Source organism: Salinicola salarius (assembly GCF_003206135.1).
In the GTDB taxonomy this organism is placed as follows: Bacteria; Pseudomonadota; Gammaproteobacteria; order Pseudomonadales; family Halomonadaceae; genus Salinicola; species Salinicola salarius.
The window spans coordinates 155277-268778 of the sequence record NZ_PZJT01000003.1 but is presented as its reverse complement, the minus strand read 5'-3'; the positions used below and the strand labels follow the sequence as shown (position 1 = coordinate 268778).

Here is a 113502-nt window from a genome sequence, read left to right as displayed (position 1 = left end):
GCCAGGGTGGTACACAGCGTGATCGAGAACCAGCGCAGGCGGGAGAGTAAAGGCGTGGCATCCCGGCCGCCGATACGAATGCGTCCGACCGGCGAAAAATAGACGACGACGGCCATGATCAGCAGGTAGAGGCTGCCCAGGCTGAATAGCCATGAAAAGTTGGTCAGAACGGCGTCGTTGAGCGCGCTGGCAGTGGCCAGAAACGCATCCAGATCGACATAGCTGGCGATCACCGCGGCCAGCAGTATCAGAAAGGTCGGCCAGAATACCAGCGGCCGGAGTGAAGTTTGCATTCCCGTCTCCCGTTATCGTTATCGTAGGCGCCGATGCGCAGCGCTCATGGCGGTATAACCTAACGTCCTTCGTACCTGCTTGGGCAAACGGCTTCTGGGAATGAGGATATGCGTCCAGTGCATGGCTGGGCTGACATGATTGGCCGCATGGCTCGGCGCTGGCGCCATCCGTGTAGAATGGCGCGCAATGTCACGAGAGGAGGCGAGATGGAGTCTGAAGACCTCAAGAAGCTGATCACCCGCAAGATGCCGTTCGGCAAGTACGAAGGATGGTTGATCGCCGATCTCCCCGGCCCCTATCTCAACTGGTTCGCCCGCGAAGGCTTTCCCTATGGCGAGATCGGGCGCCTGCTGGCGCTGATGCAGGAGATCGATCACAACGGCTTGAGCCCGCTGCTCGAGCCGTTGCGCTGAAGAGCCCGGGGCAGGACGTGTGCCCGCACAGCCAGGTACCGTCGGCCGGTCGCTAGCTCATCCAGCGTCCGGCGACATGCGCGGCAATCAACCCGACCACGACGGCCAGAACGAGCCAGCCCCGGCGGCGCCAGCGTGTCTGGTGATTTCCCAGCGCCATTTCCAGCTGCCGCGCCAGCAGTTCATGGCGAACCACGATGCGTTGCGGCAAGACGGAAAAATCGTTGGCGGCGTCTCCCTGCCAGTGGGGCGCATGGGTCATGCCCAGGCCCGCCCGCAGCCTGCCGAGATCGCCCAGCAGGTCATGGAGGTCGTCGTAGGCTTCCCGATGTGTCGCCTCTCCCAGCGCGCTCAGCGCATCCGCTTTCAGGGTACGGTTGTTGCAGCGCTGCGCGGCGCGAATGATGGTATCGGCAGGGGCGTCCTTGCTGACGCCGAGGCGGCGATAGAGATCTCGCATATCGTGTTGGACCGTCCTCGTCAGGGAATCGTCGTTGGAGCGTCGTCAGGGAGTCGTCGTTGGAGCGTCATCGTTAAAGGGTCGTCATCAGATAGTCGTAGGCGTTCTTGATGCGCTGGAAGCGCTGCGAGGCCAGCGAGATGCGCAGCTCGCTCTGGCCATGAAAGCGATCGGGATGATGGCGCTGCGCCAGGCGACGATAGGCTCGCTTGATCTCGGTGGGCGACGCGTTCTCGTCGAGTTCCAGCACTTGTAGCGCCAGGCGGATCCGGTAGTGGGGTCGCGCCGCTCCTGCGGTCTGCTGCTGTTGTTTCTGTTCCTGTTGTTTCTGTTCCTGTTGTTTCTGTTCTTGTTGCTGCTGGCGCCATCGTTCCCGCCGGTAGGCCTCCTCCCGCTCCGCCTGTTCCCGGCGCCGGCTTTCGGCCTCGCGCTCCTGCTCCTGGCGCCTGGTCTCTTCCTCGCGCGCTTGTCGTTGACGTTCCTGCGCTTGACGCGCTTCCGCCTGATGTCGGCTCTTGGCCTGGCGACGCAGACGGATTCGTTCCTGGCGCAGCTGCCGCCGCTGCGCCCGGGCCGCGCTGGCGCGTAGCCGCCAGCCTCGCCAGCAACGAATCTTCGGCGCGAGCTCGGCGGTTTCTCCATCGTTGTTTCCGTCGGCTTCGCTTGTGTCCCTGTCGGTTCTGTTTGTCTCCTGATCCGCCGCCGCTTCGGGGTTGTCCTCCCGATGCCAATAAGCCAGGCGGCTGGGGTCGTCCGGTGCCTTCAGCGGACGCCCCGTCACCTCGCGAAACAGACGGGCGAAATCGCCCGGCGTCGCGCCGGAAAGATCGGCGAGAAAGCGCAGGATGTGATGATTTCGCAGGCTCGGTTCGCCCTCGCTGGTGGCGAGGCCGATCGCACGGCGCAGAAAGGGGTGCGACTGCTCATCGACGTGTTCGCGCAGCACGACTTCGGCCGCCAGCTGGATGGCCGTCAGATCGGTCCGGGCGATCGTCAGCAGCGTTTCCAGATCATGGGAGTGACGAAAGCCGTTGGCCAGCGCTTCGAGATAACGCTGGTCCTCGGCAAGCACGACGCGCTTGTTGACGTATACCCACGTCAGCAGCAACAGGGATGCAGTATCGGGCGGATAACGACTTTTCAGCAGCAGGAGCTCGAAAGCGGAAAAGCGCGCGGGGGCCATCGACGAATCCAGGCGGAGAAAGGGTTGTTGTCATTTGTTGGACCCGAGTATACCCAAACTCGATGACGAGTCGTCACCGTTGTGCTTTTCCTTCTTCGCGTCTGCTTCTGCGCCTTCTCTTATCGCTTCTTCTGCCTGCTGCTGCTGCTTCCCGGGCTAGCGGGCGTCAACGCGTTGTCGCCATGCCCGAGGTCCTGTTCAGGTTCTCCGGGCCGAAGGAGTCGGGCAGCAGTTCGTCCATGGTGTAGTGCTTGAGCGGAGCGCCTTCGCCGTCGAGCACGATGATTTCGGTTTCCGGCGTGGCGAATTCGCGGATTCGCTGGCGGCAGTCGCCGCAGGGCGTACAGAGATGTTCGCCGGGGCCGATGACGTAGATCGTGCGGATCTGTCGTTCCCCGCTGGAGACCAGGCCGGCGATGGCGCTGGCCTCGGCGCAGAGTCCCTTGTAGTTGGCGCTTTCGACGTTGCAGCCGGCGTAGGTCTTGCCGCTCTCGCTGATCAGCACGGCGCCGACGGGATGGTCGGAGTAGGGCACGTAGGCGTGATCGCGGACGTTCAGTGCCGTCTGGCGGATCTCGTCGGGAACCCGGATATCGTTCGTCGTCTTGCTCATCGTTTCGCTTCCTCGTCGTCGCGCAACAGACCTTCCAGTGTGATCGCCATCATCTCGGAAAAGCCGGTCTGCCGGGCCTGGGAGTCGAGCGCTTCCCCCTTGAGAATATGGTCGGAAACGGTGCAGACCGTCAGCGCGCGGGCACCGAATTCGGCGGCAACGCCGTACAGGCCGGCGGCTTCCATCTCGACGCCGAGAATGCCGTGGCGCTTCATGCTCTGGAAGAATTCGATGTCCGGGGTGTAGAACAGATCGGCGGAGAAAAGATTGCCGACCTTGACCTTCGTACCGCGTTCACGCGCCGCCTCGACGGCATGACGGGTCAGGTCGAAATCGGCGATGGCGGCGAAGTCGTGGCCGTTGAATCGCGCCCGGTTGACGCCGGAATCGGTGCACGCTCCCATGCCGATGACGATGTCGTTGACCGCGACGTCGTCGCGTACCGCGCCGCAGGAACCGACCCGCACCAGCCGCTCGACGCCGTACTCGGTGATCAGCTCCTTGGCGTAGATCGACAGCGACGGAATCCCCATGCCGCTGCCCATCACCGAGATCTTGCGCCCCCGGTAGGTGCCGGTGAAGCCGAGCATGTTGCGCACGCGATTGACGCACCGGGCGTCTTCGAGAAACGTCTCGGCGATGAACTGGGCACGCAGCGGATCGCCGGGCATCAGTACGGTATCGGCGAAGTCGCCCGGCTGGGCTTCGATATGGGGAGTGGGCATCTCACGGGTCTCCGTTGTCGGGGGTGTCTTTCAGCAGGGACCGTCCGTATTCCATCGGCGACAGGCCGAGATACTCGGCCAGCGTCTGGCCAATGTCGGCATAGGTCTCGCGGCGGCCGTAGCTGCCGGGCGCCAGCACGTCGCCGGCGATCAGAACGGGCACCTGCTCGCGGGTGTGATCGGTGCCGCTCCAGGTCGGGTCGTTGCCGTGGTCGGCGGTCAGGATCAACAGGTCGCCGGGTTCCAGCTTCGCGATGATCTCCGGCAGGCGGCGGTCGAACGCTTCCAGCGCACTGGCGTAGCCTTCCGGGTCGCGGCGGTGACCGTAGAGGGTGTCGAAGTCGACGAAGTTGGTCATTACCAGTGTCTGTTTATTCGCCACTGAACGCTCGGCGGCCTCGTCGATGGCAGATAGCGTGGCGTCGAACAGGGCATCGTGACCGTGGGCCTTGATCACTTTCGAGATGCCACAGTGGGCGTAGATGTCGCCGATCTTGCCCACGCCGAGCACCTTGCCGCCGTCGTCATGCAGCTTCTGCAACACGGTGGGCGTCGGCGGCTCGATGGCATAGTCGCGGCGGTTGCCGGTACGTTCGAAGGTCTCGGGGGTCTCGCCAACGAAGGGGCGGGCGATGACACGGCCGATGTTGTAGGGCATCAGCAGTTCGCGGGCGATCTCGCAGAGCCGATAGAGGCGGTCGAGGCCGAAATGGGTCTCGTGGGCGGCGATCTGGAAGACCGAGTCCGCCGAGGTGTAGACGATCGGCTTGCCGCTCTTGATATGCGCCTCGCCCAGCGCTTCGAGGATCGGCATGCCTGACGCCTGGCAGTTGCCGAGCACGCCGGGCAGGTCGGCGCGCTCAATCAATGCTTCCAGCAGGTCGGATGGAAAGCTGTTCTCGCGTTCGTGGAAGTAGCCCCATTCGAACAGCGCCGGGACGCCGGCGATCTCCCAGTGGCCGGAGGGCGTGTCCTTGCCGGAGGAGATCTCGCTGGCGCAGGCGTAAGCCCCTTCGACGACCTCGGGAACGTCGACGCCTGTCGCCCAGTCGCCGGTGCTCAGGTGGTGGGCGTGATAGAGCCCGAGACGAGCCAGGTTGGGTAGTTGGAGCGGGCGGCCGGCATCGGCGCGATAGCGGGCGATATGGCCGAGCGTGTCCGAGCCGGCATCGCTCGAGCTGGCATCGCCATAGTCGGCGGCGTCCGGCGCGTTGCCGATGCCGAAGGAATCGAGAACCAGCAAAATGGCGCGTTTCATGTCGTTTCTCCCGTGCATGTCGCGTTCTTGTCCGTCTCTCGTCTCGGTCATGCCGACTGGCCTTCGCGCAGGGTGGCATGGACCAGCGGCGGGATGGCGACGTCGTCCGTCTCGCTCAAGGTAAAGGCGCGACGCAGACGCTGGGTGACGGCTTCGGCATCGGCCCGTTCGGCGGCATGGATGCGCAGCAGCGGCTGGCCCGGTTCGACTCGCTGGCCGAGCGCGGCGATGTGCGACAGGCCGACCCGATGATCGATGGCATCGCCCGCGTTGCGCCGGCCACCGCCCAGTTCGACCACGCCGAGACCGAGCGAACGCGTGTCGATGGCGCTGATGCATCCCGCCCGGTCGGCGTCGAGATCGATGGTGATCGGCGCGGTGGCGAGGTGGTCTTCGGGGCGTTCCGCCAGATCGGCGGGGCCGCCGAGCCCGTGGACCATGCGCGAGAAGCGCTCCAGCGCCTCGCCGGAATCGAGCGCGCGGTCGAGGCGGGCTTCGGCGTCTTCGGTATCGCTGGCGATGCCGGATTGAAGCAGCATCTCCGCCGCCAGCGGTCGGGTGACCCGGTAGAGGCGACTATTCCTGCCTTCGCCACGCTCTTCATTGCGTCCGTCGCCACGCAGCAATCGTAGCGCCTCGAAGACTTCCAGCGAATTGCCGGCGCAGTCGGCCAGCGGCTGGTTCATGTCGGTCAGAAGCACGCTGGTCTTGGTACCCGCGCCGCAGCCGATCGCGACGATCGCCTCGGCGAGTTCGCGGGAGGCCTCCTCGGTGGGCATGAAGGCGCCACTGCCGACCTTGACGTCCATCACCAGCGTCTCGAGGCCGCAGGCCAGCTTCTTGCCCAGGATCGAGGCGACGATCAGCGGGATCGACTCCACCGTGGCAGTGACGTCGCGCACGCCATAGAGGCGCTTGTCGGCCGGCGCCAGCGATCCGGTCTGGCCGATGATCGCGACGCCGACGTCCTTCACCAGCCGGCGGAAGGTCTCGTCGCTGGGGGTGACGTCGTAGCCGGGGATCGACTCGAGCTTGTCCAGCGTGCCACCGGTGTGGCCCAGGCCGCGCCCGGAGACCATCGGCACGTGACCGCCGCAGGCAGCGACCCATGGCCCCAGCACCAGCGACACCAGATCGCCGACGCCTCCGGTGGAGTGCTTGTCGAGCACCGGACCGGCAAGATCGAGATCGTCCCAGCGCATCACCTGGCCGGAATCCCGAATCGACTCCGTCAATGCGACGGCCTCGTCCCGGTTCATGCCGTTGAGATAGACGGCCATGGCGAAGGCGCCGATCTGCGCATCGCCGATACTGCCGTCGGCGATGCCCCGCATGACCAGATCGAGCATCTGGCGATTGAGCGTCTGACCATCGCGTTTACGACGAATGATTTCCTGGGTCAGCATGATATGGGTCCGCAGTGATGGGCGGGTTTCTCGGTAACCGCGGCTGATCAATAACTACTGTCGATCAGTAACCGCTGGTAGTCGTCGGTCGGCTGTCGTCATCGGAGAGCGTGGCGAGCAGCGCATCCAGCAACCCCGAAGCGCCGAAGCGGAAGTGAGACGGCGTGAGCCAGGCCTCGCCCATGATACCGGCGGCCAGGTCCAGATAGGCCTTGGCATCCTCGGCGGAGCGAATGCCGCCGGCCGCCTTGAAACCCACGTCGCGACCGCTGTCGCGAATGGCGGTCAGCAGAATCTCGGCGGCCTCGAGCGTTGCGTTGACCGGCACCTTGCCGGTGGAGGTCTTGAGGAAGTCCGCGCCGCAGGCGAGGGCGATATCCGCGGCCTGGCGGATCAGCGCAGGATCCTTGAGTTCGCCGGTTTCCAGAATCACCTTGAGCAGGCAATCGCCGCAGGCCTCACGGCAAGCCGTCACCAGCGCCCGGCCGGCATCGGCGTCACCGCCGATCAAGGCCTTGTAGGGAAAGACCACGTCGACTTCGTCGGCGCCGGCCGCTACGGCTGCGCGGGTTTCGCGGGAGGCGCGCTCGACGTTGACGCAGCCGTCCGGGAAGTTGGTGACGGTGGCGATCCGCACGCGTTCACGCATGCCCATGTCGACCAGTTCACGGTTCGCCGTCTCGATGAAGGCGGGGTAGATGCAGACCGCGGCCGGGGCGCCGTACGGCGTATCGGTGCGGCGGCACAGCGCCCGGATGGCGGCGTCGTCATCGCCGTCGTTGAGCGAGGTGAGGTCCATCATGGCCAGCGCCTGGCTGGCGGCGTGCTTGAGGCTATTCATCTTCTTGTCTCCATGTTCGGCGTGGTCACGACGGCCTCCTGCCGTTTCCGTGTTCTGGCTCGCGCAAGGATCCGGCAGTACTTCCGCGAGTCTGCCGGATTTTCATGACGATCCTGTCCAGAGCGGTCCTGTCCAGAGCGATTCTGTCCAAAGCAGTTCTGGGTCAGGCGGTGCCGGCCAGCGAGAGGAAGATCCCCGCCAGGGTGGCGGACATCAGATTGGATAGCGTGCCGGCGAGTACGGCCTTGAGACCGTAGCGGGCGATCTCTGGGCGGCGGCTGGGCGCCAGCGTGCCAAGACCGCCGAGCAGGATCGCGATCGAGGACAGGTTGGCGAACCCGCACAGCGCGAACGACAGGATCGCGGCGGTGTGGGCGGACATTGCCTGCCCGGTCGACTCCACGATGGTGTCGCCGCTGATGTACGGGGCCAGATTGATGTAGGCCACGAATTCGTTGACCACCAGCTTCTGGCCGATGAACGAGCCGGCCAGCATCGCCTCGTTCCAGGGGATGCCGAGCACGAACGCCAGCGGCGAGAACAGCCAGCCGAGGATCATCGACAGACTCAGCGAGTCCATGCCGAACCAGCCGCCGATGCCGCCCAGGATGCCGTCGATCATTGCGATCAGGCCGATGAAGGCAAGCAGCATGGCGCCCACGTTGGCGGCCAGCATCAACCCGGATGACGCGCCGGCAGCGGCCGCGTCGAGCACGTTGGCCGGCTTGTCCTCGGCTTCCAGGATCTCCTTGGCCTGCTCGGTGCGGTCGTCGGGCTTCTCGGTTTCCGGCATCAGGATCTTGGCGAACAGCAGGCCGCCCGGGGCCGCCATGAAGGACGCGGCGATCAGATACTCCATCGGGATGCCGAGTTCGGCGTAACCGGCGAGCACGGAACCGGCAACGGAGGCGAGCCCGCCACACATGACGGCGAACAGCTCGGACTTGGTCATGCTGGCCAGGAACGGTCTCACCACCAGCGGTGCCTCGGTCTGGCCGACGAAGATGTTGGCGGTAGCGGAGAGCGATTCGGTGCGCGAGGTGCCCAGCACTTTCTGCAACGCGCCACCCAGGATCCGCACGACCCACTGCATGATGCCCAGGTAGTAGAGCACGGCCGTCAGCGACGAGAAGAAGATGATGATCGGTAGGACCTTGACGGCGAAGACGAAGCCGACGTTGGCCGGGTCGGCGAGGTTGCCGAACAGGAAGCCGATACCGTCGTTGGCGTAGTTGATGACCTGGCTGACGGCGCTGGAAACGGAGCCCAGCACGGCCTGGCCGAACGGTACATAGAGCACGAAAGCTCCGATGCCGGCCTGAATGGCGAAGGCGCCGATGACGGTACGCAGGCTGATCGCCTTGCGGTTGCTCGAAAAGATCAGCGCGATCAGCAGCAGCACGATGACGCCGACCAGACCCATGAGGAGTGTCATGTTGTTGTCCTTGGTGTTGGCCTTGATGAGTCGAAAATGCATGCCAGGACGTGCCGGAGCCAATGAAACGGAACGATGTCATGCCGACCGTTTCATGCCGTCCGCTCACGCATTGGTCAATGCCTTTTCTTGAGAGGTTTTTAACATTTTTTGGTTTTGCTCGTCACTTATTGTTTTTATTCTCACAAGCTCATAGAGTAGTTCCAGGCGAGGCAGAGGCCCATATATAGTGCTTTCGGCTCGATCTGGCGATGTTCGGGTCATGCGTTCGCTTTCTCTCTAACCGCCTCGATCACAGGCCAGACGAGAAAATAGTCACAAAAATCAGCATCAAAACGCCATAACAACAAAGTGGGGGATGGCATGGTAGAAGGACTCGCACAGCCGGCATCGGCTGAACGGTGGGCAGGCAAGGGATCTCGTCTTCTGGCGCTGTCGGTCTCGTTGGGATTGGGATCGATGACACTGGCGGCCGCGCCGGTCTGGGCTGCGGACGATCAGGGCGATGCGCCGGTCATCGAACAGGAAACGCCTGACGAAGGGCCGATGTCGGAAGGCCAGACGGCCGACGGACCCTATCTCTCCGACTGGTATCACCAGAACGTTACGGTCATCGGCAGCAAGAACATTCGCTTCGGCCCGCAGCAGGTCGACGATATCTATCTGGAATACGAATTCTTCGGTCGCAAGGGGCCGCTGGATCTCTACGGCTATATCGATTTTCCCAAGTTCTTCGGCACCGGTAACGCCGCGGACAGCGGTATCTTCGACAAGGGCTCGCCGGTCTTCATGGAGCTGGAACCGCGCCTGTCGATCGACGACATGACCGGCCAGGATCTGAGCTTCGGCCCGTTCAAGGAGTGGTTCGTCGCCTTCGACTATATCTTCGACTGGGGCCACAACACCGAGAACCGCCAGAACACGCTCTACGCCGGTCTGGGAACCGATATCGAAACCGGCTCGCCGCTGGGACTCTCGTTCAATTTCTACAAGCGCCGCCAGTGGGAGAACTATGGCGCCGCGAACGAGAATTCCTGGGACGGTTACCGCGCACAGCTGAACTACTCCTATCCGCTGGCCAGCTTCGATAACGGCGCGTCGCTGGTCTACGTCGGTTTCACCAACCACGACTTCGGTTCGGATCTGGGCGATAACGACCCGACGCGTACCAACGAGTCGACCGTGGCGACCAACGTGCTGTTGTACCAGTTCACGCACCTGCGCTTCATGGCGGTGGCGCGTTACTTCCATAACGGCGGACAGTGGAACGACGGCGAGATGGCGCCGTTTCCCAACAGCCATGGCGACAGTTTCGAACTGCGCTCCACCGGCTGGGGCTACTATTTCGGTGTCGGCTGGCAGTTCTGACGCGACAGCGATGGATGTCATCGACGAGGAGCCTTCGGGCTCCTCGTTGCGTTGCGTTTCAAGTAGAGATCGGGGATAAGATCTGACCCTCAGAAGGCAGGATCGGGAGAATGTCATGAATGGCCGCAGCGCCGTACGGCTCGAGAGACTTCGTGAAGCGATCAGGCGCAACGGCACCCTGCCGTTGGCCGAGGCGGCGGCGCTGTGCGACGTCTCCGAGATGACGGTGCGGCGGGACATTGCCGCCAGCAACGGCGCGATCGTCTCCTTCGGCGGCCATCTGGTCATGGCCGACAACCCCCAGTTTGCCGCCGCCTACAATCTCGATGCGCAGAGGGATCAGTACGCGAAGGCCAAGCAGCGCCTGTGCGAGGCGATCGCGTCGAGGATCGAGGACGGCGATACCGTGTTCGTCGACTGCGGCACCACGCTGATGCCGTTCTGCACGCTGCTGCCGAGAGAGATGAACGTCACCATCGTCACCTACGCGCTCAACGTCGCCAACGCCTTCAGCCAGCGCGATATGCCCAACATGCGGCTCGTGGTGCTCGGCGGGCTCTACTACGCCTCTTCGGACTCCTTTGGCGGGCAGGACGTCACTACCGCGATTCGCCGGCTGGGCATCAACAAGGCGCTCATTTCCGCCGCCGGCGTGCATGCAGAGAAGGGGGCGAGCTGCTTTCACTTTCACGAGGTGGCGCCCAAGCAGGCCGCCATCGAACACGCGGAACGACGCATCCTGGTCGCCGACGAGAGCAAGCTCGACGTCATGCGTGCGGCGTTCTTCGCCGACCTTGCTGACTTCGACACGCTGCTGACCAGCGGCGATCCGGGCCGGGCGTGGCGGGATCGGTTGAAGGAGAGCGACGCCGCGAAAGTCAAAGTGGTGTGAGGTTTCCTGCCTTTCGTAGACTTTGATCGTATTTCTATCCTGTCATGGGCAGGAAGTATTCGGTTCGTCCTGCGGTTAGGATGACTGGACTCCCTACTTTCCGAACAGGTGACCGGATCGATGTCTTCTTCATCTACGTCTTCTTCATCAACGCCTTCTTCATCAACGTCTTCTTCACTCGCGCCGCTCGAGGCCCCCGCTGACGCTGCCTACTATCCCGCCGCCATCGTCGGTTTCGATGCCGACGGGGCAGGCCGCTACGCGCTGCGTTCTCCCGCCACCGGCGAGGTGATCGCCGAGGTCGCCGATTGCGGCGTCGAGCAGGCGAAGCTGGCCGCCGACAACGCCCAGCGCGGCTTCGAGTCCTGGCGCAAGACCACCTCATTCGAGCGCGCGGCGCTGCTCAAGGCCTGGCACCAGGCGATGCTGGAGGCCAAGGAGACCCTCGCCGTGACCATGGCGCGGGAGATGGGCAAACCGATCCGCGAAGCGCGGGGCGAGGTCGACTACGCCGCCAGCTTCCTGGAGTGGTACGCCGAGCAGGCCAAGCGCATCGACGGCGACATCCTGCCCGCCCAGCATCCGGACAAGCGACTTGCTGTGCTGCGTCAGCCGGTCGGCCCGGTGCTCGCGATCACGCCGTGGAACTTCCCGGCGGCGATGATCACCCGCAAGGTGGCGCCGGGGCTGGCGGCCGGCTGCTCGGTGATCGTCAAGCCGGCGGAACAGACGCCGATCACGGCACTCATGCTGGCCCGGCTGTGGCAGCAGGTCGGCGGGCCGGCGGAGGTCTTCCAGGTGATTACCGCCGAGCGTCCGGCCGCGGTCAGCGACGAGCTGATGGCGGACCGGCGCATCCGCAAGGTGACCTTCACCGGCAGCACGCCGGTCGGCAAGCACCTCTACGCCAAATCCGCCGCCACCATGAAGCGGATGTCGCTGGAGCTGGGCGGCCATGCGCCGTTCCTGGTCTTCGACGATGCCGATATCGACGCCGCCGTGGCCGAAGTGATGGCGAGCAAGTTCCGCAATGGCGGCCAGACCTGCGTCTGTGCCAACCGCATCTACGTGCAGCGCGGCATTCTCGAGACCTTCTCCGCGCGCCTGACCGCCGCGGTGGACGCGCTGCGCGTCGGGCAGCCGGAAGACGAGTCGACCCAGATCGGCCCGCTGGTTAGCCAGGCCGGCCGCGACAAGGCGCAATCCCACATCGACGATGCGCTGGCCAAGGGCGCCAAGCGCCTGACCGCCGCGCGCGATGTCGACGGCTTCTTCGTGGCGCCGACGGTGCTGGCGGATGTCACCGGCGACATGCGAATCATGCAGGAAGAGACCTTCGGCCCCGTCGCGCCGTTGATCGCCTTCGACAGCGAGGAAGAGGCGATCGCGGCGGCCAACGCCACGCCGTTCGGGCTCGCCGCCTATCTGTGGACCCGCAATCTCGGGCGCGCGGCACGTGTCTCCGAAGCGCTGGACTACGGCATCGTCGGGGTCAACGATGGCGCGCCGTCCGTGCCGCAGGCGCCGTTCGGTGGCGTCAAGGATAGCGGCCTCGGCCGCGAGGGTGGCCGCTACGGCATCGATGAATATCTCGATCTCAAGTTCGTCTCGACGCGACTGGACGGCTGATGGCGATGGGGGATGGGGAAGCCAACGCAGCGCGGTTGCCGGCCGAGCTCGACCTCGCCACCGCGCTGCGCGAGACCAACCTGCGCCAGGCCCGCGTGGTGGCCGGCGAGCGCTCGCTGGGCCGTCCGCTGCGCTGGGTGCACATGGTGGATCATCCCGACATCATTGCCTGGGTTCGTGAAGGCCAACTGCTGCTGACCACCGGCTATCACTGGCCCGACGAGCCGGAAGCCGAGCGAGCGCTGATCGAGGCGCTGGTCGACAAGGGCCTGGCCGGCGTGGCGCTGGCGGTACCGCGGTTTCTCACCGCTTTCCCTAAAACCAGCCGTCGCGTGGCGGCATCGCTCGACTTCCCGCTGCTGGAGATTCCCTGGGACGTTCCGTTCAGCCAGATCACCGAGGAGGTGCACGCCTGGCTGATCGCGCGGCAGGGCCAGTTGATCGCACGGGCGGAACGCATTCACCGCGATCTCACCCGCTCGGCGTTGACGGCGCGTAGCTTGGGCGATATCGCCACGGCCTTGAGCCTGCTGCTCGAGCGGGATGTGTTCTTCACCGGGCTGGACGGCGAATGGCTGGGCGGCAGCGCCGAGCTTGAGACGATGCGCCTGCCCACGCCGACCATGCTGACCGAGGCCCAGTTTCTGGCCGAGGCCACGGCTCGCTCCTTCGGCGAGGAGGCCGGGTGCCGGATGCTGGCCTGTCCGGTACGAATTCGGGAAGCGCCGGCGGCCACGCTGTGGATCGATGAAACGGCCTCTCATGTCAGCGAGCTCGAACGCCGGGCGGCGGAGCAGGCGGCGCTGATCTCCGCGCTACATCTGTCGCACCAGCGGGCGTTGCAGGCTCAGGAGACCCGGCTGGGCTACGCCTTCGTCGACTCGCTGCTCGAAGGACGCTTCGAAGCCACGCCGGCAGCGCTGGAGCGGGCATCGTTGCAGGGGTGGGAGCCCCATGGCGCGTATCACGTCTGCGCGATCCTGCTCAACGAGCCGGTGCCGCTGACCCGCGAGGGGCTGCTGCGGCGGGAGCGCTGGGAGCGCCGGCTGGGCGATCGTCTCGAAGCGCTCGGTCTGCCACGGTTGATCTCCGTCTCCCTCAACCAGCTGTTGTTCCTGGTTCGCGCCGATATCTCGACCGAGGCGCTATGGCGCGAGTTGAGCGACGGCGAAGCCGCCCTGGCGATCAGCCGCGAGGCGAGAGGGGCGGCAGCCATCGCCCGGGGAGCGGGCGACGTGGCGCGGTTGCTGCCTTCGCTCAAGGCCGGCGAACGGCGGGATTTCGAGACGCTGCTGTTCACCCGCGTGCTGGAAGGCGACAGCGAAGCGCGGCAACTGTTTCTGGCGCGCATCTCGCAAGCGCTGGGCGAGGGGGCTCGTCGTCACAACGCCTTCGAGACGCTCTCGGCGCTGGCCGCAAGCGGCTTCCAGCTGGCGCAGACCGCGCGGGCGCTCGACATTCATATCAGTACCTTGCGCTATCGCATCGAGCGGTTGGAAACGGCATTGGGCATGAACCTGAACGACGCCGATATCCGGCTGCAACTGCAGGTGGCGATGCGGCTGCTCAATGACGATGCCGATTGATGAGCGATCATCTCGTTACGCTTTCACGAACGTACCCGACATTCAATCAGAGAGACGACCATGCAACTGACGGATTTCACTACCCTGACCTTCGATGTCTACGGCACCCTGATCGACTGGGAGAGCGGCATGGTGGCCGGGCTGCAGCCACTGCTGCAGCGTAGCGAACTGGGCCTGAGCCGCGACCAGATTCTCGAGGCGCACGCCCGGCACGAGTCCACCCAGCAGCGCTACACCCCGCATCTGCAGTACCGGCTGCTGCTGGCGGTGGTCTACAAGCGTCTGGCGGAGGAGTGGGGCGTGACGGTGACGCACGACGAATGCCTGGCCTACGGCGATTTCGTCAAGCAGTGGCCGGCCTTCGCCGACACCGCCGAGGCGCTGGCCTACCTCAAGCAGCACTACAAGCTGGTGGTGCTCTCCAACGTCGACAACGAAAGCTTCGCCTACAGCCAGCGCAAGCTCGGCGTCGAGTTCGACGCGGTCTACACCGCCGAGGACATCGGCTCCTACAAGCCGTCGCCGCGCAATTTCGACTACATGCTGGAAAAGCTCGGTGAGCGCGGCATCGACAAGTCGCAGATTCTGCACACCGCCGAGAGCATGTTCCACGACCACCAGCCCGCCAACCGTCACGACCTCGCCAACTGCTGGATCTATCGCCGCCACAACAAGCAAGGCTTCGGCGCGACGATGAACCCCGGCGACATGCCCACGGTCGACTTCCGCTTCAACAACATGGCGGAGCTGGCCGAGGCGCACCGGAAATTGGGCTGAAGCTTTCAGCGAAGCGGGCGCCACACCTGCGCTTCGCTGATGCCCAGCGCCTCGAATTCGGCTCGCCGCAGCGGCGCTTCTTGGGTCATGAAGAATTCGTCGAGCTGCGGCGGGGCGACATCGGTCTCCGAAAGCATGGCGTGAACCTGGCCGCGGTGATGCGTCTGGTGCACGAACAGATGCGCCAGCACCCGGTGCGCCGGCTCGCGCTGCTGGCGGTCGGCCCGCTCGAGCGTGACGTCGGCGATCAGCGAAGCCTCGTCGAGCGCATAACAGATCGCGATCAAGCGTCTATCCCGCGCTTCCTGGGCTGGCCACAGCGTGTCGACACAAGAGTGGGGCAGCTCGTCATCGAAGGCGCGCTGGCCGAGCGTGCCGCCTTCGAGGGCATCGATATAGTAGGCATCGACGATCAGGATATGGTTGAGCGTGGCGTGAATCGACGGGAAGAAGCTGCTCCGCCTGGCGTGAAAGGCTTCGTCGGACAAGCGGGCGCAGGCAGCCAACAGCCGATGGTTCGACCACAGGTTGCAGTAGGCTTGATGGCGAAAATATTCGATCATGTTCGGGCATCGCTCAATCGTCTTCCTCTCCAGCATCTCAGGAATCGTCATGGAAATGCTACACGGCCTGATCGTCATCACTTTCGTGCATCTGCTGGCGGCCGCCTCGCCGGGGCCGGACTTCGTGCTGGTCACCCAGCAGACGCTGAATCACGGCAAGCGCATCGGCCTCCTGTGCAGCCTGGGTATCGCGCTGGGGCTGTCGATTCACATCGTCTATTCCGCGTTCGGGCTGGCAGCGGTGATCGCCAACTCCGCCGAGGCGCTATGGGCGATCAAGCTGATCGGCGGCGCGTATCTGCTCTATCTGGGGATTTCGGGATTGCGCTCGCGCCCGGCAGCGACCGACACGGCGACGGTGACGCCGAAGGTGGCACCGCCTCGCTCGGCGCTGCGCACCGTCGGCATGGGATTTCTCTGCAACGCGCTCAATCCCAAGGCGCCGATCTACTTCGTCTCGCTGTTCACCATCGTGTTGTCGCCGTCGATGCCGCTCTACCAGATCGCCATCTACGGCGCCTGGATCATGCTGATCCAGCTGGGGTGGTTCTCGGCGGTGGCGCTGCTGCTCTCCACGCCCCCGATCCACCGCGCGTTCAAGCGCTTCAGCCACTGGATCGACCGGGTGCTGGGCCTGGCGATGGTGGCGCTGGGGATCAAGGTGTTGACGACGCGGGTATGAGCCGGGAACGCCGACAGACGACGGCGCTCGCCCGACGCTTTCCACCACGCGTGCTTTTCGGCATCCTGAAACGCATCCACTCAAACTGGCGAGGAGCGCTCGTGAAGACTTGGCTGCGTGAATTACCCAAGGTCGAACTGCATCTACATATCGAGGGTTCGCTGGAGCCGGAGCTGATGTTTGCGCTGGCGGCGCGCAACAACGTGTCGCTGCCCTACGCGACGGTGGACGAGGTGCGTGCCGCCTACGATTTCAGCGATCTGCAGTCGTTTCTGGATCTCTACTACCAGGGAATGCGGGTGCTGCGCACCGAGCAGGATTTCCATGACCTGGCGATGGCGTACTTCGAGCGCGCGCAGGCAGAGGGCGTGGTGCATGTCGAGCTGTCGTTCGATCCGCAAGCGCACCTGAGCCGTGGCGTCGAGCTGGCGACACCGTTCGAGGGGCTGCGCCGCGCCATGCGAGACGCGGAGCGCCGCTGGGGCATGACCACGGCGCTGATCATGAGCTTCCTGCGGGATCGTGACGCGAGCGATGCAATGGACGTGCTGGAGAAGGCGGCACCCTACTACGAGCTGATCGACGCCGTGGGTCTCGACAGCGCGGAGATGGGCAACCCGCCGGCCAAGTTCGCGGCGGTGTTCGAACGCGCCAGGGCGCTGGGCATTCCGCGCGTCGCGCACGCGGGCGAGGAGGGGCCGGCGGCCTACATCAGCGAGGCGCTGGACGTGCTCGATATCTGCCGGGTCGATCATGGCGTCGCCTGCCTGCAGGATGCCGCCCTCGTCGAACGGCTGCGGGCGTCGCAGATTCCGCTGACGGTCTGTCCGCTTTCCAACGTACGGCTGAAAGTGGTGGAGCAGATGACCGACCATCCGTTGCCGCATATCACCGAGCAGGGTCTCAAAGTGACGCTCAACTCCGACGACCCGGCCTACTTCGGCGGCGGCGTGCTGGACAATTACCTCGCCTGTCTCGAGGCGTTCGACTGGGATCAGGCGATGTTCAAGCAACTGGCGGGCAATGCGATCGACGTCGCGTTCATGCCGGAATCTCGCCGCAGCGAGTTGCAAAAGCGCCTGGCGGCCTGTTGATCGGCTGCCAATCCACAGCCCGCCTCATGACTGCCCGGCCGATCAGGCCGGGCAGTGTCGTTCAGCGTACCGACTAGACGGTAGCGCCTTGCGGTGCGTCAGCCAGCGCCGAAAGGAAGGGCACCAGCCGATCGAGCGCTTCCCTGGCGAGCTCCGGGTCGATGGCGAAGCAGATTCGCAGATAATCCTCACCCTCGGGGCCGAAGGCGCTGCCCGGCGCCACGCCGACCTTGGCCTCCCGCAGGATACGTTTGGCCGTGTCCAGGCTCGAGCCGTCCAGACCATGCACCTTGAAGAAGAGGTAGAAGGTGCCTTGCGGCGAGAACACGGTCACGCTGTCCAGCGCGGTCAGCCCCTCGACCAGAATGTCCCGCGAGGCCTGGCAGCGTTTGACCTGATGAGCGATGAAGTCGTCGCCCTGCTCGAGCGCCGCGATGCAGGCCCGCTGAACGAACGGCGCCACGCCGGTGGTGTTGTATTGGCAAAGACGGGCGAACAGCTGATCCATGCCCTGCGGGAACGTGACCCAGCCCGCGCGCCAGCCGGTCATGCACCAGTTCTTGGAGAAGGTGTTGGTCACCAGCAGCCGGTCTTGTGGTTCGCAGATCTGCAGGAAGGAGGCGGCCGGCCCCTTGCTGTCGTCGACCCCTTTATCGTAAACAAAATGGTTGTAGACCTCGTCGGCCACGATCCACAGCCCCTTGTCCCGGCAGAAGTCCCGCAGCCGCGTCATATCCTCGAGCGGCATGCGCCAGCCGGTCGGGTTGGAGGGCGAGTTGATGAAGATGGCGCGGGTGCGATCGGTCACCGCCGCGAACAGCTTTTCCAGGTCGAGCTCGATGCTGCCGTCCGGGTGGAAATCGAAGGCGACCGGTACGTTGACCCCGCCGACGATCTCGATCATCTGCCTGGCGTTGGGCCAGGCCGGCGTCGGCATGATCACCTCGCTGCCTTCGTCGAGGATCGCCTGCATCGCCATGGTGACGGCGTTCATGCCGCCGATGGAGACGCAGAACCGGTCGGCGGCGACGTCGACCTGCCAGTGCCGGCGGTGGTAGTCGGAGAGCGCCTGGCGAAGCTCGGGCAAGCCCTGGGAGTAGCTGTAGCGGGTATCGTCTCCTTCCAGTGCATCCATCGCCGCCTGCTTGATGTAGGCAGGCGTCGGCAGATCGCCTTCGCCAATCCAGAGCCGCACGACCGAGGCGTCGTGACGGGCGAGATCCGCTACCGCGACGATCTGGTTGTCGGGCATTTCCTGAACGCGAGAAGAGCAGTAGCGGCGCAGGCTGGAAGGGATGACGTCGGACATGATGAGCTCGCTGGTTGGGAAAGAAGGTTTCCTGATCATATAACGCTCGCTCGTTGGCGGGCCAATCGTTCCTCTGACACACTGAAGACCATGACCGGCGCTGCGGGAATCGTGGCGCGCTTTCCTCTGTAGCGAGTCCACATGACCCCGATTATCAGGAGACTCAAACGCATGTTTTCAGCGACTCCCATCGTTCGCTCCGCGGAGCATCAGGCCGAAGTCGACCGCGCCTGCCAGCGTCTCGCGCTCTACCACTTCATGAGCTGCCCGTTCTGCCAGCGCGTGCGCAGCCAAATCGAGCGGCTGGCGTTGCCCATCGAGCTGCGAGACATCCAGCGCGATCCCCAGCATCGCCAGGATCTGATGGCGGGCGGTGGCCGCACCATGGTGCCGTGCCTGCGTATCGAGACAGAGGACGGCGCCGTGGAGTGGATGTACGAGTCCGCCGATATCAACCGCTACCTGGAGCGGCGATTCGGCTGATTCTGGCGGATGCCGGCCATGCTCAAGCCATGCCCGCCAGCGCTGCCGTTCGAATCGTCTTGCTGGCTGAAAACGGCTGATGGTGTCGATTGTCGGTGACGGCGAGCGGCGGGGTTTCGTAGAATGCCCGCTTTCCCAACGAGCAAGATTCAGGAGTGATCTCATGGCACAGGCCAGCGCCCGCCACATTCTCGTCGACAGCGAACAGAAGTGTCTCGAACTCAAGCAGCAGATCGAAGCCGGCAGCGACTTCGCCGACGTGGCCCGTCAGCACTCCACCTGCCCCTCCGGGCGTCAGGGCGGCGAGCTGGGCACGTTCGGCCGCGGCCAGATGGTCAAGGAATTCGACGAAGTCGTCTTCAATGGCGCATTGAACGAAGTTCACGGGCCGGTGAAGACCCAGTTCGGCTATCATCTGCTGGAAGTGACCTCGCGCACTTGATCTTCCGCACTTGATCTCCCCTCGGGCCGCCCACCTCCGGGCGGCTCTCGTCGATCCGCCGTTCTCTCTTTTATCCGTTCCCCTCGACTCCCTGACGATCATCCCGGCAGGCAGCTGTCCCTCCGTTTTTCACGAACAATTCGTTACCAATCTTCCGTTTCGGCTTTTCCGCGGCGAACTATTCTGAAGACACGCCCGCCGTTGCCGAAGCGTTCGGTAACCGAATGACGGCGAGCGGATAAGGATATCCACGCAAAGCGAGGTAGCAGCGATGACGACGCATTCAAAGTCGGACAAGACGGAAGGCAAGGTCGACAAGGCAGCCGGCAAGGTCAAGGAGGCCGCCGGCAAGATGACCAAGGATCGCGAACTCGAAGGTAAAGGCAAGACTCAACAGGCCAAGGGGGATGCCAAGTCCGCCAAAGGCAACTTGAAGGACGCCACCAAACCACGCCACTAGTTATCACTGAATCCCGGAAACATCGAGTCTTCGACACCAGCAGCCCACTCGAGACTCTTCACGCAGCGGCCCCGCACTATGCGGGGCCGCTATCGTTTGGGCGAGAGCCGCAAGGATATGATCCGTCAGGCTTTACCGGGCCGGTTGTAGACGTCCAGATCCAGTTCCTTCTCGCTCTTGGCGACCAGTGTCGTCACCATCAGGTCGCCGGCGACGTTGACGCTGGTGCGCGCCATATCAAGGATCCTGTCCACGCCGGCAACGACGCCGATCGCCTCCAGCGGCAGGCCGATCTGCGCCAGCACGATCGACAGCATGATCAGCCCGGCGCCGGGCACGCCCGCCGTGCCGATCGAGGCCAGCGTGCCGGTCAGCACGATCATCCCGTAGTCCATCATCGAAAGGTCGGCGCCGACCAGCTGGGCGACGAACAGCGCCGCCACGCCCTGATAGATGGCGGTACCGTCCATGTTGATGGTGGCGCCCACCGGCAGCACGAAGCTCGACACGCCTTCCGATACGCCCAAGTTCTTCTGCGCGCAGCGAATCGAAACGGGTAGCGTGCCGGAAGAGGAGGCCGACGAGAACGAGACCACCAGCGCGTCGAGGATGCCCTGCAGGTAGCGCATCGGGTTGAGGCGACCGATCAGGCTCAAGAGCCCGGTGTAGACGACCAGCACGTGCACGATACAGGCGAGATAGACCACGCCGATGACCTTGGCCAGCGGCAGCAGCACGTCCAGCCCATACTGCCCGGAGACGTTGGCCATCAGGCCGAACACCCCGAACGGCGCGAACGCCATGACGATAGCGGTCAGCTTGTACATCGCTTCGGCGAAGCTTTCGAACACGCGCACGACGGGTTCGCCCTTTTCGCCGATCAGCATCAGCGAGATGCCCAGGCCGATGGCGAAGACGATGATCTGCAGGATATTGCCTTCGATCATCGCCTGCAGCGGGTTCGAAGGCACCAGGCCGACCACGATATCCACCAGCGACGGCGCCTCGCCCGCCTGCTGCGCCGCGCTCATCGACGCATCCGCACCGACGCCGGGCTGGAAGATCGTCGCCGCGACCAGACCGATGACGATGGCAAAAGCGGTCGTCACCAGATAGAGCCCGATCGTTCGCGCGCCGACCCGCCCCATCTTCTGCGGATCGCGCATGCCGGTAATGCCGACGACCAGGGTCGAGAACACCAGCGGCACGATCAGCATCTTGATGCCGTTGATGAAGATATCGCCGAGCGGCTTGAACATGCTGGCCTGCTCGCCCATTAGTGCGCCTGCCAGGATCCCTAATGCCAAGCCCGCGATGATTTTTTGCCACAGGGGAATGCGTCGCCACAGATTTGGCCGGGCGGAGGATTGCGGTGAAGATCTTTCTGACATGAGACGGCTCCGGCTGCGTTGTTAATGGCCAATAAGTGAAAGACCGCGCATTCTACCGAGTCGGTGGGCAATCTCTAGATGATTCATTCGATGGTCTAAAATCGCCTGACTAAGCCGCTAACCCCGGAGCGGGTAGCCGAATCAGCCTGGATCCAGCGCCTCGGAGATATCGTCGATGAGGTGGGTGCGCTGCAGGGCACGGTCGCCCAGTCTGTCTGCCGTGGTATGGGCGAGCAGGTGCAGCATGCTGATGAGACTCATCGCCGAATAGCCGTATGGCCCGCCGGTGCTGTAGCAGGGCAGCACGTTGTCGGAAAAGCGCCGTGCCCAGGCGGCATTGCGCACGTCGACGACGGCCATCACTGTGACGCGCGACAGCGTGAGCTGCTCCATCGCGCGTTCCAGCATCGCCGGGCGGTGTTGCGAGAGGACCAGCAGCACGACGTCACGCGGCGAGGGCATCGCCAGCTCCTCCGCCCAGGTTCCGCTTTGCGCCCCGAGAGAGAAGACATCCGTGCGGATACGGCTCAGCAGCGGACGCATGTAGTAGACCAGACCCTGATCCACGCCCAGACCCAGAAGCCAGACACGTGGCGCGGTGGCAAGCCCATCTGCTGCCTTGACCAGTTCGTCGTTGCGCGTGACCTCGAAGGTTCGCGCCAGACTGTCCGTTTCCATTTGCAGATGCGTCGCGACCGTCAGGCCACGAGCCGATGTCCTCGTCTCGCCGGACGAAGGAATGTTGCGAAACGGCTGGGTCCGATTGCGCTCTTCCCGTGCCTGCGCCCGGACCTCGCTGAAGTCCCGATAGCCGAGGCTGCGGAACAGGCGGGCGGCGGTGGCCTTGGAAACTCCCGCCATATCGGCCATCTCCTTGGCCGAGTAGGCGAGCATGTCGTCGATCCGATCCAGTATCAGCGTCGCCAGCTTGCGTTCGCTGGGAGAGAGCTGTTCGTAATGTTCCTGGATGGCGAGAACCAATCTCGTAGACATAGGCGCGTCCGTCTTTCTGGCGGGGCTTCATGACGAGGCGGAGCCTGCCGATTTTTCCGCTAGCGATCTTTTAGAAACTACGGTTTCAGTGTAGCATTATTTTGAAACCAAAGGTTCCAAACGCTTCCAAGAGGGCGCTCGAGTGCTGGCCAGGCGTGCGATCCGCGAACGAATCTGGAGTCGGCTGCGAGATGTCGCGATACCCGATTCCCGCTTCCACATGCGTTTCTCCGAATTCATTCCCGACTTCGTCGGCTCCGATGCGGCCCTGCGCCGTATTCTCGACGATGCGCGGTTTGGTGACGTGCGCCATGTCTTCGTCACGCCGGACAACAGCCTGGCCGGCCTGCGTCAGCAGCTGATCGAATCCGGCACGAGCCTGGTGGTATCGACCCACGGCATGGCACGCGGCTTTTTCTGGATCGAGCCCGGCTCGGTGCCCCGGGGCGAAGCCAGGTTTGCCGCCTGGCTCGACGGCCTCGAACACTTCGGCAAGCCGCTCTCGCTGGAATCGCTGGTCGCGCTGGGCGGGTTCGATGCCATCGTCACCGGCGCCTCGGCCGTCGCCACCAGCGGCGTGCGCTTCGGGCGCGGTCACGGCTTTCTCGATCTCGAGTGGCTGCTCTTTCGCGAACTGGGCCTGGTCGACGACACCACGCCGATCTGGACGCTGGTCCACGACGTTCAGGTGGTCGAGGAAGAGCTCTTTCCCGGCGAGCGCGATGTCGTTCTCGACGTGATCGCCACGCCAACGCGCACGCTCGAGATAAACCGCCAGACGCCACGACCTGCGCGTATCGACTGGCAGCGCCTGATGCAGACGGAGATCGACGCCATGCCACCGCTGCGCGAGCTGCAGCGAGCACTGGGGCTGGCGTAGGCAGGCGGGCCGGCATGGAGAGAAACTGGCACTGGGCAGCGTCGTACTGCCGTCACACCCCATCTTTCCTGTTCGACTTTGCGGCGAAGCGACGAACGAGTCGAGACAACGAGCAATCAGTCGAGATAACGAACAACGACACGAGGATACAGCGATGACGCTCAGCAGACGGCGTTTCCTTCAGATGACCGGTTCCGGTGCCCTGGCGGGCGCTCTGGGATGGCCGGCGTTCTCGATGGCTCAGAGCGGCCAGGGTACGTCGATCGGCATGCAGGCTTCCTGGGTCAACGATGCCGAATTTCTCGGCTATATCGTCGCGCGGCACAAGGGCTTCTATGCCGACCAGGGGCTCTCGCTCGACTATCGCTCGGGCGGCCCGGACGTCATTCCCGAAGGGGCGCTGCTTTCCAACCGCGCCGAGATAGCGCTGACGACGGTGGAGAGTACGCTCAAGGCGGTGACGCAGCAGGGCGCGCCGCTGGTCATCATCGGGACGCAGTATCAGAAGAACCCGGCGGGCATCGTCAGCCTGGCCAGCAACCCGGTCGAGAAGCCCGAGGATCTCGTCGGCAAGGTCCTCGCCGTGCCGCCGGTCAACCGTCTGGCGGTCGAAGCGATGCTCGAAGCCAACGGAATTTCGCCGAACGACGTGCGCATCGTGCCCTACGCCTACGACCCGACACCGCTGCTCAAGGGCGAGATTGACGCCTCGCTCGACTTCGTCACCAACGTGCCCTACACGATTGGCCTGCAGGGCGAGAAAGCCGTCAGCTTCCTGCTCTACGATCATGGCTTTCCGGTCTTCAACGACACCGTGGTGGTGACGCGCGATACCCTCGAGACACGCCGCGACGACCTGGTGGCCTGGCTGCGGGCCAGCCGCCAGGGTTGGCAGGAGAACTTCAAGGATCCTGCCTATTACCCGCCGCTTTTCGCGGACAGCTTCTTCCAGGGCAACGGCCGCTCTATCGAGAACGAAATCTTCTTCAATCAGGCGCAGAAATCGCTGATCGAGTCCCCGAACGGCATCTTTTCGATGGCCGAAGCCGATATCGAGCGCTGCCTGACGGCACTCGAACGTATCGGTATCCAGGCCTCGCGGGACAATTTCGATACCTCGTTGCTAGAGGAAATCGCGGCGTGACGGTAGGGGATCTGCGCATCGAGGACGTCAGCCGTCGCTTCGATGTCGATGGCCGAGCGCTGCTGGCGCTGGACAGCGTCTCTCTCGAGGCGCCGGCCGGCAGCTTTATTGCCCTGATCGGCCCGTCGGGCTGTGGGAAGTCGACGCTGCTGCGCATGCTGGCGGGGCTGGATCAGCCCAGCGAGGGCACGATCCGGATCGGCGGCCTGTCGCCGCGGACGCTGCAGCAACGCGGCGCGCTGGGTATCGCTTTTCAGGATGCGTCGCTGCTGCCCTGGCGCAGCGTGGAAGCCAACGTGCGCTTTCCGTTCGACGTGATCGGCCGGATGAGCGAGGCGGACCGAAGCCGCGTGCAGGAGATGATCGAACTCGTCGGCCTGGGAGGCTTCGAGCAGGCGCTGCCCGGCCAGCTTTCCGGCGGGATGCGCCAGCGCGTCGCCATTGCCCGAGCGCTGGTCAGCGAGCCGCAACTGCTGCTGCTCGACGAGCCTTTCGGCGCGCTGGACCAGATCCTGCGCCGCAGCATGAACCGCGAGCTGCAGAAGCTCTGGCTCAAGCGCCCGGTCACCACCGTGATGGTGACCCACAGTGTCGACGAGGCGATCTTCCTCGCCGACAAGGTGGTGGTCATGACCGGAAGACCAGGGCGGATCGGCCGGGTCATCGACGTGCCGTTCGAGCGCGAGCGGCCGTTGTCGCTGCTCAACAGCGCCGAGTGTCGCCAGCTCGAGGCCGAGATCCTGCAGCTGATGTTCGACCACGAGAACGACGATGCGTGATCGACGACAGCGCACGACCATCGCGATCGGCTGGCTGGCGCTGCTGCTGCTGTGGGAAGTGGCGGGGCGGCTGCATTGGGTGGCGGATGGCGCCTTGCCCAGCCTGAGCGGCGTGCTGCGGCAACTGGTCGAGGATTGGGGCGATTACCCGCCGCACATCTGGGCCACCGTGCGCACGTCGCTGATCGGCTTCCTCGTCGGCAACGCCGTCGCCGTGCTCTGCGGCTTTCTGATGGCCAGTTGGCGCCCCGTCGGCCGGCTGCTGAGCGGCATCAACGTTACCCTTTTCGCGATGCCGCCGATCGCGCTGACGCCGATCCTGGTGATCGCGTTCGATGGCGACGCGCCGAGGATCGTGCTGGCCGCGCTCGCGACCTACTACCCGACCATGGTCGCCACCGTGCTCGGCCTGACCCGGATCGATCCGCGCCTGCTCGACGTCGTTCGCCTCTATGGCGGCGGGCGCTGGGCGGCTCTGCGCTGGGTACGGCTGCGCCACGCGCTGCCGACCTTGCTGGCCGGACTGCGGGTCGCGGCACCCAACGCGGTGCTCGGTTCGCTGCTGGCGGAGTTCGGAAGCGGGTCCGGTGCGGGGCTCGGCCACTATCTGATCGGTTCGCTGGGGCGCGGCGATCCGGAGCGGCTGTGGGGCATCGGCCTGGTCGCGACCGCGATCAGCGCGCTGTTCTACGTCGCGATCCTGCTCGTCGCGCGCTGCTGGGTAGGCGCTCAGGCACCGACGCAGGAGAGTCTGGGCAGTCAGGGAGACGCCGCGCGTGGTGCCGGCACGCAGTGGCTGATCACGCTGGTCGCGGTGGTGCTGCCGCTGCTGGCGTGGTGGGCGGCGGTCTGGGGGCTCGAGCAGGCCGGCGTGTCCGGCTTCGTGCTGCGCACGCCGGTCGACCTGGCCGCCGAGCTGTTCTCCTCGACGCGGCCGGAAAGCCTCGCGAGCATCATCGGGGGAGCGCTTCTCGAGACGCTGCCCTGGTGTCTCGCCGGGATGGCGCTGGGGCTCGGTTTTGCGCTGCTGCTGGCCATTCTGGGTACGCTCAGTCCGGTGCTGGAGCGCGTGCTGATGCCGCTGTCGCTGCTCAGCCAGTCGATGCCGCTGGTCGCGCTCACGCCGCTGATCGTGCTGATCTTCGGTCGTGACGGCGCGACGATTCTTGCCATCACGATCTCGGTCACGTTCTTCCCGGCCTACGTCACCCTGGCCCAGGGAATGGCGCTGGTGCCGGAAGCGACGCAGGACTGCGTTCGCGCGCTGGGCGGCTCCCGGCTCAAGCAGATCCGCCTGGTGTCGCTGCCCTGGAGCCTGCCGTATCTGTGCGCCGCCGCACGGCTGGTGGCGCCGCGGGCCTTTCTGGGCGTGATGATCGCCGAGTGGCTCGCCACCGGAACGGGCATCGGCAATCTGCTCAACGTCGCTCGCGGATCGCTGGACTACGGCCTGGTCTGGGCCGTGGTGGTCGCCGCCGTCCTGGTGTCGGTGCTGCTCTATCTGATGGTGACCGTCATCGAGCAGCGCGTGCTGAAGCGCTTTGCGATGACGCCCGTACAGTAACGCCAATATCTCATTCAGAGCCTGAGGTCGATATGAATCATAAATCCGACGTACGTCGGCGGGTGTTCGCCAATCTGCGCAAGGTCGCCTTTCCCGACAGTCGCTTTCACTTCGATTTCGGCGAGTTCATCGCCGACTTCCAGAACCGGGAGGACGCGACCCGTCGCCTGGTCGCCCATCCGTTCTATCAACAGGCATCGACCATTTTCATCACGCCGGACAATTGCCTGGAAGAGCTGCGTCACCGGGCGCTGCTCGACGGCAAGACGGTGCTGATGACGACCTATTCGATCAAGCGCGGTTTCTGGCTGCTCGATCCCGCCGAGATTCCGGAGGAAATGTACCTCTATGCCGCGACGCTGGACGGCATGGAGCGCATGGGACGGCCGATCTCGCTGACGGAGATCCACGAGCGGCCCAAGACCGATTTCATGGTGACGGGCACCGGCGCGATCAACGAAGCCGGCATTCGTTTCGGCAAGGGCCACGGTTACTTCGATGCCGAGTGGGGCATGCTCTATCGCATCGGCAACATCGACGTGAATACCCCCTCGGCGGCCCTGGTCCATGACTGCCAGGTACTTGAGGAGGAGCTGCATCCGGAGGTCTTCGATACCGTTTCGGACGTGATCTTCACGCCGACCCGCACGATCGAAGTCGATGCGCCCCACAAGCCCACCGTGGGCATCGTGTGGCAACTGCTGGATCAGCAGATGTACGACACGATTCCGCCGCTGCAGGAGCTGTGCCGAATGGAAGCGCAGGGCACGATCTGAGGGCCAAGCCAAGCCAAGCCAAGCCAAGCCAAGCCGCAGACGTCGGGCACGATGCCCGACGCCGCGAGCGTCTACACCTCCCGGTAGAGTTCGCTCCCTTCGCGCTTGAAGCGTTCTGCCTGTTCCGCCATGCCGGCGTCGCGTTCATGGCGCGCTTCGGCATCGTCGCCGAAGCGTTCGCGGACTTCCTGGGTGATCTTCATCGAGCAGAACTTCGGCCCGCACATCGAGCAGAAGTGCGCCACCTTGGCCGAGTCCTTGGGCAACGTCTCGTCGTGATAGGCGCGGGCGGTGTCCGGGTCGAGACCGAGATTGAACTGATCCTCCCAGCGGAATTCGAAGCGGGCTTTCGACAGCGCGTTGTCGCGACGTTGCGCGCCGGGATGCCCCTTGGCGAGGTCGGCGGCGTGGGCGGCGATCTTGTAGGTGATGATGCCGGTCTTGACGTCGTCCTTGTTGGGCAGGCCCAGGTGCTCCTTGGGCGTGACGTAGCAGAGCATCGCGCAGCCGTACCAGCCGATCTGCGCCGCGCCGATGCCGGAGGTGATGTGATCGTAGCCCGGGGCGATATCGGTGGTCAGCGGGCCGAGCGTGTAGAAGGGCGCTTCGTCGCAGCATTCGAGCTGCTTGTCCATGTTCTCCTTGATCAGTTGCATCGGCACGTGGCCTGGGCCTTCGATCATCACCTGGACATCGTGTTTCCAGGCGATCCGGGTCAGCTCGCCCAGGGTTTCCAGTTCGGCGAACTGGGCCTCGTCGTTGGCGTCCGCAATCGAACCCGGGCGCAGGCCGTCGCCCAGCGAGAACGAGACGTCGTAGGCCTTCATGATCTCGCAGATCTCCTCGAAGTGGGTGTAGAGGAAGCTCTCCCGGTGGTGGTACAGGCACCACTTGGCCATGATCGAGCCGCCGCGCGAGACGATGCCGGTGACGCGCCGGGCCGTCATCGGCACGTGATGCAGGCGTACGCCGGCATGGATGGTGAAGTAGTCCACGCCCTGTTCGGCCTGTTCGATCAGGGTGTCGCGGAAGATCTCCCAGGTCAGGTTCTCGGCGACGCCGTCGACCTTCTCCAGCGCCTGGTAGATCGGCACCGTGCCGATGGGCACCGGCGAGTTGCGAATGATCCACTCCCGCGTCTCGTGGATGTTCTGGCCGGTGGAGAGATCCATGATCGTGTCCGCGCCCCAGCGAATCCCCCAGGTCATCTTGTCGACCTCTTCCTCGATCGAGGAGGTCACCGCCGAGTTGCCCAGGTTGCCGTTGATCTTCACCAGGAAGTTGCGGCCGATGATCATCGGCTCGCTCTCGGGGTGATTGATGTTGGCGGGAATGATCGCCCGGCCGCGGGCGACTTCGTCACGCACGAACTCCGGCGTGATCTCGTCGGGCAGCTCGGCACCGAAGGACTCTCCCCGGTGCTGGTGATCCAGCATGGGATCGGTATCGAGGGCACGGGCCTGCCGCCGGCGCTGGTTCTCGCGGATGGCGATGAATTCCATCTCCGGCGTGACGATGCCTTGTCTGGCGTAGTGAAGCTGGGTGACGTTGGCACCCCGTCCCTCTTTTGTCATGCGGGCACGACGCGGCGTGCGCTGGAGCTGAAATCGCAGCGTCGACAGACGCAGATCCTCGGCACGAATGCGGCCGTAGGTCGAACTGGGGCCGTCGAGCCATTCGGTGTCGCCGCGCTCGTCGATCCATTGGCGACGCAGTTCCGGCAGGCCACGGCGGATATCGATGTCGGCAGCCGGGTCGGTGTAGGGGCCGGAGGTGTCGTAGACGGTGAGCGGGGCGTTGGGTTCGAGTCCGCTTCGGGTTTGCGTGGGCGAGAGCGAGATTTCGCGCATCGGCACGCGAATATCCGGACGCGAGCCTTCGACATAAATCTTGGTCGAGGCCGGTAGCGGCGCGATGGCGGCACTGTCGACGCGAGCGGTTTCGGAGAGAAACTGTGGGGATTTCATGTTCGGTTGTGCTCCGTGGCATGACTTGCCAGGCGTACTTGCCAAGGCTATCGGGGTCAGGCCGGCGCACAGCGCAGGAGGGGGAAACCGGCACGGACGAGTCTTCTCCCACGCCACGGTTTCCGCTTGATCCCTACGCCGGTACTAGCCGGATCAGGTTCGTCGGGATCCGCCGTGGCGCCGTCGAATGAATCCCGGCGCAGGGCGATCTCAGCCGGTTCCACCGGCACCCCGTCAAGCTGGCGATATCGTGCATCGCCACGGGCAGTCTGTGACGAGGGGCGAGCGAGGTCAAGCCGGTTGTGTGAGGGCGGCGATCACGGCCGGGCCCGCGAGGAGGGAAGGCGTCATGGGTCGACGGGGCGCTGGACCAGATCGATGAACGATCGGGCCTGGGGCGTCAGGTGATGGCGGGCGTGAGTCAGCCAGACTTCGGACACGGCGTCGGCATCGCTCAGCGGACGATAGCGGACATTGTCGATCCGGATGTGCTGGAACGAGGCAGGAAGAACCGACACGCCCATGCCGCCCGCGACGAGGCTGATAATGGTGTTCGGCCCGCCGACCTCCTGCACCAGTCGGGGCGTCAGGCCGCGCTTGGCGAACAGGGCATTGAACTGATCGAGCAGGCCGGTGCCGGCGGCAGGCGAGAAATAGACGAAGGGGTGAGCCGCCAAGGCTTCGAGCGTCAGCGGTAGCGCGCTGCCACCGAGCGGCCCCTGCTCGTTGACCACGGCCATCAGCGGTTCGCGAATCAGGGTGAAGGCGTCGAGGCCATCCGGCAGGGTGGCGGGGCGCATGATGCCGATATCCAGGTCGCCCTCGAGCAGCGGGGCGACCTGGCGCTGGCTGTTGAGCTCGTGCATGCGCAGCTCGACATTGGGATAGCGCTGGCGGTAACGCATCAACGTACGCGGCAGCGTCGGGCTCAAGGGCACCGAGGTGGTGAAGCCGATGCGCAGCTGGCCGGCCTCGCCACGCCCGAGCCGGGAAACCAGCCGTGTGGCGCGTTCGGTTCGTGCCAGGATGTCGCGCGCCTCGTCGAGGAAGACCAGGCCGGCTTCGGTCAGCTCGACGCGGCGGTTGGTCCGTGTCAGCAGGCGTGTGCCCAGCTCGCGCTCCAGCGCCTGGATCTGCTGGCTCAGCGGCGGCTGCGAGATTCCCAGCCGCGCGGCCGCGCGGCTGAAATGCAGCTCTTCGGCCACGGCGACGAAGTAGCGCAGATAGCGCAGTTCCATTGAGTCGCGAAACCTCTCAAAAGCATCGAATAATATATTAGAAAGCTTAATGGTGGCGGCGTAACCTACCAAGATCTAAATCAACTCGGCGCAACGGGCCGACCATGGCACTCCGGCGCCAGCCATCGTCTTCGGGAGAATCGGGTTGTCCCGCCATACCTCATCCGACATCCACAATGCCACCCAGGCCGCCAATCATCGGCTGGCGCGCGAGGCGGAAGCCGCCGAAAGCGGTTTCATCGAACGCGGTCAGCGCGGCTATCGGCCGACCATGCTGGCACTGTTCCTCGGTGCCTTCTCGACCTTCGTGCTGCTCTACTGCGTCCAACCGCTGCTACCGATCCTGTCGGACGCCTTCGGCATCGACGCCGCCACCAGCAGCCTGTCGCTGTCGGTCGCCACCGGCATGCTGGCGATCGGCCTGCTGATCACCGGGCCGATCTCGGACGCGGTGGGGCGCAAGTCGGTGATGTCGGTGGCGCTATTGGCGGCGGCGGTCTGTACCCTGATTGCCGCGGCGATGCCGAGCTGGACGGGAGTATTGGTCATGCGGGGGCTGGCGGGGCTGTCGCTCTCCGGGTTGTGCGCGGTGGCGATGACCTATCTCAACGAGGAGATTCACCCCCGTTATATCGGCTTGTCGATGGGGCTCTACATCAGCGGCAGTTCCATCGGCGGCATGAGCGGGCGCCTGATCAGCGGCGTCATGGTGGACTGGATGCCATGGCGCATCGTGATCGCGACGATCGGTGTGGTGGCCCTGGTCGCGGCGCTGCTGTTCATGCGCTGGCTGCCGCCGTCGAGGCATTTCACGCCGCGGGCGCTCAACTGGCGCAACGTGGTTTCCGGCTTCACTGTGCAGTTCAAGGATCGCGGGCTGCCGCTTCTGTTCCTCGAGGCTTTCCTGCTCATGGGCGGCTTCGTCACGCTTTACAACTACATCGCCTTTCGGCTGCTGGCGGAACCCTATCATGTCAGCCAGGCGCTGGTCGGTGTTCTGTCGGTTGCCTATCTTTCCGGCACCTACAGCTCGGCCTGGGCCGGTTCCCTGGCCGACAAGCTCGGGCGTCCGCGGATCTTCTGGCTGTTCATCGCGATGATGCTGGTTGGGCTTGCGATCACGCTGTTCGAGCCCATCAGTCTGATCCTGATCGGCATGCTGGTGTTCACCTTCGGCTTCTTCGCGGCGCACTCGCTGGCCAGCGGCTGGGTCGGCCAGCGCGCCAGGCAGGCCAAGGGGCAGGCCTCTTCGCTCTACCTGTTCAGCTACTATCTCGGCTCCAGCGTCGCCGGCACTTTGGGCGGGGCGTTCTGGTACTGGGGCGGCTGGAACGGTGTTGCGCTGTTCATCGCGGTGCTGCTGCTGGCTGCGCTGGCGATTGGCGCTCTGCATCTGAGACGGCTGGAGACGGCCTGACGCCAGCGCCGCTCGAGAGGCGACGCGCCTGAAGTGGGAACGGCGAGAAGCACGACGAGAAAAACGACGAGAAAAACGACGAGGCCGCCGATTCCGAAAGTCAGTTCGGAGTCGGCGGCCTCGTCATCGTCTGGGCGTTGCCAGAGGGATCACTTGGCGAACAGCTGGCCCATGTCCTTGAACGCCTTGAACTCCAGCGCGTTGCCGCACGGATCCAGCAGGAACATGGTCGCCTGCTCGCCGGGCTGGCCCTTGAAGCGGATATAGGGCTCGATCACGAAGTCGGTGCCGAAGCCTTTCAGGCGCTCTGCCAGCGCTTCCCATTCCGGCCAGCTCAGCACGATGCCGAAGTGCGGTACCGGCACGTCATGACCGTCGACGGGGTTGGTGTGGGCCGACTCCTGCGACGGCGTCATGGGATGCTCGTGGATCACCAGCTGGTGGCCATAGAAGTCGAAATCCACCCACTGCTCGCTGGAGCGGCCTTCGCTGAGACCGAAGGTCTCGCCGTAGAACTTGCGGGCTGCGGGCAGGTCGTGGACCGGAATGGCGAGGTGGAAAGGGGACAGCGCCATGGAAAAGCTCCTGATTGTCTTGGATGGAATGGATCGGTGATGACAGTGACTGCATTCTGACGGCGAATAAATTTGATGAAAAGCGCATAATATTGCTGTCTGCCATCAAATAATCTGGATTCTTCCCGTCGCGATTCGCCATGCTGAGAGAACTTCGTACTTTTCTCGCCGTCGTCCGTCACGGCACCTTCTCCGCCGCCGGCAGCGCCGTCGGGCTGACCCAGTCCGCAGTGAGTGCCCAGATCCGCAATCTCGAAGCCGATATCGGTGAGCCGCTGTTCGAGCGCACCGGGCGTGCCGTCAGACTCAACGCGGCTGGACGCCGGCTGCTGCCGCAGGCCAACGAGATGCTGGCGCTGGCCGAGCGGATCCGGCACTCCGGGGCGGACGGCCTGACCGGCGAGTGGCATCTCGGCGCGATCGCCAGCCTGCAGAGCGGGGCCTTGCCCGAGGTACTGCAGGCGCTGACCCGCGAGGCGCCGGGCGTGATGACCCGCGTGGTCCCCGGTGTCTCGCTGGCGCTGCTCGATCAGGTCGACAAGGGCGACCTGGACATGGCGCTGATCGTCCGCCCGCCGTTCGCGCTCCCCGGCGATCTCTATTCCCGCGTCATCGCTCGCGAACCGTTCGTGCTGATCGCACCGCCCGATGTCGAAGGCGGCACGGTGGAATCGCTGCTCGAAAGCCACCCGCTGGTGCTCTACGACCGGGGCTCTTTCGGCGGCCGTCAGGTGGTGCGCTTTCTCGAAAGACAGCGGTTGCGCCCCGCGATCCGGCTGGAGCTCGACGAGATCGACGCCATCGCCCGCATGGTGGAGTGCGGCCTGGGCGTCGCGCTGATTCCGCTGACCGGGCTTTGGCGGCACCGTCAACCGCTGCCGGTGAGGATCGTGGCGCTGGGAGAACAGACGTTCTACCGCGAACTGGTGATGGTTTCGCGCCTCTCGCCGACCCAGTCGCCGCTGGTGGCGTTGATCGAGGAGGCGTTGGCGGCAACCGGCACCGGGGAGGTCGGATGATCGATGCCGGGAAATCAACGTTCCAGATAGGCCGCGCGGCAGGTCGAGATCACGAGTTCCCGGAACCAGCGATGAGCCGGGTCGGCACCCAGCCGCGGATGCCACAGCGCCGAGATCGTGAACGGATCGATCGGTGTGGGGAGCTCGAACGCCACCAGGGGCTTGTGATCTTCATGCCGTCGCACCGGCATCAGGCAGGAGTGCGGTACCAGCGTGATCCGATCGGTGTGGCGAGCGATCCGCAGGGCATCCGAGAAGCCCGGCACGATGACGCCGAATTCCCGGTCGAGGCTGAGTGCGCTCAACGCGTTTTCCATCGGTCCAGTGAATTCGCCGCTGGGAGACGCCATCACGTGCCGGCACGCGGCAATGCGTTCCGGCGTGATGGTGCCATTGAGCAACGGGTGTCCCTCGCCTGCCACGCCGACGAAGCGGTCTTGAAATAGCCCCCGTGTCAGCAGCTCCGGCGCGGTGGTCTCGATGACCCCGATCTCGAGGTCGAGCTGCCCGTCACGCAGGGGCTCTATCGCTTTGGTCGGCTTGGGCACGAAGCGCAGGCACACCCTCGGCGCGGCTTCCGCAATGGCATTCACCAGCGGCACCGAAAAGCGCTCGACGAACGACGCGTTGGTGCGCAGGGTGAACGTCCGCTCCAGCGTCGAGAGATCGAGGTCGTGTGGGCGTGGACGCAGGACCGACCGCGACTCCCGCGCCAGTTCATGAACGCGATCGCGCAGTGAGGAGGCGTGGGGGGTAGGTACCAGCCCGCGCCCCGCCCGCACCAGCAGCGGATCTCCCGTCGCCTCGCGCAGACGCTTGAGCGTGCGGCTCATCGCCGACGCGCTCAGATTCAAGCGCTTCGCGGCCGCCGTCACGCTGCCCTCTTCCAGCAGCACATCCAGTGCGATGAGGAGGTTCAAATCGATATCGTTCATCGACTCACGGTAACCGAGACCCTGCTTCTGGACTAGCGTTTGGTGCAATGATTATGTGCATTCTGTGCGTCTGGTGCATTGTCACGCCGACCTCCATCCTTGGAGATGAACCCAACATCCATGAGGTCACTTCCCATGACGACATCTGCCAATCGCCTGACCTCCCTGATCGTGGGCGCCTCGCGGGGGCTGGGTCACGCCATCGCCGCGGAGCTGCTGACGCGAGGCACGACGCCGGAGACCGAGTGGGACGTCATCGGTACGGTTCGCGCTGGCGCCGAGCAGACGCCGTTGCACACCCTGGCGGACGGCAACCCTGGCCGGGTCGAGATCGAAACCCTCGACATCACGGCACCGGATCAGATCGAAGCGTTGCAAGAGCGCTTGAAGGGACGCGCGATCGATCTGCTTTTCGTCAACGCCGGGACCACCAACCGGGATCCCGATCAGGCCACCGGCACCATCTCCACCGAGGAATTCACCCAGGTCATGATCACCAACGCGCTCAGTCCGATGCGCGTGATCGAGCGTTTGGAGGGCCTGGTGCCGGCGGTAGGACTAATCGGAGTAATGTCTTCCGGGCAGGGCAGCATCGCCAACAACGAGAACGGCATGCGTGAGCTCTACCGGGGCAGCAAGGCAGCGCTCAACATGTTCATGCGCAGCTTCGCGGCGCGTCACGCCGCTACCGGGCGGGCAGTACTGGTGATGGCGCCGGGCTGGATTCGTACCGACCTGGGTGGAGATGACGCGCCCTATACGATGGAAGAGGCGGTGCCGCCGATCGTCGATGTCCTGCTGGAGAAGAGAAGCCGGCCGGGCATCGAGTATCTCGACCGCTTCGGCGAGACCGTGCCGTGGTGAAAACGACTCCATGCAATGATTGGACGTAAATCATTCGCTTTTTTTGCGGTAGGTGTGACCTAGACTTCTTGCTGATTCTATTCAGGAGCCTCTTATGTCTGCCTTCACGCCACGCGGCGTCATCGCCCAGCACCCGGCCATCCGCGACGATATCGGCGATCTGACGACCCGCCGGCCACTGCCGGGTCCGGGGCTCGACCAGCTCGATCCGTTCCTGTTCCTCAACCATCACGGGCCGCAGGTCTACCCCGCCAACAATCGCGGGCTGCCGTTCGGGCCGCATCCGCATCGGGGCTTCGAAACCGTCACCTTCATTCTCGAGGGCTCGCTGGCGCATGCCGACAGCGCCGAGCATCAGAGCGTCATTCATGCCGGTGGCGTGCAATGGATGACGGCGGGCAGCGGCATCGTCCATGCCGAGGTCTCGCCGCCCGAGTTTCTGCGCGACGGCGGGCCGCTGGAGATCCTGCAGCTGTGGATCAATCTGCCGGCGCGGCTGAAGATGAGCGAGCCGCGTTATACCGGTTTGCAGTGCGAGTCGATTCCGACGGTTTCCCTGCCCGGCGGCGGGGAGTTGAACCTGATAGCGGGTGAATTCGAGAGCGGGAAGTCGGTCGGGCCGATCGAGAGCCAGACGAACGTGTTCATGTCGACCCTGGCGCTCCCGGCCGGCACGAGCGAGCAGTTGCCGGTCGTGCCCGGGCGGCAGGTGTTCCTTTATGTCGTCGACGGCGAGGTCACCGTGGGCGACGAGCCGGTCGAACCACGGCATCTGGTCGAGCTGGACCGTGAAGGGAATGGCGTCGAGATCGACGCGTCCAGCGATGCCCGGTTGCTGTTCGGTCATGCCGATGTGATCGGCGAGCCAGTGGTCTCCCACGGCCCGTTCGTGATGAATACCCGCGAGGAGATCGTCGAGGCGATCGACGATTACCAGGCCGGGCGCTTCGGCGGATTGGAGCAGTAACGCGGTTTTCGTCGACGAAGGGCTTTCCAGCGACGCCGGTCCTTCGACGACGATCAGCGCTTGCTGTACAGGCGCTGCTGGCGATACCCGGGGACTTTCTGCTGCTCCTGCTCGGTCTTCTTCCAGCGTTTGTATTCCCACTGGTACTGGACCGGGTCGAGGGCAATGGCGGATTCGACACAGGCATTGACGCCGGCGGCCGAGGTGGCTTCTTCGGTGTCGTAGACCCGTTCGTCGGCGGCTAGGAAATGAATCGCGAAGCCGCGACCGTCGGGCAGGCGCTTGGCGACGCCGGTGACGACACGAGCCTGGGTACGGGCGACCAGCTTGGGCAGCAGCGTGGCGGTGTAGGCCGGGCGGCCGAAGAAGTCGGCGAAGACCCCGCTGCCCCAGCTGGGCTCCTGATCGGGCAGGATGCCGACGGCTTCGGCCCGCTTGAGCGCCTTGAGCAGGGCGGCGACGCCTCGTGGATTGGTCGGCACCAGCTCCGCCCCCATGCGTTCGCGACCGTGACGGATGACGGGGTCGAGATCGGCAATCTTGGGCGGCTCGTACATGGCGGTGAACGGGAAGTGGCTGGATAGCCAGAAGTTGAGCACTTCCCAGTTGCCGAAATGCGGCGCCAGCACGATCACACCGCGATTCTCGGCCCGCGCGTCGTCCAGCAGCTCGCGGCCGTGAACCTCGACAATGGCGGCCTCGACGCGTTCCGGCCTGGCGATCCAGGCAAAGCCGAGCTCCAGCATGGTGGCCGCGGAGTGGCGCAGGCTTTCACGCACCCGTTCACGCCGCTGGGTGCTGCTGTCCTGCGGGTAGGCGACTTCGAGATTGCGCCGGCTGACGTGGCGCTCACGGCGGGAGAAGGCGTAGAGCAGCCGGCTGGCGACCCCCGCCAGTGACCATATCGTCTTCAGCCGCCAGTGGGACAGCAGGCGCCACAGTCCATGAATGGCGCGGGCTTGCAGACCTTCGATCATGCGTTTCTCTTTTTTTGGTTGGCGTCTTTGTCATCCGGGCTTCACCACCCAGCCTTCACACCCGGGCTTTACCACAGCCAGCTATCGACCTTGTCCGGCGCGCGACGTTCCTGCAATGCCTTGAATCCGATGACGCAGCGCACGATCAGCCACACGGCCTGCAGCGCCATCAGCACGAAACCGACCAGCACGAAGGCCAGTACCCAACTGATGCAGGCGTAGAGCAGCCCGATCCAGAAAGTGCGGATATGGTAGCGATAGTGCTCGTCCAGCCAGCGTGGGCCGTTGCCGCGATAGACGTAGGCGATGATCACGCCGATCACCGGAGTGATGCCGGTCACGAAGACGCCGAGGAGCAGGGCGTAGACGATCATGGCCAGCGTGGTGTCCGGTTGCCTCGCTTCGGTGTTCGACTCGGCGACGACGTTATCGGTCGGCGAAGACATGAGATTCCTCTCGACGGCATGCGGTAGTTGCCCGCATTTTGCCGTCGAGAGGCGTCGGGTGCCAGTCCGGTTGGAAATGGCGGAGGTGGCTCGAGGTCGCGGGCGCTACTCGATCAGCAGATCGTCGCCGTGCAGGCTGTCGCATCGATGCCGGACCGGCGTCTCGACCAGGGGATCGCGGCCGCCACGCAGGATCGAATTGCCCTCGAACAGGGTGCGCTGGTCGATGGGCGGTGGATTCAGCCAGTCGGAGGCCTGCATCTGGCCGCTCTTGCCGTAGACGGTGAGCGCGTTTTCGTAGGTGACCTGGCGCACCACGGATTCGGCGATGCCGGATTCGAGCGCCAGCCGTGCGGTCTTGGGCACGCCCAGGCAGTCGGAAATCCCCCAGTCGCAGGCGCTGTCGACGATGATGCGGTCGCCGCCGTACTGCCTGAGCAGTTCGACCATGCGCGCGTTGCCCATCTTGGTCGACGGGTAGATCGAAAAGCCGGCCCAGTAGCCCCGGTCCAGCGTTTCGCGAACCGTCTCCTCGTTGTTGTGGTCGATCACCACCCAGGAAGGATCCAGCCCCATCTCTTCGCACACGTCCATCGAGCGCGAGGTGCCGCGCTTCTTGTCGCGATGCGGCGTGTGCACCATCACCGGCAGCCCGAGCTCTCTGGCCAGCGTCAACTGGGCACGGAAATACTTGTCTTCCAGCGGTGTCTGCTCGTCGTAGCCGATCTCGCCGATGGCGACGACGCCTTCCTTCATGGCAAAGCGCGGCAGCCACTCCATGACGCCTTCCGCCAGCGCTTCGTTATTGGCCTCCTTGGAGTTGAGGCCGATGGTGCAGTAGTGGCGAATGCCGAACTGCCCGGCGCGGAAGCGCTCCCAGCCGACCAGCGACGAGAGATAGTCCACATACGTGCCGACGAAGGTGCGCGGCTGGCCGACCCAGAAGGCCGGTTCGACCAGCGCCACGATGCCGGCCGCGGCCATGGCCTCGTAGTCGTCGGTGGTACGGGACACCATGTGGGCGTGGGGATCGATGAACATCTCAGGCGGCCTCTTGGAGGGTAAGGTGGTTCCAGTCGAGGCGGCCGTCTGCCGCCAGCGCGGCGGTGTCCGGTGCCGTCGACAGCAGATCTCGGGCGGCGGGGGTATCGGCGGCGATCAACGCCAGGGTGGCGGCGCCGCGTTCCGTCGGGGTTCCCGCCAGCGCGCGCTGCAGGGCCGCGTAGGCCGAAACCCGCTCCGCGAACGGGCCGACGCAGCGCCACAGCTCCGGGCTGACCTGACGCCCCGCGGCCCAGCGCTCCTGGGCGTAGTCGAGCAGGATTCTCGCCAGCTCGGCATTGGCGCGCTCGTCGAGGCCGACGATGGCGCCCAGCCCGCTGCCGATGAACAGCGCCTTGAGCACCATGTGGTTCCAGCGATGTTCGTCGAAGTGATCGCGCGGATAGGGGTTGTGATGAACGATGGACTCGAACACCGCCCGCATGTTGGAGCGCAGCCCTTCGCCCACTTCGAATTCGAGTGATTCCGGCTGGGGATAGAGCGCCAGACCCCGATACAGCGTGACCAGTTCGCGGGCATCGGCGGTTCTGACCAGATCCTGGAACATGGCGGCGAACGGGCGCGGGCCCTCGAACGCGAGCAGGGCGGCGACGCGGGCCGCGCCGTCGAGGCTCCAGCCCGCAGGGTTCCAGCCGGGATAGGCCTGGTTCGCCAGCGCCAGATCCGCCGGCGACAGCATCAGGTCCTGCTTGCCCAGTCGTCTCGGCGCCAGGCCGAGGAAGAGATGGAGATCCTGCTCGTTGGCGCCCCGGCTGAACGCGGCATAGCGGTCATCCAGCCAATTGGCCTGATCGGGCGCCTGGCGGCAGATCCAGTCGCGGAGAAGTTCGAAGCATGTAACGGTCATGTAAGCGTCCCGATACGATTGTCGTTGGCGTTACTCTATCGGCTGGATAAAACAATCCCCAAGCTCAATTATCTGGCCAATTGAAGGCCCGTCATTCGAAGATGATTTCCTTTTTTGGCGTGGGTTTTCTGGTTCTTTAAAATCGGTATTTCTGATCCTTAGAGTCGGCAATACCACCGCTTTTTTCCTGATAACGCCTCAAAATGGCGTGTCGGAACTCGTGCCGATTGTCTGGCGCCTTCCCAGCTGATATGCAGCCTTTACATATCGTTTCGATCGTCTCGTGACGGTTGGTATCCATGGCTGAATCGGCAGGCAGAAATCATGAATAAGACTCTCGTCATTCTGGTGGTGGGGCTGACCCCCCAACTGGTCGGCAAGCATACGCCGGCCCTTAAACGTCTCGCCGAGCGTGGCGGATCGAGGCCGCTCAATACCGTGACACCTGCGGTGACCTGCAGCGTTCAGGCGACGCTGATGACCGGCCTGCCGCCAAGCGGGCATGGCGCCGTGGCCAACGGCTGGTATTTTCGCGATCTGTCCGAAGTGTGGTTCTGGCGCCAGTCCAATCGGCTGGTGGCGGGGGAGAAGATCTGGGAAGCCGGCAAGCGGAAGAATCCCGACTTTACCTGCGCCAAGATGTTCTGGTGGTACAACATGTATTCGACGGCGGACTGGAGCGCGACACCCCGGCCGATGTATCCCGCCGACGGTCGCAAGCTGCCCGAACATTACACCTATCCGCCGGCGCTGCACGACGAACTCGACGAGCGCTTGGGCACGTTTCCGCTGTTCACCTTCTGGGGGCCGATGGCGGACATCTCCTCGAGTCGCTGGATCAGCGATGCCACGCGCCATGTCATGGAAACCCGCGATCCGACGCTGACGCTGACCTACCTGCCGCATCTGGACTACAACCTCCAGCGGCTGGGGCCGGATCTGTCACACCCCGAACTGCAGCGCGATCTCCGCGATGTCGATGCCCTGTGCGGCGAACTGATCGACGCGGCCGAGCGGGAAGGACGACGGGTCATCGTGGTGTCCGAGTACGGAATCACGCCGGTGCGTGACGCCATCCACATCAATCGCGCCCTGCGCAGGGCGGGCCTGGTCGCGGTGCGCCGGGAGAAGGAGCGCGAACAGCTCGATGCCGGCGCGTCGCGGGCCTTTGCGGTGGCCGATCATCAGGTGGCGCACGTCTACGTCCGCGATCCCGAAGAGATTCCGAAGGTCCGGGCAGTGCTCGAAGGGCTGAAGGGGGTGGAAGCGGTCTGGGGCGATCGCGAGAAACGCGAGCACGGGCTCGATCACCCCAACTCGGGAGAGCTGGTGGCGATTGCCGAGCCGGATCGCTGGTTCAGCTACTACTACTGGCTGGACGACGCCCGGGCGCCGGATTACGCGCGCACCGTCGACATTCATCGCAAGCCGGGATACGACCCGGTGGAGCTGTTCTTCGACCCGGCGCTGAAGTCGCCCAAGCTGTCGGCCGGGTGGCGTCTGGCCAAGCGCAAGCTGGGCATGCGCCAGTTGCTGGATGTCATCTCGCTCAAGGACACGGCGCTGGTCAAGGGCGCCCACGGCCGGTTGACCGACGATCCCGCCATGGGGCCGCTGGTGATCTCGTCGGAAGCGGGCCTACTGCCCGACGGCGCGGTCGACGCGACGGACTTCAAGGCGCTGGTACTGGCGCATGTGTTCGAGGGCGACGAGATCGACATGGCGTCACGCCAGACCGCTACCGATGTCACCAGCGCCTGAGACGAGTGTACGCCACGCCGAATCCTGACGTGGAATGACGCATGACAGAAAGGCCGGGCAGACANNTGTCTGCCCGGCCTTGTTCACTTCGGAATAGTGACGCCGACCGCGCCCGACCTCAGGTCCCGGAAGTCACCCGTTGCAGCGCCAGCGTCGCAGCGAAGGCCAGCACTCCCAGCCATGCCATGGCGGTCGAGCCCATGGCCGCCATCAGCGTGGCGTCATAGAGCGAAATGGCGGCGATCAGACCCACGACGGCGCGAGGCACGTCTCCCGGCGCCCGGCGGAACAGCCACATCAGGCAGCGCGCTCCCCAGGCCAGATAGCCCAGCCACAGCGCCAGGGCAAGCAGCGAGGGTTCGGGTCCGGTCAGCATGGTGGCCAGCATGAACACGACCGGCACGGCCAGCACACCGAGCGGCCAGGCCGCGCCCAGCCGGTCGTAGGCCTCCTGGCGAGCGGCGTAGGTCAGGCCGATGACATGGCAGGCAAGGCCGATCGCCCCCCAGACCACCATGTCGTTGAGCGTATTGGTGACGACCAGCGCCGCGGTCAGGTAGGTCAGCAGACGGCACGCCCCCATCAGCAGCGGGCTCCAGCCGATGCGCTTGTGCCACCAGTCATAGCTCAGGATCGCGGCGATCAGTGCCAGCCCTGTCAGCCCGGCGGAGAGATGGCTCATGAACAGCAGCAGGCTCCCCAGCGCGAGCATCCCGGCTCCCAGCAGTGCGACGGTCAGGCGGTCGACGTCCCCTCGCGGGATTGGGCGATCGGCGCGCTCGCGGGCATCGATCTCGGCATCGCAGGCGTCATTGAGATACATGCCGCCGAGATAGAACAGCGTCAGAGCCAGCAACAACGGCAGGGCGGTGGTGGACTGCCAGAGCGCGCCGGCGCTTGCGCCGGCCAGCACGGCGCCGGCCAGCACGTTGCTCCAGACCGTGGGGAGATTGGAAACCCGCCCTAGCTCCAGCCAGACGCTGGTTTTCGAACGCAGTGTCGTCGAGTCCGCTGTTATCGCACCGGCCGGTCTCAGATCAGCTGCTGCTTGACCCAGGTCAGCTCCCGCGCCACCGCCTTCTCCACGCTCTCGGTGCGTAGAGTCTCCGGTAATACCTGCCATGTGTAGGTCTCCACTTCCAGATGCTGCGAAATCGGTTGCTGACGATGAAGGGCGAGAATGTCGGCGAGAAACGACTGCGTGGTCTCGAACGGCGGGATCGCCTCCACGAAGATCGGCACGTGGTAATGAATCCGCCACTCCTCGCCGTCGATGCGGGCCTCGTCAGCCAGCGCCTCGGGCAGGTCCGCGTATCGCACCAGTCCGCTTTCGCTGGCGACCACGACCTGATGCAGATAGGTCCGTTCGCAGAACGGCGCCAGCGCCTCTCGCTTCGCGGCGTCGAATTTCGGGATCCGCAGCGCCGCGCTCAGCTGCAGCTTGTGGATGGGAATGCCGGCCGTGCGCAGGGCTTCGATGCTGGCGGCCGGGTCCTCGAATTCCACCGCCGCGTGGCACACGTCGTAGCAGACGCCCAGATGCCGCGGCAGCGCCTGTTTCGCCTCGTCGATCGACAGCCCGCTGAGCTCGCTCAAGCGGCCGGCGGCAGCATCGGAATAGAGCCAGTCGTGGAAGAACGCCAAGGTTTCCTCGATGGTCTCCAGGAAGCAGTGGGGCTCGGGTTCCAGGGCGATGGTGATGGTCACCCGGGTCCGGCGCGCGAGCTCGACGCAGTGGGAGACGGCCTTGAGCAGATTGTCGGCCATCTGGGCCTCGGCTCCCTCGGCCAGCGGCTTGTAGGTGCCGGGGACGGTGCTCAGGCTCACGGTATCGCCGGCGACGCCGAGTTCCGCCAGCAGGTCGGCCAGCCAGCAGGTGTAGTCCAGCCGGGCCCGCTGTTTCCAGTCGGGCTGGTAGACGTTCTGCTTGACCGGAATGCCGTGGAAGGGGCCGAACGGGAAGCCGTTCATGGTCACCACGCGATAGTTCTCCCGCGCCAGGATCTCCTTGAGTTCGGCGCGGGCATCGGGGGCGCGAAGCTCCTCCAGCGCCTGGGCGGAAAGGCGCAGCCCCACGCCGAAGGTCGCGTCGGGAGAGAGGGCATCCCGCACGCGCTTGACCGGCCCGAGCAGGGCGCCGCGCACCGCTTCCCAGGTCTGGGTCGGGTGGATGTTGAGACAGTAGGTCAGTTGACCCAGATCGTCAGGCAGCTGCATGGCGGTTCGCCTCTTCGCGCAGCCAGTCGATCGCGGCTGTCATCATGGTGTCATCGATCCTGTGAACATCGTGTCCACGGCCCAGGCCGGCCAGCAGCGTGATCGTCAGTTCGCCGCCGAGATGTTCCTGGAACTCCCTGAGGCCCGCCAGGATGGCAGGCTGGCCATCGTCACCGATCTCCAGCAACTGGGCATGGAAGACCGGCAGGCCCAGGCGCTTCAACAGCCACACCACGCGCCATTCGGCGCCGGCGGGCAGCAGCCCCTTGAGCACGGAATAGCGGGCATCGAGCGCGATACCGATGGCGACGGCTTCACCGTGGCTGATGCCGTGGTGAGTCAGCGCCTCGAGCTTGTGTGCCGACCAGTGGCCGTAGTCCAGCGGGCGCGACGAACCCTGTTCGAACGGATCGCCACCGCGAGCGATTTGCTGCATGTGCAGCTCGGCGCTGCGGCGGATCATGATCTCCTCGGTGCGTGGATCGAACTCGGCCAGCGAATCGGCGTTGGCCTCGAGCCAGTCGAAGAAGGCGCCATCGCGGATCAGCGCCACCTTGATCGCCTCGGCAATGCCGGCGAGCCGGTCGCGGCGCGAAAGCGTGCACAGGAAGTCGAAGTCGTTGAGCACGGCCCACGGCGGGGCGAAGGTGCCGATGAAGTTCTTGCAACCCCGGAAATTGACGGCGTTCTTGACCCCGACGCCGCTGTCGTTCTGGGACAGCACGGTGGTCGGTAGCCGGATCAGGCGCACGCCGCGATGCCCCATGGCGGCCGCGAGACCGAGCGCATCCAGCACCGCACCGCCGCCGATGACGATGACATAGGCGTGGCGATCGACGCCGTAGTGCCGGATGTCTTCCAGCACGCCGTTGACCGTCTCGAGGTCGGCCTTGATCGCTTCCCCGCCGGGTACGGTGATCGGCGCTGCGAGCAGGGTCATGCGGCTGGCATGGGCGGCGAAGTAGGCGTTGATCCGCGTTGTCAGATCCGGCCAGGTAGCGGCGATGCCGGCGTCGACGTAGATCAGGCAACGATGAGTCTTGCGCGGTTCCTTGCGCGAGATGGCGTCGGCCAGCAGAGGGTTGTCGGGAGAAAAGATCTCTCGGGTAAACGCGATGGGATAATCGTAAGCGACGGAAAATCGCTGCCAATGGACTTCTGACGATGACGAGATTTGCGAGGTGTCGAGTTGCCGTACTGGCTTCGGTTGCATCGCGAAAGGCGGAGGGTCGATAGCGACATTGCCATCGATCGAAAACGATAAAGCGGGCCGGTTCATGAAGTTATCGCCTGCGTAAGGGGTCCGAAAACAAAAAGGCGGACCGCTTCATTAGGGGGCGGTCGCGCTTGGCCTTGGCCTGGGTTTTACGGGGTTAGCTTCGGGGTTTCGTGGGGCAGGCGACAAGAATGGTTCTTCTGCTACGAAGTATTAGCAGCGTATGGGGTTTTTGGACGTGTCGGTACTCATCAAAACGTCCGCCGTGATAGATCACAGCGTCTGCGATGGTAGATCGCAACGTCGGCGATGGTGAAAAAAAGGCGGCGCTAACTCCTTGCGCCGCCTGGGGTTTAACGGCGATCTCGCGCGTCGGTTTTTCTCGCGATCACCCTTTCAGCGGCGACGGAGTGACATCGGCGGGAATCGGGCAGCGATAGGGTTCCCGGCGTGTGGCGGCGTTCAATTCCTCGCGCGCCCGGGCCAGGATGGCGGGATTTTCCAGTAGCGCGACGGCGGTGCCGGCCATCACCTTGGCCGCCTGCAGCATGCCCTTGTGGCCCAGCGAACTGCGTCCCTGCGCGACTACCTGCCAGGTGTGCAGTGGCGTGCCCAGCGCGAAGCAGTTGACGTAGCACTGGGCCGTCGGCACCACCCAGCTCACGTCACCGACATCGGTGGAGCCGTACATCAGTGCTTCGCTGGCGCTGTACGGCGCGAGATCCTCGACCAGCGCCTTGTCGGCGAGCCCGTCGACGTACGCTTCGGCGGCCTCTCCGCCGGCGCTGACGATATTGGCGTAGGTCGTGCGCAGGTCGTCCTCGCTGACGGTCGCCTTGATTCGTTCGGCGTAGGCCTTTTCTTCCGCATCGTGACATGGCGGGCCGAACGCCTCGAACCGGGCCTGCATCACGCTTTCCAGCGTGCGGTTCGGACGATATCCGGAGCATGCCTTGTCGAACACCATCTCGACCTCGGTGCCGGTCATCAGCGCCGCGCCCTCGGCGATCTTCTGAATACGCTCGAAGATCGACTGGACATCCGCCATGCGTCGCGCGCGCATCAGGTAAAGCACCTCCGCCTCGGCCTGAACCACGTTCGGCGAAGCGCCGCCGGTGCGGGTGATCGAGTAGTGGAAGCGGGCGTCCGGCACCACATGCTCGCGCAGATAGTTGGCGCCGACGTTCATCAGTTCCACCGCATCCAGCGCGCTGCGGCCGAGGTGCGGCGAGTTGGCGGCGTGGGCGGAGGTGCCCTTGAAGCGGAAGTAGGCCTGGATATTGGCCAGGGTCGGGGTCGAGAAGATGGCGTTGAAGGCCTGCGGGTGCCAGGTGAGGGCGGCATCGACATCGTCGAAAACGCCTTCGCGCACCATGAAGGTCTTGCCGGAGCCCCCCTCCTCGCCGGGGCAGCCGTAGAAGCGGATCGTGCCGGACAGACCCTGCTGCGCTCGCCATTCTTCCAGATAGTCGCGCACGCCGACGGCGGCAGCGAGCGCGGCGACGCCGAGCAGGTTATGCCCGCAGCCATGACCGTTGCCGCCGGGGATCAGCGGTTCCGCGTCGCTCGCTTCACCGCGCTGGCTGAGTCCGGCCAAGGCGTCGTACTCGCCGAGCAGCGCGATGACCGGCTTGCCGCTGCCGTAGCTGGCGACAAAGGCCGTATCGATGCCAGCGATGCCACGTTCGACCTGAAACCCTTCGGCTTCCAGCGCTTCGCTCAGTGTCGACGCCGAGCGACCCTCCTCGAAACGCGTTTCGGCGTATTCCCATACCTGGTTGGCGTAGTCGATGAAGCGATCGCGCTTGCCTTCGATCAAGGCGTCGAGTCGCTGGGTCGTGGTGTCGGTAGCAGTTGCGTCCATGGGTTTCTCTCTCCTCAAAGCGTCTCGGTACGTCGGCGGCGTAGTGCAGCGTCGTCTGCCTGCAGTGCCAGATGCGCCAGGGTGCGAATGGCCAGCGGAAGCACGTCCTCGTCGAAATCGAAGCGCTGATGATGATGGCCAGCGGCGAGGTCGGTGCCGAACACCATGTAGGTGGCCAGGCCGCCACGCTCGCGCACGCGCTGCATCATGGTGGTGGCATCCTCGGAGCCGGAAGGGCGATTCTCGACGGGAATCACGCTGTCGATGCCGGGAAGGTCGGCAATCCGCTCCTGTATGAAATCGACCAGTTCGGGGCTCGGCTCGCAGTTGCGCGCCTCGCCCGCGAGGGAGTAGGTCATCTTCACTCCCTGCATCGCTGCCGCGCCGCGCAGCATGTCCAGCGCCCGACGCTGCATCTCGTCGTTGATCTCGCTGGTCTCGCCACGGGTCTCGAGCTTGAGCGTCGCGGTAGCCGGCACCACGTTGCGGCCGCTGCCGGCGTTGAGCACGCCGACATTGATGCGCGAGGCGCCGGCACTGTGACGCGGAATCGCATGCAGGCCGAGTGCCGCCTGGGCGGCGGCCAGCAGCGCATTGTTGCCGGCCTCCGGGTTGGCGCCGGCATGGGCGGGCACGCCGGTAAAGGTGGCGTCGAGCTTAGTGGTGGCGAGATAGCCGTTGTGACCGCAGACGACGGTCCCCTTGGCCACGCCGGTGCCGATATGGGTGGCGATGAAGATATCGGCGTCGTCGAGGACGCCGGCTTCGACCATCGACCTGGCGCCGCGCACGCCCTCTTCGGCGGGCTGGAAGATCAGCTTGATACGGCCGCTCAACTGCGATTTCAGCTCGACGAACAGACGTGCCAGGCCGAGACCGATGGTGGTGTGACCGTCGTGGCCGCAGGCGTGCATCATGCCGTCGTTGCAGGAGGCGAATCCCTCGCGGACGGGGCGGTGGTCGTCGTCGCGGGACTCGTCGAGATCGAGCGCGTCCAGGTCGACGCGGTAGGCGAATGTCGGCCCCGGGCGACCGGTATCCAGCTCGGCCACGACGCCCGTGTAACCGCCGGCGAGTGCCGGCAGCCAGCGTTCGATGGCGCCCTGGTCGCGGGCGCGGTCGAGCGCCCGGGCCAGCACTTCGGGCTCGGGAACGCCCATGCGGCTGTCGGCGTCGATCACGTCACGACCGACGCTGACCCGATAGCCGAGCCGCTCCAACTCTTCGGCGACGATCGAGGCGGTGCGGAATTCGATCCAGCCCGATTCGGCGTGGCGGTGGAAATCGCGTCGCCAGGTCTTCAACTGCGGCAACAGGGCTGCGACCGCGGTTTCCAGATCGGGCGTGGTAACGGTGCTCATGGTGAAGTTCTCCGTCTGTTCGTTGTCGTCTTGCGTCTTTTCACGTTCGGGCCTTCGTCAGGACGGCAGATAGGTCGTGATGCCCGGGCCGTAAGGCAGTCCCAGCAGATAGAACGCGGTCAGCAGCAGGATCCAGATACTCAGGAACGCCAGGGTGTAGGGCAGCATCAGTGACATCAGCGTGCCGAGGCCGGCGTCCTTGTCGTATTTCCGGATGAAGGTGAGCACCACGATCATGTACGGGTTGAGCGGCGAAATGATATTGGTCGACGAATCGGCGATGCGGTAGGCGACCTGCACGAACGCGGGGTGATAGCCGAGCTGCATGAACATCGGCACGAACACCGGTGCTTCCAGTGCCCATTTGGCAGAGCCGCTGAAGATCAGCAGGTTCATGCAGGCGGTGAAGACGATATAGCAGAGAATGACCGGGAATCCGGTGAAGTCCATGGCCGTCAGCAGGTCGGCGCCGTTGACCGCGATCCAGGTGCCGATGTGCGACCAGTTGAACCAGGCGATGAACTGCGAGGCGGCGAAGATCAGCACGATATAGCTGCCCAGGTCGCGCATCGCCTCGGCCATGTTCTCGGAGATGTCGCGGGAGCGCTTGATGCGGCCCACGGTGATCCCCCAGGTCACGCTGACGGTGATGAAGAAGAACAGGATGATGGGGATGATGCCGCTGAGGAACGGTGATGGAATCAGGCTGCCATCCGCACCGCGCAGCGGCGAGTTCGGCCAGAACAGCAGCGTGGCGATGGCGGCGACGTAGACCAGTGCGGCGATGCCGGCATTGCGCAGACCGCGACCGGCGTTTTCCGGCTCGTTGTTTTCGACCTTGTCGACATCGCCCTGATAGGTGCCGAGGCGCGGTTCGATGACGCGTTCGGTGACGACGGCGGCCACGATGGTGAGCACGAACACGGAGACGCAGTTGAAGTACCAGTTGTCCACCGGGGTCACGGTGATGTCGCCGCTGACGATGCGTGCCGCTTCGGTCGAGATCCCGGAAAGCAGGGCATCGGTGCCAACGATCAGCAGGTTGGCGGTGAAACCCGCCCCGGCGCTGGCAAAACCGAGCGCCAGACCCGCGATCGGATGGCGTCCCAGCGAGTGATAGACCATGGCGGCCAGCGGTGGCAGCAGGATCAGCGAGGCGTCGGAGGCGACGTTCATCATGATGCCGGTGAACGCGACGGTATAGGTCACCAGGCGCTTCGGCGCCGACAGGATCGTATGACGGATCAGGGTTTCCAGCAGGCCCAGTTTCTCGGCCAGGCCAATGCCGAGCATCATCGACAGCACCAGTCCGAGCGGGGCGAAGCCGGTGAAGTTGTCGAGCATCGAGTCGAGAATGAACCGGATACCCTCGCCGGAGACCAGGCTGCGGATCGCTTCCACTTCCCCGCTGCCGGGGTGTTCGACGGTGGCACCCGCAGCGGCGAACAGTGCCGAGGCGATCAGCACGACCAGGGCGAGAATCACGAAGATCATGAACGGGTCGGGGAGGCGATTGCCGAAACGCTCGATAGCGTTCAGCAACCGGATCGACAGCCGCGGGCGCGCGGCGTCGCGGGAGGCGGTCGCTTCCATAGGACACTCCTGAATCGATTGTTGTTGGATCGGTTGGGCCGATCGGATGTCATGTCGCGCTATGGCGTTGCTCGGAGCCGGCGGTCGGTTGTGTTATGGCACCTGGGCATCGAGCGGGGTCGCTGTCTGCGACCCGAAAACACAGTAGAACCGGCTCGAGATCTGCAAAAGATGTCGATTACTTTTTGGTGATAACCTGCGGTGATCGTGAACATCGGGGTCCGTTGTCATGCAGTATCCGATCAAGCTCCATCAGATTCGCGCTTTCGTCGAGGTGTCGCGTCGCGGCAGCATTCGTGCGGCGGCGCGTGAACTGGGGCTTTCCCAGCCAGGGTTGACCAAGGCGATTCGGGAACTGGAAGAGGGTCTGGGGGCCGCACTGCTGCTGCGGACCTCCCACGGGGTGACGCTGACCGAGTCCGGGCGCGCCTTCGAACAGCACGCCCATCTGATCCTCGAAGAACTGCGCCGGGCGCGCGAGAACGTCGAACAGCTGAACGGCGTGCTGCGCGGCCAGATCGTGATGGGAGCCTCGGCGACGGTAGCACGCACGCTGCTGCCTCAGGTGGTCGGCCGCTTCCGGCGGGAACTGCCCAACGTGAAGTTGCGCGTGATCGAGGGCCAGTTGTCGTCGATGGTGGCGGGGCTGCGCGACGGTGAGCTGGATTTTTCGATCAACACCGTTTCCAGCGGCGTGCTCGACAACGACCTGGAGGCGTTGCCACTGTTCTCGAAACCGTTCGTGGTGGTCATGCGCCGCGATCATCCAAAGAGCGGGGCGCGGCGACTCAGCGAACTGATCGACTGCGACTGGGTATTGCCCACCGCGCGCAGCGGCTACTACGCCGATCTGGCCGACACGCTGGAACGCCACGGATTTTCGCGTGATCAGGTCAGCGTGGTGTGCGACTCCTTTACCACTTCGCTCAATCTGATCCAGCACAGTGACATGGTCGGCGCCTTTGCCAGCGAAATGACTGCCCAGCACGGCATGGGTGAACTGGTGGAGCTGACGCTGGACGATTCGCTACCGATGGCGACCTTCCACATGATCAAACGCCGTGGCGTGCCGCTGACGCCGGTGGCCTCGCAGCTGGCGCGGCTGTTCGAGTTCGAGAGCCGGGGCGCTTGAGCCGTTCGCGAATCAGCTCGCCTTGCGGGCCGCCGTGGGGCTCTCCACCGGTTCCTCTTCGACGCCATCGAGGCGGTCGGCGCGCCGCAGGACAGGGAAGCTCCACATCCACAGACCGACGATCGCCAGCGTGCCGACGGAGCCGATGACCGCGGCCGGCGCGGTGCCGAACCACGACGCGGTGACGCCGGATTCGAACTCCCCGAGCTCGTTGGAGGCGCCGATGAACAGCATGTTGACGGCGTTGACCCGGCCGCGCATCTCGTCCGGTGTGGCCAGCTGCAAGAGCGTCAGGCGGACGTAGACGCTGATCATGTCGGCGGCGCCCGCGATCAGCAGGGCGCCGAACGAGAGCCAGAACCAGTGGGAGAGCGCGAAGACCAGGTTGGCGAGGCCGAACACGGCGACGGCGGCGAACATGATCATGCCGGCATGGCGCTTGATGGCGCGCACGCCGAGATAGAGCCCCATCAGAAAGGCGCCGATGGCGATGGCGCTGCGCAGGGCGCCGAGCCCCTCCGGGCCGACATGCAGAATTTCATGGGCGTAGACCGGCAGCAGCGCGACGATGCCGCCGAACAGTACGGCGAACAGGTCCAGCGAGATGACGCCGAGAATCACCGGCTTGTTGCGGATGTAATGGATGCCGGCGGTAAAGCGCTGCCAGGCGGTATCGTCGGTTTGAATACGTTCGAAGGCATAGCGCACCGGCACGCCGGCCAGCGCCAGCTGGGCGACGAGGAAGCAGCCCAGGTTGACGCTGTAGGTCAGCGTCGGGCCGAAGGCGTACAGCAGGCCGCCGAGCATGGGGCCGCCGATCACGCCGATCTTCATGATCGAGGAGTTGAGGGCGATCGCCTTGCCCAGTTGATCGCGCGGCACGATCTGCGGCAGCAGGCTCTGCAGCGTCGGCCCGGTGAAGGCCCGGGCAGCGCCGAACAACACCAGCACCGCGTAGAACGGCACCGCGGAGTCGGGCTGTTTCAGCGACAGCAGAATCAGCAATCCACTGCAGAGTGCCTGGGCGGCCCAGCTGAGTTGCAGGATTCGCTTGCGGTCGAAACGGTCGACGACATCGCCGGCCGGCAGCAACAGCACCACCATGGGCAGGAACTGGGCCAGGCCGACATAGCCCAGCGTCAGCGGGTCGTGGGTAATGTCGTAGACCTGCCATGCCACCACGATCGCCTGGATCTGCATGGCGAAGACCGCACAGAGGCGCGAGGCGAGAAAGGGGGCGAAACCGGGCTGGCGATAAACGGGGCTGTCGGGACTGTCGGTGGTGTCTGCGGGCATGGTGACCTGGTCGTGAGGCAGGGGAGCGGGGCGCGAATTAGCACGCTAATGGCTAGAATAGTCCAAGCATACGCCGTCCTGTGGCAAAAAGCCGCTGGTGGATGGCATGGCCCCCTTGTTTCGCGACAGTCATCTTCTCGCGACAGGCGCTCTTCAGGACAGACACGCCTTGATAGCGGTTCCGGTTTGTCAAACGAGGGCTTTGGATAACGCCGGATAATGACCGAGCGGGCGGTTGCCCCAAAGTGGCGCAATAGAGGTATTCATCGACGTTTTTTCGACTTCTTTTGGAGCGAGGGCGAGCGTATAGTTCGCTCGCTCTCGACCTCGTGTCTGGCGCGCCTTCGAGGGATCGAACCGTCATCCGGAGAGAGGCGTCACAACGCGAGCGTCTTATCCTGTTCTAGTCTATCCATTGGGAATCGCCGGCTCCGCGCCTGCTGCGCACCGGCCTTGTTCGAAGTGCATTTTCGAGGTTCGTGGCCTTATGTCTCGGCAGTTGCTTTCCATGGCGCTGGCACCGCTACTCGGTCTTTTCATCCTGGGTATCGGCAATGGCTTCCTGGCATCGTTGATTACCCTGCGTCTGGACGCCGCCGGTGAATCCGTCACCACCATCGGCTGGGTGTCCGCCGCGTACTACATCGGTCTGGCGATCGGTGCGCTGTTGAACGATCGGCTGTTGCTGAGAATCGGCCACATTCGCGCCTACGCCTGCTTCGCATCGCTGGTCGCGGTAACCGTGCTGCTGCAGGGGCTATGGCTCAACGCCGAGCTGTGGTTCACGCTGCGCCTGATCGGCGGGTGGGCGACGCTGGGTGTCTATCTGGTCATCGAAAGCTGGTTGCTGACCGCGGCCGACACGCGGGTTCGTGGCCGGCTGCTGGCGCTCTACATGATCGCGCTTTACGGCGCCGGGGTGATCGGGCAACTGCTGCTGGGCGTGGCGGACCATGCCGGCGCCAGCCAGCCATTCATGATCATCGCCATGCTGGCGTCGCTGTCGGTGCTGCCGCTGGGCATGATCCCGCGGGTGTCGCCGCTGATCGAGCATGCCGAGCCGCTGTCGCCCTGGCGGCTGATCACCGTCACGCCAACCGGCGTGATGGGCTGTTTCGGCTCAGGGCTGGCGGTCTCGGCCATCTACAGCCTGCTGCCGCTCTATCTGCAGCGCAATGGCTTCGAAGTGCAGCAGATCGGCGAGATGATGGCGATCGTGATTCTTGGCGGCATGTTGCTGCAGTATCCCATCGGGCGCTGGTCCGATCGGCATGACCGCCAGATCGTACTGATTCTGATCGGTGTCGTGCTGGCGGTGCTGTGTGGCGGGGTGATGCTGCTGCCGGATCTGCCCGGCCTGCTGGCGGCGGTGCTGTTTCTGGTGGGCGGCGGTGTGTTCGCGCTCTATCCGGTGGCGGTGAGCCATGCCGCCGACCGCGCACCGGCCGGCGCGCTGGTCCGCATGAGCCAGGGGCTGCTGCTGATCAATGCGTTGGGGGCGACCCTAAGCCCGCCGCTAATCACGCCACTGATGACGCATACCGGCAACGCGGGATTGTTCATGGCGCTGGCCGGGCTTGGTGTGGTGCTGGTGGCATTCTTCGTCTGGCGTCGGAGCCGGCGCCCGGCGCCGATCCCGGTGGCGCCGTTCACCTCCAACCCGCAGCAGTCGGTGGTGGGCGCCGAACTCAGCGTGACCGACGAACTGGTGCAGGGCGCGATCGAGCACGAACACCAGGAAGACCTGTCGCAGCTGGTGCCGGACGTGGAAACGGCGCTTCCCGATGACATGGGTGGCGATAGAGACGACGACGTGGAAGACGACCCGGCGACTGCCACGGCGAAAAGCCGAGAAAGTGTCATCAGCCGTTAGACGTCGGCGACCCGACTAGCGGGCCGGATCGATCACGCCGCCCAGCGAGGCATTGCGGCGGAACCAGCCGGCGATGCTGACGCGTGGCTGTCGAGTCGGCAGCACCTCATGAGGGATGCGGTCGGAGAGAAAGCAGGCGAAGGTGCCGGCCTCCGGGTGTACGCGGGCGACCTCGCGCTCGGGCTCGTGTTCGTCATAGAGCGCCATTTCGCCACCGCCGTCGGCCGGCCAGTCCGGATTGAGATAGAGCACGGTCGAAATGACGCGGTTGGCCCGGCCGCGAAAGCTGTCGTAGTGCTTGCGGTAGAAGGCGCCCGGCGGATAGTGGGCAAAGTGGGCCTCGAACTCGAACAATCCGGCATAGAGCGCGAGGTTGATCTGCTGCTGGAGTTCGCCCATCAGCGCCAGGTAGCGTCGCTGCGCCAGGCTTTCCCGATCCAGCCAGTGAATGGCGTCGCCGCGAATGTCGCGCCGCAGCATGCGCTCGTCCCCACGGCCGATGGCCGCTTCCTGAAGCGCCGCCTGCCGATGCAACAGCTGCAGTTCCTCCAGCAGTTCCCGGCATAGCTCCGCGGCCAGAAACCGCTCGCCGACGTACCAGCCGCGTTCCACCAGTCCGTCGATCAAGGCGGGGAGCTGGGCGCTGTCCCAGAAGGCGTGATGGGCGTCGTTGGGTGTCATGAAGCTCTCACTCGAGAATCTTGCCAGGCTGGCCGGACCGTGATGCGGTCTGGCGTCGGCGCTGTGGATGGTAGCGCAACTCCCCTTGCGTGGGTTTGCGGTCCAGCGCGATATCGCTTTCGAAACCCACGGCCAGCAACTCCACCAGCATCATGGCCGACAACCCCCAGATCATGCGGTCCTCGAAAAGATAGCTGGGTACGTACCAGGGCTGGTCGTCGACCGGAATGACATCGGTATGGCTACGATGGTCATCGATGAAGTGGCGCAAGGGAACCTCGAAGATCGAAGCGATTTCACCCGGCTCCGCCTTCAGCGGCAGGTCCGGCTCGATCAGGCCGACGAACGGCGTCACGCGCAGGCCGTGGAGCGAGATCACGTCGCTCAGACGCCCGATGATCTCGACCAGGCCCGGTTCGAGGGCGATCTCCTCGTGGGTTTCCCGCAGCGCCGTGGCGAGCAGATCTCGGTCTTCCGGCTCCCGCTTGCCGCCCGGAAAGGCGACCTGGCCGGCATGCTGGGTCAGATGCGCCGTGCGCTGGGTGAACAGAAGCGTTGGCTCGGGGCGGGTGACGATGGGCAGAAGCACTGCCGCCTGAGGGTGGGCATTATCCAATCGACGCGGGCGATGTGCTTGCAGGCGTTCACGGACTTTCTCTAACATGAGGTTTCGACTCTAGCTTTTCGATTCTGAAAGGGCCGGCGTGCCGACGATGCCCGACGGCTCCTGCGAACTCGAGACCCTCCGACACGCGAGGCGTTCTACATCCGAGACCCTATGAACTACTGTAGCCACTGCGGCCATACCGTGCGTTTCGCGATTCCCGATGGCGACGACCGCCCTCGGTTCCTGTGCGATGCCTGCCACACCATCCATTACCAGAATCCGCGCATCGTGGCCGGCACGCTGCCGGTAGCGGGGGAGCGAATCCTGCTGTGCCGTCGTGCCATCGCGCCGCGCAAAGGGTTCTGGACACTGCCGGCGGGGTTCATGGAGAACGCGGAAACCGTGGAGCAGGCGGCGCTGCGGGAAACGCGAGAAGAGGCCCGCGCCGTCGTCGACGATCCGACACTTTATACCCTGATCAGCCTGCCGCACATCAATCAGGTGTACATGATCTTCCGCGGCGATCTCAACGGCGATTTCGCCGCCGGGCCGGAGAGTCTCGAGGTCGAGCTGTTCGAGGAAACGCAGATTCCCTGGGACGAGCTGGCTTTCCCCACCATCGAGCGCACGCTGCGCCACTTCTTCGATGATCGGCGTCGGGGCACCTTCGAGCTGCACCTCAGCCAGATCGGCAAGGAGGAGAGGGAGCGTTACCTCGGCTCTGCCTGAGCATACCCTCGGGCCGCGGGGTTCCGTCTCAAGCGTAGGGCAGGGAATCCGGATCGCTCAGCGGCCAGACATCGTAGGCCGGTTCTTCATAGGGATGCGCGTCGATCAGCGCCTTGATCGCCGCGCGTATCCGCTGATCCTCGCAGACCAGTTCGACCCGATACTCCTCGACGCTTTCCAGCGCACCGACGTCACCGATATGAGGCTGGGCGCCGGGGAGCGGCCGGAACTGGCCCACGCCACGGATCTGGAAACAGCATGCCTCGTAATCGCCGATGCGCCCGGCGCCGCTGGCGAACACCGCGTCCTTGACGCTCTCCAGGTGGGATTCGGGAACGAAGAAAGCCAGTTTGTACATGAGGTCGTCGGCTCCGGATTCGGTCGTGGCGGTGGGCCGCATGCAGCGATGATGGCATAATGAGCCGCGCTCCGACAGCGGCCTGCTGCGCCCTTTGCCGAGGGCCGGGCCCTGCCGGGAATGAACTGTCCGAAATGAATCGAGCCGACCGGAAGCCTTGGCGATGTGGAAATGGGTCATTGTGGTATTGGTTGTCATGCTGGGGCTGATGCAGTACCGGCTGTGGTTCGGCGAGGGCGGCATCCGGGAATTCAACGATATCCAGGCGCGCGCCGATGCTCTGGAAGGCACCACCGACAGGCTCGAGGCGCGCAACGACCGTCTCGCCGCCGAAGTCGTCGACCTCAAGAACGGGCTCGATGCCATCGAGGAGCGGGCGCGTAGCGATATCGGCATGGTCCGCCAGGACGAACAGTTCTTCTGGGTGACCGGTGTCGACGATCCCGGCAACGGCCCCGCCGCCAGCACGGGGGGCGCACAGCCATGACCTTGTGGTTGATCGTGCCCGCCGCCGGTCGCGGCCAGCGCATGCAGGCCGACCGTCCCAAGCAGTATCTGACGCTGCAGGGCAAGAGCGTGCTGGCGCGCACGCTCGAACGTCTGCATCAGGCCTTCCCCGAAGCCGCGCTGCGGCTGTGTCTCGATCCCGACGACGAATACTTCGACCCCCGCGACGTTCCCTTCGAAGACTGGCAGCGTGTCGGCGGCGGTGACCAGCGCGCCGATACGGTGGGCCGCGCCCTCGCGACGCTGGTGGAACTGGCGGCGGACGACGACTGGGTACTGGTGCATGACGCCGCCCGGCCCTGCGTGCGGCTCGAGGATCTGCAGGCACTGCGGGAAGCGCTCGAGGACGAGGCGATCGGCGCGCTGCTGGCGACCCCGGCGGCCGACACCATGAAGCGCGCCGATGAGCGCGGACGAATCAGCCACACCGAACCGCGGGACGGCCTCTGGCACGCGCTGACACCGCAGGTTTTCCGCTTCGATCTGCTGCGCCAGGCGCTCGATGCGGCACTGGCCACCGGCATGACGGTGACCGACGAAGCCTCGGCGATCGAAGCCATGGGGCTGGCGCCGCGACTGGTCGCCGGCAGCCGCGACAATCTCAAGATCACGCATCCCGAGGATCTGGCCATGGCGGCGCGCATACTCGCCGTGCAGTCGGAAGCCGCGTCGGGATCGGCGCCGACCGTCACCGGGCAAGGAGCCGTCAGCGGGCAAGGAGCCGTCAGCGGACAAAAAGGAGTGGAAGCATGAGTTTCAGGATCGGTCACGGGTTCGACGTGCATCGCTTTGGCGAGGGCGATCATCTGATGATCGGCGGGGTTCGCCTGCCGTTCGACCGCGGCTTCGTCGCCCACTCCGATGGCGACGTGCTGCTGCACGCGATCAGCGATGCGCTGCTGGGCGCCTGCGCGCTGGGCGACATCGGTCGGCACTTTCCGGATACCGATCCGGCCTGGAAGGGCGCCGACAGCCGAGCGCTGCTGCGCCACGTCGTCGCGCTGGTGCGCGAGGCCGGCTATCGGATCGGCAATCTCGATGCCACGCTGATGGCCCAGGCGCCGCGCATGGCCGAGTCGATCCCGCTCATGCGCGAGACGATCGCCGCCGACGTGGACGTCGAGCTGGGCGCGGTCAACGTCAAGGCGACGACCACCGAGCGGCTCGGATTTACCGGGCGCGGTGAAGGCATCGCCGCGGAAGCGGTGGTACTGCTGGTCGCGGACGCTCGATGAGCGAACCCTCGATGTCTTCGGCCGACGCCTGGCCGCCGAACTGGAGCTATGTCGCGGGCGTGCCGGCTGCCACCGGCGAGTATCGCCAGCGCCCTGAAGACTTCCAGGTCGAGGAGCAGTTCGATTTCGCCCCGGAGGGCCACGGCGAGCACTGGTGGCTGTGGCTGGAGAAGCGCGGGATGACCACGCCGGATCTGGCTCGCCTGCTTGCCCGCGCGGTCGATATCCCGGTACGGGATGTGGGCTTCAGCGGGCTCAAGGATCGCGACGCGGTGACACGGCAGTGGTTCTCGCTGGCGCTGCCCGGTCGCGAGCCGCCGGCGGAGTGGGACGCAGGTTTGGCCGAACGCGGCGTCCGCTGTCTCGAGGCGGTGCGGCATCCGCGCAAGCTGAAACGGGGCGTACACCGCGCCAACCGCTTCCATCTGAGAATCCGGGGCGAGGCCATCGACGCGGCGGAGACCCGCGCGCGCTGGGACCGCCTGGTGGCCGAGGGCGTGCCCAACTATTTCGGCCCGCAGCGCTTCGGCCCGGCGGGGCGCAACCTGCAGCGCGCTCGGCAACTGCTGGCTCGGGGCTGGCGCAAGCGCCAGGATCCCCAGGGGTTACTGCTCTCCACCGCTCGCAGCTATCTTTTCAACCAGGTGCTGTCGGCGCGTGTCACCGACGGCACCTGGTGTGTCCCGCAGCCCGGCGACGTGCTGAATCTGAACGGCACCGCGAGCCGCTTCGCCAGCGCGCAGGTCGGCGAAGACCTGCTGGCCCGCGCCGAGGCCGGCGACCTGCACCCCACCGGGCCGCTGTGGGGCGTCGGCCGGCTGGAGAGCGAAGGCGAGGTGGCCGAGCGGGAAGCGGCCATCGCCACCGGCCATGCCGAGCTGAGCGACGGCCTGGTCCAGGCCGGGGCGCGGCACGACCGGCGGCCACTGCGGCTGCGGCTCGGGGAGGCCGAGTGGGAAAGGGAAGAAGAGGCGGTTCGGCTCTCCTTCACCTTGCCGCGAGGCGCCTTCGCCACTTCGGTGCTTCGTGAACTGTTTCGACACCCCACGCTGATCTGACGCCGCCGGTATCGATCATCATCCAGGAGGAAAGAAGATGCGCAGACTGTTGTTGTCCAATGACGACGGTGTTCATGCTCCGGGATTGAAAGCCCTGGCCGGCGCGCTGGAAAACCATGCCCGGCTGAGAGTCGTGGCGCCGGATCGAGACATGAGCGGCGCCAGCAACTCGCTGACACTGACGCGGCCACTGGCGTTGACCGCGCTGGACAACGGGTTTTACAGCGTCGACGGCACGCCGGCGGACTGCGTCTATCTCGGCGTCAACGGGGTCTGGGAGGAAAGGCCCGATCTGGTGATCTCCGGGATCAACCATGGCGCCAATCTGGGGGACGACGTGCTGTACTCGGGCACCGTCGCCGCGGCCATGGAAGGGCGCAACCTGGGCATGGCGGCGCTGGCCATTTCGCTCTGCGGGCAGCGCCATTTCGAGACCGCCGGACGGGTGGCCGCCAGTCTGGTCGGGGCCGCGGAAAACCTGTCGCTGCCGCCGCGCAGCCTGCTCAACGTCAACGTGCCGGATCTGCCGTGGAGCGAGATACGCGGATTCCGGGTGACCCGGCTGGGATATCGCGGCCCGGCCTCGCGGCCGATCCACATGAAGGATCCGCGCGGGCGCGACCGCTACTGGATCGCGGCGGTCTCGGAAAACGCCGACGACGCGCCCGACACCGATTTTGCGGCGATCGAAGCGGGCTTCGTCTCGATCACGCCGCTGCAAACCGATCTGACCCGTCATGAAACGCTGAACGACGTACAGGGCTGGCTGGATGGACTGTCACACGCCTGAAGAATTGAGCGGTGTCGGCATGACGTCGCAACGAACCCGCAATCGCATGGTCGAACGCCTGTCGGCCGGCGGGATTCGTCATGCGCAGGTGCTGGAGGTGATGGCGACAGAGCCGCGTCACCTGTTCCTCGATGAAGCCCTGGCGCATCGCGCCTACGAGGATACCTCGCTGCCTCTGGGCTTGGGGCAGACACTGTCCCAGCCCTGGATCGTGGCCCGGATGAGCGAGCTGGTCGCGCTGGCCGAACCGCAGCGGGTGCTGGAGATCGGCACCGGCTCCGGCTACCAGACGCTGATCCTGTCGCGCCTGGTCAAGAGCGTCTGGAGCGTGGAGCGTATCGCGGCGCTGCAGTCCCGCGCCCAGCAGCGCCTGGCGCGGCTGGGCGCCCATAACGTCCATTTGCGCCACGCCGATGGCGCCATGGGCTGGCCGCAGGCGGCGCCGTTCGATGTCGTGCTGCTGACGGCGTGCGCCAGCGAGCTTCCCCAGCCGCTGCTGTCCCAGCTGCGGGATGGCGGTGTACTGATCGCGCCGCTGGAAGACCGCGAAGGGCGCCAGTGGCTGACCCGGGTGCGTCGGCGTGGACAGGCGTTCGATCACCAGCGTCTCGAAGAGGTGCGTTTCGTACCGTTGCTTGAGGGAGTCATTCGTTGAAGCGCATTGCAAAAACCGTATTGAAAGGCATGGGCATGGGAGCGGCGGATGCCGTGCCGGGCGTCTCGGGCGGCACCATCGCCCTGGTCGTGGGGATCTACGAGGAACTGATCGAGACCATCAAGCGCTTCGGCCCCGGTGCGCTCGGCGTCTGGCGCCGACAGGGGCTCGCCGGGCTGGCCGTCTATCTCAATCTGCGCTTTCTGGTGCCGCTGGTACTGGGCATCGGCATCAGCCTGGTGACGATCGCGCATCTGGTGACCTGGTTAATGACGCATCACGAGCTGCTGCTCAATGCGTTCTTCTTCGGCCTGGTGCTGGCATCGGCTTGGGCGGTCATGCGACAGGTCGGTCATTGGCGCTGGCGCTACCTGCTTCCGGTGTTGGCTGGGCTCTCGATCGCGGCGCTCTTGCCGAGCCTGCTGCCGGACATGAGCCGGGCGGGCGATGCCACCCTGTTCGTCGCCGGCGCGATCGCCATCAGCGCGATGCTGTTGCCGGGCGTCTCGGGCAGCTTTCTGCTGCTGGTGATGGGGCTTTATGGCACCGTGATGAGCGGCATCAAGAATTTCGATGTCGGGCTGATCGCCATCTTCGGCGCCGGCTGTCTGCTGGGGCTGTTCACCTTTTCCCGTCTGCTGTCCTGGCTGCTGCGCCACTATCATGCGATCACGCTGATGGCGATCGTCGGTTTCATCCTGGGTTCGCTGCCGCAACTCTGGCCCTGGAGGCAGATTGCAAGCTACCGCCTGGGCGCCGATGGCCAGCAGGTGGCGCTGGCTTATCACTACTTGATGCCTGCGGATTACACTGCGGTAACCGGGCAACCGTCCCAGTGGCTGCTGGCGGCCGTGTTGATCATCATCGGCATCGTGGTGGTAATGTGCCTTGGAGAGCGCAGGAAGACATCGTCATGACATGACGCCTCGATTTCCTTCTGCCCGCTTTCCGTCACGAAAAAAGGAATTTTTCTATGAGCAAGCGTCGAACTGCACTGTTACTGGGGCTTCTCCCCGTTGTCGCCGTCGGGCTGAGTGCCTGCACGTCCTCGAGCGGCCGGCCGCAGGTGCAGGACCTCTCCATCAGCCGCAATAGCGAGCCGAGTTCGACCTACACGGTCAAGAACGGTGACACGATCTACGGCATCGCCTGGCAGAATCGGGTCGATTTTCGCGACCTGGCCCAGCTCAATGGCATTTCGCCGCCCTACCGCCTGGAGCCGGGACAGCAGCTGCGGCTGAAGCCGGGTGCCAGTGTCAGCGGCGGCCAGGCTGTGGCCAGCCGCGGTGTGGTCGCAACGGGGCTCGGTTCAGGTAGCGGCGCTGGCTCGTCTCAATCCGCGACGGGACAGGTCGACAACCCGTCCTGGCTGCTGCCCGCGGAAGGAAGTGGCGCCACGACCGACGCCGGCAATGCCGGTTCGGGCAATGCGCAAAGTGCTTCGCCGCAGGGCGGGCAAGCCGCCGGCAGCAATGCCTCGTCTTCTGCGCCGGGCCCCGTCACGGCGCAGAACGGCACACGGGACGTCGCTGGCAAGGGATCGTCGCAGGGCGCCTCGGTGGCCAGTACCGATACGCGCTCCGGGCAGACCGGCAACGCCGGTTCCGCTGCGAAACCCGCTGACACGGGATCGTCATCCTCTTCTGCTTCCATGAGTTCAGGCGGCACGCAGGCAGCATCCGGCAACGATGCGGGCACGGAAGTGGCCGGCGAGCCCAGCGGGGCGCCGGACCGTTCGGACCGGACCTACAAACCGGTCGAGAACGTGCCGTGGCAGTGGCCGGCCAGCGGCCAGGTGGTTGGCAGGTTCGACGATGATTCGAACATCACTCCCGGCATTGATATTGCCGGTCAAAAGGGGCAACCTGTCAAAGCAGCCGGACCAGGGATTGTGGTGTATGCCGGCGATGGCGTGCGGGGATATGGCAACCTCATCATCCTCAAGCACAACGATCGCTTCTTGAGCGCTTACGCACACAACGACTCGTTGAAGGTGAAGGAAAACGACGTCGTTGAGGCCGGAGAGACGATAGCTACCATGGGGCAGACGGATGCTGACCAGGTCGAGCTACATTTCGAAGTTCGCGTGAACGGACAACCTCAAGACCCACTGCAATACCTGCCTGCGCGCTGATCTTCGGATCGGCGCCCTAGACCGCTGTGACAGGGCTTTCTGGATCCAACGTCAGTGACCGCATTCGTACATCCGCATTCAACGTAGCCCTCCCGGAAGGCGGCGTCGAGGACGGTGTTCGAAAAGATGATTGGCGAGGCGCGGATCCAACGGCCCCTAGGGAAGTTCGAAACGGCAAGGAACATGCGATCGCCATGGAGCGGGATTGCCATGGCGAGGTACTCAGGTAGCCAAGATTGGGGGTAGTGGACATGAGCATGCTTGAACGGGAAATTCAGGATGTCGAGCTCGACGGTGTCGATACCGCAGAAGTCGATAGCGACGACACGGGTCGCAAGGATGATGAAAGCGCTTTCGAGAAAGCGTTGAGCCGTGAAGAAAACTCCTACCACCACAGTCTCGATGCGACACAGATCTACCTCAACGAAATCGGCTTTTCACCGCTACTGACGCCCGAAGAAGAAGTGCATTACGGCCGCCTTGCGCAAAAGGGCGATCCGGCGGGGCGTCAGCGCATGATCGAGTCCAACCTGCGCCTGGTGGTCAAGATCGCCCGACGTTATCTCAACCGCGGACTGTCGCTGCTCGATCTGATCGAAGAAGGCAACCTGGGCCTGATTCGTGCGGTCGAGAAGTTCGATCCGGAGCGCGGTTTCCGTTTCTCGACCTACGCCACCTGGTGGATTCGCCAGACCATCGAGCGGGCGTTGATGAACCAGACGCGCACGATTCGCCTGCCGATCCACGTTGTCAAGGAACTCAACATCTACCTGCGCGCGGCTCGCGAGCTGACCCAGAAGCTCGACCACGAGGCCACCGCGGAAGAGATCGCCGAGTTCCTCGACAAGCCGGTGAGCACCGTCAAACGCATGCTGGGACTCAACGAACGCGTCTCCTCGGTCGACTATCCGATGGGCGCCGAGAGCGACAAGCCCCTGATCGACACGCTGGCGGACGAGAACGAGGTCGGCCCGGAATCCAACCTGGTCGACGACGACGTCAAGCAGCATGTCGACGAATGGCTGGTCGAGCTGAGCGACAAGCAGCGGGAGGTCGTTCTGCGCCGCTTTGGCCTGCGCGGACACGAGGCCGCCACGCTCGAGGAGGTCGGCGAAGAGATCGGCCTGACGCGCGAGCGCGTGCGCCAGATCCAGGTCGAGGCGCTCAAGAAGCTGCGCCGGATGCTGGAAAAGCAGGGCCTGTCGATGGATTCGATCTTCGAATAGGCCGGTTCCGGGAACATGACGAATGCGCAAATGCCGGTGAAGACCGGCCATGCTATTGATCCGGTCGCATACATGCGGCATTGTATGTAAACCTCAAGCCGAGGCGTCAGCTGTGTTGCTGGCGCCTCGGTCGTTTGTTGTGTGGTCCCGGATGACGTCGACGATCGTTGGCGTCTCGAGTCCGCCAGAAAAACAGCCATGATTGGGTTTCTGGGCGATGCCGACGACATCCGTGGCTTGTGGTGCATGCTTGCATGGACTCGCACAGCCGGATTCGTATCGTCACCAGTGCTCAACGATAGGATATTTCTCGATGTCGCCTCTCATCTCGTTGCCGTCGCGCTCTCCCCTGCGACATGCCATTTCGCTGCTGGTCGTGGCAGCGTTCGCCCCCTCGGTTCACGCGGCAGATCTCTTGACCATCACTCAGGACGCGCTAGAGCATTCGGCAACGTTGAATTCATCGCGTTCGACGTTCAAGAGCACCGAAGCGGGTCAGGATGTGGAACGCGGCGATCTGCTGCCGCAGGCCAGCGCCACCGGGAGTCTGTATCGCTATGACTCGCTGGAGAGTCAGAGCTACGCTGGTTCGAGCGGTAGCCAGGCCGCCGCCGGTACCGGCTCGTCGTCCAGCGGCGAGGATTACAACGGCAGCAGCATCGGTGTCAGCGTTACCCAGGCGCTGTTCGATGCCACCAACTGGTACGAGTACCAGCAGAGCAAGAAGCAGGTCGGCCAGCAGGCGCTGCAGCTGGAAATCGACCAGCAGCAGCTGCTCTACGATGTCTCCGAGGCCTATTTCGAGATTCTGCGCGCCAAGGAAGTGCTGGAAGCACGCCAGGCCCAGGAAAAGGCGATCGGGCGGCAGCTCGAGCAGTCCAGAGAGCAGTTCAACGTCGGCCTGGTGGCGATCACCGATGTCAACGAGGCCAAGGCTGCCTTCGACTCGGCACGTGCGCAGCGTATCGCTGCCAAGAGCGACCTGCAGGTGAGTTTCGAGACGCTCGAGCGCCTGACGGGTCAGCAGTACGACAGCATCGAAGGGCTCGACGACGAGCTGCCGATCCAGCCTCCCGTACCAGCCAGTCGCGACGACTGGGTCGAGCTGGCGCTGTCCAGCAGCCCGTCCATTCAATACGCCCAGGCTGCGGTCGAGCTGGCGAAATCCGGCGTCGATATCGCCGAGGCCGGCCACCTGCCGACGCTGGACGCGTTCGCGGATTACTCCTACTCGAACAACGACCGCGACGAGCTTCGCGGCCATAACGAAGACCTGCAGATCGGCGTGCAGGCCAACCTGCCCATCTACACCGGTGGTTCGACCAGCGCCGCGGTACGCGAGAACACCTACACGCTGGAAGCGACCCAGTACGACTTCGAGGACCAGCGTCGCTACACCATGCAGCAGGTGCGTTCCCTGTTTGCCCAGGTCAGCAACGACGTGGAATCGGTCGAGGCGCAGCGTGAAGCCATCGTCTCCAGTCGCAGTGCCCTGGAAGCGACTCGAGCCGGATACGAGGTGGGGACGCGAAACATCGTCGACGTGCTGGATGCCGAGCAGTCGCTCTACGAATCCATCTCCAACTACGCCGACGCCCGTTACACCTACGTCACCGACCTGCTGCAGCTGCGCCAGCAGACCGGCGTGCTGAATCTCGACGTGATCCGTGCGACCAACCGCTGGCTGCGCGACAGCAATCCCGTGTCGCTGACGGAGGTCGACGATGCCGGCGTCTCGTCTTCCGTCGAGGATATCGGTGCGCGACCCACGCCGCCGCCGGCGTCCTGATACGGCTCTGATAGCGTCTCGCAGGAAGTCGACTCGACGCCGCTGCCCAGCAGCGGCGTCGTCGTTTCCGGAGGCAGCCTTTATCGTCTCCCGATGCCGCGAAGGCTGTCAGGCAGGATAAAATGACCACGATCGACCGGTGGCAGCCGCCGGTTTTCCTCTGCCCGTTTCGAAGGAAGTTTCATGGCCCGGCCTCTCATCGCCGATATCGATCTCGACGCGCTGCGCCACAACTACGCCATTGCCAGCGAACTGGCACCCGGAAGCCGTTCCATGGCGGTGATCAAGGCCAATGCCTATGGTCACGGTGCCGTGGCGTGCGCCCAGGCGCTCGAGAGCGCGGCGCCAGCGTTTGCGGTCGCCTCGCTGGAAGAAGCCGAGAGCCTGCGTGAAGCGGGCATCCAGCAGCCGATACTGCTGCTGGAAGGCATTTTCGAGACCGAGGAACTGGCCCGCGTCGAGGCCTTGCAACTGTGGCAGGTCGTACACAGCGACTGGCAACTGGACGCCGTCCTGAACCATCCCGCCGCACAACCGTTGACGGTCTGGCTCAAACTGGATTCCGGCATGCATCGGCTGGGTTACGATCCCGAGTCGTTCACCGACCGCTGGGCGCGATTGAAGGCGGCGTCTCACCGGGTTCGGGATATCCACCTGATCAGCCACTTCGCCAGTGCCGATCAGGCCGATACGTCACAGTTCGAGTGTCAGCAGCGAACGATCGAGTCCGTCCGCCAGCGTCTCGAAGCGCCGGTCTGTATTGCCAACTCGCCGGCCACGCTGACCAGGCCCCGGACTCACGGACAATGGAATCGCCCCGGTGTCATGCTCTACGGCAGCAATCCGCTGGAAGGCGAACTGCCACCGGGCGTCTCGCTGAAGCCGGTAATGACGCTGCGCTCGCGTCTGATCGCCGTGCAGTCATTGTCTGGCGGGGAGCCGGTCGGCTATGGCGCGCGCTGGCACACCTCTCGCCCTTCCCGAATCGGCGTGGTCGCCGCCGGCTACGGCGACGGCTACGATCGCCACGCTGCCGACGGCACGCCGATACTGGTCGATGGTCAACGCTGTTCTCTGGTGGGGCGCGTCTCGATGGACATGCTGACGGTGGATATCAGCCACCTGCCCGATGCCGGCGTCGGCAGCGAGGTGGTGCTGTGGGGGCAGGGGCTGAGCGTCGACGAGGTCGCGGGCCACTGCAATACCATCGGCTATACGTTGCTGACCGGACTGCTGCCAAGGGTGCCGCGACGCTACCGCGAGAGCGTGTAGAGGCCGTTCGCTGCAGTTCGCTACACTATTCGGCATTCATAGACCGGCACGCATAGAGAATCGGAAGGAACATGGCCAAGAAGACCTATCCCGCCAATCGCGCTCATCCCCGTTACTGGGGGGCCTGGCTCGGCATCGGCCTGATGCGAGCGGGGGCGATGCTGCCCTGGCGCCTCAAGCTGGCGCTGGGTCGAGGCATTGGATTATTGACCTGGAAGCTGGCCAAGCGCCGCCGCCATATCACCGATACCAACCTGGCGCTGTGCTTTCCCGAACTGGACGACCGGCAGCGCGCGGAGCTGGTCAGGAAGACTTTCATCGCCAACGGGATCGGCATTCTCGAAACCGCAACCGGCTGGTGCCGCGACCCGGAGCATCTGCGCCACCGCGTGACCTTCAAGGGCACCGAGCACATGGAGCAGGCCATGGCGCAGGGGAAGGGCGCATTGATCATCGGCATCCATTTCTCGACCCTGGATCTCGGCGGCGCGCTGCATTCGCTGTTCTTCCCCGCCGATGTGGTCTACCGGCCTCACGACAACCCGGTGTTCGAGGACTTCATGACCCGCGCCCGGCGTGGCATCTTCGGCGCGGCCATCGACCGTCATGACCTGCGTGGCGTCGTTCGCCGGATCAAGTCGGGCCATGCCGTGTGGTATTCCCCGGATCAGGATTTCGGCCGCGAGGTGAGCGTCTTCGCACCGTTCTTCGGCATTCCTGCTGCCTCGATCAAGCTGACGGCCAAGATCGCCAGAATGACCGGCGCTCCCGTCATGCCGCTCATGTTCCACCGCAATCCCGACGACCGGACCTACACGCTCGAGTACCTGCCGCCGCTGGAGAACTTCCCGAGTGGTGACGATGTCGCCGATGCCGCACAGGTGAATGCCTTCATCGAGCAGGCGATCCGCCGTCACCCCGAGCAGTATTTGTGGCTGCACCGGCGTTTCAAGACCCGTCCGCCGGGTGAAGCGTCCTTTTATTGAACGGGCAGGCAAGCGCGAAACTTGACGAAAACGCAATGAACGACAAGGCTTAGTTAGCCCTCACGGAACGAGAGGGTGGCTTGGCAGGCGGTCGATATTACCGGCGCCAGCAAGTCCAACGGGTCAGCACAGGAAGAGTTGCCATGCTTAGTTATGCCGTGATTTTTCTCATCGTCGCTATCATCGCCGGGGTTCTGGGTTTCGGCGGTATCGCCGGTGCCGCAGCGACGATCGCCAAGGTCTTGTTCGTGATCTTTCTGATCCTGTTCGTCGTCTCGCTGATTCGCGGACGAGGTCGTTGAAGTCTGACAGGATCGGTCGCCAATCGACTTTGCCGCTGACGACCTTGGCTGCTCACGATTTTGGCGACTAACGGCCATAGTCTCTAATAGCCACAGTCTCTAACAGACATGGTCTCTAACAAATACCCCGCCTTGATGGCGGGGTATTTGATCTTGAGGCATGAACGCGAATGAAATCAGGCGTCGATACGCTTGTACTTCATGCGCTTCGGCGTGTCGTTGCCGACCCGCTTGTGGTAGTCCGCTTCATACTCGGTGTAGTTACCCTCGAAGAAGACGACGTTGGAATCACCCTCGTACGCCAGGATATGCGTAGCGATGCGGTCCAGGAACCAGCGGTCGTGCGAGATGACCAGCGCGCAGCCGGGGAAGGCCAGCAAGGCCTCTTCCAGCGCTCGCAGCGTCTCGATGTCGAGATCGTTGGACGGTTCGTCGAGCAGCAGCACGTTGGCGGCCTGCTTCAGCGTCTGGGCCAGCTGCAGGCGTCCGCGTTCCCCGCCCGAAAGTTCGCTCAGGCGCTTCTGCTGGTCGGTTCCCTTGAAGTTGAACCGGCCGACGTAGGCGCGTGAAGAGACCTCGTAGCCATTGATGTTGAGGATGTCCTGGCCGCCGGAGACGGCTTCCCACACGGTCTGGGAATTGTCGAAATGGTCGCGCAGCTGTTCGACGTAGGCCACGTCCACCGTATCGCCCAGCACCACCTCGCCGCTGTCCGGCTGCTCGTTGCCGGCGATCAGCTTGAACAGGGTCGACTTGCCGGCCCCGTTGCCGCCGACGATCCCGACGATCGCACCGGTCGGTATCTGGAAGGAGAGGTTGTCGAACAGCATCTTCTCGTCGAAGCGCTTGCTGACATCGTGGAACTCGATGACCTTGTCACCCAGCCGCGGCCCGGGCGGAATGTAGATCTCGTTGGTCTCGTTGCGCTTCTGGTAGTCGCCGGACTGCAACTCCTCGAAGCGGTTGAGACGCGCCTTGCTCTTGGCCTGTCGGCCCTTGGCATTCTGGCGAACCCACTCCAGCTCCTGCTTGATCGCGCGCTGGCGTCCCGCTTCCTGCTTGGCTTCCTGGGCGAGACGCTGCTCCTTGGACTCGAGCCACTGGGAGTAGTTGCCCTCGAACGGAATACCGTGGCCACGGTCGAGTTCCAGGATCCAGCCGGCGACATTGTCGAGGAAGTAGCGGTCGTGGGTAATGGCGACGACGGTGCCCGGGTAGTCGTGCAGGAAGCGCTCGAGCCAGGCCACGGATTCGGCATCCAGGTGGTTGGTCGGCTCGTCAAGCAGCAGCATGTCCGGGCTGGAGAGCAGCAGGCGGCAGAGCGCCACGCGGCGACGCTCGCCCCCGGAAAGATGCCCGACGCTGGCTTCCCACGGCGGCAGGCGCAGCGCTTCGGCGGCGACTTCCAGCTTGCGCTCGATGTTGTGCGCATCGGCGGCTTCGATGATGTTCTCCAGACGCGCCTGTTGCGCGGCCAGCGCATCGAAGTCGGCATCCGGCTCGGCATAGGCCGCATAGACGGCTTCCAGTTCCGCCTGGGCCTGCTTGACCTCGCCGAGGGCTTCCTCGACCGTCTCGCGGACGTTCTTGCTGTCGTCGAGCTCGGGCTCCTGCGGCAGGTAGCCGATGTTGATGCCCGGCATCGGCCGGGCTTCGCCGTTATATTCGGTGTCGACGCCGGCCATGATGCGCAGCAGCGTCGACTTTCCCGAGCCGTTGAGACCGAGCACGCCGATCTTGGCGCCGGGGAAGAAGGAGAGCGAGATGTCTTTCAGGATCTCGCGCTTCGGGGGGACGATCTTGCCCACCCGGTTCATGGTGTAAACGTATTGCGCCATGGAAATCCGATAGTAATTCGCAGTGGATAGAAAGTAATTCGCAGTGGATAAAAACAGGCAGTCATCGCTGCAGCGCCCGTCAACGGGGCCCAGCGTCTGACAGGCAGGGTAAACGAGTCGTGCCGACAATGCGAACGGGCGCCTGGAGGCGCCCGTCGGGGGTAATGCGGAAAGCCGCTGTCGGCCTACTCTTCTTCGTCGCCGAAATCGTTGTACCAGTCATCTTCGATGGCACGTTTCAGACGACGCTCTTCCAGCAATGCCTCGACCTGACGCCTGGCACGCAGCGTATCCGCCTTGCTGCTGCGTGGACGTTCGAACTGCTCGTCGTTGATGGCTTCGGAAAAATCCTGATCCTCGACGTAATCCTCACGGCTCATGTTTTAGCCCTCCCGTGAAATCGCATCTCAGTGACGCTCCGGGCTATATATCGTCGAATGCCGCCGGGTACAAGATTTTCCTGGTTAAAAAAAACTATCGCCGCGCAAGGCGGCGATAAGTTCAGGTTTCTGCTGATGTTTCAGGCCGGATCGCGCTCGGCTTTCAGCGCCTCGAGTTCCTGCAGAGTCTCGATCAGACTGGTGACATCCTTCTGCACGCCGACGAAATAGGTGAGCCTGTCTTCCTCGTCGTAGACCGGCGTGATCGAGAGCTCGTTCCAGAACTGGCTGCCGTCCTTGCGATAGTTGCGCAGCACTTCGCGGCACGGCTTGCCTTCGCGCAGGGCGGTGCGCACCCGGTCGATGGCCGGCTGGTCGCGATCGCCATTCTGCAGAAAGCGACAGTCGCGATAGAGAATCTCGTCGACGCTGTAGCCCGTCAGGCGTTCGAAGCCCTGATTGGCGTAGATCAGAATGTTTTCGTCGCCTTCCTGTTCAGCCACCACGATGCCGTCATCCGAGGCGTTGACGATACGTTCGAGTAGCGCCGGGCTGATCATGGGCGGTTGCTTACTGGTACTGGCCATCCTTGCCTCCAGGCTGGGCATTCGACGGATTGTAGGGTCGATACGATCGAACATCATGCCACGGTGTCTCGGGATTACAACGCTTCACGCGTCGTCCACGTCCTCGACTTCCACCAGAGCGTGGGAGCTGAGCGCAGCCGCCACGGCCAGCGCCGCGAGCAGCAGCAGGAGGCCGGCGCTGCCCAGCCATTGCGCCAGGCCGCCGAGCAGCAGCCCGACGACGAGCATCAGCACCCCGGTGAAGGTATTGGAAAACGCGACGTAGAGCGCGCGGGTATTGCTGTCCGACAGATCGACGACATAGGTCTTGCGGCCCAGGCGTATTCCCGCATGGGCGATCATCAGCAGGCCGTAGACCAGGGCGTAGGGCCAGACGCTTTCCCGCGCCGCTGCCGGCAGCCATACGCAGGCAGCGCCCGCCAGGCAGCACACCGCGGCGCCGATGGCGCTGTTGCGCATCACCCGACGGCTGGAGCGATCGGCCAGACGCCCCCAGATCGGGCCGGCGACCATGCTGGCCGCGCCGGAGGTCACGATCAGGATGCCGAGACTGGCCAGATCGGTGCCGCTGTTCTGCTGGCCCAGCAGGGCGAGGTAGGGCAGGGCGAGCGCGCTGGACAGCAGCAGCGCCCGCGAGAGATTGAAATGCAAAAAGCGACGATCGCGGCGCATCAGCGAAACGCCCTGCTTGACGCTGTCCCAGGCGTTGGCACCGCCTTCGGTGGCCCCCGGCGCTTCGCGTATCGCGGCGGCGCAGAGCGCGTTCAGGCCCCAGCCCAGCGCGGCGGCGAACAGCAGGATGGCCAGCGCCCAGGTGCCGGGCTGATCCCCGATGACGACCATGGCGGCGCCGACGAGCAGGGTGAGCGCCCCCGCGACGCTGGCGCTCCATCCCATCAGCGTGCCCCGGCGCTGCTTGGCGATGGTCTTGCCCAGCACGTCCTTGGTGGAAACCGACGACAGCCCCCGGCCCAGCGACAGCCCCGTCAGCGCGACCAGTACCAGCGCACCGCCCCAGCTGCCGTGACCGAAAAGCGCCAGCAGCGCCAGCAGCAGGGCGCCGATCGCCTGGACGATGCCGCCGGTGACCCAGACCCATTTGCGGATCGGGCGCAGCCGGATATAGCCGGCGATCAGCAGTTGCGGCAGCAGGGCGCCCGCCTCGCGGATGGGCACCAGCAGACCGACCATCCACACCGGTGCGCCGATCGCGCCCATCAGCCACGGCAGGATCAGGCGAGCGTTGGAGAGTTCGTCGGCGAGCTTGTTGCCGAGCGCGGCGACGAGATGGCGGAAGAAGTTGCCGGGTTGTTCCTGACACGCCTCGTCGGAGATGTCGCGACACATGCGGCTGTCTTCATCACCGGTGACGCGTTCGAAGAGACGAGTGAGGCTGGCTTCGTTGGCTGACATGCAAAACGTTCCCTGTTTTCTGATGCGACGGGCTACGGACTACGGACCACTGGCTAGCGCCTAGCGCCTAGCGCCTAGCGCCTAGCGCCTAGCGCCGGCTTCGGGGCGCTATAAACAGCAGCTACGAGCGGCGAATGCGTTGGGGTCACCGCTTGAGCGAGGCGTTCCAACGAGCGCATCATGTCTTTTTATCGTTGTCGGCACGGTTGTCAAAGGCTCGGGAGAAACAGAAGGATGGCCAAGGTTCGTATTCATTATTGTACCCAATGCCAGTGGCTGCTGCGTGCCGGCTGGTACGCCCAGGAACTGCTGCAGACCTTCGGCGAGGATCTCGAACAGGTCGCCCTGGCGCCCAGTCATGGCGGACACTTCGAAGTGCTCTACGACGAAGAGACGCTGTGGGAGCGCAAGCGCGACGGCGGCTTTCCCGATATCAAGGAACTGAAGCGGCGCGTACGCGATCGCCTCGACCCCGAACGGGATCTGGGGCATACGGATAGAGCTTGACGCTGGAAGAGCGGCGCTACGCGCCTGGAAGCGGGAAGAAAAAGCAAAGCCAACCCCTTACGGCAATAGCGATAATCGCATCCTGTCTTCGGGCTTCGGGCTTTGCGGATTTCCGGAGGCCACACTCTGCTTTTCGCGGCTCGCGGCGCGTCTCACCACCAACGCTTGCGCTTGAGCAGCCACATCACCCCGCCGCCGACCAGGACGGTAATGGTGAGAAAGATCAGGAAGCCGTAGGGGCTTTCGGCGCCGGGGATGCCGCCGACGTTGATGCCCAGCAGGCCGGTCAGGAAACTCAGCGGCAGGAACACGGTGGTGACGATCGCCAGCATGTACATCCGCTGATTCAGCCGCTCGTTGTGTTCGCTGAAGAGCTGTTCCTGCAGGATCAGGGCGCGCTCCTGCATGGCGTGGAAGTCTTCCACATAGCGTGAAAGCTGGTTGGCGCTTTCGCGGATCGATACCTTGGTGTCCTCGTCGAACCACTCCGGCCCGTGGGCGATCTGATCCAGGCAGTCCCGCTGCGGGCCCATGAAGCGCCGCAAGGTGATCAGCGTGCGTCGCAGCCGGGAGAGGTCGTCCGGCTCGATCTCGCCATTGCTCAACTGATCCTCCTCGAGTTCGCCCAGGCGGTCGTCGAGCTCATGGGCGACATCGCCGACCCTGTCCACCAGGGTCTCCGTCAGCCACGCCAGCAGGTCCGGTACCGAAAGCGCGCCGTCGCCGTTGTCGATGCGTTCGCGTACGTCACCGACCGATTTCAGCGGCCGTCGGCGCAGCGTGATCAGGCGGTTGGGCGCAATCCAGATGCGCAACGAAATGAGGTCTTCCGGCGCGGCACCCGGGTTGAGGTTGATACCGCGCAGCGTGCTGACGGCACCATTGCGGAACTTGGCGACGCGGGGGCGGGTATCCTCTTCCAGCAGCGCCTCGATCGGTGCCTCGTCGAGCCCGGCGATATCCAGGAGGTAGGTGCGAACGTCTTCATGCCGGAAATCGAGATGCATCCACAGCGGGCGCTGGGGATCGGCCCAGGCCTCGCGCAGTTGGCGAACGCTGAGCAGGGTGCCGCCGCCTTTTCCGTCCAGTTCGTAGGCGGCGACCAGCGCCGTTTCTGCCTCCATCGTCAACCTCCTTGTCGAAGCGTGTCTCGTCTCGCCGTGCCGCGAGTCTTTTCAAGGCGTTAACGATAGCACGCCGGCGAAATCGCGGGGCATGACGGCTGGCGCGGATCCAGGCCGGCGGGAAACAGGCTCGATGCGAAGAGGATCACGTTTCCTCGTCCGAGGGAGAGAGCATCGGTTCCAGTTTCGGCCAGACGTTCTCGAGAATGATCGGCTGTGCCTCGGCAGTGGGGTGGATACCGTCACTCTGAAGCATGCCGTCGAGGTCGACACCCTCGAGCAGAAACGGCACCAACGGCACGTCGTGCTCGCTGGCCAGTTGGGTGAAGACTTCACGGAAGGCCTGGGTATAGGCGGGGCCGTAGTTGGGCGGCACTTCGATACCCAGCAGTAGGACCTCGGCGCCTGCCTCCTGGCTGCGTTCGATCATCTTGGCCAGATTGACCTGCATCTGCTGGGGGGAGAGCCCGCGCAGGCCATCGTTGCCACCGAGTTCCAGCAGAACGATATCGGGATGGTACTGTCTCAGAATGTCGGGTAGCCGACCCGAACCACCGGATGTCGTCTCGCCGCTGATGCTGGCGTTGACGACCTCATGTTCGTCACCCAGACGCTGTTTCAGCAGGTTGACCCAACCCGCCTGCGGGTCGATGCCGTAGGCGGCGCTCAGGCTGTCGCCCATCACCAGAATGGTATCGGCACGCGCCTCGACGGGAGTCAGCGACAGCACGGCAAGACACGACAATAGCGCGGCGCCCGCACAGCGCCTTGCCATCCGGACGAAAGGCATCTTGGTGAAAAGCACCTTGGTGACAGGCATATTGGCGAAAGGCATCTCAATACCAGGCACAGGGAAACCAGGCACCATGTCTCACTCCTCGGACAATCAGCAAAAGCGAATTTTATACGCCAACCAACTCGGTAAAAGGGTGACGAGCGGGGAACGGGAGCTGGTCATCCTCGAATCGCTGACGCTGGATGTCGAACGCGGTGAGAGTGTCGCCATCGTGGGAAGTTCCGGTGCCGGCAAGTCGACGCTGCTCGGCCTGCTCGCAGGGCTGGATGCACCCAGCTCGGGAGAGCTCGAAATGTTCGGTCAATCCCTGAGCGCGCTCGACGAAGACGGACGGGCGGCGCTGCGTGCGGGACGCGTCGGCTTCGTTTTTCAGAACTTCCAGTTATTACCCACTCTTACCGCCATGGAAAACGTTATGTTGCCGTTGGAACTGTCGCCACGGCAAGACATAGCGGCCAAAAGTCGTCAATGTCTGGAGCGCGTCGGCCTGGGTGCGCGCCTCGACCACCTGCCCAAGCAGCTTTCCGGTGGCGAGCAGCAGCGGGTGGCGGTGGCGCGTGCCTTCGTGACCGACCCTGACCTGGTCTTCGCCGACGAGCCGACCGGCAACCTCGACGAAGCAACCGGCAAGCGTATCATCGATCTGCTGTTCGAGCTCAACCGGGAGTCCGGCACTACGCTGATCCTGGTGACGCACGACATGGCCCTCGCCAGACGATGCGATCGCTGCCTGCAGCTCGAAGGCGGCAGGTTGCAGGCGCTCGAACGGCAGCGGCACGGGGTCGAGGCATGAACCTGATCGCACTATCGCTCAAGGGGCTCCGGCGCGATCTGCGCGCCTCCGACGTGCGGGCCCTGTTCGTGGCGTTGGCGCTGGCCGTGGCCGCCACCACCATGATCGGCTTCTTCCTCGACCGGCTCGACCGCGGGCTGACCCGTCAGGCGGGCCAGCTGCTCGGCGGGGATCTGGTGCTGGAACAGGGCCAGGCCTTCGACGACGAACTTCGCCAGACGCTGCGCCAGGCCGGGCTCGAACTCAGCGACCAGGTCGACCTGGTATCGATGGTCAGCCAGGCGGATGCCTTCCAGCCGGCCGGGCTCAAGGTGGTGGACGACCATTACCCGCTCTACGGGCAGGTTCGCGTCGACCGGGGCAACGGTATCGAAGGGCTGGCGCACGGCCCGCCACCCGGTAGCGCCTGGATCGCGCCACGGCTGGCGCAACTGCTGGATGCCGGCATCGGCGACACGGTGCAGGTCGGCTCGCTTTCGCTGACCGTTGCCGGGCTGATCGAGCGCGAACCCGACCAGCAGGGCGGATTCTCCGGCCTGGCCCCGCGCATCATGCTCAACCTGCAGGATCTCGAGGCGACCGGATTGGTCCGGCCCGGCTCGCGGATCGAATACGAGATACTGGCCGCCGGGCCGCCGGCAGCGATCGACGGTCTCGAAAGCCGTCTCGATGCGCTGCGCGACGCGGGCGTCGAGATTCGCGACGTGCGCGTGGACCGCCCCAGCCTGGGCCGCTCGCTGGATCGGGCGCAGAAATATCTCAGTCTCGCCGGGCTGGCGGCGGTGCTGCTTGCCGGTGTCGCGGTCGCCATGGCCACGCGACGCTACGTCGACCGCCATCTGGACACGGCGGCGCTGCTGCGCTGTTTCGGCGCGTCCCAACGTCAGCTGGGCCAGCTCTTCGCCTGGCAGCTGGCGTGGCTGGGGCTGGTGGCGGCGGCGGTCGGGGCGCTGCTGGGGCTCGCCGGGCAGGCTGCGCTGCTGGCACTGCTGACGCGCTTTCTGCCGCTGGAACTGCCCCCGCCCGGCGGCATGCCATGGCTGATGGGCATCCTCACCGCGCTGGCGGTGCTGGTCGGCTTCGCCGGCCCGACCCTGCTGCGGCTCAAGCGGGTCAGCGCGCTCAAGGTACTGCGCCGGGAACTCGATCCGATTCCGGCATCTGGCTGGGTGGTGGTGGTCGTCGCCAGCCTGGTCTTCGGCGCGCTGCTCTGGCTCTACTCCGGTGATCCGCTGCTGTCGGTGGGCATTCTGCTCGGCGGTCTGGTGGCGCTGGTCGTGCTGTGGGGGCTCGGGCAGTTGATGCTTACCCTGCTGCTCGCGGTGCTGGCGCGGCTGCCGCAGCGCAGCCAGCAGGGCCGGGCATGGCAGCTCGGCGGCCGCCAGCTGGCGAGGCGACGCACCGCCAGCCTGGGCCAGCTGCTGGCGTTCTCGGTCACCTTCGCGGCAATGGCGATCATCGCGCTGGTGCGCGGCGACCTGCTGACGACCTGGCAGGCCCAGCTGCCGGCGGATACACCCAACTACTTCGCGATCAATATCCAGCCGCAGGAGCGCGACGGCGTCGAATTGCTGATCGACAGCGCCGCCGACACCACCAGCGGTCTTTATCCCATGGTGCGGGGGCGGCTGACCGCCATCGACGGCGAACCTCCGCAACAGCAAGTGCCGGAGGCGAACCGGACCGACGGCGCGCTGCGGCGTGATCTCAACCTCACCTGGCGGGCGACGCTGCCCGAAGGCAACCGGATCACCGAAGGGGCCTGGTTCGGCTCCGATGGCGCCGCCGATGCCGGCAGTGCGACAGCGAGCGACGGCTCGGTGCCGATATCGGTCGAAGAGGAGCTGGCGGGCCGGCTCGGCCTTTCGCTCGGCGACGAACTGACGTTCACCATCGGCAGCGACAGCGTGACCGGGCGAATCACCAGCCTGCGCCATCTCGACTGGGAGAGCTTCCAGCCCAACTTCTTCATCATCTTCCCGCCCGGCGCCCTGGACGGCTTTGGCCACAGCTACATCACCTCGTTCCACTTGCCCGATGCCGGCGACGAGATGCTGGGCGAGATGGTGCGGCAGTACCCTGGGGTTTCGGTACTCAACGTCGAGGCGCTGCTGGAGCAGGTGCGCGTCATTCTCGGCCAGGTGACGCGGGCCATCGAGTTCGTGCTGGGCTTCGTGCTGCTGGCCGGCATCAGCGTGCTCTACGCGGCGCTCACCGCCAGCCGCCCGGCACGGGCCCACGAAGGCGCGCTGCTGCGGGTATTCGGCGCCGGCAATCGCACCCTGGCGCGCATGCAGTGGGCAGAGTTCGCGCTGCTCGGTTTCGCCAGCGGGCTGCTGGGCGCGGCACTGGCCGAGGCTTCCGCCCTGGGCATCTACGGCTGGCTGGGGCTGGCGCCCAGAATGCACTGGCTGATGTGGGGCATCATGCCGCTATTGGGCGCGGCAATCGTGGGCGGCATCGGCTACCTGCTTTCCCGCAGCAGCCGCCGGCAAGCGCCAATGGCCAGCCTGCGGCTGCTGGGAGAAACCTGAAGCCAAAGCGGCGTCTCGAAGAAGGCTCGGTGTTCACGAATCGTTCGGGAGACATCGGGCTGACGCGCCTGAAACGCCGGATGCCGCTAATGCGCACGTTTTACCGACGCTAAAGCCAACGTGAGAAATTATGGTCCAGCGCATGACGGACTTTCATGGGAAAGGCCCTTAACGCTGGGGTATCATTGCCGCCCATCATTTGAGATCGAGCCACCGGATGCCGGACGAGTGCCGGTGGCAGTCGAACCATCCCCGAGCCGAGGATACCCGTCGATGTTCAACCGAGAGATGCAGATTGCCGGATTCGATGACGCCCTCTGGGACGCGATGCAAAAGGAAGTCGCGCGCCAGGAAGCCCACATCGAGCTGATCGCTTCCGAGAACTATGCCAGCCCGCGCGTGATGCAGGCCCAGGGCACGCAGCTGACCAACAAGTACGCGGAAGGCTATCCCGGCAAGCGTTACTACGGCGGCTGCGAGCACGTCGACGTGGTCGAGCAGATGGCGATCGACTACGCCAAGGAACTGTTCGGCGCGACCTACGCCAACGTCCAGCCGCACTCCGGCTCCCAGGCCAACGGCGCGGTCTTCCAGGCGCTGGTCAAACCCGGTGACACCGTCCTCGGCATGAGCCTTGACGCCGGCGGCCATCTGACCCACGGCGCCAAGCCGAGCTTCTCCGGCAAGCACTACAACGCGGTTCAGTACGGCATCGACGAGAGCGGCCGGATCGACTATGACGAAGTCGCCAAACTGGCGCGCGAGCATCAGCCGAAGATGATCATCGCCGGCTTCTCCGCCTACTCGCAGATCATCGACTGGGCCAGGTTCCGCCAGATCGCCGATGAAGTCGGCGCGTTCCTGCTGGTGGACATGGCGCACATCGCCGGGCTGGTTGCGGCCGGTCTCTACCCGAGCCCGCTGCCGCATGCGCACGTGGTCACCACGACCACCCACAAGACGCTGCGCGGCCCTCGTGGCGGCCTGATCCTCTCCGCCGAAAACGATGCCGACATCGAGAAGAAGCTGCAGTCCGCCGTCTTCCCCGGTGGCCAGGGCGGCCCGTTGATGCACGTCATCGCGGCCAAGGCGGTCTGCTTCAAGGAAGCGATGGACCCCGAGTTCAAGACCTACCAGCAGCAGGTGATCAAGAATGCCCAGGCGATGGCCGGCGTGTTCATCGAGCGCGGCTTCGAGGTCGTCTCCGGTGGCACCGAAGACCACCTGTTCCTGCTGTCGCTGGTCAAGCAGGGCCTGACCGGCAAGGACGCCGATGCCGCTCTCGGCCGCGCCCACATCACCGTCAACAAGAACGCCGTACCCGGCGATCCGCAGAGCCCGTTCGTCACCTCCGGCCTGCGCATCGGCACCCCGGCGGTAACCACGCGCGGCTTCGGCGAAACCGAATGCCGCGATCTGGCCGGCTGGATCTGCGACATACTCGACGCCATGCAGCAGGGCGACTCCAGCCAGGCGGAAGCCGCGGTCAAGGCCAAGGTCGAAGCCGTCTGTTCACGCCTGCCGGTCTATCGCTGAGTGGTGTGATGTCCTGGCGCCGCATCGGGCGTCACCGGGCAATGGGCCATGTCCTCCAGGAGGGCATGGCCTTTTCTTTTTGACAGTGGACGGAACCCGGCATGCGTTCGCAACCCGTTCCCATCTCCGCCCGCGCATTGCCGATCGGGCGGGCAGGCTCGCTTCTCATCAGCTAGTCTAGGCGTCGCGAGCGACGTCCCGATCCCGTTTGTGCCCTTTCATGATGCCGGCGAGCGTGTCATGTTCTCGCCCCCGGACAGCCTGGGGCCCGGGCGCTGGCCGATCCTACATTCTCCGTTTTTCATCCCATAGCGAGCGATGCATGGCGACCCAGAAAGAAGCCACCGACCTGCAACGTGCCCTCAAAACTTGTCGCGGGGCATTCTTTGCGGTGGGGTTCTTCAGCCTGTTCATCAATCTGTTGATGCTGGTCCCCCCCTTGTACATGTTGCAGGTCTACGACCGCGTGATCACTTCCCGCAGCGAAGACACCCTGTTCATGCTGACGCTGGTCGTGGTCTTCCTGTTCATGGTCATGGGCGGGCTGGAGCTGGTGCGTTCACGGCTTCTGGTTCGGGTCGGCAACAGGCTGGACAAGATGGTCAACCAGCGCCTCTACAGCGCGATGTTCCGGCGCAGCGTGCTGACCCAGGGCAAGCAGACGGCCCAGCCGCTGAGCGACCTGACCAACCTGCGCCAGTTTCTTACCGGCAACGGCCTGTTCGCCTTCTTCGATGCGCCCTGGGCGCCGATCTACCTGGGCGTGCTCTATCTCTTCCACCCGTGGCTGGGCCTCTTCGCCACCGTGGCGGGTAGCGTGCTGCTGGTGCTGGCGGTCGCCAACGAAAAGGCCACCCGGGCGCTGCTGGCCGACGCCAATAGTGACCAGATCAAGGCGCAGGATCTCGCCAACGCCAACCTGCGCAACGCCGAAGTGCTGCACGCCATGGGCATGCTGCCGGGCATCATGGGGCGCTGGGCCGGCAGGCATCACGAATTCCTCTCCAAGCAGTCACGGGCCAGCGACCGCGCCAGCGGGTTGTCCAACGCCTCCAAGGTGCTGCGTTTGCTGTTCCAGTCGCTGATTCTCGGGCTCGGCGCGCTATTGGTCCTCGAAGGCGAGATGACGCCCGGCATGATGATCGCCGGTTCGGTTCTGATGGGGCGGGCGCTGGCGCCAATCGATCAGATGATCGGCAGCTGGAAGGGCTTCGTCGGTTCGCGTGGCGCCTACCGTCGTCTCAACGAACTGCTCGAGCAGATCCCCGACGAGCAACGCCGCATGCCGCTGCCCGCCCCGCGTGGCGATATCGCCATCGAAGCCGTCGCCGCGTCGCCGCCGGGCGTGCGCATGGCGACGATTCGCGGCATCGACTTCAACGTTGGCAAGGGCGAGCACATCGGCATCATCGGTCCCAGCGCTTCCGGCAAGTCCACCCTGGCGCGGGTGCTGCTGGGCGTGTGGCCGTCACAGGTCGGCACGGTGCGTCTCGACGGCGCCGAGATCGTCCAGTGGAACCGCGACGAGCTTGGCCCCTATATCGGTTATCTGCCGCAGGACATCGAACTGTTCGACGGCACCATCGGCGAGAACATCGCCCGCTTCGGCGAGGTCGATCCCGAGAAGGTCGTCGCCGCGGCCAGAAAGGCCGGGGTACACGAGATGATCCTGCGGTTGCCCGACGGCTACGACACCGAGATCAGTGCTTCCAGCGGCGCGCTCTCGGGCGGTCAGCGCCAGCGCGTCGGGCTGGCCCGAGCGCTCTACGGTGATCCGGTGCTGGTGGTTCTCGACGAGCCCAACTCGAACCTCGACGACCGCGGCGAACGGGCGTTGCGCGAGGCGATCGAGCAACTCAAGGCGGAGGGCGTCACGCTGTTCGTGATCAGCCATCGCCGAAGCGTACTCGAACACGTCGACAAGCTGCTGGTGCTCAAGGAAGGGCAGGTCAGCCTGTTCGGCCCGCGCGCCCAGGTTCTGGCCCGGCTCGCCGGCAAGCCGCCAGCGAAGAGAGGCGCGGCCCTGGAGCCTTCCGACCCCGGCCGGCCGAAAGTCGTCCAGCACGCGGACGATGCCGACAAGTCACGGTCCCGAGGGCACGAGTAGCATGACAGGCGACAATTCCCGCAGTATCGACATCACGCCGCCCCGGCAATCCGCAGCCGACGATCTGGCTCCGGCCAGTCCCTTGCCCACCAGCGGCAAGGGCTACCTGCGCCTGGGCCTGATCATCCTCCTGGTCGCCTTCGGCGGCTTCGGCGGCTGGGCGGCCAGTGCCGATCTGGCGGTGTCGGTGGTGGCCCCCGGTGCGGTCTCGGTCGAATCGTTCAAGAAGACCATCCAGCATCTCGAGGGCGGCATCGTCGACGAGATCAACGTCGACGATGGCGACCACGTCGAAGCCGGCGACACCCTGCTGGTGATCGACAACACCCAGGCACGCTCGCAGCTCGCGATTTCGCGCTCCCAGTACCTGATTAACCGCGCCGCCGAGATCCGCCTGCTCGCCGAGCAGCAGGACGCCGACTCGCTGACGTTTCCCGATGAACTGCTCGAGAGCGACACCCAGCGGGTCAAGGAAGTGCTGGCCGTTCAGCGGGCGCTGTTCCAGGCCCGCCGCGGTGCGCTAGAAGGCACGCTGAGCGCACTCGACGAGCAGATGGCCCAGATGCGTGAGCAGATCGACGGCCTGCAGGGCGTGATCGGGGTCAGCCGGCAACGCATGGCTTCGTTGAGCGAAGAAGCCGAAGACTACCGTTCGCTGTTCAAGGAAGGGCTGGGCGACAACCAGCGCGTGCGCGAGCTGGAACGCCAGATCATGCAGTTCGAGGGCGAGATCGCCCAGAGCCGCTCCAGGATCGCCGAACTCAAGTCCCAGATCAGCGAGAACAAGGTTCAGAAGCAGGTCAAGTTGCAGGAGTTCCAGAAGGAGGTCGGCGAGCAACTGCGCGAGGCCCAGGGCAATATCGCCGATGCCGAGGAACGCAGCACCGCGCTCCGCGATCAGGTCGAACGCACCACGATCACTGCGCCGGTCGCCGGCACCGTCGTCGGCTTGAAGGTCCATACCGTCGGCGCCGTCATCAAACCCGGCGAGCCGATCATGGAGATCGTCCCTTCCGGCGACGACTTCATCGTCGAAGCGCGCGTTCCCGACCGAGACATCGACAACATCTACCCCGGCCAGTACGCCGAGATTCGCTTCAGCGCGTTCAACCAGCGGCTGTCCAACGTCATCGACGGGGAAGTGGCCAATGTCAGCGCCGACTCGTTCGAGGACGAAGCCACCGGCGCCAAGTACTACAAGGTACGGGTCAAGGTGACCGAGGAAGGCAAACGCGAGATGACCGAAAACATGCAACTGCTCGCCGGCATGCCCGCCGAGGTACTCATCCGAACCGGTGAACGCACCTTCGCCAGCTACATGATCAAGCCCGTGACCGACATGCTGGCACGCGCCATGCGGGAGGAGTAAGCATGGCACAGGATCGTAAGCTCTGGACGATGCTGCCTGGCCCGTTGTTGCCTGGCCCGTTGTTGCTTGGTCTAGCGCTGCCTGGTCTAGCGCTGACAGCGCAGCTGTTCTCGCCGCTGGCCGCTGCCCAGGCTATGTCAAACCAGGCCATGCCAGGCCAGACGACGTCGATTATGGACGAAGTCGACGCTAGCCTGCCGGCACTGAACGGCCAGCCGGTGGGCAATGATGCCGCCGCGCCCGTGATCGCGCCGGGCGATGCACTGCCATCGTTGACACGGTTGTTTGCACTGGCGCTACGGAACGACGCCGATCTCGCCAGCCAGCGCTATGAGGCCGAAGCCACCGCGCAGCAGGTGCCCATGGCGCAGGCTGCGCTCAAGCCGCAGGTCCAGGCCTCCGCCGGCTACGCTTATCAGGAGTCGGACAACTACTACACCGACAACCCGGATTACCGCCCCGACGATGATCTCGGCGGCGCCGGTGACGACTACGAAACGCGCTATCGGGGCACCACCCGCGACCAGACCTGGCAGGTACAGCTGTCGCAATCGCTGTTCAGCCTCGAGCGCTGGCGCAAGGTCGGCAAGGCCGAGGCACAGAGCGCCGTCGCCGAGCTGGAAGTCGCCGTGGCCGAGCGCGACCTGGCGCTACAGGTTGCCGAGGCGTATCTCGATGCCTTTCTCGCCTCGCGCAAGCTCGGCCTGCTCGACGCCAAGCAGGCATCCCTCACGCTCCAGGCCCGGCAGGCGAGCCGCGCCTACGACCTCGGCATCGGCGATCGTATTGACTTGCTCGAATCGCAATCGCGGCTCGACCAGGCGGTTGCCGACACCGTGAGCGCCCAGAACGAACTCGACAACGCCTTGAGCCTGCTGGAACGCCTGACCGGCGAGCTGCCCCGCTTCAGTGGCGCCACGCTCGGCGATCTCGGCGAACTGACGCTGCCGGGCGGCTGGGATGACGCCGATCCCTGGCTCGAGCGCACCATCAACAACGTCGAAGTCGCCCTCGGCAAGCAGCAAATGAAGGTGGCCGACGCGGAAACCGCCGTACGCCGGGCCGGGCATTATCCCGAGCTCGATCTCTCCGTGGGCTACACCGATCGCGACTCCAACGACCCCTTCCGCGAAAGCGACGATGCCTCCGCCAACCTGCGCCTGAGCGTGCCCCTCTACGAAGGTGGCTATACCAGTGCCAGCGTCAGACAGGGCGAACTGAGCCAGCAGGCCGCCAAGGCCAGTTACACCAACGCGCTCAAACTGGCACGTCAGGAGGTTCGCCAGCGCCTGCGTGGCCTGCGCGGGGACGAACGCCAGATCGAAGCGCTCAAGCGCTCCATTGAATCCAGCAATCTGTTCCTGCAGGCGGCCGAGAAGGGCGAACAGCTCGGGCTGCGCGACCTGGTCGACGTGCTCGACGCGCGCGCCGACCTCTATGACCTGCGCATCCAGCTCTTCGAAGTGGTCCGCCAGTACCTGCTAGACCGGCTCAACCTGCAGGCCGCCGTTGGCGATCTCGGCACCCAGGATCTGGTCGATACCATGGCGTTGCTAGATAGGCTAGTCGGGTCAGCCACGGAAAGTGGAAGCATGGGATGAAAAACCTCATGCCGAACGCGCCCCTTTTCTGACAACCCGGCGGCACTTCTCGTAACATAACTACCGCGAGGCTTAGGCCGCGTTTTTTCATTGATAAATAATAGTTAACTAATTATTATAAAACGTCTCATCTTCGAAACAGAATCCCAAGCGATCATTCAAAGGCCATGAAAGGTCAGCCGAGTATTTGTCTGTCGCCAATCGATGACAGGTTATTGTTCATTAAAACAAAAATGCAACTGGACCAAGCTAGAGCCACCCAAGGGGTGAGAATAGAATGAGCGGGCATGGTCGCAAGGCCATGCTTGGCTGTTCCTTCTAACATATGGAATAGCAAGACAAACGTTGCTGACAAGGGCCTTGGGAAGCTGCCCGGAACAATCCCTGGGCGGTAGCGTGCCCAAGCCAAGATTTGCGATTAGGAACCATAATGACTCAACCACCAGCCCCACAGTCCCCCACGCCCGAGCGGCGCTACGAACACGACGATGAAATCTCCCTGGTGGATCTCGCCGTCATCCTCGTTCGCCGCTGGAAGGTTATGGCTGTCATCTTCTTTCTGGTTGTCGCCATTTTCGTTGCGGCTGCTCTGCTAATGCCAAGGAACTACCAATACTCTTCTCTCTACAGCGTGGCTGAGTACACCAACGAGAACGGTCAGCGAATTGGGGTGGAATCGCCTGCCTCCGTCGTCGCCAAGGCCCGAAACCTTTACCTGGGACAAACCACGCGCGAGTTGCTGGAAGAAAAAAAGCTGATCTCGCTTCCGTTCGACATCAGTATTTCCAACCCCGAAAATACGCTGTTGCTGCAATTGGACAGTGAGTCATCGGAATCCAACCAGCGCTTGGTTGCAGAGCTGCATCAGCGACTGATTACCAGGTTGCAACAAGACCAGAAACAACTCGTCGAAAGCCGTCGCGAGTCGCTTCAGCGCCAACTGGCCTCAGCAAGGCAAGCACTGGAAAGTGCCCAGCAATCGGAAAGTGCGAGTGCGGCCGAGCTGATCGCGACCTATTACAGCCGAGTCACGGATCTGGAAAGCCAGCTCAATGAGCTGCGTGAAGGGGAGGTGACTCAGCAGGCGGTGCAAAGCCTAGGGCCCGTTGGGGTTGGCAAAAAGCTGATCGTTGCGATGGGGATCGTTTTAGGGGGCCTTCTGGCTACGATTGGTGCGTTTTTTATGCATTTCTTTGGAGCCGTATGCCGGAGCCTACAGAAGGCTTGAAGGGGATTCGAGCAATGAATAAAGAAATTCAGCTGTAACTGCTTATCTCTCTGCAGTCAGTAGAAGGGCTATCCCTCGTTTGTGGTATCCTTTTATGACTTTATTGTAACTATGGTGGTGCTACCTAACACCGAGAATGTGAAGGTTATAATGTGTGACTTTGGAACAAACGATAAATATAGACAGTGCCTATAGCGGTTGCTATTAAGTAATGGTGGTTAAATAAGTTTCGGGGGGGGTAGCGTTTGATCGTTGCATTGGCGCTTGTCGCTTTTTCCATTGCTACACCGTTATTTGCCATGAGGCGATGGCGGCTTTTTTTTGCTATTCCTGCCTCTGTATTGCAGCTGTATCTTCCAGGCGCTGGTATCGGCGGTTTCATGCCTCCTCTAGCGCTGCTGGGTGGTTTAGCCTTGTGGCCGGAGTTTATACGAGGGATTCGCATACTTGTAAAATGGCCTCCTACATTTATATTGGTCATTATATTGTTAACGTATATTGTCAGCCTGCTCTGGTCAGTGGATATACGTATGGGCATGCGAGCAATTATTTACTTGTGGGTTTTCCTAGCTATTTTTGCAGCCATTGTTCTACAACTTCGCCGAAATGAACGAGTTGTGTGGAATCTTTTAAATATAACTGTGCTGCTTGCTATTATGGAAGCCGTTTTGGTAATAGCGTTTCGTATTAGCCCGGATCTAGAAATGGTGTTTTTGCATTCCGACCTGGCACGATTGTTTATCAATCCTAACGTTATAGATGTGCTGTTTACTGATGGGCAGAACAATGTATTAGATCCAGCTAAGGCTGGTGGATTTTTTACTAATGGTAACGTCGCTGGTGCTTATCTTTGGATTATGGCTATGGTCTCTTTTTTATTAGGTGAGTGGAAAAGATTACGCTTAATGTATTTGTCCTCAGTTTTTCTGTTGGTAGCTGCTTTATCTACAGGGTCAAAAGTTGTGATTTTATTGATTGCTGTTTTGACTCCTGTTGTCTTTATGACAATTTTTTGGCATTCTCGGAAGAGGGCGCCAGCTTTTGTTATAATGATTTTGATGATTGGGTTGGTAAGTAGCTTGGGAATATTAGCAAGCCTATTATTTGGTGATTATCATGACATAGCGCAAACCAGCTTGCTCCAGAAGTCTGATTCAGCATTTGATATACGCATACAGATCTGGCAGTACGGCATTCAAGCTTTCCCCAACTCACCGATACTTGGGCAAGGGTTTGGAGGATGGCAGCAAGAATATCCTCGATATGCTGAATTTGTTGGTATAAGCAAAAATTATCCTCCGCATAATACATGGATTTATCTATGGTCACAGGGAGGGTTGTTGGCTGCGTTAATGGGAGTGGGGTTCGTGCTGTCGGTAGTAATATGTGGTGTGCGAAATTTAACTCATAGAACCCATATGAAAAGCGTCTCAATCTCAGTTGCGATGTTGGCTGCTTATTGCTGGGTATTTGTTCATGGAATGGGGACAAATTTCGGTTTAATAGGGGAAGAACATATGGTGCCGGTGTTAGCTGTACTGCTCGCTTTAGTCTGTGCTGCTAATGGAAATAGAAAAGCTAGGCAAGTGATATGAATAAAGTAGCTGTCTTTCGCCACCAATTATTCAAGGTGTCTGAGCCATTTATTACCCAGCAAGCTGAACAGTATAGGAAATATACTCCTCTCTATTTAGGTCGAAGTAGATTTGGAGAAGCACCATTAGGATCTTGTTCCCTTACCTTGTCCGATCTTCCCGGGCAACGTCGTATCTCACGGAAAATATGGCAAGTTTTAACTCGTGATCCTCGCCCTTATTTATACATACTGGAGGAAAATCGCCCAATACTAATACATGCTCATTTTGGCGTTGAAGCCGTCTATGCCTTACCGCTTGCACGTAAGCTACGTGTGCCGCTAGTTACAACTTTTCATGGTTTCGACGCCACGTTATCAGCAAGAAACTTATTAACTTCGCGCTCCCCATCATGGATAAATTATGCGCTACTACGAGATCAGTTGGCTCAACGGGGTGATGTTTTTCTGTGTGTGTCAGATTTTATTCGACAACGTGTGCTCCAATTGGGCTTTCCTGAAGAGCGAACGCACGTACATTACATTGGTATAGATACTGATTCAATTTTTCCGCTTAAACAGAATGACGAAGGGCTAGAAGTTTTACATGTGGCGCGGCTAGTAGAGAAAAAGGGCACGGAATACTTGATACGAGCTTTTTCAATGATTACCTCTTTGTATACTGACGCAGTACTTGTTATTGTTGGTGATGGGCCTTTACGCAATTCCTTGGAATCTTTGTCAGAAACATTAGGAATTAAGGAAAAAGTGCATTTTCGAGGTGCAAAATCTCATGAGTACGTAATGTCTGCTATGCGCCGAGCTGCCATGTTGGTTTTACCAAGCGTGACTGCTAATAGCGGAGATGCGGAAGGGCTAGGAATGGTAATACTTGAAGCGGCGGCTTTAGGCAAACCAATAATTGGAACCCAGCATGGGGGAATCCCCGAAGCTATTATAGATTCTCAGACAGGTTTCTTGGTCAAGGAACGAGATGTATATACTTTGGCCGATAGAATGAAGTTTTTATTAAGTAATGAACATGAGCGAAATGCTATGGGGGAAAAAGCTCGTTCTTTTTGTAAGGAGAGGTTTAATATTCACCAGCAAACGAATAAGCTGGAAGCTATTTATGATCAGGTGCTTAGGTGAGAAAAGAAATCGTTATTTTATCACGTTCACTGCCACATCATGGAATGGGAGGCATGGAAGTCGTCGCATGGGATTTGGCAGTCGAATTTGCACGACTGAAATACCCGGTGCGTGTTATTACTACATCATTACCTGATCAGCATGAGTGCTTCCTGCAAGATGGCGTAAAAGTAGTTCCTTTGTCGAATACTCCATCTGGTCGTTATTCACGGACTTGGTGGCAAGCATCACGTCGTTATTTCTCAGAGCATTGTATGGGCACCACCCTCGGCGTTCTCAGTGTCAGCGCTGCAGCTTTCGGCATTTTGCCACTCAAGAAGCAGTTTCCAGATGTTCCCTTTATTATGCAGGCGCACGGTACATCTTGGGGAGAAGTAATCTCCAAGTGGAGAAGCAAGCGAGTACGTAGCATATTGAGCTCTATTAAAAATTTAGTCTGGCTTCCGAAAGATATTTTTGCGTATCGTAAATTCGATTCAGTTATTGCTGTCGGAGAAAGGGTGCGTATGGATCTGACGCGAGCTCCTTTGCGTTGGGTGTTGGCAGAGGAAAAAGTTCATCTGATCAGTAATGGTATTGATACCAAGGTTTTTTATCCATCATATGAAGCCAGAATTAATCTGCGAAAGTTTCTCGATATATCAGAAACGGTCCCGGTCGTAATTTCGGCAAGCCGACTACATGCTCAGAAAGGAGTGGATCAGGGGGTAAAAGCGTTTGCTAAATTTTTAGAGAGCAATCCGGACGCTGTATACTTGATTGCTGGTGATGGGCCTGAAAGAGAGTATTTACAAGCGTTAGTACATGATCTTGGTGTTGAAGGAAATGTTCGTTTTCTGGGTGCGTTGGAACGGTTTGAATTAGCTGAGTATCTGTGCGCTGCTGATGTTTTCTTGTTTTTAACAAAACGTGTCGAAGGTCTTCCCTTGAACGTTTTAGAAGCGTTAGCGTGTGGTCTCCCTTGCATTGTTTCCGATTATTTGATGATACCTTTCGCAGCTCAAGTTGAATTGGTTCTTCCTGACGATCAAGAGATGATCGTTAAATTTTTGCAGAAGCACCTTAATTCTCCAAGACAAGTTAAAAAAATAAGCCTTTTACCATCACCGCTCTCTCTTAAGAACGCGGCATCTTCATACTTGGGCGAGCTTGATTTGTCACACGGAGGCGCCAAGTGAATTGTGAGATAGAAATCGTTCAGTGTGCACGTGAGATAAGGTCTGGTGGGGGAGTTTCCGGTGTTGCTTATGCGCTGGAGAACGAGTTTAAGAAAAAAGGTATTAAAACTTTAAGATTTACTAGCAAAGATGTTGGTATAAGTGATCGCAGGGTAGAGAGAAGCTTTTTCAGGAAAAAGCTGAAGTTGCTGTGCGATGTTGTTGTGTATAGCGTTGTTGGGTCCATAAAGCTTTTTGGGAAAAAGCGTCGCGAAAAAGGAAAAATTATTTTTTGCCATAGCGACGTTATGTTTGGAGATGTTTATATAAATCATGGCCTTCACCGGGCGATGCTTTTTAGCTCCCCGTCACCTTTTAGGATGATGATTAGAAATCCAATTCATCTGTTTCTTCTGATTAGGGAATGGGTAAGGTTTAATATCTTTGTTCCAAAAAGGATTGTCTGCTTTAGTCAGTCAGATGCCTCTGAGCTTTTGAGCGTCTACCCTAAAGCTAAAAGCAGGATTTCACTGATACCTAATGGGGTTGATGTTGTGCGATTCTCAGTCGATCTGTGTTCTAGGAAAAGGATTAGGCAAGAGCTGGGTATTTTAGAGTATGAGTTTGTTATCATATTTGTAGGGCATGAATTTGAAAGAAAAGGTTTGAGATTTATTTTGGAGGCAATGCCGCATGTTTGTAGTGGTGTCAGGTTGTTAGTTGTAGGTGGGGGCGGGGAGCAGGAAGTAAGAAGATTCAAGAGTTTGTCAGAGCAGCTGGGTGTTGATGAGAGGGTCCTGTTTTTGGGAGTGCGATCTGATATCCCAGGTTTAATGAATGCTAGTGACGCCTTTATTCTTCCAACCTATTATGAAGCATGGCCATTAGTTGGTTTAGAAGCTATGGCCTGTGGACTGCCTGCCCTTATGACTCCTGTTGCTGGTATACCAGAATTTTTGGAGAATGGAATAAATGGTTTATTTATTGATAGAAACTCTAAAGATGTCGCCAGCAAGATAAATCTACTGCTAAGCGATTCTGATAATCTTGCTAGAATGAAGACCAAAGCTAGAGATGTTGCCTTGGGATATTCTTGGGAAAAGATTTCAGAGAAGTACCTTGAGCTTGCGCGTGAAATACAAGAAGAGAAAAAAAAGTTTGCGTAAAGCAATTTTTCAATTGTTGGGTGGCAATGTATTTTCCAAAGCTCTCGGAGTTTTTCGGGAAATATTGACTGCTTATTTTTTCGGAACAGGACAGGTTATTGGTGCCTACCGCGTAGCTCAAACTGGAACGCTTGTCCCGATAAATTTCTTAACCAGCGACAGCCTAAACTCAGCCTTCGTGCCTCAGTACAGGCAGCTTTTGTCTGTTTCTAGGGATTCAGCGCAAACGCTTTTTTGGTCCATTTTTATCTTGTTTGGCTTTATAACGCTACTGCTAACTAGTGGACTATGGCTTGCTGCTGAACAGTGGATTGGATTGTTGGCGCCAGGGCTTCCTAAAGCCGTGTCTGCGTTAGCCGTTGATATGCTAAGGGTCATGGCAGTAGGTGTAACGTTCTACCTTTTCTCAGCTTTACTGATGTTCCTAGGAATGGCCAATGAGGATTTTCTGCCCATGGCTATTCGCCCGTCTCTGCAAAATATAGGGTTAATAGCTGGAGCGATTGCGGCCTTTTCTTTGGGCAATGCTAGGTTGCTAGCCTGGGGTTTTACACTTTCCTATGTGATGTTCTTTTTTGGTGTGTTGTTTAGATCATATCACAAAGGATTTTTGAAAATGCCAAATGAATGGGCTTGGTTAAGTGTTAAGGAAGTCCTTTCCGGTTTTTGGCGGACTCTTCGGCCGTTACTTCTTTTACCTATACTTTTGCAGGGGAATATTGCTATTGAACGTGCGGTCGGCTCACTTATAGGTTTGGCTGTACTTTCGAGTATAGACTATGCCAAATTTATAAGTGAAACTGTGATTTTACTGATTTCTATGCCTGTTGCCTTCGCAGGTTTGGGCCGCTGGAGCGAGATGTCTAATGAGCATATGAAGCAGCATTTAGTTGAAATTCTCACACCAATTCTATTACTAGCTGTACCTATTGCTGCTTTTCTTTCTTTTAATGCCCATGCTGTAGTAGAGATGATGTATTCTCGAGGCGCATTCAACACAAATTCGGTTGCCGTAACGGCCGATATATTGATTGGCGCTTCAGTGGGGGTGTGGGCCCAAGTTGTAGGTTATGTGCTAATCAAGGCATTGAATGCTCAGCGTCGCAATGGTGTGGTTCTAAAAGTAATGATGCTTTCCTTGTTTGCTAATGCTGCTTTTAATCTTTTGCTTTATTCAAAACTTGGCGCTCTGACTCTTGGCCTTGGCAATTCTGTTTATGGTCTGATACTGCTGGTCGGCACTCTGTCAGCTTTAGGGCTCTGGAGGGATTTTTTTGAGCGTGGCTGGTTCTTGTTCTTTGCTGCCATTGGGTATTTTTTAATTAATTCATCTCTGCCTCGATCTAACGATTTGTTTCAGGAATTGATCGTGGTTACCATGGTTTTTTTGCTTTATTGGTTTTTGTGTATTTTGGCCGTTCCGCATTTCCGTAAGAGCATGCTCCGCTTGTTTCGCCGAAATTAAGAGGTTGAAGTGGATTATAAAGCTATAGTTTTACTATCTACAGGGGACTGGGATAATCCTTTTTGGACTAATAAACAGCACGTTGCGGTTGAGCTTGCCAGAATGGGGCGTCGCGTTCTTTACATAGATTCTCTAGGTCTGCGTCGTCCTAGTGCAAGTGCTCGTGATTTGAAAAGAATTGCTAAGCGGTTGTGCAAGGCGGTTCGTCCTCCTCGGAAAGTTCGAGATAATTTATGGGTTTGGTCTCCTATTATTCTGCCATGGCATGATAGAAAATCTATTAGAAAAATTAATCGAATGTTACTGTCAACAGGCTTGTGTTTTTGGTCTTCGGTATTGGGTTTTAAGAAGTCGTGGTTGTGGACATATAACCCTCTGACAACCGAGTTTTTTGACTTGTCTAAATTTTCGTACAGGGTTTATCACTGTGTCGATGAGATAAAGGCACAACCCGGTATGCCGGTTAAACTTTTAGAAACTTCTGAGCGGTGCCTTTCAGAGCAGGTTGATATCATTTTCACAACCTCGCCGAGACTGCAAGAGACACGAGGTGCATGGAACCCCAATACCCATTATTTTCCTAATGTTGCTGATTTTGATCATTTCAATAAAGCTTTGAACTCTGATTTGATAGTTCCTGACGATTTGTTAGCGTTGCCAAAACCTAGGCTTGGGTTTATTGGCGCAATTAGTGGTTACAAAATAGATTTCTCTTTGCTTCGTCATCTTGCTGAATCTCATCCTGAATGGTCTGTTGTGTTGATTGGAGAGGTGGGCGAAGGCGATCCATGGACGGATAGTTCCTTGCTTGATGGGTTGGAAAATGTGCATCTGTTAGGACCACGGTCTTATAAGAACCTTCCAGCTTACCTTAAAGGTATTGATGTGGCGCTATTGCCAAATCACGTTAATGAATATACTGATGCAATGTTCCCGATGAAATTTTCTGAGTATCTGGCAGCAGGTTGTCCTGTTGTTAGCGTTGATCTTAAAGCCCTGCGTGATTTTCATCACATTGTAGAAGTTGCAAAAACAAAGGAGGATTTTGTATCTGCTGTTGAAGAAATACTTTCAGGTAATGTTTTCCCCTTGGAGGAACGCTTAAACGTTGCACGTGAGCAGACGTATGAGGTTCGGACAAAGCGTATGCTATCGCTGATCGAGAGTGGTGAGACATCATTATGAGAGTAGCAATTGTTCATGATTGGTTGATTACTTACGCAGGTGCTGAGCGTGTGGTTGAGCAGATTCTCAATCTTTATCCTTCCGCTGATATCTTCTCAATAGTTGACTTTTTGCCTGAAAGCAAGAGGGGGTTCGTTCAAGGGAAAAAAGCTGAGACCTCCTTTATCCAAAGACTTCCGTTTGCCCAGAAGAAATATCGTAGCTACCTGCCCTTGATGCCCTTGGCCGTCGAGCAACTGAATGTATCTGATTACGACTTGGTGATCTCCAGCTCGCACGCCGTGGCCAAGGGGGTGATTACCGGACCTGATCAACTGCATATCTGCTATTGCCACTCACCTATTCGTTATGCTTGGGATATGCAGCACCAGTATCTCCGGGAGGCAGGGCTGACCAAGGGACCTAAGAGCTGGCTGGCCCGTTGGCTTTTGCACAAGATACGCCTTTGGGATCTTCGGACGGTGAATGGAGTTAATCACTTTGTATCAAACAGCGACTACATCGGCCGGCGGATCAAGAAAGTCTACGGCAGACAGGCCACGACCATTTATCCCAATGTGGCGGTGGAAGATTTCGATGTCGTCGAGCATAAGGACGACTTTTATGTTACTGCCTCTCGCATGGTCCCTTACAAAAAAATCGACCTTATCGTCCGTGCCTTCGCGCAAATGCCTGATAAGAAGCTAGTCGTGATTGGTGATGGGCCACAATTGGATAAAGTCAAGACGGCAGCTACAGCTAATATCGAGATTCTCGGCTACCAACCTTTTGATGTTCTTAGGGATTACATGGCTCGCGCCAAGGCATTTGTCTTCGCTGCCGAGGAAGATTTTGGCATTATTCCGGTGGAAGCACAGGCCTGTGGTACACCCGTGATTGCCTTTGGGAAGGGGGGAGCATGTGAGACGATTGTGGAAGGCGAGACCGGTGTGTTCTTTCATGAGCAGACACAGGCATCGATCTGTTCGACAGTCGAAAGGTTTTCTACGACCTTCAAGTCCGATCCGCACCGAATCCGACGACATGCCGAACAATTTTCAACGTCTGTATTCCGTCAGACATTTCAGGCATTCGTGCAAGCTCGGTGTGATGAATTCTTCAAGGGAAAGAGAGAAAAATGAATGCAACAGTTCAACCGGTAATCATGGCGGGCGGAACGGGATCCCGGCTATGGCCTTTATCTAGGCAGCTGCATCCCAAGCAGTTTCTCCCCTTGGCTGGTAATCAATCCATGTTGCAGTCAACCCTCAGCCGACTTGATGGACTCACGGGCGCTCAACCGATCCTTATCTGCAATGAGGAGCACCGCTTCCTGGCGGCGGAGCAGGTGCGTCAGATTGGTAAGAAGCCATCAATCTTGCTGGAGCCGGAAGGACGAAACACTGCCCCTGCGATTGCTCTGGCAGCGTTGCATGCCATGGATCGTGGAGAAGACCCGTTACTGCTTATCCTGGCAGCGGATCATGTTATTCAACGGGTGGATGCTTTTCATCTCGCTATCGAGGCGGCATTGCCGCTGGCACAAGAAGGCAAGCTGGTTACCTTCGGTATCGTGCCTACCCATGCCGAGACTGGGTACGGTTACATCCAGCGGGGAATCGGCTTGGGAGAGCAGGGCTTTGAAGTGGCGCGATTTGTCGAGAAGCCCGATTTGCCAACAGCAGAAGGCTACTTGGCCACCGAGGATTTTTTTTGGAACAGTGGCATGTTCCTGTTCCGGGCCGGCCGCTATATCGAAGAACTGGAACTTTACGCGCCGGATATTCTAGTAGCTTGTCGACGGGCTATCGACGAAGGGCAGCGAGACCTCGACTTCCTTCGAGTCGGGAAGGAAGCCTTTACGGCCTGTCCAGAGAACTCCATAGACTATGCAGTGATGGAAAAGACCGATAGCGCTGCCATGGTCAGCCTGGATGCTGGGTGGAGCGATATTGGCTCTTGGTCTGCGCTGTGGGAAGTTAGTGACAAGGACGCCGATAATAACGTTCTGCATGGAGATGTGCTCGCTGAGGGTACGTCCAACACCTTGGTTCAGGCCGAGCATCGCCTCGTAGCTACGCTGGGTGTCAACGACCTGGTGATAGTCGAAACCAAGGACGCTGTCCTCGTGGCACACAAAAATAAGGTGCAAGACGTTAAAAATATCGTGACCGCGTTAAAGCAATCAGGTCGTGCTGAGCATTCGAACCATCGTGAAGTCTACCGCCCCTGGGGGTTTTACGACTCCGTAGATTATGGGCAGCGCTATCAGGTCAAGCGTATTACGGTAAATCCCGGGGCCAAACTCTCCGTTCAGATGCACCACCACCGTGCGGAGCATTGGGTTGTCGTGTCCGGCACGGCAAGGGTCACCAATGGGGAAAGGACTTATTTGGTTACCGAGAATGAGTCGACTTTCATCCCCGTTGGGCAGATACATGCACTCGAAAACCCGGGTGTGGTTTCACTTGAACTTATTGAAATTCAGTCGGGAACCTACCTTGGTGAAGATGATATTGTGCGGTTTGATGATCGATATGGAAGAAGATGATAAGTCGCATTCGCGTGGCTTAAAGCCTTTTGTTAAAGGTGTTTTTTGATGGGGAAAAAAGCAAAACCTTTAACAGGCTTTGGTGCTTATACAAACGTGGTAGTTCGCCTGATGGATCTTGCCGCCATATTATTGGCGGGTTGGTTGGCCTATTGGTGGCGCTTCGATAGCTTATGGATGGTAGAGCGCTATGAGTGGGGCCTGATCGTAGGGCTCCTCCTGTCGGCGTTGGTGCTGCCCAACTTTGGTGTCTATCAGTCGTGGCGTGGCCGTGTAAGAGCCTTGTTGATATTCAGGATATTGTCCGCTTTTCTGGTGGTTGGGGGTACACTCACTTTCATACTTTTCTTTTCCAAGTTAGGGGAAAGCTTTTCCCGCTTCTGGTTGTTTACTTGGATAAGCGGCGCTACTGTCTTTTGCATTTTAATGCGCTTGGTAACCTATCCGGTCATCAATCGGTTACGGGCCCAAGGGCGTAATCGGCGTTCCGTCCTGCTGATAGGCGATGCACATTCTTGTGCCACGGCATATCACCATTTACGGGAGATACCCTCGGCCGGTTTCGATGTGGGCCGTATTCTGATTACCGATGAAGATGAAGGCCATGAGCTTGGTAGCGTTCGTAACGAAAAATACTGTACTGGTGAATCTATCGAGCACGACGAGGAAGAAGTCTGGATTTGCTTGCCGCTCTCCCAAGGCGAGACCGTCAAAGCCATTCAGTCGGATTTGAGTTTGTCGACGGGGAACGTGCGCTATATGCCCGATATGCGCGACTTCCGGTTGATCAACCATAATGTCTCTAATATTGCCGGCCTCTTTTTGCTGGATCTCAGCTGCTCCCCGATGACGGGATGGAGCCGGCTACTGAAAGCGACGGAAGATCGCTTTATTTCTCTGGTGATCCTGATATTGATATCGCCAATACTCGCCGCGGTGGCAATAGGGGTCAGGCTTTCCTCGTCCGGCCCTGTTTTCTATCGTCAGGAGCGTGTGGGCTGGAATGGTAAGCCGTTTTACATGTTGAAGTTTCGCTCGATGCCTGTAGATGTCGAAAAGGATGGCGTGCAATGGGGCGGGGCCAAGAAGAAGAAGACCACGAAGTTTGGTGCTTTCATTCGCCGAACGAGCCTGGATGAGCTACCCCAGTTTATCAACGTACTCAAAGGGGATATGTCGATCGTCGGGCCACGCCCGGAACGCACGGTATTCGTTGAACGCTTCAAACACGAAATACCGGGGTATATGCAGAAGCATATGGTTAAGGCCGGTATTACTGGCTGGGCGCAAATCAACGGTTGGCGGGGCGATACCGATCTGGCCAAGCGTATCGAGTGCGATCTTTGGTATATAGAGAACTGGTCGCTATGGATGGACGTTAAAATTATCTTCCTGACGGTTTTCAAGGGGTTCTTGAATCGTAATGCCTACTGATCGCACCATATTGGTGACCGGTGGGGCCGGTTATATCGGCTCTCATACGGTTCTGGAACTATTGGAAGCGGGGCACGAGGTCGTCGCCTTCGATAATCTCTGCAACGGCTCCGAAGAAGCGTTGCATCGGGTCGAGCAGATTACCGGAAAATCCGTCACTTTCCTCAATGGCGATATTCGTGACCGCAAGGCGCTCGACCGGTTGTTCGGCGCGCACGCTATTGACGCCGTGGTGCATTTCGCCGGGCTGAAAGCCGTTGGAGAAAGCGTCAACGCGCCGCTGGCCTACTATGACAACAACGTCAACGGCACGGTGGCGCTGTGCCAGGCCATGGCGGCGGCTGGGGTCTACAAGCTGATTTTCAGTTCGTCGGCGACGGTGTATGGCATCGAGGCGCCGGTTCCTTATCAAGAGGCCATGTCGCGCGGTACGACATCGAACCCTTACGGCACTTCGAAGGCGATGGTCGAGAAAGTGCTGGAAGACCTCAGTCAGGCCGATGAGCGCTGGCGTATCGGGCTGCTGCGTTATTTCAACCCCATCGGCGCTCATCCCTCGGGCCTGATCGGAGAAGATCCCAAAGGCACGCCCAACAACCTGATGCCTTACATCAGTCAGGTCGCCGTGGGTCGCCTGGATCAGTTATCGATCTTCGGTAATGACTATCCCACTGCGGACGGCACCTGCGAGCGGGATTATCTGCATGTCGTGGATCTGTCGGCAGGGCATGTCAAGGCATTGCAGTGTCTCGAAGTGCCTGGCGTTCACGCCTACAACCTTGGCACCGGTAAGGGCGTGTCGGTGCTGGAAATGGTAAAGGCCTTCCAGCGGGTTACTGGCCAGCAAGTGCCTTATCGCTTCGCACCCGGCCGGGATGGGGATTTGCCGGCTTTCTGGGCGGATCCCACCAAGGCCGAGCGTGAGCTGGGCTGGCAGGCAAGACACTCTCTGGAAGACATGATGCGCGATACCTGGAACTGGCAGTCCGCCAATCCCCTTGGTTATGACGAACGGAATTCGACAGCGTAACGGTGGAAGGCAATAGTCGCTGTCAATAGTCAGCTGCTTTTCTGAAAGGGCCGGTCTCGATGACCGGCTTTTTTGTTTGTAATTTGGCGACTCGTTTGCCGACCAAAGTCTAAAGGCAAGTCGGAGGCGTTTGGTTGATCCTATGTCGGACATAACCTGTACCTAGTCCTACAAGGAAGCGCGGGATCCCCATGAGTCATGCCACGGCCGCCACGAGTCGTAGTCAGCGACCGGACATCGCCGAAGCCCTCGCCGAGGCCGTCTTCAGCGGCCAGTACGCGATCGGCGAGACGATCCCGCGGGAGATCGACCTCTGCGAGCGCTTCGGTGTCAGCCGAAGCACCGTGCGCAGCGCACTGCAGAAGCTGGTCAACGTCGGCCTGCTGGTGCGGGTTTCCGGGCAGGGCACACGGGTGCGCGAGCTTTCGGCCTGGCATCTGCTCGATCCGCAGGTCAGCGCCTGGATGGCGCGCTACGCCCAGCCCAATCCGCGGCTGCAGCGGGAAGTCTTCGCCTTTCGCGTGGCCGTCGAGCCGTTCGTGGCCGGCCTGGCCGCGACCCATGCCACGGCTTCGGATCTGCTCGCCATCGAGACCGCCTACGAAGGCATGATCCGTGCCCTCGAGCAGGCCGATCTGCGCTGGCAGGGCCAGAGCCACGACGACTACGACGTGGCCTTCCACGAGGCGATATTCGCGGCCTCCCACAACCTCATCTGGGCACAGATCAGCCACGTGCTCAGACCCGCCATTGCCCTGATCGTCGAGCGTTCCAACCACAGTGCCGATGAGCTCGACGACAGCATGGCGCGCCATTTTCGGATGATGGAGGCGATTCGCCTGCGTCAGCCGGAAGCCGCCGAGCAGGCGGCGCTCTCGGTGCTGGAACGTACCGGCCGGGATCTGGGAATGGAGGACATCATGCAACGATCGCCTTCGATCACGCTGTCCCCACCGACATTCGAGCGATAACAAACGCTACTGGAGACTCACAATGACTTTACGCATGCCACTTCAAGGGCTGGCCATCGCTGCGCTTGGCGCGTTCGCGCTCAATGCTCAGGCTGCCGACTATGAATGGACCTTCCAGACGTCCGAAACCGCCGGCGAGCCGCAGTTCGAGATCAAGAAGGAATGGGCCGAGAACGTCGAGAAGATGTCGAACGGGCGTATCGCCATCGAGATCCTGCCGGTCAATGCCGTGGTGCAGGCCAACCAGACCCTGCAGGCGGTGAGTTCCGGCATTCTGCAGGGGCACCTGACCGACCCCAGCTACTTCTCGGGCCAGGATCCGGCCTTCGGCATGATCGGTAATCTGGTCGGTGCCTGGAGCGATCCGTACCAGTTCCTCGACTACATGAAATATCACGGCGGCGAGCAGATCTACAACGAGCTGGTCGAGCCCTATGGTGTTCACCTGATCGGTGCCGCGGCGACCGGGCTGGAATCCTTCCCGAGCTCGCGCCCGATCGAGAAGGTCGAAGACCTGAAAGGCCTCAAGGTGCGCGCGCCGGAAGGTATGGTCTACAACATCTTCGAAAAGGCGGGGGCGACGCCGGTCAACCTGCCGGGCTCGGAAGTGTATACCTCGCTGGAAAAAGGGGTGATCGACGCGGCGGACTACACGGTCTTCGCGACCAACTACGCCCAGGGCCTGTACGAGTTCGCCAACTATCCCAACTATCCGGGCTTCCACTCGCTGCCGATGGTCGCCGTTTCGCTCAACAAGCAGATCTGGGATGGTCTGCCGGACGATCTCAAGTCGATTCTGGAAGTCTCGGTCGATCAGATGGCCTACGAAATGGTCGCCAAGCTGAAGACGCTGGATCTCGAGGCCGTGAGCGAAGCGCGCAAGGACCCCAATATCCACCTCGTCGACATGTCCAATGAAGAGCGTGCCAAGTTCCGTCACATCGCTCAGGAAGAGTGGAAAGACTGGGCCGGCCGCAACGACGTCACTCAGGAATTCTACGACTCGGTCGTGGGCTACCTGCAAGACAACAACCTGATGTAACAACGCCGGCATCCGTCATCGCCGCGCCGGGTCGACCCGGCGCGGCGATGTTCGGCTGGCGTTCGAGGAAAACCCACGATGACACAACCGACCCGTAATACGGACGAGGTCACGATGCCGGTGCAGGAAGGGCCGCCGGAACCGATTCAGAACCAGGTTCCGGAAGAGGAAAGCAACGACGAGATCCGTACGCCGCTGGACCGCTGGGTGCGTCGGGGCGGCCGTTATGCCGCCTGGCTGGTCTTCATCGCCATGGCGATCAGCGTGTTCGAAGTGATCATGCGTTACGGCTTCGATTCGCCGACCTCCTGGGTGCATGAATCCGTAGTGATGCTGGTGGCGCTGACCTTTGCGGTCGGTGGCCCCGTCGCGATGGCGAGCAATCGCCACATTCGCGTTCGCGTGCTGTACGACATCGCCGGCCCGCGCCTGAAGCGCGCTCTGGATGTCTTCAATGATCTGGTCACGCTGGGCTTTTGTCTCGGCATGAGCTATGCCGCCTTCACCATGAGCTGGACGGCGACCCATGGCCCCATGGGGGACTGGCGTCTGGAGCGTTCGGGAACCTCGTGGAACCCGCCGTTCCCGGCACTGGTGAAGACGGTGATTCTGGCGGCGCTGGTGCTGATGACGCTGCAGGCGCTGTGGCATCTCTATCAGAGCGTGACCGGGCGACGCCCGGCGGCCAACCATGACCGCGGGGAGAACGTCTGATGGATATCGCAACGGGAACCTGGCTGCTGGTCGGGGCCATCTTCGCGCTCCTGATCACCGGTCTGCCGCTGGCATTCATTACCGGTCTGGTGGCGCTCGGCTTCACGTTCGGCTGGTTCGGGCCGATGGCGCTGCCGCTGGTCACCAGTCGCGTCTACAGCTTCATTACTGAGTATTCACTGGTCGCGGTGCCCATGTTCGTGCTGATGGCGTCGCTGTTGGATCGATCCGGCATCGCCAAGGATCTGTTCAACGCCATGCGGGTCTTTGCCGGGCGTCTGCCTGGCGGCGTGGCGATCCAGACCGTGGTCGTGGCGTTCTTTCTCGCGGCGCTGTCGGGAATCATCGGCGGCGAGATCGTGCTGCTGGGGATTCTGGCGCTGCCGCAGATGCTGCGCCTGGGCTATGACAAGCATCTTTCCATCGGTGTGGTCTGTGCCGGTGGCTCGCTGGGCACGATGATGCCGCCGTCGATCGTGCTGATCATCTATGGCCTGATCGCCAGCCAGTCGATCGCGGATCTGTTCACCGCGGCCATCACGCCGGCCCTGGTACTGATGGGCAGCTACATCCTCTACGTACTGCTGCGGTGCCTGAAGAACCCGAAGCTGGGGCCGCCGCTGACCGCAGAAGAGCGGGAGAACAACGAGATCAAGACCAGGGGGCAGGCGCTCAAGGCGATCCTGGTGCCCGGACTGATCGCGTTTCTGGTGCTGGGCACGATCTACGGCGGTGTCGCGTCGGTCACCGAAGCGGCGGCCATGGGGGTCTTCGGCGTGTTCGTGGCGATCATTCTGCGCGGCGAGTTCTCGATCAAGACGCTGCATGCCAGCCTCAACCAGACCCTGAGCACCTGCGGCATGATCATCTGGATCGGCATCGGGGCTGCTGCGCTGGTGGGGGTCTACAACCTGATGGGCGGCAATCGCTTCATCTCGCAGATGATCATGGGGCTGGATGTCGCGCCCATCGTGATCATGCTGGTGATGATGCTGATCCTGCTGGTGCTGGGTATGTTCCTCGACTGGATCGGCGTCGCGATGCTGACGCTGCCGATCTTCGTGCCGATCGTCACTCAGCTCGGTTACGATCCGGTGTGGTTCGGCATCCTGTTTGCCGTCAACATGCAGGTGTCGTTCCTGACGCCGCCGTTCGGGCCGGCTGCGTTCTACCTCAAGGGCGTGGCGCCACCGTCGATCAGCCTGAAGGATATCTTCGTTTCCCTGCTGCCGTTCATCGCCATTCAGCTCTGCGTGCTGGCGCTGCTGCTGGTATGGCCGAATCTGGCAATGTGGCTGGTATAAGGTGTCGTAGACGTCCGACTTCCGCTCGAGGCGCTCCCGGCGTCATGGCATGACCGGGAGCGCCGAGCGACTCAACCCCAGAGCGAAAAGTGTAGGTGATCCGTGAAAATTACCCGTTTGAAAACCTGGCAGGTTCCGCCGCGCTGGCTGTTTCTCAAGATCGAGACCGATGAAGGTTGCTACGGCTGGGGCGAGCCCGTGGTCGAAGGGCGCGCAGCCACTGTCGAAGCGGCGGTGCACGAGCTGTCCGACTATCTGATCGGCCAGGATCCGCACCGCATCGAGCATCTGTGGAACATCATGTACCGTGCCGGTTTCTATCGCGGCGGGCCGATCCTGATGAGCGCCATTGCCGGTATCGACCAGGCGCTGTGGGATCTCAAGGGGCGCGATCTCGGCGTGCCGGTTCACCAACTGCTGGGTGGCGCCTGCCGTGACAGGATGCGCATGTACGCCTGGACCGGCGGCGACAAGCCGAGCGATGTCGGCGCCGGCGCCAAGGCGCTGGTCGACAAGGGCTTCACCGCCTTCAAGATGAACGGCACCGCCGAGATGGCGATCGTCGATTCCCACGCCAAGGTGGACGAAGCGGTGGCCCGTGTCGCCGAGGCGCGCGATGCGGTAGGGCCGGACGTGGGCATCGGCATCGATTTCCACGGCCGCGTGCATCGACCCATGGCCAAGGCGCTGCTGCGCGAGCTGGAGCCGTATCATCCGATGTTCGTCGAAGAGCCGGTGCTGCCGGAACACCTGCCGAGCCTCAAGCACATCGCCAGCGGCCTGGGGTATCCCATCGCCACGGGCGAGCGACTGCACACTCGCTACCAGTTCCGCGACCTGCTCGCCGAGGGCATGGTCGATATCGTCCAGCCCGATCTTTCCCACTGCGGCGGGATCAGCGAAGGCATGAAGATCGCCACGCTGGCGTCCTGCTTCGACGTGGCGCTGGCGCCGCACTGCCCGCTGGGGCCGTTGACTCTGGCCGCCTCGCTGCACGTGGATGCGGTCAATCACAACGCCTTCATCCAGGAGCAGAGCATGGGTATCCACTACAATCGGGACAACGACGTGCTCGATTACCTGGTGGACAAGAACGCCCTGGCGATCGAGGACGGGTACTGCGCGATCCCGCAGGGGCCAGGGCTTGGCGTCGAGATCGACGAGGACTTCGTCGAGGAGCGTTCCAAGGTCGGCCATCGCTGGAGAAACCCAGTTTGGACGCATGAGGATGGTTCGATCGCGGAATGGTAACGGCACGCTCGATAGCCGCCTGCGCGAGTGAATCGCAGTGTTGCCCGGTGCGCGAACTCCTCACATATACCCCATATGCTCCGGGTTCTGTGCGCCGGGCGCCTTGCGCTTCAGCTCGCTCGGCTGGCTCTCGAGCGCACCATACTTGGCGCTCAGCCGTCGTCGCTCGCCGACGCAGAGCACCCAGAAATGCGCGGCTTGGCTGGCGCCAGAGCGTTCAGTGTTATGGGCTACGCTCGATCATGCGATTTAGACCGGCCGAAACGAGGAGAGAGAAATGAACGAGACACGCAAGTTCGCCCTGGAATCGGCGCTGCGCGAGCGGCCGCTGGTCGCCATTCTGCGCGGGATCACGCCGGAAGAGATCGATGCGGTGTTCGATGCGCTGGTGGCGTCGGGCTTCAAGCTGATCGAGATTCCGCTCAATTCGCCGCGGGCATGGGACAGCATTGCGGCGATCGCCAGGCGTTGCCCGGACGACGTGGTGATCGGCGCCGGCACGGTGCTGGATCCGGTTCATGCCGAGCGGCTGGCGACGCTCGAGGCGCCGCTGCTGATCACGCCCAACACCGACCCTGAAGTGATCCGGGCGGGCGTCGAGCATGGCCTGGCGCCGATGATCGGCTGCATGACGCCGAGCGAGGCGCTGGCGGCGGCCAGGGCGGGAGCGACGGCGCTCAAGCTGTTCCCGGCGGCGGACCTGGGAACGGGCTATTTCAAGTCCATCAACGCGATCCTGCCCAAGGGCTTGCCGGTGCTGGCGGTCGGCGGTATCGACAAGAGCAACATGAGCGAATGGCATGCTCATGGCGCGGCCGGCTTTGGCTTCGGCAGCAATCTCTACAAGCCGGGGCGCAGCGCCGAAGAGGTGGGCCGGATCGCCGCCGAGCTGGTCGAGGAGTGGCGCCGCCTGCGTGAAGTCGCCAGCCACGCGGAGCAGCTGGAACGCGAGGCGGACGCATGAGCGGTGCGGCACCCGATCGCCTGATCGTCATCGACTGGGGCACCAGCAACTTCCGGGCGTTTCTGGTCGACACGGCCAGCGGCGAGGTGCTGGACAGCCGGCGTTCGGCCTCCGGCCTGCGCGCACTGAGCCAGAGCGAATTCCCCCACTACTGCGCGTCGCAGACCGACGACTGGCGGAATGGCGGCGGCGCGGCTTCGGGGGCTGAGGGCGTGGCTTCGGGCGCTGAAAAAGTCCCGGTCTATCTGGCCGGGATGGTGGGTTCGGCGCGGGGCTGGTTCGAGGCGCCGCAGCTGGAGCTGCCGGCCACGGCCGCCGACCTGGCGGACAACGTGGTCGCCGCGCCCGGGCTCGATAACGTCTGGATCGTGCCGGGCGTCAAGCAGGTGACGCCGGAGCATGTCGACGTGATGCGCGGCGAAGAGGTCCAGGCGTTCGGCGCGCTGGCGCTGGCGGGCATCGACAGCGGCGATTGCTGCCTGCCGGGCACCCACAGCAAGTGGGCGCGGCTCGAGGGCGGCCGGATGGCCGAGTTCACCACGGTAATGACCGGCGAGCTCTATCACGCCGTGCGCTTCCACACCTTGCCGGGGGAGCCGGCCCGCGACGAGGCGCCGTTCGACGAGTCGGCGTTCCGGCTGGGCGTTTCCCGAGCGGGTTGCCCCGGCGGCGTGATGCATGCGCTGTTCGAGGCGCGCAGCCGGCATCTCTATGCCGGGCTCGAAGCGGGGCAGGTGGGCAGCTTCCTCTCCGGCGTGCTGATCGGGGAAGAGGTACACGCCATGCGGCAAGCTCGCCCCGGGCTCGATACCGTACGGCTGGTCGGCGCCGATTCGCTGCGCGAGAGCTATACCCTCGCGCTGGAAGCCGCCGGCATCCGTGTCGAGGCGGTCGACAGCGATCGGGCCACGCTGGCCGGGGTAATGGCGGTCGCTGCACGCCACGCCGGGCGATAACGGCGCGCACGTACGCGATAGTGCACCGTCATGGTGCATGGCTGCGCGTTCCGGCACCACGAAAGCGATGACGACGGCCCGGGATNNATCCCGGGCCGTCGTGTTTGGCATGATCCGTGCTACCTTCACCTATACGTCTGCTGACAAGCAGCCGATCGCGTACGACATGACGAGGTGAATCGATGCGGGTGATGCCATGACACAGCCGGCTCTGAACAAGCCACCCCTGCTGGTGTTTACCGATCTCGATGGGTCGCTGCTGGATCACGACACCTACGACTGGCAGCCGGCCTCGGCCTGGCTCTCGCGTCTCGAGCAGCAGGCGATTCCGGTCATACCCACCACCAGCAAGACGCGCGCCGAACTGTTGGCGCTGCGCCAGGAACTGGGGCTCGAACAGACCCCGTTCATTGCCGAAAACGGCGCGGTGATCGGGCTGCCGCCTTCCTGGCAGCACGCCCGGCTGGATCGCGATCCTGCCTCGCCGGATGGCCTGGTGGTCAAGACGCCGAGCATGGACGTCGACTATATCCGACGGCGCCTGGACGTGGTCCGTGAACGTCACGATCTGCGCTTTCGGCGCATGGGCGAAATGGATCTGGCCGAAGTTCAGGCGCTGACCGGCCTCAGCGCCGCCGGTGCCGAGCAGGCCATGGCTCGAGAAGGCAGCGAGCCGCTGGTGTGGGAAGACGACGACATCAAACTGCAGGCATTGCACGAGACACTGCGTGTCGACGGCCTGCGCCTGACCCGCGGCGGACGCTTCTGGCACGTGATGGGCGCGGTCGACAAGGGCCAGGCGTCGGACTGGCTGGTGGCGCGCTTCGAGGCGCTGCGCGGCTATCGCCCGCGGACGATCGGGCTGGGCGACGGCCCCAACGATCTGGCGCTGCTGGCGGCCACCGACATGGCGGTCGTCATCGCCGCCAGTCACGGCCAACCGATGCCGCTGGAAGGCCCGCAGGTCTATCGGACCCGGGCCCAGGGACCAGCGGGGTGGTCGGAAGGCGTATCCCACTGGTTGACTCAAGCGCTGGGGTGATAAGCGAACGGTTCGCCCTGAAACGGATGGCGTTGAGATGAATCGAGTCGAGATGAACGAGGTCGAGACGAATGGGGTCGAGATGAATGAGGTTGAACGGATAGTCCGATAGCAGGCGTCAGGGACTGACGCCAGGACGACAACATCACGAGGACTCCTCATGAGTGACTTTTATCAGAACGGTATCGTTACCAATTTCCACAACCTCACCCGCCGCTCGGTGGAGGCGCTGGAAACCGATCTCAAGCAGTTCTCGCGCAGCCGGCCGATGGGGTTGATCCTGCCGTCGCTGTATTCGGAGCTGGAAGGGCCGGCGCTTTCGCACATCGTCGACGAACTGTGCAAGGTGCCTTATCTCAGCGAGATCGTCATCGGCCTGGATCGCGCCGATCGCGAGCAGTTCTTGAAGGCACGCGAGTTCTTCTCGCGCCTGCCGCAGCATCACCGCATCCTGTGGAACGATGGCCCGCGTCTCCAGGCGCTGCAGCAGGAACTGGCCGGGGAAAACCTGGCGCCGCTGGAGCCGGGCAAGGGCTGCAATGTGTGGTATTGCTCCGGTTACGTGCGCGCTTCCGGCAAGACCGAGGCGGTGGCGCTGCATGACTGCGATATCGTCACCTACGATCGCGGCCTGCTGGCGCGGCTGATCTATCCGGTGGCGAACCCGCGATTCCACTACGAGTTCTGCAAGGGCTACTACTCACGGATCGCCTCCGGCAAGCTCAACGGTCGCGTGGCGCGGCTGATGGTCACGCCGCTGATCCGGGCGTTCAAGATGATCTACGGGCCGCTGCCTTATCTGGACTATCTCGACAGTTTCCGCTATCCGATCTCCGGCGAGTTCTCGATGCGGGCCGACGTGCTCGATGGCATTCGCATTCCCAGCGACTGGGGGCTGGAAATCGGCGTGCTTTCCGAGGTGCATCGCAACTTCTCGACCAAGCGGCTGTGCCAGGTCGATATCGCCGATGCCTACGATCACAAGCATCAGCCGGTGTCGGAAGACGATCCGTCGGGTGGTCTGAACCGCATGAGCATGGATATCGCCAAGGCGATGTACCGCAAGCTGGCGACGCTCGGCGTGGAGATGAGCGTCGAGAGCTTCCGTACCGTCAAGGCGACCTACTATCGCGTGGCGCTGGATCTGATCGAAGCCTACGATCACGACGCGGCGATGAACGGGCTCAAGCTCGACCGCCACAGCGAGGAGGCAGCGGTGGAGCTGTTCGCCGACAACATCATGCAGGCCGGCGCCGCGTTCTTCGAATCACCCCGCGACAAGCCGTTTATCCCCAGCTGGAACCGGGTGCAGGCCGCCATTCCCGACCTGCAGGACCGGCTCTACGAGGCGGTGGAGCTGGATAACAGCGGCGACGTGTAGGCGCCGCTGCCGCCGACCGAACGGCAGCCTGGGCGGGCGGTGCCATCGTTTCGATTCACCGCCCGCGTCGGGTCTGTTGCCGTTTCCTTCACGACCGCGCCCCGATACGCGTCAAGGCTGCACCAGCCACAGGCTGCGGTAGGGGCGCAGGATATCGCGTTCTTCCGGATGCGGGTTCCAGCGCTTGCCATCCTTGAGCACGTCGTACCATTCGCCCTCGCAGAGCTCGGCGATCTCCAGCGGCTGGCGCTTGTCGCTGATGTTGTAGATCGCCAGCAGACGCCGCCCGTTGGCCAGCGGGCCGCGCTCGATGGCAAAGATGCCGGGCGGGGTGTCGAGCACGCGCTGGGTGGCTTCGGGATGAAAGCAGGGCTCGTTGGCACGGATGTTGAGCCGCCGCTTGAGCGAGGTGAACGCCTCGCGGGTCGGCGTGCTGCGGCTGTCGATGAGCTCGTCCAGTTCCTCCTTGGGCCAGCGGCGACGATTGATCGAACGCAGCTTGCCGCTGCGTTCGACACCGCCGTGGTCGTTGAGCGTCGCGGTCAGGCTGTGAATATAGACCCCGGGAATGCCTTGCAGCGCCAGCATCAGGTTCTGGCTGCACAGGAAGCGTTCTACCTGCCAGGCATCGGCGCCTCGGCGGGTGCCTTTCATGGCGTCGTAATAGGTGATGTTGATCTCGTAGGGCGAATCGCTGCCGTCCGGGTTGGTCTTCATGCTGACGTAGCCGCCGAAGCGGTGCATCAGTTCGAGCATGATGTCCAGCTCGTGCTGCGGCAGCAGTCCCTCGAGCGCCCGGACCCCGATGCCGTCGTGGCTGGCGGTGAAGTTGAAGTAGGTACAGCCCGGCGGCAGCGTCGGCAGGCTCCGCGCCCAGTCGCTCAGGGTGGTGGCATCGCCGCTGGTCAGGGTATGCACGAGCAGGGGCGGCAGCGTGAACTGGTAGATCATGTGCGCTTCGTCGGGCATCGAGCGCTTGTCTTCCAGACGGTCGGGGCTCTGTCGTTCTAGACCCGACCGTTCGGGATCCAGTCGTTCGGGGCCCGGCCTTTCGAGACCCGGCCTTTCAAGGCCCAGCCTTTCAAGACCGAAATAGCTCATGTTTTCGTGATGCGGCACGTTGGTCTCGGTGATCAGCAGCGTGCCCGGCGCCATGAAATCCAGAATCGCTCGCAGCAGCCGTACGATGGCATGGGTCTGGGGCAGGTGGACGCAGTTGGTGCCGACTTCCTTCCACAGGTACGTGACCGCGTCGAGACGGATGATGCGGGCGCCCTGCTGCACGTAATAGAGCAGGATGCCGACGAACTCGAGCAGCACGTCCGGGTTGGCGAAGTTGAGATCGATCTGGTCCTCGGAGAAGGTCGCCCACAGGTAGCGGGTGCCCCGTCGCGTCGAGACCGGCACCAGCAGCGGCGAATTGCGCGGCCGCGTGACCATGGAGAGATCCGTTTCCGGGTCCATCTCGATGAAGTAGTCGCGCCCCGGCTGCGTGCCGGAGAGGTAGTCGGTGAACCACAGCGAATCGCGGGAGACATGATTGATGACCAGATCGACCATCAGGTCGACCCGCGACGCCAGCCGGCGGATGTCCTGCCAGTCGCCGAGGCTGGGGTTCACTTCGCGATAGTGGATCACCGAGAAGCCGTCGTCGCTGCTCCAGGGAAAGAACGGCAGGATATGCAGACCGCTGAACGTGCCGTTGAGACGCGTGGCGAGAAAGTCGTCCAGCACTTCCAGCGGCGGTCGGTCGCCGTCGATGATGGTATCGCCGTAGGTGATCAGAACCTGGTCGCGCTCGCTCCATGTCGGCTTCGGCGACGTATCCAATGCACTACGCTGGTGCATCAGCAGCGTCATCAGGCGGCGCATGATTTCGTCGCGCCGGGGGCCGTATACCTCTTCCAGGCGCGCGTTGGCGCGCTCGATGAAATCCGCTTCGGAAAGCGCGGAGTAGTTCGCGGCACGGCTCGGCATGGCGGGATTCCTGGTCTCAGCGGTTGGCGTACGTGGCCTGCGTATCGAGGTCTCGTCGTGATCGATCGTCACGATATCCTTGCAGAAGATGGGCCAACATGAAAACGGCTGCTGATTTTCAGCGTATTTCCGCTATGTTGACCAAACCGTTACACTCTATGGGGCATTCAGTACTTCATGTTCAGTACTTCACGTTCAGTACTTCATTCTGTTCATTAAACAATAGCGGCGGTTGTCCAGATCGCCCACGCTGACAGGTAGATTCCGACGATGCATTGCCCTTTCTGCGGTACGCATGATACCAAGGTGACCGACTCCCGCCTGGTGGCCGAAGGGGATCAGGTGCGTCGTCGTCGTCAATGCGCCGGATGCGGCGAGCGCTTCACGACCTACGAAACCGCCGAACTGGTGATGCCACGGGTCATCAAGTCTGATGGCTCCCGGGAGAGCTTCGACGAGCAGAAGATGCGTGCCGGCATGGCGTTGGCACTGGAGAAGCGTCCGGTCAGCGTGGAGTCCTTCGAGGCGGCTGTCGAGCGTATTCGCCAGCGACTGCGGGCACGCGGCGATCGGGAAGTCGAAGCGCGTGCCGTGGGGGAAGAGGTAATGGAAGCCCTCCAGCGTCTCGATCACGTGGCCTACATTCGTTTTGCCTCGGTCTACCGCCGTTTCCAGGATCTCGACGAGTTTCGTGCCGAGATCGATCGGCTTTCCCAGGAGCCGGCAGCGTCTTCGGAGGACAACGGCGACCCTCGCTGAGATGGCGCCGCTGTTTTCGTTGCCAGACTCCCCGTCTTTTCGAGCGAGCCGCCATGCCCTTTTCCCGTTCCGAGCCTCAGTCCCGTTCCGAGTCTGTTTCCCATTTCCCTGACACCCCCCGCGCCGGGTCTTCAACTCCGGCGGTCTGGATGGCGCGGGCGATTCAGCTTGCCTGGCACGGGCAATACACCTGCGATCCCAACCCGCGGGTCGGCTGCGTGCTGGTCAAGGAGGGCCGCATCGTCGGTGAAGGGTTCCATGCGCGCGCCGGCGAGGCGCATGCCGAGGTCAACGCGCTGCGCATGGCCGGCGAGGCCGCCCGTGGCGCGACGGCATACGTCACCCTCGAGCCCTGCTCGCATACCGGACGCACCGGCCCTTGCAGCCAGGCGCTGATCGATGCCGGCGTGGCGAAGGTGGTCGCGGCGATGGAAGATCCCAATCCGCAGGTCTCCGGGCGCGGTTTCGCGATGCTGCGCGACGCCGGCATCGAGGTCGAGGTCGGGTTGCTCGAGGAGGACGCGCGACGACTCAATCCCGGCTTCATTCGCCGCATGCGCGACGGGCTGCCGCGGGTCACGCTGAAGATGGCGATGAGCCTCGACGGGCGCACGGCAATGGCCAACGGTGAATCCCAGTGGATCACCGGACCGGCCGCGCGGCAGCAGGTGCAGCGTCTGCGTGCCGCGTCCAGCGCGGTGCTCTCCGGGGTGGAGTCGATCATCTTCGACGATTCCCGGCTGACGGTGCGTGCCGGGCAGCTGGGGCTGGATGATGCCGAGGCGATTGCCCGGCGCCAGCCGTTGCGGGTGATCCTCGACAGCCAACTGCGGCTGCCGCTGGCGGCGGCCTGTCTGAGCGAGCCGGGGCGGACGCTGGTCTTCACGATCCAGCCGGAGATGACCGAGCGCCGACGCAAGCTCGAAGCGGCGGGCGCCGAGGTGATCGTCATGCCGGCCAATGGCGAGGGGCGCGTCGAGTTCGCGGGCGTGCTGCGCTATCTGGCGACGCGGGAAGCATGCAACGAAGTCCTCGTCGAGACCGGCGCCACCCTGGCCGGGGCCTTGCTGGAGTCGGACTGCGTCGATCGGCTCGAACTGTTCATGGCGCCGACGCTGCTGGGCAGCGAGGCGCGGCCGCTCTTCGCCCTGCCGGGATTGGTATCGATGAGTCAGCAGCGGCGGCTGGAGATCGACGATATCCGCGCGGTGGGCGAGGATTGGCATATTTCGGCACGACCCGTCAGGGCGTCCGATCGAGGCGAGCTGAGGTGAGCGGACAGGCCGCGCACACCGAAATGGCTGGGACGTGTCGCTGTCATCCGACAGTAGCGTCCGTGTCCCGCGACAGGTAGGCTGTGCCGCATCGAGCCTCTCTGGCCTCGTTGAACGATGGTTTCAGCAGATGGCGGTTTCCGTGGATGAATCAGCAATGACGACAACGCAATCGAACCAGCTGGCCAGTATCGAGGTCCTGGTCGAAGAGATTCGGCAAGGCAGGATGGTCATCCTCATGGATGACGAGGACCGCGAGAACGAAGGCGATATCATCATGGCGGCCGAGTGTGTCGAGGCCGACCATATCAATTTCATGGCGCGTCACGCTCGCGGGCTAATCTGCCAGCCGATGTCGAAGGCGCGCTGTCAGCAGCTGCAGCTGCCGCTGATGGTCAGCGACAACGGCTCCGGCTACGGCACCAAGTTCACCGTGTCGATCGAGGCGGCCACCGGCGTCACCACCGGGATCTCCGCGGCGGATCGCGCGCTCACGGTGCGTGCCGCGGCGGCGCGTGGGGCGCGACCGGAAGATATCGTCCAGCCCGGTCATATCTTCCCGCTGATGGCGGAGCCGGGTGGCGTCCTGCGTCGTGCCGGCCACACCGAGGCGGCCTGCGACCTGGCCGCCATGGCCGGCTTCGAGGCCACCGGCGTGATCTGCGAGATCATGAACGAGGACGGCAGCATGGCGCGCCGGCCGGAACTCGAACGCTTCGCCGCCGAGCATGACATCAAGATCGGCACCATCGCCGACCTGATTCACTATCGCATGCTCAACGAGCGTACCGTCGAGGCGATCGAGCAGACGCCGGTGCAGACCGCGTTCGGCGAGATGACCCTGCATGTCTTCCACGACACCATTCAGGATCGGCACCATCTGGCGCTGGTAAAGGGCGAGCCCGAACACGCCACGCCGACGACGGTGCGCGTGCATGGCGGCGACACGCTGCGCGACCTGCTCGC

General features: G+C 62.5%; 105 protein-coding genes and 1 riboswitch (2 of these 106 running past the window's edge). Of the genes, 67 read left to right on the top strand and 38 right to left on the bottom strand.

Annotated elements, in window-relative coordinates; translation table 11 throughout:
- On the bottom strand, positions 1-293 hold the beginning of the coding sequence (locus DOM32_RS04515; protein ID WP_071230554.1) for a BCCT family transporter. The gene continues 1276 nt to the left of window position 1, outside the view; only the first 293 of its 1569 coding nucleotides appear in the window; its start codon is at positions 291-293; its stop codon lies beyond the left edge, outside the window.
- 207 nt (positions 294-500) lie between these two features.
- On the opposite strand from DOM32_RS04515, the gene DOM32_RS04510 reads away from it, so the two are divergent.
- The gene (locus tag DOM32_RS04510; protein ID WP_071230555.1) at positions 501-707 is read left to right on the top strand and encodes a DUF3820 family protein; all 207 of its coding nucleotides are present in this window, start codon (positions 501-503) and stop codon (positions 705-707) included.
- A gap of 52 nt (positions 708-759) precedes the next feature.
- Here the strand turns inward: DOM32_RS04510 and DOM32_RS04505 are convergent, their stop codons facing one another.
- From DOM32_RS04505 to DOM32_RS04470, 8 genes are all read right to left on the bottom strand, one after another.
- Positions 760-1167, bottom strand: a complete 408-nt coding sequence (locus DOM32_RS04505; RefSeq protein ID WP_071230556.1) for a hypothetical protein — start codon at positions 1165-1167, stop codon at positions 760-762.
- A 73-nt stretch (positions 1168-1240) separates the two neighbouring features.
- Positions 1241-2350, bottom strand: coding sequence for a J domain-containing protein (locus DOM32_RS04500; RefSeq protein WP_071230557.1), 1110 nt, complete (start codon positions 2348-2350; stop codon positions 1241-1243).
- 166 nt (positions 2351-2516) lie between these two features.
- A complete protein-coding gene (locus DOM32_RS04495; RefSeq protein WP_071230558.1) occupies positions 2517-2963 on the bottom strand; it encodes a cytidine deaminase in 447 nt (148 codons plus the stop codon).
- Positions 2960-3688: a purine-nucleoside phosphorylase gene (deoD, locus tag DOM32_RS04490; RefSeq protein ID WP_071230559.1), complete on the bottom strand. Its 729-nt coding sequence runs from the start codon at positions 3686-3688 to the stop codon at positions 2960-2962. Before deoD ends, DOM32_RS04495 begins: the two co-directional genes overlap by 4 nt.
- 1 nt (position 3689) lies before the next feature.
- Positions 3690-4946, bottom strand: coding sequence for a phosphopentomutase (locus tag DOM32_RS04485; protein WP_071230560.1), 1257 nt, complete (start codon positions 4944-4946; stop codon positions 3690-3692).
- A 47-nt stretch (positions 4947-4993) separates the two neighbouring features.
- Positions 4994-6352, bottom strand: a complete 1359-nt coding sequence (gene deoA, locus DOM32_RS04480) for a thymidine phosphorylase (RefSeq protein ID WP_071230561.1) — start codon at positions 6350-6352, stop codon at positions 4994-4996.
- A gap of 64 nt (positions 6353-6416) precedes the next feature.
- Complete coding sequence (gene deoC, locus DOM32_RS04475) at positions 6417-7193, bottom strand: deoxyribose-phosphate aldolase (protein ID WP_071230562.1); 777 nt, start codon at positions 7191-7193, stop codon at positions 6417-6419.
- Between the two features lie 163 nt (positions 7194-7356).
- Positions 7357-8628 (bottom strand): NupC/NupG family nucleoside CNT transporter, encoded by a 1272-nt coding sequence (locus DOM32_RS04470; protein WP_071230611.1) that lies wholly within the window; start codon positions 8626-8628, stop codon positions 7357-7359.
- 363 nt (positions 8629-8991) lie between these two features.
- Between DOM32_RS04470 and DOM32_RS04465 the strand changes: the two genes are divergently transcribed.
- The 5 genes from DOM32_RS04465 (at position 8992) to DOM32_RS04445 (ending at position 14880) form a co-directional block, all read left to right on the top strand.
- Positions 8992-9996, top strand: coding sequence for a nucleoside-specific channel-forming protein Tsx (locus DOM32_RS04465; RefSeq protein ID WP_083387207.1), 1005 nt, complete (start codon positions 8992-8994; stop codon positions 9994-9996).
- A 115-nt stretch (positions 9997-10111) separates the two neighbouring features.
- Entirely contained in the window at positions 10112-10888 is a 777-nt protein-coding gene (locus DOM32_RS04460; protein ID WP_110631645.1) for a DeoR/GlpR family DNA-binding transcription regulator, read from the top strand.
- A 120-nt stretch (positions 10889-11008) separates the two neighbouring features.
- Entirely contained in the window at positions 11009-12517 is a 1509-nt protein-coding gene (locus DOM32_RS04455) for an NAD-dependent succinate-semialdehyde dehydrogenase (RefSeq protein ID WP_110631641.1), read from the top strand.
- On the top strand, positions 12517-14103 hold the full coding sequence (locus tag DOM32_RS04450; protein ID WP_208625304.1) for a PucR family transcriptional regulator: 1587 nt from the start codon (positions 12517-12519) through the stop codon (positions 14101-14103). The genes DOM32_RS04455 and DOM32_RS04450 overlap by 1 nt, the downstream gene beginning before the upstream one ends.
- 60 nt (positions 14104-14163) lie before the next feature.
- On the top strand, positions 14164-14880 hold the full coding sequence (locus DOM32_RS04445; protein WP_110631639.1) for a haloacid dehalogenase type II: 717 nt from the start codon (positions 14164-14166) through the stop codon (positions 14878-14880).
- Positions 14881-14885: 5 nt separating this feature from the next.
- Here the strand turns inward: DOM32_RS04445 and DOM32_RS04440 are convergent, their stop codons facing one another.
- Positions 14886-15443 carry a DinB family protein gene (locus DOM32_RS04440; RefSeq protein WP_208625303.1) on the bottom strand — a complete coding sequence of 186 codons (558 nt, stop codon included), beginning with the start codon at positions 15441-15443 and terminating at the stop codon, positions 14886-14888.
- A gap of 49 nt (positions 15444-15492) precedes the next feature.
- Here DOM32_RS04440 and DOM32_RS04435 point away from each other — a divergent pair, with 49 nt between their 5' ends.
- Both DOM32_RS04435 and DOM32_RS04430 read left to right on the top strand, forming a co-directional pair.
- Positions 15493-16125, top strand: a complete 633-nt coding sequence (locus DOM32_RS04435; protein ID WP_071230565.1) for a LysE family translocator — start codon at positions 15493-15495, stop codon at positions 16123-16125.
- Between the two features lie 101 nt (positions 16126-16226).
- Positions 16227-17219 (top strand): adenosine deaminase, encoded by a 993-nt coding sequence (locus DOM32_RS04430; RefSeq protein WP_071230566.1) that lies wholly within the window; start codon positions 16227-16229, stop codon positions 17217-17219.
- Between the two features lie 73 nt (positions 17220-17292).
- Here DOM32_RS04430 and DOM32_RS04425 read toward each other — a convergent pair whose 3' ends face one another.
- Complete coding sequence (locus DOM32_RS04425; RefSeq protein ID WP_071230567.1) at positions 17293-18528, bottom strand: pyridoxal phosphate-dependent aminotransferase; 1236 nt, start codon at positions 18526-18528, stop codon at positions 17293-17295.
- 171 nt (positions 18529-18699) lie between these two features.
- Here DOM32_RS04425 and DOM32_RS04420 point away from each other — a divergent pair, with 171 nt between their 5' ends.
- The 3 genes from DOM32_RS04420 to DOM32_RS04410 all read left to right on the top strand — a co-directional run bounded on the left by DOM32_RS04420 (position 18700) and on the right by DOM32_RS04410 (position 19913).
- Positions 18700-19011 (top strand): glutaredoxin family protein, encoded by a 312-nt coding sequence (locus DOM32_RS04420; protein ID WP_083387209.1) that lies wholly within the window; start codon positions 18700-18702, stop codon positions 19009-19011.
- Positions 19012-19174: 163 nt separating this feature from the next.
- Positions 19175-19453 carry a peptidylprolyl isomerase gene (locus tag DOM32_RS04415; RefSeq protein ID WP_071230569.1) on the top strand — a complete coding sequence of 93 codons (279 nt, stop codon included), beginning with the start codon at positions 19175-19177 and terminating at the stop codon, positions 19451-19453.
- Between the two features lie 271 nt (positions 19454-19724).
- Positions 19725-19913, top strand: a complete 189-nt coding sequence (locus DOM32_RS04410; protein ID WP_071230570.1) for a CsbD family protein — start codon at positions 19725-19727, stop codon at positions 19911-19913.
- Between the two features lie 125 nt (positions 19914-20038).
- Here DOM32_RS04410 and DOM32_RS04405 read toward each other — a convergent pair whose 3' ends face one another.
- Both DOM32_RS04405 and DOM32_RS04400 read right to left on the bottom strand, forming a co-directional pair.
- On the bottom strand, positions 20039-21304 hold the full coding sequence (locus DOM32_RS04405; protein WP_071230571.1) for a dicarboxylate/amino acid:cation symporter: 1266 nt from the start codon (positions 21302-21304) through the stop codon (positions 20039-20041).
- Positions 21305-21445: 141 nt separating this feature from the next.
- On the bottom strand, positions 21446-22297 hold the full coding sequence (locus tag DOM32_RS04400; RefSeq protein ID WP_071230572.1) for a MurR/RpiR family transcriptional regulator: 852 nt from the start codon (positions 22295-22297) through the stop codon (positions 21446-21448).
- A 142-nt stretch (positions 22298-22439) separates the two neighbouring features.
- On the opposite strand from DOM32_RS04400, the gene DOM32_RS04395 reads away from it, so the two are divergent.
- The 5 genes from DOM32_RS04395 (at position 22440) to DOM32_RS04375 (ending at position 27440) form a co-directional block, all read left to right on the top strand.
- A complete protein-coding gene (locus DOM32_RS04395; protein ID WP_071230573.1) occupies positions 22440-23177 on the top strand; it encodes a 5-formyltetrahydrofolate cyclo-ligase in 738 nt (245 codons plus the stop codon).
- 154 nt (positions 23178-23331) lie between these two features.
- Positions 23332-24321, top strand: a complete 990-nt coding sequence (locus tag DOM32_RS04390) for an ABC transporter substrate-binding protein (RefSeq protein ID WP_110631635.1) — start codon at positions 23332-23334, stop codon at positions 24319-24321.
- Positions 24318-25100, top strand: coding sequence for an ABC transporter ATP-binding protein (locus tag DOM32_RS04385; protein WP_110631634.1), 783 nt, complete (start codon positions 24318-24320; stop codon positions 25098-25100). The genes DOM32_RS04390 and DOM32_RS04385 overlap by 4 nt, the downstream gene beginning before the upstream one ends.
- Positions 25093-26664 (top strand): ABC transporter permease, encoded by a 1572-nt coding sequence (locus DOM32_RS04380; RefSeq protein WP_071230575.1) that lies wholly within the window; start codon positions 25093-25095, stop codon positions 26662-26664. Before DOM32_RS04385 ends, DOM32_RS04380 begins: the two co-directional genes overlap by 8 nt.
- 32 nt (positions 26665-26696) lie before the next feature.
- A complete protein-coding gene (locus tag DOM32_RS04375; protein WP_110631630.1) occupies positions 26697-27440 on the top strand; it encodes a 5-formyltetrahydrofolate cyclo-ligase in 744 nt (247 codons plus the stop codon).
- Between the two features lie 71 nt (positions 27441-27511).
- On the opposite strand, the gene thiC is transcribed toward DOM32_RS04375, so the two are convergent.
- Together thiC and DOM32_RS04365 are read right to left on the bottom strand one after the other, a co-directional pair.
- Positions 27512-29407 (bottom strand): phosphomethylpyrimidine synthase ThiC, encoded by a 1896-nt coding sequence (gene thiC / locus DOM32_RS04370; RefSeq protein WP_110631627.1) that lies wholly within the window; start codon positions 29405-29407, stop codon positions 27512-27514.
- A 113-nt stretch (positions 29408-29520) separates the two neighbouring features.
- Positions 29521-29651, bottom strand: a riboswitch (TPP riboswitch).
- A 103-nt stretch (positions 29652-29754) separates the two neighbouring features.
- Entirely contained in the window at positions 29755-30645 is an 891-nt protein-coding gene (locus DOM32_RS04365; RefSeq protein ID WP_110631624.1) for a LysR family transcriptional regulator, read from the bottom strand.
- A 145-nt stretch (positions 30646-30790) separates the two neighbouring features.
- On the opposite strand from DOM32_RS04365, the gene DOM32_RS04360 reads away from it, so the two are divergent.
- Positions 30791-32062: an MFS transporter gene (locus DOM32_RS04360; RefSeq protein ID WP_244179803.1), complete on the top strand. Its 1272-nt coding sequence runs from the start codon at positions 30791-30793 to the stop codon at positions 32060-32062.
- Between the two features lie 149 nt (positions 32063-32211).
- Here DOM32_RS04360 and DOM32_RS04355 read toward each other — a convergent pair whose 3' ends face one another.
- Positions 32212-32637, bottom strand: a complete 426-nt coding sequence (locus tag DOM32_RS04355; protein WP_110631621.1) for a VOC family protein — start codon at positions 32635-32637, stop codon at positions 32212-32214.
- 140 nt (positions 32638-32777) lie between these two features.
- On the opposite strand from DOM32_RS04355, the gene DOM32_RS04350 reads away from it, so the two are divergent.
- Positions 32778-33656: a LysR family transcriptional regulator gene (locus DOM32_RS04350; RefSeq protein ID WP_110631619.1), complete on the top strand. Its 879-nt coding sequence runs from the start codon at positions 32778-32780 to the stop codon at positions 33654-33656.
- Positions 33657-33670: 14 nt separating this feature from the next.
- On the opposite strand, the gene DOM32_RS04345 is transcribed toward DOM32_RS04350, so the two are convergent.
- Positions 33671-34591: a LysR family transcriptional regulator gene (locus DOM32_RS04345; RefSeq protein ID WP_110631616.1), complete on the bottom strand. Its 921-nt coding sequence runs from the start codon at positions 34589-34591 to the stop codon at positions 33671-33673.
- A gap of 135 nt (positions 34592-34726) precedes the next feature.
- Here DOM32_RS04345 and DOM32_RS04340 point away from each other — a divergent pair, with 135 nt between their 5' ends.
- The gene (locus DOM32_RS04340; protein ID WP_110631613.1) at positions 34727-35455 is read left to right on the top strand and encodes an SDR family NAD(P)-dependent oxidoreductase; all 729 of its coding nucleotides are present in this window, start codon (positions 34727-34729) and stop codon (positions 35453-35455) included.
- A gap of 94 nt (positions 35456-35549) precedes the next feature.
- The gene (locus DOM32_RS04335; RefSeq protein WP_110631610.1) at positions 35550-36422 is read left to right on the top strand and encodes a pirin family protein; all 873 of its coding nucleotides are present in this window, start codon (positions 35550-35552) and stop codon (positions 36420-36422) included.
- A gap of 53 nt (positions 36423-36475) precedes the next feature.
- Here the strand turns inward: DOM32_RS04335 and DOM32_RS04330 are convergent, their stop codons facing one another.
- The 4 genes from DOM32_RS04330 to DOM32_RS04315 form a co-directional block, all read right to left on the bottom strand.
- The gene (locus DOM32_RS04330; protein WP_110631607.1) at positions 36476-37399 is read right to left on the bottom strand and encodes a lysophospholipid acyltransferase family protein; all 924 of its coding nucleotides are present in this window, start codon (positions 37397-37399) and stop codon (positions 36476-36478) included.
- Between the two features lie 68 nt (positions 37400-37467).
- Positions 37468-37845 carry a DUF4870 family protein gene (locus DOM32_RS04325; protein ID WP_110631604.1) on the bottom strand — a complete coding sequence of 126 codons (378 nt, stop codon included), beginning with the start codon at positions 37843-37845 and terminating at the stop codon, positions 37468-37470.
- A gap of 105 nt (positions 37846-37950) precedes the next feature.
- The gene (locus DOM32_RS04320; protein ID WP_110631601.1) at positions 37951-38886 is read right to left on the bottom strand and encodes a TatD family hydrolase; all 936 of its coding nucleotides are present in this window, start codon (positions 38884-38886) and stop codon (positions 37951-37953) included.
- A gap of 1 nt (position 38887) precedes the next feature.
- The gene (locus DOM32_RS04315) at positions 38888-39754 is read right to left on the bottom strand and encodes an EboA domain-containing protein (protein WP_110631598.1); all 867 of its coding nucleotides are present in this window, start codon (positions 39752-39754) and stop codon (positions 38888-38890) included.
- A 324-nt stretch (positions 39755-40078) separates the two neighbouring features.
- Here DOM32_RS04315 and DOM32_RS04310 point away from each other — a divergent pair, with 324 nt between their 5' ends.
- Positions 40079-41515 carry an alkaline phosphatase family protein gene (locus tag DOM32_RS04310; RefSeq protein WP_110631595.1) on the top strand — a complete coding sequence of 479 codons (1437 nt, stop codon included), beginning with the start codon at positions 40079-40081 and terminating at the stop codon, positions 41513-41515.
- A gap of 118 nt (positions 41516-41633) precedes the next feature.
- Here DOM32_RS04310 and DOM32_RS04305 read toward each other — a convergent pair whose 3' ends face one another.
- The 6 genes from DOM32_RS04305 to DOM32_RS04280 form a co-directional block, all read right to left on the bottom strand.
- Positions 41634-42443, bottom strand: a complete 810-nt coding sequence (locus DOM32_RS04305; protein WP_208625302.1) for a UbiA family prenyltransferase — start codon at positions 42441-42443, stop codon at positions 41634-41636.
- 104 nt (positions 42444-42547) lie between these two features.
- On the bottom strand, positions 42548-43732 hold the full coding sequence (gene eboE / locus DOM32_RS04300) for a metabolite traffic protein EboE (RefSeq protein WP_071230588.1): 1185 nt from the start codon (positions 43730-43732) through the stop codon (positions 42548-42550).
- Positions 43719-45011 carry a 3-dehydroquinate synthase gene (locus DOM32_RS04295; RefSeq protein WP_244179802.1) on the bottom strand — a complete coding sequence of 431 codons (1293 nt, stop codon included), beginning with the start codon at positions 45009-45011 and terminating at the stop codon, positions 43719-43721. The genes eboE and DOM32_RS04295 overlap by 14 nt, the downstream gene beginning before the upstream one ends.
- 325 nt (positions 45012-45336) lie before the next feature.
- Positions 45337-46812 carry a M20 family metallopeptidase gene (locus DOM32_RS04290; RefSeq protein WP_071230589.1) on the bottom strand — a complete coding sequence of 492 codons (1476 nt, stop codon included), beginning with the start codon at positions 46810-46812 and terminating at the stop codon, positions 45337-45339.
- 14 nt (positions 46813-46826) lie between these two features.
- Positions 46827-48173, bottom strand: coding sequence for an amidohydrolase (locus DOM32_RS04285; protein WP_071230590.1), 1347 nt, complete (start codon positions 48171-48173; stop codon positions 46827-46829).
- 57 nt (positions 48174-48230) lie between these two features.
- On the bottom strand, positions 48231-49766 hold the full coding sequence (locus tag DOM32_RS04280) for an AbgT family transporter (protein WP_071230591.1): 1536 nt from the start codon (positions 49764-49766) through the stop codon (positions 48231-48233).
- 229 nt (positions 49767-49995) lie between these two features.
- On the opposite strand from DOM32_RS04280, the gene DOM32_RS04275 reads away from it, so the two are divergent.
- Positions 49996-50898, top strand: coding sequence for a LysR family transcriptional regulator (locus tag DOM32_RS04275; protein ID WP_071230592.1), 903 nt, complete (start codon positions 49996-49998; stop codon positions 50896-50898).
- Between the two features lie 12 nt (positions 50899-50910).
- On the opposite strand, the gene DOM32_RS04270 is transcribed toward DOM32_RS04275, so the two are convergent.
- On the bottom strand, positions 50911-52194 hold the full coding sequence (locus tag DOM32_RS04270) for an MFS transporter (RefSeq protein WP_110631592.1): 1284 nt from the start codon (positions 52192-52194) through the stop codon (positions 50911-50913).
- Positions 52195-52681: 487 nt separating this feature from the next.
- Between DOM32_RS04270 and DOM32_RS04265 the strand changes: the two genes are divergently transcribed.
- Positions 52682-54067: an MFS transporter gene (locus DOM32_RS04265; protein WP_071230594.1), complete on the top strand. Its 1386-nt coding sequence runs from the start codon at positions 52682-52684 to the stop codon at positions 54065-54067.
- A gap of 15 nt (positions 54068-54082) precedes the next feature.
- Here the strand turns inward: DOM32_RS04265 and DOM32_RS04260 are convergent, their stop codons facing one another.
- Both DOM32_RS04260 and DOM32_RS04255 read right to left on the bottom strand, forming a co-directional pair.
- Positions 54083-54748 (bottom strand): 2OG-Fe(II) oxygenase, encoded by a 666-nt coding sequence (locus tag DOM32_RS04260; RefSeq protein ID WP_110631589.1) that lies wholly within the window; start codon positions 54746-54748, stop codon positions 54083-54085.
- Positions 54749-54755: 7 nt separating this feature from the next.
- Positions 54756-55412: a CoA pyrophosphatase gene (locus DOM32_RS04255; protein ID WP_110631585.1), complete on the bottom strand. Its 657-nt coding sequence runs from the start codon at positions 55410-55412 to the stop codon at positions 54756-54758.
- Between the two features lie 114 nt (positions 55413-55526).
- On the opposite strand from DOM32_RS04255, the gene DOM32_RS04250 reads away from it, so the two are divergent.
- Entirely contained in the window at positions 55527-56084 is a 558-nt protein-coding gene (locus tag DOM32_RS04250; protein ID WP_071230597.1) for an NUDIX hydrolase, read from the top strand.
- Between the two features lie 28 nt (positions 56085-56112).
- On the opposite strand, the gene DOM32_RS04245 is transcribed toward DOM32_RS04250, so the two are convergent.
- Entirely contained in the window at positions 56113-56442 is a 330-nt protein-coding gene (locus DOM32_RS04245) for a YqfO family protein (RefSeq protein ID WP_110631870.1), read from the bottom strand.
- Between the two features lie 163 nt (positions 56443-56605).
- On the opposite strand from DOM32_RS04245, the gene ftsB reads away from it, so the two are divergent.
- The 13 genes from ftsB to DOM32_RS04180 all read left to right on the top strand — a co-directional run bounded on the left by ftsB (position 56606) and on the right by DOM32_RS04180 (position 68396).
- The gene (ftsB, locus tag DOM32_RS04240) at positions 56606-56929 is read left to right on the top strand and encodes a cell division protein FtsB (RefSeq protein WP_071230598.1); all 324 of its coding nucleotides are present in this window, start codon (positions 56606-56608) and stop codon (positions 56927-56929) included.
- Positions 56926-57702, top strand: coding sequence for a 2-C-methyl-D-erythritol 4-phosphate cytidylyltransferase (ispD, locus tag DOM32_RS04235; RefSeq protein ID WP_110631582.1), 777 nt, complete (start codon positions 56926-56928; stop codon positions 57700-57702). The genes ftsB and ispD overlap by 4 nt, the downstream gene beginning before the upstream one ends.
- A complete protein-coding gene (ispF, locus tag DOM32_RS04230; RefSeq protein WP_071230600.1) occupies positions 57699-58184 on the top strand; it encodes a 2-C-methyl-D-erythritol 2,4-cyclodiphosphate synthase in 486 nt (161 codons plus the stop codon). Before ispD ends, ispF begins: the two co-directional genes overlap by 4 nt.
- Positions 58181-59242 carry a tRNA pseudouridine(13) synthase TruD gene (gene truD, locus DOM32_RS04225; protein WP_244179801.1) on the top strand — a complete coding sequence of 354 codons (1062 nt, stop codon included), beginning with the start codon at positions 58181-58183 and terminating at the stop codon, positions 59240-59242. Before ispF ends, truD begins: the two co-directional genes overlap by 4 nt.
- Positions 59243-59279: 37 nt before the next feature.
- Positions 59280-60032 (top strand): 5'/3'-nucleotidase SurE, encoded by a 753-nt coding sequence (gene surE, locus DOM32_RS04220; RefSeq protein WP_110631576.1) that lies wholly within the window; start codon positions 59280-59282, stop codon positions 60030-60032.
- Between the two features lie 19 nt (positions 60033-60051).
- Entirely contained in the window at positions 60052-60687 is a 636-nt protein-coding gene (locus tag DOM32_RS04215) for a protein-L-isoaspartate(D-aspartate) O-methyltransferase (protein ID WP_244179800.1), read from the top strand.
- Positions 60684-61604 carry a DUF368 domain-containing protein gene (locus tag DOM32_RS04210; RefSeq protein WP_244179799.1) on the top strand — a complete coding sequence of 307 codons (921 nt, stop codon included), beginning with the start codon at positions 60684-60686 and terminating at the stop codon, positions 61602-61604. Before DOM32_RS04215 ends, DOM32_RS04210 begins: the two co-directional genes overlap by 4 nt.
- Positions 61605-61660: 56 nt before the next feature.
- Positions 61661-62821, top strand: a complete 1161-nt coding sequence (locus tag DOM32_RS04205; RefSeq protein WP_071230605.1) for a peptidoglycan DD-metalloendopeptidase family protein — start codon at positions 61661-61663, stop codon at positions 62819-62821.
- Positions 62822-63072: 251 nt separating this feature from the next.
- Complete coding sequence (gene rpoS / locus DOM32_RS04200; protein WP_087717785.1) at positions 63073-64047, top strand: RNA polymerase sigma factor RpoS; 975 nt, start codon at positions 63073-63075, stop codon at positions 64045-64047.
- Positions 64048-64360: 313 nt separating this feature from the next.
- Entirely contained in the window at positions 64361-65836 is a 1476-nt protein-coding gene (locus tag DOM32_RS04195) for a TolC family outer membrane protein (RefSeq protein ID WP_071231583.1), read from the top strand.
- Between the two features lie 183 nt (positions 65837-66019).
- Positions 66020-67108 (top strand): alanine racemase, encoded by a 1089-nt coding sequence (gene alr / locus DOM32_RS04190; RefSeq protein WP_110631567.1) that lies wholly within the window; start codon positions 66020-66022, stop codon positions 67106-67108.
- Between the two features lie 71 nt (positions 67109-67179).
- Positions 67180-68094: an LpxL/LpxP family Kdo(2)-lipid IV(A) lauroyl/palmitoleoyl acyltransferase gene (gene lpxL / locus DOM32_RS04185; RefSeq protein WP_110631564.1), complete on the top strand. Its 915-nt coding sequence runs from the start codon at positions 67180-67182 to the stop codon at positions 68092-68094.
- A gap of 143 nt (positions 68095-68237) precedes the next feature.
- Positions 68238-68396 (top strand): DUF1328 domain-containing protein, encoded by a 159-nt coding sequence (locus tag DOM32_RS04180; protein WP_071231586.1) that lies wholly within the window; start codon positions 68238-68240, stop codon positions 68394-68396.
- A gap of 176 nt (positions 68397-68572) precedes the next feature.
- Here the strand turns inward: DOM32_RS04180 and ettA are convergent, their stop codons facing one another.
- The 4 genes from ettA to DOM32_RS04160 all read right to left on the bottom strand — a co-directional run bounded on the left by ettA (position 68573) and on the right by DOM32_RS04160 (position 72614).
- Complete coding sequence (ettA, locus tag DOM32_RS04175; protein ID WP_110631561.1) at positions 68573-70234, bottom strand: energy-dependent translational throttle protein EttA; 1662 nt, start codon at positions 70232-70234, stop codon at positions 68573-68575.
- Positions 70235-70419: 185 nt separating this feature from the next.
- Positions 70420-70614: a PA3496 family putative envelope integrity protein gene (locus DOM32_RS04170; RefSeq protein ID WP_071231588.1), complete on the bottom strand. Its 195-nt coding sequence runs from the start codon at positions 70612-70614 to the stop codon at positions 70420-70422.
- A 140-nt stretch (positions 70615-70754) separates the two neighbouring features.
- Complete coding sequence (locus DOM32_RS04165) at positions 70755-71201, bottom strand: PAS domain-containing protein (protein WP_244179798.1); 447 nt, start codon at positions 71199-71201, stop codon at positions 70755-70757.
- 84 nt (positions 71202-71285) lie between these two features.
- Entirely contained in the window at positions 71286-72614 is a 1329-nt protein-coding gene (locus DOM32_RS04160) for an MFS transporter (RefSeq protein WP_110631558.1), read from the bottom strand.
- 234 nt (positions 72615-72848) lie between these two features.
- Here DOM32_RS04160 and DOM32_RS04155 point away from each other — a divergent pair, with 234 nt between their 5' ends.
- On the top strand, positions 72849-73121 hold the full coding sequence (locus tag DOM32_RS04155) for an Rdx family protein (RefSeq protein ID WP_071231590.1): 273 nt from the start codon (positions 72849-72851) through the stop codon (positions 73119-73121).
- Positions 73122-73273: 152 nt separating this feature from the next.
- On the opposite strand, the gene DOM32_RS04150 is transcribed toward DOM32_RS04155, so the two are convergent.
- Both DOM32_RS04150 and DOM32_RS04145 read right to left on the bottom strand, forming a co-directional pair.
- On the bottom strand, positions 73274-74245 hold the full coding sequence (locus DOM32_RS04150) for a zinc transporter ZntB (protein WP_071231591.1): 972 nt from the start codon (positions 74243-74245) through the stop codon (positions 73274-73276).
- A 145-nt stretch (positions 74246-74390) separates the two neighbouring features.
- The gene (locus DOM32_RS04145; protein WP_420876608.1) at positions 74391-75080 is read right to left on the bottom strand and encodes an arylesterase; all 690 of its coding nucleotides are present in this window, start codon (positions 75078-75080) and stop codon (positions 74391-74393) included.
- 31 nt (positions 75081-75111) lie between these two features.
- On the opposite strand from DOM32_RS04145, the gene DOM32_RS04140 reads away from it, so the two are divergent.
- The 26 genes from DOM32_RS04140 to DOM32_RS04015 all read left to right on the top strand — a co-directional run bounded on the left by DOM32_RS04140 (position 75112) and on the right by DOM32_RS04015 (position 108526).
- Positions 75112-75834: an ABC transporter ATP-binding protein gene (locus DOM32_RS04140; protein WP_071231592.1), complete on the top strand. Its 723-nt coding sequence runs from the start codon at positions 75112-75114 to the stop codon at positions 75832-75834.
- Entirely contained in the window at positions 75831-78368 is a 2538-nt protein-coding gene (locus DOM32_RS04135; RefSeq protein WP_110631555.1) for an ABC transporter permease, read from the top strand. Before DOM32_RS04140 ends, DOM32_RS04135 begins: the two co-directional genes overlap by 4 nt.
- A 273-nt stretch (positions 78369-78641) precedes the next feature.
- Positions 78642-79904, top strand: coding sequence for a serine hydroxymethyltransferase (glyA, locus tag DOM32_RS04130; RefSeq protein WP_110631552.1), 1263 nt, complete (start codon positions 78642-78644; stop codon positions 79902-79904).
- Between the two features lie 322 nt (positions 79905-80226).
- A complete protein-coding gene (locus tag DOM32_RS04125; protein ID WP_110631549.1) occupies positions 80227-82011 on the top strand; it encodes a type I secretion system permease/ATPase in 1785 nt (594 codons plus the stop codon).
- A gap of 1 nt (position 82012) precedes the next feature.
- Positions 82013-83380, top strand: a complete 1368-nt coding sequence (locus tag DOM32_RS04120) for an HlyD family type I secretion periplasmic adaptor subunit (RefSeq protein WP_110631547.1) — start codon at positions 82013-82015, stop codon at positions 83378-83380.
- A gap of 2 nt (positions 83381-83382) precedes the next feature.
- Complete coding sequence (locus DOM32_RS04115) at positions 83383-84981, top strand: TolC family outer membrane protein (RefSeq protein WP_244179797.1); 1599 nt, start codon at positions 83383-83385, stop codon at positions 84979-84981.
- Positions 84982-85411: 430 nt separating this feature from the next.
- Entirely contained in the window at positions 85412-86209 is a 798-nt protein-coding gene (locus DOM32_RS04110; protein WP_110631544.1) for a GumC domain-containing protein, read from the top strand.
- A 245-nt stretch (positions 86210-86454) separates the two neighbouring features.
- Positions 86455-87804, top strand: coding sequence for an O-antigen ligase family protein (locus DOM32_RS04105; protein WP_157957019.1), 1350 nt, complete (start codon positions 86455-86457; stop codon positions 87802-87804).
- Entirely contained in the window at positions 87801-88934 is a 1134-nt protein-coding gene (locus tag DOM32_RS04100; RefSeq protein ID WP_110631539.1) for a glycosyltransferase, read from the top strand. Before DOM32_RS04105 ends, DOM32_RS04100 begins: the two co-directional genes overlap by 4 nt.
- Before the next feature lie 53 nt (positions 88935-88987).
- Complete coding sequence (locus tag DOM32_RS04095; protein ID WP_167400644.1) at positions 88988-90112, top strand: glycosyltransferase family 4 protein; 1125 nt, start codon at positions 88988-88990, stop codon at positions 90110-90112.
- Entirely contained in the window at positions 90109-91257 is a 1149-nt protein-coding gene (locus DOM32_RS04090; protein WP_157957018.1) for a glycosyltransferase family 4 protein, read from the top strand. Before DOM32_RS04095 ends, DOM32_RS04090 begins: the two co-directional genes overlap by 4 nt.
- Positions 91223-92722, top strand: a complete 1500-nt coding sequence (gene murJ / locus DOM32_RS04085; RefSeq protein ID WP_157957017.1) for a murein biosynthesis integral membrane protein MurJ — start codon at positions 91223-91225, stop codon at positions 92720-92722. Before DOM32_RS04090 ends, murJ begins: the two co-directional genes overlap by 35 nt.
- Positions 92723-92731: 9 nt before the next feature.
- Positions 92732-93907 carry a glycosyltransferase gene (locus DOM32_RS04080; RefSeq protein ID WP_110631526.1) on the top strand — a complete coding sequence of 392 codons (1176 nt, stop codon included), beginning with the start codon at positions 92732-92734 and terminating at the stop codon, positions 93905-93907.
- Positions 93904-95028, top strand: coding sequence for a glycosyltransferase family 4 protein (locus DOM32_RS04075; protein ID WP_110631523.1), 1125 nt, complete (start codon positions 93904-93906; stop codon positions 95026-95028). Before DOM32_RS04080 ends, DOM32_RS04075 begins: the two co-directional genes overlap by 4 nt.
- Entirely contained in the window at positions 95025-96437 is a 1413-nt protein-coding gene (locus tag DOM32_RS04070; RefSeq protein ID WP_110631520.1) for a mannose-1-phosphate guanylyltransferase/mannose-6-phosphate isomerase, read from the top strand. Before DOM32_RS04075 ends, DOM32_RS04070 begins: the two co-directional genes overlap by 4 nt.
- A gap of 48 nt (positions 96438-96485) precedes the next feature.
- Complete coding sequence (locus DOM32_RS04065; RefSeq protein ID WP_110631517.1) at positions 96486-97871, top strand: undecaprenyl-phosphate glucose phosphotransferase; 1386 nt, start codon at positions 96486-96488, stop codon at positions 97869-97871.
- Entirely contained in the window at positions 97861-98901 is a 1041-nt protein-coding gene (galE, locus tag DOM32_RS04060) for a UDP-glucose 4-epimerase GalE (RefSeq protein WP_110631514.1), read from the top strand. The genes DOM32_RS04065 and galE overlap by 11 nt, the downstream gene beginning before the upstream one ends.
- 191 nt (positions 98902-99092) lie before the next feature.
- Positions 99093-99872 (top strand): FadR/GntR family transcriptional regulator, encoded by a 780-nt coding sequence (locus tag DOM32_RS04055; RefSeq protein WP_071232532.1) that lies wholly within the window; start codon positions 99093-99095, stop codon positions 99870-99872.
- Positions 99873-99894: 22 nt separating this feature from the next.
- Positions 99895-100914, top strand: coding sequence for a TRAP transporter substrate-binding protein (locus DOM32_RS04050; protein WP_110631511.1), 1020 nt, complete (start codon positions 99895-99897; stop codon positions 100912-100914).
- Positions 100915-100992: 78 nt separating this feature from the next.
- Entirely contained in the window at positions 100993-101628 is a 636-nt protein-coding gene (locus DOM32_RS04045) for a TRAP transporter small permease subunit (protein ID WP_071232534.1), read from the top strand.
- Positions 101628-102932 (top strand): TRAP transporter large permease, encoded by a 1305-nt coding sequence (locus DOM32_RS04040; protein ID WP_071232535.1) that lies wholly within the window; start codon positions 101628-101630, stop codon positions 102930-102932. The genes DOM32_RS04045 and DOM32_RS04040 overlap by 1 nt, the downstream gene beginning before the upstream one ends.
- A gap of 102 nt (positions 102933-103034) precedes the next feature.
- Positions 103035-104183 (top strand): galactonate dehydratase, encoded by a 1149-nt coding sequence (dgoD, locus tag DOM32_RS04035; RefSeq protein ID WP_071232536.1) that lies wholly within the window; start codon positions 103035-103037, stop codon positions 104181-104183.
- A 277-nt stretch (positions 104184-104460) separates the two neighbouring features.
- A complete protein-coding gene (locus tag DOM32_RS04030; protein WP_110631509.1) occupies positions 104461-105147 on the top strand; it encodes a 2-dehydro-3-deoxy-6-phosphogalactonate aldolase in 687 nt (228 codons plus the stop codon).
- Complete coding sequence (locus DOM32_RS04025; protein WP_110631506.1) at positions 105144-106103, top strand: 2-dehydro-3-deoxygalactonokinase; 960 nt, start codon at positions 105144-105146, stop codon at positions 106101-106103. The genes DOM32_RS04030 and DOM32_RS04025 overlap by 4 nt, the downstream gene beginning before the upstream one ends.
- A gap of 196 nt (positions 106104-106299) precedes the next feature.
- Positions 106300-107145, top strand: coding sequence for an HAD-IIB family hydrolase (locus tag DOM32_RS04020; RefSeq protein ID WP_110631503.1), 846 nt, complete (start codon positions 106300-106302; stop codon positions 107143-107145).
- A 160-nt stretch (positions 107146-107305) separates the two neighbouring features.
- Complete coding sequence (locus DOM32_RS04015) at positions 107306-108526, top strand: glycosyltransferase family protein (RefSeq protein WP_071232538.1); 1221 nt, start codon at positions 107306-107308, stop codon at positions 108524-108526.
- Positions 108527-108637: 111 nt separating this feature from the next.
- Here DOM32_RS04015 and DOM32_RS04010 read toward each other — a convergent pair whose 3' ends face one another.
- Positions 108638-110503, bottom strand: a complete 1866-nt coding sequence (locus tag DOM32_RS04010) for a sugar phosphorylase (protein WP_110631500.1) — start codon at positions 110501-110503, stop codon at positions 108638-108640.
- A gap of 270 nt (positions 110504-110773) precedes the next feature.
- Here DOM32_RS04010 and nrdR point away from each other — a divergent pair, with 270 nt between their 5' ends.
- The 3 genes from nrdR to ribBA form a co-directional block, all read left to right on the top strand.
- On the top strand, positions 110774-111262 hold the full coding sequence (gene nrdR, locus DOM32_RS04005; protein ID WP_071232539.1) for a transcriptional regulator NrdR: 489 nt from the start codon (positions 110774-110776) through the stop codon (positions 111260-111262).
- A 149-nt stretch (positions 111263-111411) separates the two neighbouring features.
- On the top strand, positions 111412-112536 hold the full coding sequence (gene ribD, locus DOM32_RS04000; RefSeq protein WP_244179796.1) for a bifunctional diaminohydroxyphosphoribosylaminopyrimidine deaminase/5-amino-6-(5-phosphoribosylamino)uracil reductase RibD: 1125 nt from the start codon (positions 111412-111414) through the stop codon (positions 112534-112536).
- Positions 112537-112693: 157 nt separating this feature from the next.
- Positions 112694-113502, top strand: partial view of a bifunctional 3,4-dihydroxy-2-butanone-4-phosphate synthase/GTP cyclohydrolase II gene (gene ribBA, locus DOM32_RS03995; RefSeq protein WP_110631494.1) — the 5' portion only. 325 nt of this gene lie beyond the right edge of the window; 809 of the gene's 1134 nt are visible here — the first part of the coding sequence; it begins with the start codon at positions 112694-112696; the stop codon falls past the right edge of the window.

What these genes read in the sequence shown, in the direction of transcription:
- DOM32_RS04510 (WP_071230555.1), top strand. Translation starts at nt 501, where the DNA reads ATGGAGTCTGAAGACCTCAAGAAGCTGATCACCCGCAAGATGCCGTTC.
- DOM32_RS04505 (WP_071230556.1), bottom strand. Translation starts at nt 1,167, where the DNA reads ATGCGAGATCTCTATCGCCGCCTCGGCGTCAGCAAGGACGCCCCTGCC.
- DOM32_RS04500 (WP_071230557.1), bottom strand. Translation starts at nt 2,350, where the DNA reads ATGGCCCCCGCGCGCTTTTCCGCTTTCGAGCTCCTGCTGCTGAAAAGT.
- DOM32_RS04495 (WP_071230558.1), bottom strand. Translation starts at nt 2,963, where the DNA reads ATGAGCAAGACGACGAACGATATCCGGGTTCCCGACGAGATCCGCCAG.
- deoD (WP_071230559.1), bottom strand. Translation starts at nt 3,688, where the DNA reads ATGCCCACTCCCCATATCGAAGCCCAGCCGGGCGACTTCGCCGATACC.
- DOM32_RS04485 (WP_071230560.1), bottom strand. Translation starts at nt 4,946, where the DNA reads ATGAAACGCGCCATTTTGCTGGTTCTCGATTCCTTCGGCATCGGCAAC.
- deoA (WP_071230561.1), bottom strand. Translation starts at nt 6,352, where the DNA reads ATGCTGACCCAGGAAATCATTCGTCGTAAACGCGATGGTCAGACGCTC.
- deoC (WP_071230562.1), bottom strand. Translation starts at nt 7,193, where the DNA reads ATGAATAGCCTCAAGCACGCCGCCAGCCAGGCGCTGGCCATGATGGAC.
- DOM32_RS04470 (WP_071230611.1), bottom strand. Translation starts at nt 8,628, where the DNA reads ATGACACTCCTCATGGGTCTGGTCGGCGTCATCGTGCTGCTGCTGATC.
- DOM32_RS04465 (WP_083387207.1), top strand. Translation starts at nt 8,992, where the DNA reads ATGGTAGAAGGACTCGCACAGCCGGCATCGGCTGAACGGTGGGCAGGC.
- DOM32_RS04460 (WP_110631645.1), top strand. Translation starts at nt 10,112, where the DNA reads ATGAATGGCCGCAGCGCCGTACGGCTCGAGAGACTTCGTGAAGCGATC.
- DOM32_RS04455 (WP_110631641.1), top strand. Translation starts at nt 11,009, where the DNA reads ATGTCTTCTTCATCTACGTCTTCTTCATCAACGCCTTCTTCATCAACG.
- DOM32_RS04450 (WP_208625304.1), top strand. Translation starts at nt 12,517, where the DNA reads ATGGCGATGGGGGATGGGGAAGCCAACGCAGCGCGGTTGCCGGCCGAG.
- DOM32_RS04445 (WP_110631639.1), top strand. Translation starts at nt 14,164, where the DNA reads ATGCAACTGACGGATTTCACTACCCTGACCTTCGATGTCTACGGCACC.
- DOM32_RS04440 (WP_208625303.1), bottom strand. Translation starts at nt 15,443, where the DNA reads ATGATCGAATATTTTCGCCATCAAGCCTACTGCAACCTGTGGTCGAAC.
- DOM32_RS04435 (WP_071230565.1), top strand. Translation starts at nt 15,493, where the DNA reads ATGGAAATGCTACACGGCCTGATCGTCATCACTTTCGTGCATCTGCTG.
- DOM32_RS04425 (WP_071230567.1), bottom strand. Translation starts at nt 18,528, where the DNA reads ATGTCCGACGTCATCCCTTCCAGCCTGCGCCGCTACTGCTCTTCTCGC.
- DOM32_RS04420 (WP_083387209.1), top strand. Translation starts at nt 18,700, where the DNA reads ATGTTTTCAGCGACTCCCATCGTTCGCTCCGCGGAGCATCAGGCCGAA.
- DOM32_RS04415 (WP_071230569.1), top strand. Translation starts at nt 19,175, where the DNA reads ATGGCACAGGCCAGCGCCCGCCACATTCTCGTCGACAGCGAACAGAAG.
- DOM32_RS04410 (WP_071230570.1), top strand. Translation starts at nt 19,725, where the DNA reads ATGACGACGCATTCAAAGTCGGACAAGACGGAAGGCAAGGTCGACAAG.
- DOM32_RS04405 (WP_071230571.1), bottom strand. Translation starts at nt 21,304, where the DNA reads ATGTCAGAAAGATCTTCACCGCAATCCTCCGCCCGGCCAAATCTGTGG.
- DOM32_RS04400 (WP_071230572.1), bottom strand. Translation starts at nt 22,297, where the DNA reads ATGTCTACGAGATTGGTTCTCGCCATCCAGGAACATTACGAACAGCTC.
- DOM32_RS04390 (WP_110631635.1), top strand. Translation starts at nt 23,332, where the DNA reads ATGACGCTCAGCAGACGGCGTTTCCTTCAGATGACCGGTTCCGGTGCC.
- DOM32_RS04380 (WP_071230575.1), top strand. Translation starts at nt 25,093, where the DNA reads ATGCGTGATCGACGACAGCGCACGACCATCGCGATCGGCTGGCTGGCG.
- DOM32_RS04375 (WP_110631630.1), top strand. Translation starts at nt 26,697, where the DNA reads ATGAATCATAAATCCGACGTACGTCGGCGGGTGTTCGCCAATCTGCGC.
- thiC (WP_110631627.1), bottom strand. Translation starts at nt 29,407, where the DNA reads ATGAAATCCCCACAGTTTCTCTCCGAAACCGCTCGCGTCGACAGTGCC.
- DOM32_RS04365 (WP_110631624.1), bottom strand. Translation starts at nt 30,645, where the DNA reads ATGGAACTGCGCTATCTGCGCTACTTCGTCGCCGTGGCCGAAGAGCTG.
- DOM32_RS04355 (WP_110631621.1), bottom strand. Translation starts at nt 32,637, where the DNA reads ATGGCGCTGTCCCCTTTCCACCTCGCCATTCCGGTCCACGACCTGCCC.
- DOM32_RS04350 (WP_110631619.1), top strand. Translation starts at nt 32,778, where the DNA reads ATGCTGAGAGAACTTCGTACTTTTCTCGCCGTCGTCCGTCACGGCACC.
- DOM32_RS04345 (WP_110631616.1), bottom strand. Translation starts at nt 34,591, where the DNA reads ATGAACGATATCGATTTGAACCTCCTCATCGCACTGGATGTGCTGCTG.
- DOM32_RS04340 (WP_110631613.1), top strand. Translation starts at nt 34,727, where the DNA reads ATGACGACATCTGCCAATCGCCTGACCTCCCTGATCGTGGGCGCCTCG.
- DOM32_RS04335 (WP_110631610.1), top strand. Translation starts at nt 35,550, where the DNA reads ATGTCTGCCTTCACGCCACGCGGCGTCATCGCCCAGCACCCGGCCATC.
- DOM32_RS04330 (WP_110631607.1), bottom strand. Translation starts at nt 37,399, where the DNA reads ATGATCGAAGGTCTGCAAGCCCGCGCCATTCATGGACTGTGGCGCCTG.
- DOM32_RS04325 (WP_110631604.1), bottom strand. Translation starts at nt 37,845, where the DNA reads ATGTCTTCGCCGACCGATAACGTCGTCGCCGAGTCGAACACCGAAGCG.
- DOM32_RS04320 (WP_110631601.1), bottom strand. Translation starts at nt 38,886, where the DNA reads ATGTTCATCGATCCCCACGCCCACATGGTGTCCCGTACCACCGACGAC.
- DOM32_RS04315 (WP_110631598.1), bottom strand. Translation starts at nt 39,754, where the DNA reads ATGACCGTTACATGCTTCGAACTTCTCCGCGACTGGATCTGCCGCCAG.
- DOM32_RS04310 (WP_110631595.1), top strand. Translation starts at nt 40,079, where the DNA reads ATGAATAAGACTCTCGTCATTCTGGTGGTGGGGCTGACCCCCCAACTG.
- eboE (WP_071230588.1), bottom strand. Translation starts at nt 43,732, where the DNA reads ATGCAGCTGCCTGACGATCTGGGTCAACTGACCTACTGTCTCAACATC.
- DOM32_RS04295 (WP_244179802.1), bottom strand. Translation starts at nt 45,011, where the DNA reads ATGAACCGGCCCGCTTTATCGTTTTCGATCGATGGCAATGTCGCTATC.
- DOM32_RS04290 (WP_071230589.1), bottom strand. Translation starts at nt 46,812, where the DNA reads ATGGACGCAACTGCTACCGACACCACGACCCAGCGACTCGACGCCTTG.
- DOM32_RS04285 (WP_071230590.1), bottom strand. Translation starts at nt 48,173, where the DNA reads ATGAGCACCGTTACCACGCCCGATCTGGAAACCGCGGTCGCAGCCCTG.
- DOM32_RS04280 (WP_071230591.1), bottom strand. Translation starts at nt 49,766, where the DNA reads ATGGAAGCGACCGCCTCCCGCGACGCCGCGCGCCCGCGGCTGTCGATC.
- DOM32_RS04275 (WP_071230592.1), top strand. Translation starts at nt 49,996, where the DNA reads ATGCAGTATCCGATCAAGCTCCATCAGATTCGCGCTTTCGTCGAGGTG.
- DOM32_RS04270 (WP_110631592.1), bottom strand. Translation starts at nt 52,194, where the DNA reads ATGCCCGCAGACACCACCGACAGTCCCGACAGCCCCGTTTATCGCCAG.
- DOM32_RS04265 (WP_071230594.1), top strand. Translation starts at nt 52,682, where the DNA reads ATGTCTCGGCAGTTGCTTTCCATGGCGCTGGCACCGCTACTCGGTCTT.
- DOM32_RS04260 (WP_110631589.1), bottom strand. Translation starts at nt 54,748, where the DNA reads ATGACACCCAACGACGCCCATCACGCCTTCTGGGACAGCGCCCAGCTC.
- DOM32_RS04255 (WP_110631585.1), bottom strand. Translation starts at nt 55,412, where the DNA reads ATGTTAGAGAAAGTCCGTGAACGCCTGCAAGCACATCGCCCGCGTCGA.
- DOM32_RS04250 (WP_071230597.1), top strand. Translation starts at nt 55,527, where the DNA reads ATGAACTACTGTAGCCACTGCGGCCATACCGTGCGTTTCGCGATTCCC.
- DOM32_RS04245 (WP_110631870.1), bottom strand. Translation starts at nt 56,442, where the DNA reads ATGTACAAACTGGCTTTCTTCGTTCCCGAATCCCACCTGGAGAGCGTC.
- ftsB (WP_071230598.1), top strand. Translation starts at nt 56,606, where the DNA reads ATGTGGAAATGGGTCATTGTGGTATTGGTTGTCATGCTGGGGCTGATG.
- ispD (WP_110631582.1), top strand. Translation starts at nt 56,926, where the DNA reads ATGACCTTGTGGTTGATCGTGCCCGCCGCCGGTCGCGGCCAGCGCATG.
- ispF (WP_071230600.1), top strand. Translation starts at nt 57,699, where the DNA reads ATGAGTTTCAGGATCGGTCACGGGTTCGACGTGCATCGCTTTGGCGAG.
- truD (WP_244179801.1), top strand. Translation starts at nt 58,181, where the DNA reads ATGAGCGAACCCTCGATGTCTTCGGCCGACGCCTGGCCGCCGAACTGG.
- surE (WP_110631576.1), top strand. Translation starts at nt 59,280, where the DNA reads ATGCGCAGACTGTTGTTGTCCAATGACGACGGTGTTCATGCTCCGGGA.
- DOM32_RS04215 (WP_244179800.1), top strand. Translation starts at nt 60,052, where the DNA reads ATGACGTCGCAACGAACCCGCAATCGCATGGTCGAACGCCTGTCGGCC.
- DOM32_RS04205 (WP_071230605.1), top strand. Translation starts at nt 61,661, where the DNA reads ATGAGCAAGCGTCGAACTGCACTGTTACTGGGGCTTCTCCCCGTTGTC.
- rpoS (WP_087717785.1), top strand. Translation starts at nt 63,073, where the DNA reads ATGAGCATGCTTGAACGGGAAATTCAGGATGTCGAGCTCGACGGTGTC.
- DOM32_RS04195 (WP_071231583.1), top strand. Translation starts at nt 64,361, where the DNA reads ATGTCGCCTCTCATCTCGTTGCCGTCGCGCTCTCCCCTGCGACATGCC.
- alr (WP_110631567.1), top strand. Translation starts at nt 66,020, where the DNA reads ATGGCCCGGCCTCTCATCGCCGATATCGATCTCGACGCGCTGCGCCAC.
- lpxL (WP_110631564.1), top strand. Translation starts at nt 67,180, where the DNA reads ATGGCCAAGAAGACCTATCCCGCCAATCGCGCTCATCCCCGTTACTGG.
- DOM32_RS04180 (WP_071231586.1), top strand. Translation starts at nt 68,238, where the DNA reads ATGCTTAGTTATGCCGTGATTTTTCTCATCGTCGCTATCATCGCCGGG.
- ettA (WP_110631561.1), bottom strand. Translation starts at nt 70,234, where the DNA reads ATGGCGCAATACGTTTACACCATGAACCGGGTGGGCAAGATCGTCCCC.
- DOM32_RS04170 (WP_071231588.1), bottom strand. Translation starts at nt 70,614, where the DNA reads ATGAGCCGTGAGGATTACGTCGAGGATCAGGATTTTTCCGAAGCCATC.
- DOM32_RS04165 (WP_244179798.1), bottom strand. Translation starts at nt 71,201, where the DNA reads ATGGCCAGTACCAGTAAGCAACCGCCCATGATCAGCCCGGCGCTACTC.
- DOM32_RS04160 (WP_110631558.1), bottom strand. Translation starts at nt 72,614, where the DNA reads ATGTCAGCCAACGAAGCCAGCCTCACTCGTCTCTTCGAACGCGTCACC.
- DOM32_RS04155 (WP_071231590.1), top strand. Translation starts at nt 72,849, where the DNA reads ATGGCCAAGGTTCGTATTCATTATTGTACCCAATGCCAGTGGCTGCTG.
- DOM32_RS04150 (WP_071231591.1), bottom strand. Translation starts at nt 74,245, where the DNA reads ATGGAGGCAGAAACGGCGCTGGTCGCCGCCTACGAACTGGACGGAAAA.
- DOM32_RS04145 (WP_420876608.1), bottom strand. Translation starts at nt 75,080, where the DNA reads ATGCCTTTCGCCAATATGCCTGTCACCAAGGTGCTTTTCACCAAGATG.
- DOM32_RS04140 (WP_071231592.1), top strand. Translation starts at nt 75,112, where the DNA reads ATGTCTCACTCCTCGGACAATCAGCAAAAGCGAATTTTATACGCCAAC.
- DOM32_RS04135 (WP_110631555.1), top strand. Translation starts at nt 75,831, where the DNA reads ATGAACCTGATCGCACTATCGCTCAAGGGGCTCCGGCGCGATCTGCGC.
- glyA (WP_110631552.1), top strand. Translation starts at nt 78,642, where the DNA reads ATGTTCAACCGAGAGATGCAGATTGCCGGATTCGATGACGCCCTCTGG.
- DOM32_RS04125 (WP_110631549.1), top strand. Translation starts at nt 80,227, where the DNA reads ATGGCGACCCAGAAAGAAGCCACCGACCTGCAACGTGCCCTCAAAACT.
- DOM32_RS04120 (WP_110631547.1), top strand. Translation starts at nt 82,013, where the DNA reads ATGACAGGCGACAATTCCCGCAGTATCGACATCACGCCGCCCCGGCAA.
- DOM32_RS04115 (WP_244179797.1), top strand. Translation starts at nt 83,383, where the DNA reads ATGGCACAGGATCGTAAGCTCTGGACGATGCTGCCTGGCCCGTTGTTG.
- DOM32_RS04110 (WP_110631544.1), top strand. Translation starts at nt 85,412, where the DNA reads ATGACTCAACCACCAGCCCCACAGTCCCCCACGCCCGAGCGGCGCTAC.
- DOM32_RS04100 (WP_110631539.1), top strand. Translation starts at nt 87,801, where the DNA reads ATGAATAAAGTAGCTGTCTTTCGCCACCAATTATTCAAGGTGTCTGAG.
- DOM32_RS04095 (WP_167400644.1), top strand. Translation starts at nt 88,988, where the DNA reads ATGGAAGTCGTCGCATGGGATTTGGCAGTCGAATTTGCACGACTGAAA.
- DOM32_RS04075 (WP_110631523.1), top strand. Translation starts at nt 93,904, where the DNA reads ATGAGAGTAGCAATTGTTCATGATTGGTTGATTACTTACGCAGGTGCT.
- DOM32_RS04070 (WP_110631520.1), top strand. Translation starts at nt 95,025, where the DNA reads ATGAATGCAACAGTTCAACCGGTAATCATGGCGGGCGGAACGGGATCC.
- DOM32_RS04065 (WP_110631517.1), top strand. Translation starts at nt 96,486, where the DNA reads ATGGGGAAAAAAGCAAAACCTTTAACAGGCTTTGGTGCTTATACAAAC.
- galE (WP_110631514.1), top strand. Translation starts at nt 97,861, where the DNA reads ATGCCTACTGATCGCACCATATTGGTGACCGGTGGGGCCGGTTATATC.
- DOM32_RS04055 (WP_071232532.1), top strand. Translation starts at nt 99,093, where the DNA reads ATGAGTCATGCCACGGCCGCCACGAGTCGTAGTCAGCGACCGGACATC.
- DOM32_RS04050 (WP_110631511.1), top strand. Translation starts at nt 99,895, where the DNA reads ATGACTTTACGCATGCCACTTCAAGGGCTGGCCATCGCTGCGCTTGGC.
- DOM32_RS04045 (WP_071232534.1), top strand. Translation starts at nt 100,993, where the DNA reads ATGACACAACCGACCCGTAATACGGACGAGGTCACGATGCCGGTGCAG.
- DOM32_RS04040 (WP_071232535.1), top strand. Translation starts at nt 101,628, where the DNA reads ATGGATATCGCAACGGGAACCTGGCTGCTGGTCGGGGCCATCTTCGCG.
- DOM32_RS04030 (WP_110631509.1), top strand. Translation starts at nt 104,461, where the DNA reads ATGAACGAGACACGCAAGTTCGCCCTGGAATCGGCGCTGCGCGAGCGG.
- DOM32_RS04025 (WP_110631506.1), top strand. Translation starts at nt 105,144, where the DNA reads ATGAGCGGTGCGGCACCCGATCGCCTGATCGTCATCGACTGGGGCACC.
- DOM32_RS04020 (WP_110631503.1), top strand. Translation starts at nt 106,300, where the DNA reads ATGACACAGCCGGCTCTGAACAAGCCACCCCTGCTGGTGTTTACCGAT.
- DOM32_RS04015 (WP_071232538.1), top strand. Translation starts at nt 107,306, where the DNA reads ATGAGTGACTTTTATCAGAACGGTATCGTTACCAATTTCCACAACCTC.
- DOM32_RS04010 (WP_110631500.1), bottom strand. Translation starts at nt 110,503, where the DNA reads ATGCCGAGCCGTGCCGCGAACTACTCCGCGCTTTCCGAAGCGGATTTC.
- nrdR (WP_071232539.1), top strand. Translation starts at nt 110,774, where the DNA reads ATGCATTGCCCTTTCTGCGGTACGCATGATACCAAGGTGACCGACTCC.
- ribD (WP_244179796.1), top strand. Translation starts at nt 111,412, where the DNA reads ATGGCGCGGGCGATTCAGCTTGCCTGGCACGGGCAATACACCTGCGAT.